This is a genomic window from Heyndrickxia ginsengihumi, assembly GCF_011008565.1.
GTDB lineage: Bacteria > Bacillota > Bacilli > Bacillales > Bacillaceae_C > Weizmannia > Weizmannia ginsengihumi.
Genome location: NZ_JAAIWK010000002.1, coordinates 173,015 through 288,357, shown reverse-complemented (window position 1 = coordinate 288,357; position 115,343 = coordinate 173,015). Strand labels below are relative to the sequence as shown.

General features: G+C 34.7%; 123 protein-coding genes and 1 other annotated feature (2 of these 124 running past the window's edge). Of the genes, 77 read left to right on the top strand and 46 right to left on the bottom strand.

Annotated features, from left to right (window positions below; genetic code table 11):
• Both G4D61_RS02880 and G4D61_RS02875 read right to left on the bottom strand, forming a co-directional pair.
• Positions 1-210 carry the 5' end (the start) of a spore coat-associated protein YheD gene (locus G4D61_RS02880; RefSeq protein ID WP_163173151.1) on the bottom strand. The gene continues 1,152 nt to the left of window position 1, outside the view, so the window shows 210 of its 1,362 coding nt (coding positions 1-210); its start codon is at positions 208-210; its stop codon lies off the left edge, out of view.
• Positions 211-260: 50 nt separating this feature from the next.
• Positions 261-1,331, bottom strand: a complete 1,071-nt coding sequence (locus G4D61_RS02875; protein WP_163173149.1) for a YheC/YheD family protein — start codon at positions 1,329-1,331, stop codon at positions 261-263.
• 190 nt (positions 1,332-1,521) lie between these two features.
• Here G4D61_RS02875 and G4D61_RS02870 point away from each other — a divergent pair, with 190 nt between their 5' ends.
• The 5 genes from G4D61_RS02870 (at position 1,522) to G4D61_RS02850 (ending at position 5,713) form a co-directional block, all read left to right on the top strand.
• Positions 1,522-2,655 (top strand): DUF445 domain-containing protein, encoded by a 1,134-nt coding sequence (locus G4D61_RS02870; protein WP_163173147.1) that lies wholly within the window; start codon positions 1,522-1,524, stop codon positions 2,653-2,655.
• Between the two features lie 108 nt (positions 2,656-2,763).
• The gene (locus tag G4D61_RS02865) at positions 2,764-3,117 is read left to right on the top strand and encodes a YlbF/YmcA family competence regulator (protein WP_025727575.1); all 354 of its coding nucleotides are present in this window, start codon (positions 2,764-2,766) and stop codon (positions 3,115-3,117) included.
• Between the two features lie 381 nt (positions 3,118-3,498).
• Positions 3,499-4,365 carry a Cof-type HAD-IIB family hydrolase gene (locus tag G4D61_RS02860; RefSeq protein ID WP_025727574.1) on the top strand — a complete coding sequence of 289 codons (867 nt, stop codon included), beginning with the start codon at positions 3,499-3,501 and terminating at the stop codon, positions 4,363-4,365.
• 363 nt (positions 4,366-4,728) lie between these two features.
• On the top strand, positions 4,729-5,511 hold the full coding sequence (locus tag G4D61_RS02855; protein WP_025727573.1) for an enoyl-CoA hydratase: 783 nt from the start codon (positions 4,729-4,731) through the stop codon (positions 5,509-5,511).
• A gap of 16 nt (positions 5,512-5,527) precedes the next feature.
• The gene (locus G4D61_RS02850) at positions 5,528-5,713 is read left to right on the top strand and encodes a YhzD family protein (protein ID WP_035355605.1); all 186 of its coding nucleotides are present in this window, start codon (positions 5,528-5,530) and stop codon (positions 5,711-5,713) included.
• Positions 5,714-5,837: 124 nt separating this feature from the next.
• Here G4D61_RS02850 and G4D61_RS02845 read toward each other — a convergent pair whose 3' ends face one another.
• Positions 5,838-6,566 (bottom strand): TerC family protein, encoded by a 729-nt coding sequence (locus G4D61_RS02845; protein WP_025727571.1) that lies wholly within the window; start codon positions 6,564-6,566, stop codon positions 5,838-5,840.
• Positions 6,567-6,831: 265 nt separating this feature from the next.
• Between G4D61_RS02845 and G4D61_RS02840 the strand changes: the two genes are divergently transcribed.
• The 6 genes from G4D61_RS02840 (at position 6,832) to G4D61_RS02815 (ending at position 14,652) form a co-directional block, all read left to right on the top strand.
• Positions 6,832-7,785, top strand: a complete 954-nt coding sequence (locus tag G4D61_RS02840; protein ID WP_025727570.1) for a permease — start codon at positions 6,832-6,834, stop codon at positions 7,783-7,785.
• 16 nt (positions 7,786-7,801) lie between these two features.
• Positions 7,802-8,665: a TIGR03943 family putative permease subunit gene (locus G4D61_RS02835; protein WP_025727569.1), complete on the top strand. Its 864-nt coding sequence runs from the start codon at positions 7,802-7,804 to the stop codon at positions 8,663-8,665.
• 468 nt (positions 8,666-9,133) lie between these two features.
• The gene (locus G4D61_RS02830; RefSeq protein ID WP_163173145.1) at positions 9,134-10,351 is read left to right on the top strand and encodes a metallophosphoesterase family protein; all 1,218 of its coding nucleotides are present in this window, start codon (positions 9,134-9,136) and stop codon (positions 10,349-10,351) included.
• A gap of 14 nt (positions 10,352-10,365) precedes the next feature.
• Positions 10,366-13,326 (top strand): AAA family ATPase, encoded by a 2,961-nt coding sequence (locus G4D61_RS02825; RefSeq protein WP_025727567.1) that lies wholly within the window; start codon positions 10,366-10,368, stop codon positions 13,324-13,326.
• Positions 13,327-13,408: 82 nt separating this feature from the next.
• Positions 13,409-14,353, top strand: a complete 945-nt coding sequence (gene yhaM, locus G4D61_RS02820) for a 3'-5' exoribonuclease YhaM (RefSeq protein ID WP_025727566.1) — start codon at positions 13,409-13,411, stop codon at positions 14,351-14,353.
• 98 nt (positions 14,354-14,451) lie between these two features.
• Positions 14,452-14,652, top strand: a complete 201-nt coding sequence (locus G4D61_RS02815) for a sporulation YhaL family protein (RefSeq protein WP_025727565.1) — start codon at positions 14,452-14,454, stop codon at positions 14,650-14,652.
• 289 nt (positions 14,653-14,941) lie between these two features.
• On the opposite strand, the gene G4D61_RS02810 is transcribed toward G4D61_RS02815, so the two are convergent.
• Entirely contained in the window at positions 14,942-15,826 is an 885-nt protein-coding gene (locus G4D61_RS02810) for a peptidylprolyl isomerase (RefSeq protein ID WP_025727564.1), read from the bottom strand.
• 267 nt (positions 15,827-16,093) lie between these two features.
• On the opposite strand from G4D61_RS02810, the gene G4D61_RS02805 reads away from it, so the two are divergent.
• Complete coding sequence (locus G4D61_RS02805; RefSeq protein WP_035348364.1) at positions 16,094-16,177, top strand: YjcZ family sporulation protein; 84 nt, start codon at positions 16,094-16,096, stop codon at positions 16,175-16,177.
• Positions 16,178-16,260: 83 nt separating this feature from the next.
• The gene (locus G4D61_RS02800) at positions 16,261-16,350 is read left to right on the top strand and encodes a YjcZ family sporulation protein (protein WP_035348362.1); all 90 of its coding nucleotides are present in this window, start codon (positions 16,261-16,263) and stop codon (positions 16,348-16,350) included.
• Between the two features lie 50 nt (positions 16,351-16,400).
• Here the strand turns inward: G4D61_RS02800 and G4D61_RS02795 are convergent, their stop codons facing one another.
• Positions 16,401-16,583 carry a hypothetical protein gene (locus G4D61_RS02795; RefSeq protein WP_025727563.1) on the bottom strand — a complete coding sequence of 61 codons (183 nt, stop codon included), beginning with the start codon at positions 16,581-16,583 and terminating at the stop codon, positions 16,401-16,403.
• A gap of 288 nt (positions 16,584-16,871) precedes the next feature.
• Here G4D61_RS02795 and G4D61_RS02790 point away from each other — a divergent pair, with 288 nt between their 5' ends.
• Positions 16,872-17,201 (top strand): DUF1878 family protein, encoded by a 330-nt coding sequence (locus G4D61_RS02790; RefSeq protein WP_025727562.1) that lies wholly within the window; start codon positions 16,872-16,874, stop codon positions 17,199-17,201.
• Positions 17,202-17,239: 38 nt separating this feature from the next.
• Here G4D61_RS02790 and G4D61_RS02785 read toward each other — a convergent pair whose 3' ends face one another.
• On the bottom strand, positions 17,240-17,782 hold the full coding sequence (locus G4D61_RS02785; RefSeq protein WP_035348360.1) for an HTH-type transcriptional regulator Hpr: 543 nt from the start codon (positions 17,780-17,782) through the stop codon (positions 17,240-17,242).
• Between the two features lie 196 nt (positions 17,783-17,978).
• A complete protein-coding gene (locus G4D61_RS02780) occupies positions 17,979-18,341 on the bottom strand; it encodes a YtxH domain-containing protein (protein WP_025727561.1) in 363 nt (120 codons plus the stop codon).
• A gap of 168 nt (positions 18,342-18,509) precedes the next feature.
• Here G4D61_RS02780 and yhzF point away from each other — a divergent pair, with 168 nt between their 5' ends.
• Positions 18,510-18,698, top strand: a complete 189-nt coding sequence (yhzF, locus tag G4D61_RS02775; RefSeq protein WP_025727560.1) for a membrane protein YhzF — start codon at positions 18,510-18,512, stop codon at positions 18,696-18,698.
• A gap of 370 nt (positions 18,699-19,068) precedes the next feature.
• On the opposite strand, the gene G4D61_RS02770 is transcribed toward yhzF, so the two are convergent.
• On the bottom strand, positions 19,069-19,587 hold the full coding sequence (locus G4D61_RS02770; RefSeq protein WP_025727559.1) for a tryptophan transporter: 519 nt from the start codon (positions 19,585-19,587) through the stop codon (positions 19,069-19,071).
• Positions 19,588-19,768: 181 nt separating this feature from the next.
• On the bottom strand, positions 19,769-20,185 hold the full coding sequence (locus G4D61_RS02765; protein WP_035353920.1) for an HIT family protein: 417 nt from the start codon (positions 20,183-20,185) through the stop codon (positions 19,769-19,771).
• Between the two features lie 483 nt (positions 20,186-20,668).
• Between G4D61_RS02765 and G4D61_RS02760 the strand changes: the two genes are divergently transcribed.
• The 3 genes from G4D61_RS02760 to G4D61_RS02750 are packed head-to-tail and all read left to right on the top strand — an operon-like array spanning position 20,669 to position 23,344.
• Positions 20,669-21,415 carry an ABC transporter ATP-binding protein gene (locus tag G4D61_RS02760; RefSeq protein ID WP_035353923.1) on the top strand — a complete coding sequence of 249 codons (747 nt, stop codon included), beginning with the start codon at positions 20,669-20,671 and terminating at the stop codon, positions 21,413-21,415.
• On the top strand, positions 21,402-22,616 hold the full coding sequence (locus tag G4D61_RS02755; RefSeq protein ID WP_025727556.1) for an ABC transporter permease: 1,215 nt from the start codon (positions 21,402-21,404) through the stop codon (positions 22,614-22,616). The genes G4D61_RS02760 and G4D61_RS02755 overlap by 14 nt, the downstream gene beginning before the upstream one ends.
• A gap of 26 nt (positions 22,617-22,642) precedes the next feature.
• Positions 22,643-23,344 (top strand): EcsC family protein, encoded by a 702-nt coding sequence (locus G4D61_RS02750; protein WP_163173143.1) that lies wholly within the window; start codon positions 22,643-22,645, stop codon positions 23,342-23,344.
• 27 nt (positions 23,345-23,371) lie between these two features.
• On the opposite strand, the gene G4D61_RS02745 is transcribed toward G4D61_RS02750, so the two are convergent.
• From G4D61_RS02745 to G4D61_RS02735, 3 genes are all read right to left on the bottom strand, one after another.
• Complete coding sequence (locus G4D61_RS02745) at positions 23,372-24,550, bottom strand: M20 family metallopeptidase (protein ID WP_025727554.1); 1,179 nt, start codon at positions 24,548-24,550, stop codon at positions 23,372-23,374.
• A 490-nt stretch (positions 24,551-25,040) separates the two neighbouring features.
• Complete coding sequence (locus G4D61_RS02740) at positions 25,041-26,429, bottom strand: hypothetical protein (RefSeq protein WP_025727553.1); 1,389 nt, start codon at positions 26,427-26,429, stop codon at positions 25,041-25,043.
• Positions 26,430-26,735: 306 nt separating this feature from the next.
• Complete coding sequence (locus tag G4D61_RS02735; RefSeq protein WP_163173141.1) at positions 26,736-27,230, bottom strand: antibiotic biosynthesis monooxygenase family protein; 495 nt, start codon at positions 27,228-27,230, stop codon at positions 26,736-26,738.
• Positions 27,231-27,501: 271 nt separating this feature from the next.
• Between G4D61_RS02735 and hemE the strand changes: the two genes are divergently transcribed.
• From hemE to G4D61_RS02710, 5 genes are all read left to right on the top strand, one after another.
• Positions 27,502-28,551, top strand: coding sequence for a uroporphyrinogen decarboxylase (hemE, locus tag G4D61_RS02730; RefSeq protein ID WP_025727551.1), 1,050 nt, complete (start codon positions 27,502-27,504; stop codon positions 28,549-28,551).
• Positions 28,552-28,563: 12 nt separating this feature from the next.
• The gene (hemH, locus tag G4D61_RS02725; protein ID WP_025727550.1) at positions 28,564-29,511 is read left to right on the top strand and encodes a ferrochelatase; all 948 of its coding nucleotides are present in this window, start codon (positions 28,564-28,566) and stop codon (positions 29,509-29,511) included.
• A gap of 126 nt (positions 29,512-29,637) precedes the next feature.
• Positions 29,638-31,053 (top strand): protoporphyrinogen oxidase, encoded by a 1,416-nt coding sequence (gene hemY, locus G4D61_RS02720; RefSeq protein ID WP_163173139.1) that lies wholly within the window; start codon positions 29,638-29,640, stop codon positions 31,051-31,053.
• Between the two features lie 144 nt (positions 31,054-31,197).
• A complete protein-coding gene (locus tag G4D61_RS02715; RefSeq protein WP_025727549.1) occupies positions 31,198-31,770 on the top strand; it encodes a TetR/AcrR family transcriptional regulator in 573 nt (190 codons plus the stop codon).
• A gap of 29 nt (positions 31,771-31,799) precedes the next feature.
• On the top strand, positions 31,800-34,454 hold the full coding sequence (locus G4D61_RS02710; protein ID WP_163173137.1) for a YhgE/Pip domain-containing protein: 2,655 nt from the start codon (positions 31,800-31,802) through the stop codon (positions 34,452-34,454).
• Between the two features lie 467 nt (positions 34,455-34,921).
• On the opposite strand, the gene G4D61_RS02705 is transcribed toward G4D61_RS02710, so the two are convergent.
• Together G4D61_RS02705 and G4D61_RS02700 are read right to left on the bottom strand one after the other, a co-directional pair.
• Positions 34,922-35,680, bottom strand: a complete 759-nt coding sequence (locus G4D61_RS02705; RefSeq protein ID WP_025727547.1) for a DeoR/GlpR family DNA-binding transcription regulator — start codon at positions 35,678-35,680, stop codon at positions 34,922-34,924.
• Positions 35,681-35,893: 213 nt separating this feature from the next.
• On the bottom strand, positions 35,894-36,295 hold the full coding sequence (locus G4D61_RS02700; RefSeq protein WP_025727546.1) for a DoxX family protein: 402 nt from the start codon (positions 36,293-36,295) through the stop codon (positions 35,894-35,896).
• Between the two features lie 384 nt (positions 36,296-36,679).
• Between G4D61_RS02700 and rhaB the strand changes: the two genes are divergently transcribed.
• From rhaB to G4D61_RS02675, 5 genes are all read left to right on the top strand, one after another.
• Positions 36,680-38,152: a rhamnulokinase gene (rhaB, locus tag G4D61_RS02695; protein WP_035353937.1), complete on the top strand. Its 1,473-nt coding sequence runs from the start codon at positions 36,680-36,682 to the stop codon at positions 38,150-38,152.
• Positions 38,121-39,413 (top strand): L-rhamnose isomerase, encoded by a 1,293-nt coding sequence (gene rhaA, locus G4D61_RS02690; protein WP_025727544.1) that lies wholly within the window; start codon positions 38,121-38,123, stop codon positions 39,411-39,413. The genes rhaB and rhaA overlap by 32 nt, the downstream gene beginning before the upstream one ends.
• A gap of 5 nt (positions 39,414-39,418) precedes the next feature.
• Positions 39,419-40,252, top strand: coding sequence for a rhamnulose-1-phosphate aldolase (rhaD, locus tag G4D61_RS02685; RefSeq protein WP_035353940.1), 834 nt, complete (start codon positions 39,419-39,421; stop codon positions 40,250-40,252).
• Between the two features lie 14 nt (positions 40,253-40,266).
• A complete protein-coding gene (gene rhaM / locus G4D61_RS02680) occupies positions 40,267-40,581 on the top strand; it encodes an L-rhamnose mutarotase (protein WP_025727542.1) in 315 nt (104 codons plus the stop codon).
• Between the two features lie 98 nt (positions 40,582-40,679).
• Positions 40,680-42,023, top strand: coding sequence for an MFS transporter (locus tag G4D61_RS02675; protein WP_163173135.1), 1,344 nt, complete (start codon positions 40,680-40,682; stop codon positions 42,021-42,023).
• Between the two features lie 172 nt (positions 42,024-42,195).
• Here G4D61_RS02675 and G4D61_RS02670 read toward each other — a convergent pair whose 3' ends face one another.
• Positions 42,196-43,197 carry a DMT family transporter gene (locus tag G4D61_RS02670; protein ID WP_163173133.1) on the bottom strand — a complete coding sequence of 334 codons (1,002 nt, stop codon included), beginning with the start codon at positions 43,195-43,197 and terminating at the stop codon, positions 42,196-42,198.
• A 435-nt stretch (positions 43,198-43,632) separates the two neighbouring features.
• Here G4D61_RS02670 and aldA point away from each other — a divergent pair, with 435 nt between their 5' ends.
• The gene (gene aldA / locus G4D61_RS02665) at positions 43,633-45,084 is read left to right on the top strand and encodes an aldehyde dehydrogenase (protein WP_035353972.1); all 1,452 of its coding nucleotides are present in this window, start codon (positions 43,633-43,635) and stop codon (positions 45,082-45,084) included.
• Between the two features lie 256 nt (positions 45,085-45,340).
• On the opposite strand, the gene G4D61_RS02660 is transcribed toward aldA, so the two are convergent.
• Complete coding sequence (locus tag G4D61_RS02660; protein ID WP_163173132.1) at positions 45,341-46,276, bottom strand: carbon-nitrogen hydrolase family protein; 936 nt, start codon at positions 46,274-46,276, stop codon at positions 45,341-45,343.
• Positions 46,277-46,561: 285 nt separating this feature from the next.
• Between G4D61_RS02660 and lplA the strand changes: the two genes are divergently transcribed.
• Positions 46,562-47,548, top strand: a complete 987-nt coding sequence (gene lplA, locus G4D61_RS02655; protein ID WP_025727537.1) for a lipoate--protein ligase — start codon at positions 46,562-46,564, stop codon at positions 47,546-47,548.
• A 65-nt stretch (positions 47,549-47,613) separates the two neighbouring features.
• Positions 47,614-48,873 carry a M48 family metallopeptidase gene (locus G4D61_RS02650; protein ID WP_025727536.1) on the top strand — a complete coding sequence of 420 codons (1,260 nt, stop codon included), beginning with the start codon at positions 47,614-47,616 and terminating at the stop codon, positions 48,871-48,873.
• A 356-nt stretch (positions 48,874-49,229) separates the two neighbouring features.
• Here G4D61_RS02650 and G4D61_RS02645 read toward each other — a convergent pair whose 3' ends face one another.
• Positions 49,230-49,466, bottom strand: coding sequence for an IDEAL domain-containing protein (locus tag G4D61_RS02645; protein WP_025727535.1), 237 nt, complete (start codon positions 49,464-49,466; stop codon positions 49,230-49,232).
• A gap of 185 nt (positions 49,467-49,651) precedes the next feature.
• Here G4D61_RS02645 and G4D61_RS02640 point away from each other — a divergent pair, with 185 nt between their 5' ends.
• From G4D61_RS02640 to addA, 4 genes are all read left to right on the top strand, one after another.
• Positions 49,652-50,215, top strand: coding sequence for a competence protein ComK (locus G4D61_RS02640; RefSeq protein WP_035353948.1), 564 nt, complete (start codon positions 49,652-49,654; stop codon positions 50,213-50,215).
• Between the two features lie 341 nt (positions 50,216-50,556).
• Positions 50,557-51,345 carry a TIGR00266 family protein gene (locus G4D61_RS02635; RefSeq protein WP_025727533.1) on the top strand — a complete coding sequence of 263 codons (789 nt, stop codon included), beginning with the start codon at positions 50,557-50,559 and terminating at the stop codon, positions 51,343-51,345.
• A 197-nt stretch (positions 51,346-51,542) separates the two neighbouring features.
• Positions 51,543-55,049 (top strand): helicase-exonuclease AddAB subunit AddB, encoded by a 3,507-nt coding sequence (gene addB, locus G4D61_RS02630; RefSeq protein ID WP_163173130.1) that lies wholly within the window; start codon positions 51,543-51,545, stop codon positions 55,047-55,049.
• Entirely contained in the window at positions 55,027-58,791 is a 3,765-nt protein-coding gene (gene addA, locus G4D61_RS02625) for a helicase-exonuclease AddAB subunit AddA (RefSeq protein ID WP_163173128.1), read from the top strand. Before addB ends, addA begins: the two co-directional genes overlap by 23 nt.
• Positions 58,792-58,839: 48 nt before the next feature.
• Here the strand turns inward: addA and G4D61_RS02620 are convergent, their stop codons facing one another.
• The 6 genes from G4D61_RS02620 to G4D61_RS02595 are packed head-to-tail and all read right to left on the bottom strand — an operon-like array spanning position 58,840 to position 60,829.
• Positions 58,840-59,058 carry a spore germination protein gene (locus G4D61_RS02620; protein WP_025727530.1) on the bottom strand — a complete coding sequence of 73 codons (219 nt, stop codon included), beginning with the start codon at positions 59,056-59,058 and terminating at the stop codon, positions 58,840-58,842.
• Positions 59,059-59,098: 40 nt separating this feature from the next.
• Positions 59,099-59,503 carry a spore germination protein GerPE gene (locus G4D61_RS02615; RefSeq protein ID WP_025727529.1) on the bottom strand — a complete coding sequence of 135 codons (405 nt, stop codon included), beginning with the start codon at positions 59,501-59,503 and terminating at the stop codon, positions 59,099-59,101.
• Between the two features lie 3 nt (positions 59,504-59,506).
• On the bottom strand, positions 59,507-59,686 hold the full coding sequence (locus G4D61_RS02610) for a spore germination protein GerPD (protein ID WP_025727528.1): 180 nt from the start codon (positions 59,684-59,686) through the stop codon (positions 59,507-59,509).
• Complete coding sequence (gene gerPC / locus G4D61_RS02605; protein WP_025727527.1) at positions 59,676-60,287, bottom strand: spore germination protein GerPC; 612 nt, start codon at positions 60,285-60,287, stop codon at positions 59,676-59,678. The genes G4D61_RS02610 and gerPC overlap by 11 nt, the downstream gene beginning before the upstream one ends.
• A gap of 13 nt (positions 60,288-60,300) precedes the next feature.
• Complete coding sequence (locus G4D61_RS02600) at positions 60,301-60,594, bottom strand: spore germination protein GerPB (protein WP_025727526.1); 294 nt, start codon at positions 60,592-60,594, stop codon at positions 60,301-60,303.
• A 13-nt stretch (positions 60,595-60,607) separates the two neighbouring features.
• The gene (locus tag G4D61_RS02595) at positions 60,608-60,829 is read right to left on the bottom strand and encodes a spore germination protein (protein WP_025727525.1); all 222 of its coding nucleotides are present in this window, start codon (positions 60,827-60,829) and stop codon (positions 60,608-60,610) included.
• A gap of 239 nt (positions 60,830-61,068) precedes the next feature.
• Between G4D61_RS02595 and G4D61_RS02590 the strand changes: the two genes are divergently transcribed.
• Positions 61,069-61,965, top strand: coding sequence for a fumarylacetoacetate hydrolase family protein (locus G4D61_RS02590; protein ID WP_025727524.1), 897 nt, complete (start codon positions 61,069-61,071; stop codon positions 61,963-61,965).
• A gap of 47 nt (positions 61,966-62,012) precedes the next feature.
• Complete coding sequence (locus tag G4D61_RS02585; protein WP_025727523.1) at positions 62,013-62,387, top strand: YisL family protein; 375 nt, start codon at positions 62,013-62,015, stop codon at positions 62,385-62,387.
• A 466-nt stretch (positions 62,388-62,853) separates the two neighbouring features.
• Here the strand turns inward: G4D61_RS02585 and G4D61_RS02580 are convergent, their stop codons facing one another.
• The 7 genes from G4D61_RS02580 to G4D61_RS02550 form a co-directional block, all read right to left on the bottom strand.
• Positions 62,854-63,726 carry an SDR family oxidoreductase gene (locus G4D61_RS02580; RefSeq protein ID WP_025727522.1) on the bottom strand — a complete coding sequence of 291 codons (873 nt, stop codon included), beginning with the start codon at positions 63,724-63,726 and terminating at the stop codon, positions 62,854-62,856.
• Positions 63,727-64,019: 293 nt separating this feature from the next.
• Positions 64,020-64,511, bottom strand: coding sequence for a YajQ family cyclic di-GMP-binding protein (locus tag G4D61_RS02575; RefSeq protein WP_025727521.1), 492 nt, complete (start codon positions 64,509-64,511; stop codon positions 64,020-64,022).
• A 113-nt stretch (positions 64,512-64,624) separates the two neighbouring features.
• Positions 64,625-64,756, bottom strand: coding sequence for a DUF3941 domain-containing protein (locus G4D61_RS02570; protein ID WP_081749976.1), 132 nt, complete (start codon positions 64,754-64,756; stop codon positions 64,625-64,627).
• Positions 64,757-64,816: 60 nt separating this feature from the next.
• The gene (locus G4D61_RS02565; RefSeq protein WP_025727520.1) at positions 64,817-65,680 is read right to left on the bottom strand and encodes a DegV family protein; all 864 of its coding nucleotides are present in this window, start codon (positions 65,678-65,680) and stop codon (positions 64,817-64,819) included.
• Between the two features lie 145 nt (positions 65,681-65,825).
• The gene (locus tag G4D61_RS02560; protein WP_025727519.1) at positions 65,826-66,023 is read right to left on the bottom strand and encodes a DUF3813 domain-containing protein; all 198 of its coding nucleotides are present in this window, start codon (positions 66,021-66,023) and stop codon (positions 65,826-65,828) included.
• A gap of 21 nt (positions 66,024-66,044) precedes the next feature.
• Complete coding sequence (locus tag G4D61_RS02555; protein WP_163173126.1) at positions 66,045-66,185, bottom strand: hypothetical protein; 141 nt, start codon at positions 66,183-66,185, stop codon at positions 66,045-66,047.
• A 106-nt stretch (positions 66,186-66,291) separates the two neighbouring features.
• Entirely contained in the window at positions 66,292-67,104 is an 813-nt protein-coding gene (locus G4D61_RS02550; RefSeq protein WP_035353960.1) for a Cof-type HAD-IIB family hydrolase, read from the bottom strand.
• Positions 67,105-67,266: 162 nt separating this feature from the next.
• Here G4D61_RS02550 and G4D61_RS02545 point away from each other — a divergent pair, with 162 nt between their 5' ends.
• From G4D61_RS02545 to clpB, 3 genes are all read left to right on the top strand, one after another.
• The gene (locus G4D61_RS02545) at positions 67,267-67,578 is read left to right on the top strand and encodes a metal-sulfur cluster assembly factor (protein ID WP_025727517.1); all 312 of its coding nucleotides are present in this window, start codon (positions 67,267-67,269) and stop codon (positions 67,576-67,578) included.
• A 423-nt stretch (positions 67,579-68,001) separates the two neighbouring features.
• The gene (locus G4D61_RS02540; protein ID WP_025727516.1) at positions 68,002-68,181 is read left to right on the top strand and encodes a YjzC family protein; all 180 of its coding nucleotides are present in this window, start codon (positions 68,002-68,004) and stop codon (positions 68,179-68,181) included.
• A gap of 131 nt (positions 68,182-68,312) precedes the next feature.
• A complete protein-coding gene (gene clpB, locus G4D61_RS02535) occupies positions 68,313-70,907 on the top strand; it encodes an ATP-dependent chaperone ClpB (protein WP_035353963.1) in 2,595 nt (864 codons plus the stop codon).
• A 280-nt stretch (positions 70,908-71,187) separates the two neighbouring features.
• Here the strand turns inward: clpB and G4D61_RS02530 are convergent, their stop codons facing one another.
• Positions 71,188-71,370 (bottom strand): YjzD family protein, encoded by a 183-nt coding sequence (locus tag G4D61_RS02530; protein ID WP_025727514.1) that lies wholly within the window; start codon positions 71,368-71,370, stop codon positions 71,188-71,190.
• A 191-nt stretch (positions 71,371-71,561) separates the two neighbouring features.
• Between G4D61_RS02530 and G4D61_RS02525 the strand changes: the two genes are divergently transcribed.
• Positions 71,562-72,341 (top strand): NAD-dependent epimerase/dehydratase family protein, encoded by a 780-nt coding sequence (locus G4D61_RS02525; RefSeq protein ID WP_025727513.1) that lies wholly within the window; start codon positions 71,562-71,564, stop codon positions 72,339-72,341.
• 10 nt (positions 72,342-72,351) lie between these two features.
• On the opposite strand, the gene G4D61_RS02520 is transcribed toward G4D61_RS02525, so the two are convergent.
• Positions 72,352-72,630: a hypothetical protein gene (locus G4D61_RS02520; RefSeq protein ID WP_025727512.1), complete on the bottom strand. Its 279-nt coding sequence runs from the start codon at positions 72,628-72,630 to the stop codon at positions 72,352-72,354.
• A gap of 300 nt (positions 72,631-72,930) precedes the next feature.
• Here G4D61_RS02520 and G4D61_RS02515 point away from each other — a divergent pair, with 300 nt between their 5' ends.
• The 4 genes from G4D61_RS02515 to G4D61_RS02500 all read left to right on the top strand — a co-directional run bounded on the left by G4D61_RS02515 (position 72,931) and on the right by G4D61_RS02500 (position 77,131).
• Entirely contained in the window at positions 72,931-73,869 is a 939-nt protein-coding gene (locus G4D61_RS02515; protein WP_025727511.1) for a beta-ketoacyl-ACP synthase III, read from the top strand.
• A 98-nt stretch (positions 73,870-73,967) separates the two neighbouring features.
• Entirely contained in the window at positions 73,968-75,203 is a 1,236-nt protein-coding gene (fabF, locus tag G4D61_RS02510) for a beta-ketoacyl-ACP synthase II (protein WP_025727510.1), read from the top strand.
• 279 nt (positions 75,204-75,482) lie between these two features.
• Positions 75,483-76,268: a DUF2268 domain-containing putative Zn-dependent protease gene (locus G4D61_RS02505; RefSeq protein WP_371316490.1), complete on the top strand. Its 786-nt coding sequence runs from the start codon at positions 75,483-75,485 to the stop codon at positions 76,266-76,268.
• A gap of 110 nt (positions 76,269-76,378) precedes the next feature.
• Entirely contained in the window at positions 76,379-77,131 is a 753-nt protein-coding gene (locus G4D61_RS02500) for a YjbA family protein (protein ID WP_025727508.1), read from the top strand.
• Between the two features lie 40 nt (positions 77,132-77,171).
• Here G4D61_RS02500 and trpS read toward each other — a convergent pair whose 3' ends face one another.
• Entirely contained in the window at positions 77,172-78,164 is a 993-nt protein-coding gene (gene trpS / locus G4D61_RS02495) for a tryptophan--tRNA ligase (RefSeq protein WP_025727507.1), read from the bottom strand.
• A 46-nt stretch (positions 78,165-78,210) separates the two neighbouring features.
• Positions 78,211-78,428 (bottom strand) — a binding site (T-box leader).
• 46 nt (positions 78,429-78,474) lie between these two features.
• Positions 78,475-78,828 carry a DUF3899 domain-containing protein gene (locus G4D61_RS18435; RefSeq protein WP_025727506.1) on the bottom strand — a complete coding sequence of 118 codons (354 nt, stop codon included), beginning with the start codon at positions 78,826-78,828 and terminating at the stop codon, positions 78,475-78,477.
• Positions 78,829-79,420: 592 nt separating this feature from the next.
• On the opposite strand from G4D61_RS18435, the gene G4D61_RS02485 reads away from it, so the two are divergent.
• The 9 genes from G4D61_RS02485 (at position 79,421) to pepF (ending at position 90,702) form a co-directional block, all read left to right on the top strand.
• The gene (locus G4D61_RS02485; protein ID WP_025727505.1) at positions 79,421-81,085 is read left to right on the top strand and encodes a peptide ABC transporter substrate-binding protein; all 1,665 of its coding nucleotides are present in this window, start codon (positions 79,421-79,423) and stop codon (positions 81,083-81,085) included.
• A gap of 116 nt (positions 81,086-81,201) precedes the next feature.
• On the top strand, positions 81,202-82,131 hold the full coding sequence (gene opp3b, locus G4D61_RS02480) for an oligopeptide ABC transporter permease (protein ID WP_025727504.1): 930 nt from the start codon (positions 81,202-81,204) through the stop codon (positions 82,129-82,131).
• On the top strand, positions 82,128-83,147 hold the full coding sequence (opp3C, locus tag G4D61_RS02475) for an oligopeptide ABC transporter permease (RefSeq protein ID WP_025727503.1): 1,020 nt from the start codon (positions 82,128-82,130) through the stop codon (positions 83,145-83,147). The genes opp3b and opp3C overlap by 4 nt, the downstream gene beginning before the upstream one ends.
• A gap of 19 nt (positions 83,148-83,166) precedes the next feature.
• Positions 83,167-84,219, top strand: a complete 1,053-nt coding sequence (locus G4D61_RS02470) for an ABC transporter ATP-binding protein (RefSeq protein WP_025727502.1) — start codon at positions 83,167-83,169, stop codon at positions 84,217-84,219.
• Positions 84,220-85,158 carry an oligopeptide ABC transporter ATP-binding protein OppF gene (locus G4D61_RS02465; RefSeq protein ID WP_025727501.1) on the top strand — a complete coding sequence of 313 codons (939 nt, stop codon included), beginning with the start codon at positions 84,220-84,222 and terminating at the stop codon, positions 85,156-85,158. It abuts the gene before it with no gap.
• An 827-nt stretch (positions 85,159-85,985) separates the two neighbouring features.
• Complete coding sequence (gene spxA, locus G4D61_RS02460; RefSeq protein WP_025727500.1) at positions 85,986-86,381, top strand: transcriptional regulator SpxA; 396 nt, start codon at positions 85,986-85,988, stop codon at positions 86,379-86,381.
• A 395-nt stretch (positions 86,382-86,776) separates the two neighbouring features.
• Positions 86,777-87,448 carry an adaptor protein MecA gene (gene mecA, locus G4D61_RS02455; RefSeq protein ID WP_025727499.1) on the top strand — a complete coding sequence of 224 codons (672 nt, stop codon included), beginning with the start codon at positions 86,777-86,779 and terminating at the stop codon, positions 87,446-87,448.
• Between the two features lie 147 nt (positions 87,449-87,595).
• On the top strand, positions 87,596-88,807 hold the full coding sequence (locus tag G4D61_RS02450; protein WP_025727498.1) for a competence protein CoiA: 1,212 nt from the start codon (positions 87,596-87,598) through the stop codon (positions 88,805-88,807).
• A 62-nt stretch (positions 88,808-88,869) separates the two neighbouring features.
• A complete protein-coding gene (gene pepF / locus G4D61_RS02445) occupies positions 88,870-90,702 on the top strand; it encodes an oligoendopeptidase F (protein WP_025727497.1) in 1,833 nt (610 codons plus the stop codon).
• An 81-nt stretch (positions 90,703-90,783) separates the two neighbouring features.
• On the opposite strand, the gene G4D61_RS18655 is transcribed toward pepF, so the two are convergent.
• The 5 genes from G4D61_RS18655 to G4D61_RS02425 all read right to left on the bottom strand — a co-directional run bounded on the left by G4D61_RS18655 (position 90,784) and on the right by G4D61_RS02425 (position 94,169).
• Positions 90,784-90,936: a hypothetical protein gene (locus G4D61_RS18655; protein ID WP_035354861.1), complete on the bottom strand. Its 153-nt coding sequence runs from the start codon at positions 90,934-90,936 to the stop codon at positions 90,784-90,786.
• A 520-nt stretch (positions 90,937-91,456) separates the two neighbouring features.
• Complete coding sequence (locus tag G4D61_RS02440; RefSeq protein WP_163173162.1) at positions 91,457-92,299, bottom strand: ClpXP adapter SpxH family protein; 843 nt, start codon at positions 92,297-92,299, stop codon at positions 91,457-91,459.
• 14 nt (positions 92,300-92,313) lie between these two features.
• On the bottom strand, positions 92,314-92,715 hold the full coding sequence (locus G4D61_RS02435) for a globin domain-containing protein (protein WP_025727494.1): 402 nt from the start codon (positions 92,713-92,715) through the stop codon (positions 92,314-92,316).
• Between the two features lie 195 nt (positions 92,716-92,910).
• Positions 92,911-93,573 (bottom strand): lytic transglycosylase domain-containing protein, encoded by a 663-nt coding sequence (locus G4D61_RS02430; RefSeq protein WP_025727493.1) that lies wholly within the window; start codon positions 93,571-93,573, stop codon positions 92,911-92,913.
• 11 nt (positions 93,574-93,584) lie between these two features.
• The gene (locus tag G4D61_RS02425) at positions 93,585-94,169 is read right to left on the bottom strand and encodes a CYTH domain-containing protein (RefSeq protein WP_025727492.1); all 585 of its coding nucleotides are present in this window, start codon (positions 94,167-94,169) and stop codon (positions 93,585-93,587) included.
• A 167-nt stretch (positions 94,170-94,336) separates the two neighbouring features.
• Between G4D61_RS02425 and G4D61_RS02420 the strand changes: the two genes are divergently transcribed.
• From G4D61_RS02420 to G4D61_RS02405, 4 genes are all read left to right on the top strand, one after another.
• Positions 94,337-94,720, top strand: a complete 384-nt coding sequence (locus tag G4D61_RS02420) for a UPF0738 family protein (protein ID WP_025727491.1) — start codon at positions 94,337-94,339, stop codon at positions 94,718-94,720.
• A 79-nt stretch (positions 94,721-94,799) separates the two neighbouring features.
• Entirely contained in the window at positions 94,800-95,435 is a 636-nt protein-coding gene (gene yjbM / locus G4D61_RS02415) for a GTP diphosphokinase (RefSeq protein ID WP_025727490.1), read from the top strand.
• A gap of 100 nt (positions 95,436-95,535) precedes the next feature.
• Positions 95,536-96,330 (top strand): NAD kinase, encoded by a 795-nt coding sequence (locus tag G4D61_RS02410; RefSeq protein WP_025727489.1) that lies wholly within the window; start codon positions 95,536-95,538, stop codon positions 96,328-96,330.
• 23 nt (positions 96,331-96,353) lie between these two features.
• Positions 96,354-97,244, top strand: coding sequence for an RluA family pseudouridine synthase (locus G4D61_RS02405; RefSeq protein WP_163173124.1), 891 nt, complete (start codon positions 96,354-96,356; stop codon positions 97,242-97,244).
• Here the strand turns inward: G4D61_RS02405 and prpE are convergent.
• Positions 97,228-97,962, bottom strand: a complete 735-nt coding sequence (prpE, locus tag G4D61_RS02400; protein ID WP_025727487.1) for a bis(5'-nucleosyl)-tetraphosphatase PrpE — start codon at positions 97,960-97,962, stop codon at positions 97,228-97,230. The genes G4D61_RS02405 and prpE overlap by 17 nt on opposite strands.
• A gap of 123 nt (positions 97,963-98,085) precedes the next feature.
• On the opposite strand from prpE, the gene G4D61_RS02395 reads away from it, so the two are divergent.
• Positions 98,086-99,930 (top strand): monovalent cation:proton antiporter family protein, encoded by a 1,845-nt coding sequence (locus tag G4D61_RS02395; RefSeq protein WP_163173160.1) that lies wholly within the window; start codon positions 98,086-98,088, stop codon positions 99,928-99,930.
• Between the two features lie 91 nt (positions 99,931-100,021).
• Positions 100,022-100,801, top strand: coding sequence for an enoyl-ACP reductase FabI (gene fabI / locus G4D61_RS02390; protein WP_025727485.1), 780 nt, complete (start codon positions 100,022-100,024; stop codon positions 100,799-100,801).
• Between the two features lie 77 nt (positions 100,802-100,878).
• Here fabI and G4D61_RS02385 read toward each other — a convergent pair whose 3' ends face one another.
• Both G4D61_RS02385 and G4D61_RS02380 read right to left on the bottom strand, forming a co-directional pair.
• Entirely contained in the window at positions 100,879-101,850 is a 972-nt protein-coding gene (locus G4D61_RS02385; protein ID WP_163173122.1) for a CgeB family protein, read from the bottom strand.
• 9 nt (positions 101,851-101,859) lie between these two features.
• On the bottom strand, positions 101,860-102,165 hold the full coding sequence (locus G4D61_RS02380; RefSeq protein WP_025727483.1) for a hypothetical protein: 306 nt from the start codon (positions 102,163-102,165) through the stop codon (positions 101,860-101,862).
• A gap of 245 nt (positions 102,166-102,410) precedes the next feature.
• Here G4D61_RS02380 and G4D61_RS02375 point away from each other — a divergent pair, with 245 nt between their 5' ends.
• From G4D61_RS02375 to G4D61_RS02340, 8 genes are all read left to right on the top strand, one after another.
• On the top strand, positions 102,411-103,154 hold the full coding sequence (locus tag G4D61_RS02375; protein WP_025727482.1) for a sugar phosphate nucleotidyltransferase: 744 nt from the start codon (positions 102,411-102,413) through the stop codon (positions 103,152-103,154).
• A complete protein-coding gene (rfbB, locus tag G4D61_RS02370; RefSeq protein WP_025727481.1) occupies positions 103,151-104,119 on the top strand; it encodes a dTDP-glucose 4,6-dehydratase in 969 nt (322 codons plus the stop codon). Before G4D61_RS02375 ends, rfbB begins: the two co-directional genes overlap by 4 nt.
• Positions 104,116-104,964, top strand: a complete 849-nt coding sequence (gene rfbD / locus G4D61_RS02365; RefSeq protein ID WP_035354856.1) for a dTDP-4-dehydrorhamnose reductase — start codon at positions 104,116-104,118, stop codon at positions 104,962-104,964. The genes rfbB and rfbD overlap by 4 nt, the downstream gene beginning before the upstream one ends.
• Positions 104,961-105,416 carry a dTDP-4-dehydrorhamnose 3,5-epimerase family protein gene (locus G4D61_RS02360; protein WP_025727479.1) on the top strand — a complete coding sequence of 152 codons (456 nt, stop codon included), beginning with the start codon at positions 104,961-104,963 and terminating at the stop codon, positions 105,414-105,416. The genes rfbD and G4D61_RS02360 overlap by 4 nt, the downstream gene beginning before the upstream one ends.
• A 635-nt stretch (positions 105,417-106,051) precedes the next feature.
• Positions 106,052-106,480, top strand: coding sequence for a hypothetical protein (locus G4D61_RS02355; RefSeq protein WP_025727478.1), 429 nt, complete (start codon positions 106,052-106,054; stop codon positions 106,478-106,480).
• An 83-nt stretch (positions 106,481-106,563) separates the two neighbouring features.
• Positions 106,564-106,854, top strand: a complete 291-nt coding sequence (locus G4D61_RS02350) for a hypothetical protein (RefSeq protein WP_025727477.1) — start codon at positions 106,564-106,566, stop codon at positions 106,852-106,854.
• A 71-nt stretch (positions 106,855-106,925) separates the two neighbouring features.
• Entirely contained in the window at positions 106,926-107,270 is a 345-nt protein-coding gene (locus G4D61_RS02345; protein WP_025727476.1) for a hypothetical protein, read from the top strand.
• A gap of 586 nt (positions 107,271-107,856) precedes the next feature.
• Positions 107,857-108,492 carry a CotO family spore coat protein gene (locus tag G4D61_RS02340; protein WP_025727475.1) on the top strand — a complete coding sequence of 212 codons (636 nt, stop codon included), beginning with the start codon at positions 107,857-107,859 and terminating at the stop codon, positions 108,490-108,492.
• A gap of 45 nt (positions 108,493-108,537) precedes the next feature.
• On the opposite strand, the gene G4D61_RS02335 is transcribed toward G4D61_RS02340, so the two are convergent.
• Positions 108,538-109,029 carry a CotY/CotZ family spore coat protein gene (locus G4D61_RS02335; RefSeq protein ID WP_035354857.1) on the bottom strand — a complete coding sequence of 164 codons (492 nt, stop codon included), beginning with the start codon at positions 109,027-109,029 and terminating at the stop codon, positions 108,538-108,540.
• Positions 109,030-109,258: 229 nt separating this feature from the next.
• Here G4D61_RS02335 and G4D61_RS02330 point away from each other — a divergent pair, with 229 nt between their 5' ends.
• From G4D61_RS02330 to G4D61_RS02295, 9 genes are all read left to right on the top strand, one after another.
• Complete coding sequence (locus tag G4D61_RS02330; protein WP_025727473.1) at positions 109,259-109,615, top strand: DUF1360 domain-containing protein; 357 nt, start codon at positions 109,259-109,261, stop codon at positions 109,613-109,615.
• Positions 109,616-109,686: 71 nt separating this feature from the next.
• The gene (locus G4D61_RS18305; RefSeq protein WP_268812472.1) at positions 109,687-109,809 is read left to right on the top strand and encodes a hypothetical protein; all 123 of its coding nucleotides are present in this window, start codon (positions 109,687-109,689) and stop codon (positions 109,807-109,809) included.
• A 156-nt stretch (positions 109,810-109,965) separates the two neighbouring features.
• The gene (locus G4D61_RS02325) at positions 109,966-110,448 is read left to right on the top strand and encodes a YhcN/YlaJ family sporulation lipoprotein (protein WP_025727472.1); all 483 of its coding nucleotides are present in this window, start codon (positions 109,966-109,968) and stop codon (positions 110,446-110,448) included.
• A 15-nt stretch (positions 110,449-110,463) separates the two neighbouring features.
• The gene (gene spoVAC, locus G4D61_RS02320; RefSeq protein WP_025727471.1) at positions 110,464-110,928 is read left to right on the top strand and encodes a stage V sporulation protein AC; all 465 of its coding nucleotides are present in this window, start codon (positions 110,464-110,466) and stop codon (positions 110,926-110,928) included.
• A gap of 4 nt (positions 110,929-110,932) precedes the next feature.
• The gene (gene spoVAD, locus G4D61_RS02315) at positions 110,933-111,949 is read left to right on the top strand and encodes a stage V sporulation protein AD (RefSeq protein ID WP_025727470.1); all 1,017 of its coding nucleotides are present in this window, start codon (positions 110,933-110,935) and stop codon (positions 111,947-111,949) included.
• A gap of 30 nt (positions 111,950-111,979) precedes the next feature.
• Positions 111,980-112,336, top strand: coding sequence for a stage V sporulation protein AE (gene spoVAE / locus G4D61_RS02310; protein WP_025727469.1), 357 nt, complete (start codon positions 111,980-111,982; stop codon positions 112,334-112,336).
• 84 nt (positions 112,337-112,420) lie between these two features.
• Positions 112,421-112,567, top strand: coding sequence for a YjcZ family sporulation protein (locus G4D61_RS02305; RefSeq protein ID WP_081749974.1), 147 nt, complete (start codon positions 112,421-112,423; stop codon positions 112,565-112,567).
• Positions 112,568-112,700: 133 nt separating this feature from the next.
• Positions 112,701-112,958: a sporulation-specific transcription regulator SpoVIF gene (spoVIF, locus tag G4D61_RS02300; RefSeq protein ID WP_025727468.1), complete on the top strand. Its 258-nt coding sequence runs from the start codon at positions 112,701-112,703 to the stop codon at positions 112,956-112,958.
• A 153-nt stretch (positions 112,959-113,111) separates the two neighbouring features.
• Entirely contained in the window at positions 113,112-113,357 is a 246-nt protein-coding gene (locus tag G4D61_RS02295) for a hypothetical protein (protein WP_035354860.1), read from the top strand.
• Between the two features lie 460 nt (positions 113,358-113,817).
• On the opposite strand, the gene G4D61_RS02290 is transcribed toward G4D61_RS02295, so the two are convergent.
• The 3 genes from G4D61_RS02290 to G4D61_RS02280 form a co-directional block, all read right to left on the bottom strand.
• Positions 113,818-114,234: a GNAT family N-acetyltransferase gene (locus tag G4D61_RS02290; protein WP_035348356.1), complete on the bottom strand. Its 417-nt coding sequence runs from the start codon at positions 114,232-114,234 to the stop codon at positions 113,818-113,820.
• A gap of 3 nt (positions 114,235-114,237) precedes the next feature.
• Positions 114,238-114,750 carry a YjcG family protein gene (locus G4D61_RS02285; protein ID WP_025727466.1) on the bottom strand — a complete coding sequence of 171 codons (513 nt, stop codon included), beginning with the start codon at positions 114,748-114,750 and terminating at the stop codon, positions 114,238-114,240.
• Positions 114,751-114,853: 103 nt separating this feature from the next.
• Positions 114,854-115,343, bottom strand: partial view of an alpha/beta hydrolase gene (locus G4D61_RS02280; RefSeq protein WP_163173120.1) — the 3' portion only. The gene runs 239 nt beyond the window's last position; only the last 490 of its 729 coding nucleotides appear in the window; the start codon falls outside the window, past its right edge — the gene reads right to left on this strand; its stop codon occupies positions 114,854-114,856.

The window sequence follows — 115,343 nt, the reverse complement described above, 5'->3', positions numbered from 1 at the left end:
TTTAATAAATGTCGGCATATAAAGAGAATTTGCTAAGCCTTTACTTATCGATAATACATTACTTTCATTCGGATGAGGTTCAGCTTTTACTTCCACAATTGTCGATCCAAAGCCAATTTTTTTTATTGAGTCGGATAGTGAAAGTGACGCGGGATAATAAAGAATATGGCTCTCTTCATCAAAAAAATCTATTTTATATTTTTTTGCCATGTTCATAACACCTCATTTGAAATGGCGGAAAAATGACCGCCAGATTATTTCTATATTAAACCGTTCTTGCTAGTTGAAAGAAATTGACAATAAGCTAAAGGGGCTTCAATGAGTTGTTCTAATCTATTCGTTTCTATCTTGTCAGCGGAAATCATTTTAGGCTTGGAGTTTATATCAATAATCCAAATCGATTGATCATTTGCGAGAATTATATCTACCTCTAATTCGAATAGCGGGTGAAATGTCTGCTCTAATTGTTTAGGAAGCTGAGCTATAATTTCGTCAATTTCGTTTTCTATATAAGTTACATTAAAATGAGGAAATTGTTTTTTTAACCCTTCATATGTGTAGATGTTTTCGGAAGTATTCGTAAGTAATCCATTTTTATCCCCGACTCGAATTTTTCTTGTAACTTCATGCCAGTTGCCAGCATGATCTTTTTGAAGTAACATACGCAGTGCATATGGTTGATTGTTTTTGTTTACATTATTTAATTTCCTCTGCATTAAATAAATATGTTTTCTAAGTATGATTTCGAGCCATTGTTTACAATCAGCCACTGACTCAAAAGATTTTGCCACAACTTTTTCTGCTCTTGTTGTTTTAACCAACACATTATTTTCGATTTGTTCAATTGAGTATATCGCAGACCGATTACCATCAATAGGTTTCAAGATAATAGGGTGATCTGCTGAAAGTTTCGAAATAATTTTTTCAGGTAAGGATGCTTTTGTTGTTTCAACTAAGTAAGGAGAGATGAGCGGATTGTTTTTTAACTCTTCATAAAGCACCCACTTATTCGGTAATCCATATCCTAAAAATGTTGTATCAGAGCGTGATTTAAGCCAGGAGACAACCCTTTTTGCATTTTTAGATTTACTGTCCTCTTCATAGATACATCGATCATATAGGTAAAGAGGTAATGAAAATTCGCTCTGTTTCCATTCGTTTATATCAGAATGGAAACAATAACCTTCTACTTTATGAGATGCTGGAACGATATTTAGCGGGGAAAATAAAAACAGTTCTATATCGTATTTACGTGCACGTTTGCCAATTTCATGAAAAAATTCTTGTTGAGTTTGTGGATCCAGTGTAAGGATACCTAGTTTAGTGGACATAATAATAGCTCCTTTCTTTTATATGTAAACAAAATCGTACTAGTTATAGAAGATATCTTTTAAGAAAAAATTGGAACCTTTTTGACTTGAATGGGCTTTTGCTGATATCGTATGATTGGTACGACAAATTGGTTCATTATAATTTAAATTATTTTTTAAAGCTCGTTAAGTAGATAGGATGGATGGTTTTATGCATGCATTTTTAGAAGTAGTATTTATGGTTGTTATAGGCGCAATCATTGGTGGATTTACAAATTATTTAGCGATTAAAATGCTGTTTTTTCCACGTGAGGCTAAATATATCGGCAAATGGAGACTTCCTTTTACTCCAGGATTGATTCCAAAAAGGCGGCATGAAATTGCGAAACAATTAGGCAAGCTTGTTGTTGAGCATCTAGTGACTCCGAAGAGTATTGAAAAGAAATTACTCACTTCCCAGTTTCGTAATGAGTTAAGTCAATGGCTTATTGAGCGCTTTGTCATGTGGATGAATGCTGAATGGACAATCAAGTATGTGTGTGAATTTTTAAAAATCCATGTGCATGAGTCAATCGTAAGTACATGGATTGGGGAGAATGTGGATAAACATTATATTCGGATAAAGCAAAAAATAATGAGTCGCACACTTCAAGAAATTTTTCCTAATCGTTTAATGGGAGAGATTGATGAGAAGATCCCAATGTTAACAGATCGTATTACACAAAAAATGTGTGAGTATATTGGAAGTCATGAAGGTGCTGAAAAAATTGAACAAATGGTGGATCGTTTTTTAGATGATAAAGGAATGCTTGGCTCGATGTTAAAGAGCCTCCTTGGTAATATTTCGCTTGCTGAAAAAATTCAACCAAAGCTTATTCATGCTTTAAATGGAGAAGAAGCGCGCGAAACGATTTCGCAAATGCTTGAAAAAGAATGGAATCATCTTAAAAATCAGCCGCTCCAAGAAGTATTGCCGGTATTACCAGATGAAGAAATAGCGTTATGGATTCGTGATAATCTAGCGGAAATAGTAAATGAAATCAATATTTTAAATACACCCCTTCAGTCTTTTGTTGGGCAGCATCAAAAACAAATCATTGACGAAGTGATTCCTCATTTATCTGAGAAGATGATTCGTTTATTGGCAAACCAAGTACAAGCTATTGTTAGTAAACTGCAAATTGCAGAATTAGTGCAGCATGAGGTTGAGTCCTTTCCAATCCAGCGTGTTGAGTCGCTAATCCTTAGTATTACTTCCAATGAGTTTAAGATGATTACATATTTAGGAGCGATTTTGGGCGGGGTAATAGGTCTATTTCAAGGGATTATAGCCTTATTGTTTTAAAAATTGCATGTTAAACATTTCATTCCATATATTGTTATAGTAGTATGGGAGAGTAACTAAAAAATTTAGCTGAAATGCACGCTTATATAAGCGACAGGAGGAATTGTATTGGCAAATAGTTTAATTGATTATGCACAGGAATTAGAAAAGGCACTACGAAACAGTGAGGACTATAAAGCATTAACAACAAGTTATCAAACTGTTCTACAAAATAATGAGGCAAAATCTTTATTTGAGCAATTTCGCGATTTACAGCTTCAACTTCAGCAGAAACAAATGACCGGGCAGCAAATTACTGAAGAAGAAGCAAAAAAAGCACAGGAGACTGCCTTATTAGTACAGCAAAATCCTTATATCGTTCAATTAATGACAGCAGAACAACGTATGAGTGATACAATCAATCAATTGAATAAAATCATCTTAAAACCATTAGATGACCTTTATGGAATGGTTGATAAATAGCAGATGGTATTACTTCCAACTCCTCAAAGGAGTTGAGAATAAAAACTGTCTCAGACTGCTGACAAACTTATGTTTTTAAGTTTGTCAGCAGTCTTTTTATTTTAAATAAGGTGGCAGCCCCCAAGAATAATTTAAACTTATTGAATTTGTTAATGAAGTAAAAGGGGAAGAATGTCAACGGGAGACCTTGTAAGTGCCTAAGACAAGGAGGCTCCTCGACCGCCCGCGGAAAGCGACGTACTAGTACATAAAGACTATTACTAAAAAGATGAAACTGTATCTCGTTGGATGTTCTAATCTGTGAATTTTCTTCATACATCTATAAAAAGAATAAGCCATGAGATCATTGCTTATTTGGCATCATGAGAAGGAGGAACATCCATGATTTATAAAATGTTAGCCTTAAATATTGAAGGAACATTACTTCAAGATAACGGGCGATTGAACAAGTCGACAAAAGAAGCGATTGAATACGCTAATGATAAGGGAATTGCCGTAACATTAATTACATCTAAAAACTTTTCGGCAGCCAATCGAATAGCTAAAATATTGAAATTGAATACGTATTTAGTAACGTTGCAAGGGGCCTTTATTGCAAGCCAATTAGAAAAACCGATTTTTGTTAGGAAAATTAACGAAGATGTTACGAATGATTTAGTGCGTTTTCTCGAAAGTTATCCTGCTCAAATACGTCTCGTTTCAGAAAGATTTACACTTTCTAATAAACTGAATTTGCCTAATCATTTAATCGGTAGAGTTCTTTATCAAACAACCCACTCATTTTCCTATTCCGAACAATTTGTTGATTCCTTGAGCGAAAAGCTTGGCCAAAATCCAATTGCACCATCAAAAGTGGAAGTTAAATTTATAAATGAAAAAGATTTGCAAGAAGCAAAAAAGGCCATTAATAATATGTTTTCTGAAATAGATTGTATCATTTGTGATGACGGAACACTTGATATTGTTCCAGCAGGAATCTCGAAATTACGAGGATTGTTATATGTATGTGATCGTTTAAACATTCGCCGCGAAGAAGTAGTAGTGATTGGTTCTAGCGTTGATGAGATACCGTTAATTGAATGGGCAGGGCTTGGAGTTGCAATGGGCAATGCTTCCAATAAAGTGAAAAATGCGGCAGATTGGATTACACGTTCTAATAATGAGAATGGTGTAGCGTATATGGTAAAAGAACATTTTCGCAAACAGCAGCCATTAGACTTTTTAAAAAAGATTCGGTTTATTAAATAAATCGCAGCGCTAAATAAGTTATGATGCTTTTTAATTAAAAGTATATATATTATCTGCACTGTTGAATAAGCGAACTAGCATAAAAGGGCTGTCTCAACATACATTATCACGTATTCCTCCTTATCAAGCTCAATGAATGTCGTTTTGGGGAAATGGTGAATGAGTAAATGATTTAATCGAGACAGCTTTTTTAAATGATGATCATCTCTACATCTGTATCATTTTAACCTGTTTAAATTAACATACCTTTAAAGCTACATAAATCGCCAATATATGATAATTTTCTTTTTTTATGGAAAAGTCGGGAATTTTCAGTTATTCTATAATAGTAAGATTAAAATAAATGAAGGAGTGGCATATTCGGTGGTTTCGCGGTTTGAAACATTACAATTTGAAGTGAAAAATGAGGTTGTCTACCTGTATTTTAACCGGCCAGAGTCTTTAAATGCAGTAAACATGAAAATGGTGCATGAATTATCAGATGTTTTGAAAACGATTACTTTAGATGAGACGATAAAAATCGTTGTTGTTTCAGGACTTGGTAATGCTTTTTCAGCTGGTGGAGATATTAAAGAAATGCTTTCATTGCATGGAGAAAATGTATTTACAAAATATATGGAACAAATAAATGAAGCTGTCAATACATTAACGAATTTACCAAAATTAACGATTGCAGCAATAAAAGGTCCTGCAACAGGATTAGGATTAAGTCTAGCACTTGCGGCTGATTATATTATTAGTGATGTAAATAGTAAACTTGCCATGAATTTTATTGGTATTGGACTAGTTCCAGATGGCGGTGGACATTATTTATTACAGCGTCGGGTTGGACAAGAAAAAGCCAAAAAATTGATATGGGAAGGAAATATACTTTCTCCTAGCGAGGCACTAGAAATAGGATTAATTGACGAGCTTTCACAAGAAATTGAACAATCGGTTGAAGATAAAATTTCAAATTGGAAAACTAAACCACTCCTTGCGATGATTAAAACGAAAAAAATATATTCTGAATTAAATCGTCCGATTTTTAATAAATCGTTGGAGTTAGAAAAACGCGCACAATGGAAAATGAGACAAACGAAGGATCACTATGAAGGAATTCAAGCGTTTGTGGAAAAACGCCAGCCATATTTTATTGGTGAATAAGAAAGGCGGGATTTAGATGCCAATTTATTATTTAACAGCATTTGAATCTTCAGGGGAAAAGATCATAGATGAACAAATTGATGCCGTAAATGATCAAGAAGCAAAGCTTAAAGGCGAAGAAATATTGCTGAAAAAAGGTGGATGTGAAAAATCACATCGATTAACATCTCCTCAAGGTGCATTAATTTTATTTCATCGATAAAGAAAAGGTCAGACAAAATTGTCTGACCTTTTATGTTGTGCGCCTGGCATGGGTGTAAGTCACGGCATAGATGGAATGTCCGTAGAGGGAGGGGGATAGTCCCTCTTACTTACTTTCCCTAACCTTAATTGGCATGTTGTAATTTTTGTTTTTCCGATGTTTTTTTATTCATGTAATAACCAAGTGCTAGGACGAAAATCGTAATAATTGCTGAAATGATATAAGTAATTAGGCCATGTGAAAGATTTAAAAGATCTAGTAAATGTTCGTCCTTTAACAACATTTCTCCGGCAGTCCATGCTAAAATACCTGAACCAATATAAGAGATCCAATTGTATTTATTCATTAAACCGACGATCAATTTTGAACCGAAAATCATCACTGGAATGCTGATTGCAACACCAAGGGCAATCATACCGATATGTCCGTTCGCGGCACCGGCTAATGCGACGACATTATCAAGGCTCATAACAGCATCCGCAACGATAATTGTGCCGATAGCTTTCAATATTCCGTTAGAAGATTGAATATGGACTTCTTCGTCTCCTCCAACCAACACTTTGTAAGCGATCCATAAAAGTAAAAGACCACCGATAATATTGACAAAAGGAACTTTTAAAAGTGCAACAATGACAATTGCCAGTATAATTCTTAAAATAACTGCGCCTGCAGTACCCCAAAAGATTGCTCTATTTTGTTGATCTTTTTGCAGTTTTCTTGTTGCCATTGCTATGACGACAGCGTTATCACCAGATAAGATAATATCAATTAAAATAATTTTTAAAAGAGCGATTGCGGCACCAGTCGAGATGGCTAGTCCTAATGGAAAAATGGATCCGAACAACAGCTTCATTCCTTTCAATATACACTTTGCGTTCTTAATACAAGTTCATATGACCTATATAAAAATAGTAACATATTTTTTTCTAAAAAGTAATCAATTGTTTTTAATAATTTTATCCAGTGAAATAAGTATAGGGATACCTTTATATGTAAAAGAATTATAGATATTTGAATTACTGTAATCTCTATCCATTTACGCATATGAATTATTGTAGTATTCTAGTTGGGAGAGTTTTTCAGTGCTTTTAGAAGAAAAAAGGAGAGAATTTTTGCTTATGAGTCAATCCTTATTACAAATGAATACAATTTTTATTAGTATAGTAATCGAAGCACTGCCTTTTATTGTAATTGGTGTATTTATATCAGCATTTATACAAATGTTCATTACTGACGAAATGATTGCCAAAGTGATGCCGAAAAATCGTTTTTTATCAATCGCAGTCGGTACCGGTATGGGGGCACTTTTCCCAGCTTGTGAATGTGGAATCGTTCCAATTACAGAAAGGCTAGTGAAAAAAAGAGTACCTCTATATGCCGCAATTGCGTTTATGTTAACGGGACCGATTATTAACCCGATTGTTATATTTTCCACTTTCGTTGCCTTCGGAGACAGTTGGAAAATGGCATTGCTTAGATGTGGACTAGCTATTTTTGTCGGTGTTTTCGTGGCGATTGTCATTTCTTATGTTTTTGATGAAGGGCAACTTAAAAATTATATTGAGAAAAAACTAAAGCATCATCATGACCATGAAGGCCATCATCACCACGGCCACGATCATCATCACCATGATCATGACCACGATCACGATCATGGATCACATGTAAAGATTACGTTTGCAATGAAGATGAAAGATATGGTAGATCATGCACTTGATGAATTTTTTTCTGTAGGAAAGTTTCTTGTATTCGGTGGACTTTTATCTGCTGCAATGCAGACATACTTTAAAACAAGTAATCTACTACAGCTTGGTCATAATCATATTACAGCTATTTTAATTATGATGTTATTAGCATTTATTCTGTCAATCTGCTCGGAAGCAGACGCCTTTATTGCATCATCATTTAGTAGTATGTTCGGAACAGGACCAATTCTTGCATTTTTAGTTTTTGGTGCAATGGTAGATATAAAAAATTTACTTATGATGTTAAATGCATTTAAGAAAAAATTTGTATTTTCGTTAATCGGATTAATTGCTGTATTCGTATTTGTTGGAGCATTACTGATATAGGAAAGTAGGTGTGAACATGTTAAGGTTTATTATTTTATTTGGATTTACCTATTTTTTTATGAAATTGCATGCGACTGGAGACATTAGTAAATATATTAATATGAAATATTCCTATCTATCCTTCACCATGATTTTTATTATGGCATTTCTTACATTTTACCAATTGATTAAATGGGTGCGAGCTGGAAATAAGGATCATCACCATGATCATATACATGAACAATTGCATGGGCATTCACATGACCATGATGAAAACACCTGGTATAAAAAATTATTGACGTATGGATTATTAATTATTCCCGTAGCAACTGGTATTTTCTTACCTGTTGCTACATTGAATTCTACTATTGTTAAGGCAAAAGGATTTCATTTTTCGGAAATTGATAATGATACAGACCAATATGCAAATCACCAAGTATTGCGTCCTAACTCAAGTTTGTATTATGATACCGATCAATATGCTGAAATGGAGAACAAGGATTTAAAACAATATCGAGGAATGAGCCATATTACACTTGATGATAATCATTATTTCCATGGTCTTGAGACGATTTATAATTACCCTGGAAATTTTATTGGAAAAAAAGTAACGATTAAAGGATTTGTGTATAGAACAGATGATTTAAAGGCAAATCAAGTATTTGTATTACGATTTGGGATTATTCATTGTATAGCAGATGCAGGTGTTTATGGCATGCTTATTAATTTTCCAAATGATATGAAGAAGGAATTAAAAGAAAATGATTGGATACAAGTTGAAGGAACTTTAGCGACTACTTATTATCAACCATTCCAAGAAAACATTCCTTATTTAAAGGTAACAAAATATGAGAGTGTGCCTGAACCGAAAGATCCTTATGTTTATCGTCAATATAATTAATGAAAAATAATATCGATTTGGACAAAAACTCGATAAATAAAAATGTTAGGCTGTCGACAAACTACTTATTGTTTTGTAGTTTGTTGACAGTCTTTTTTATTTAAGATAGATATTGGGCTCTGAGAAGCTTATCGCTCACTTTCCGTAGGCGGATGTAAGGCCTCCTTGTTGCGGCACATCTTGTGGGGTTTCATCTATCCCGCTATTCCCGTTAGAGTCTCGCATTCTTGCGCTCCATTTATCTTAATAAACGACGGGCATCATCTATTAAATAGCAAAAGTTTTTAAAGGGCTGTTCTTATATACTTGTTTTTTAAAAAGGTGGATTTCCGCTCCTAACAAAACAATGGGTTCGGAAAGAGGTTATGCTGGAACCTTTTTAAAAGAAGTAATTTTTAAGTTTCACATGAAAGCTAAATCAGTTATAATAAGAAAATAGAACGTATATTCGTGATTGGTGGTGAAGTTATGCGGAGTGTTCAATTTATTCATGCAGCTGATCTTCATCTTGATAGCCCTTTTAGCGGCTTAAAGCATTTGCCGAAAGAGCTTTTTAAGAGAGTACAAGAAAGTACATTCAATGCTTTTGATAGACTGATTTCCCATGCGTTAGAAAACAAGATTGATTTTCTCCTCATTAGCGGAGATTTGTTTGATGGAGAAGATCGCAGTTTGAAGGCACAAATTAAACTGCAAAAACAAATGGTTCGACTACAAGATGCAGGAATTGAAGTATTTTTCCTTCATGGTAATCATGATCATTTAAGCGGATCGTGGACGTCTATAGATATGCCTAATAATGTCCATATTTTTTCCGAACAAGTAGAGAAAAAACATTTTCAAACAATAAATGGAACAAATGTGTATTTATATGGGTTTAGCTACGGCAAGCGACATGTCTATGAAAAAAAAATAAAAGATTATCAAAAAGAAGAAGGAGCGGATTTTCATATTGGGATGCTGCATGGCTATTGCACAGGTGGTCAGACCGTTCATCAGCCATACGCTCCTTTTTCTGTTCAAGATTTATTAGATAAAAAAATGGACTACTGGGCACTGGGGCATATTCATCAGCGGCAAATGTTACATGAAGAGCCTTATATTATTTATCCAGGAAATATTCAAGGAAGAAACAAGAAAGAAACAGGTACGAAGGGCTGTACTTTTGTTTCAATGAATGAGTTTGAAACGAATGTCCAATTTTTAGAAACTGCGGACATTATTTGGGAAGAACTTTTTTATTCTGCAAAAGAAATTGAAGATTTCAATCAACTTTATACAACTTGTCGGGAAAAAATTGAAGAAGTACGAAAGAAGAACCAGGGTACTTTTCTTTCTTTACAGATTCAAGATACACAAGGACTTAGTAATGATGTTTTAAAAAAGGTTGAAAATGGAGAACTTCTTGAAATTTTACAAGACGATGAAGAGATGATGGATAATTTTGTATGGGTTCATGAAATTAGTATTCATGAGAATGATATTACTTATGAAAATGATTTTTTAACACAAGAGATTTCTACAGCATTAATGGAATTGAAAGAAGAGCAAGCGTTGGTAGACGCTATTTCTCCTTTGTATTCACATGTATATGGCAATCGTTTTCTTGATTCGATATCAAATGAAGATAAAATGGATCTTCTTATAGAGGCGGAGAAGATGGTGTATTCTAAAATTAAATCTTAAAGGAGGATGCTCGTTTGAAAATTATAGAGATCCATGTATATGGTTTTGGGAAACTGATTGATTTTCATCTTACAAATCTGTCGGATTTTCAAGTGATTTACGGTAAAAATGAGGCTGGTAAATCAACATTAATGGCTTTTATACATAGCGTCCTTTTTGGTTTTCCAACTAAACAGCAACAAGATCTTCGTTATGAACCAAAAACTCATTCTGCATATGGCGGCCAGCTTGTTCTTTTAACGGAAAAATATGGAAAAGTATTAGTTGAGCGTGTGAAAGGTAAAGCAACAGGTGAAGTGACTGTAACGATGGAGAATGGACAAATTGGTGGAGAGGAGCTTTTATCCATTGTTCTCAATCATTTAAATAAATCGATGTTCCAATCGATTTTCTCTTTTAATATTCATGGCTTGCAAAATATGAATAAATTAAAAGGTGAAGATATTAGTAGATATTTATTTGCAGCAGGGACAATCGGAACAGATTCATTACTAAAGGCTGAACAAGAAATTCAAAAAGAAATGGATACTCTGTTTAAACCGAATGGACGTAAGCCTGTTATTAATCAGTTATTACATGAGCTGCGCAGTCGTGAAAAGGAATTGAACGAGTTAAAAATATATAATGGCCAATACGAGATGTTAAAACATAAGCAATTAAGTTTGGAAAGCGAACGTTCAGCAATACAGGAAAAAATTGAACATCATCAACGAGAGTTGCAAACTGTTGAAAAAATGATCAATGAATGGCCATTGTATAAAGAAAAGCAGCAAATCATGAAGCGAATCGATGCGTTTGGGACGATATCCTTTCCAGCAAATGGTTTAGAACGGATGGAACAGCTTACTTTGCAAATACGCTCAATAAATAGTCGTCTTGCTGCATGCGAACAACAAAAAAAACAGCTAGAGCAGCAAATTGCTCAAGCTACACCGAACCCAAGTTTTGATGAACATCATCTCTCATTACAACAGCTTATTAACGAATGGTCTCAGTATGAACAATGGAAAAATGATCTAGATAAATATACACTTGAATTGGAAACGATTCATGAACAGCTTCAGCTACTGTTGCAAGAATTGCACCTCCAACATATTGATTTAGAACGAGTCGAAGCAATTGATGTCAGTATAAAGGCAAAAGAACAGCTCCGCTCTTTACTAAAGCAATATGATTATTTATCTTTAAGAAGAGAATCACTAACAAAACAAAGAAAAGATAAAAAACAAGAGCTTATTGCGATTGAACATAACTGTAATCACTTGGAAAGCCAACTTATGCCTGAAGAAACATTTCGCAGACTTTCGAATAAACAGCATCATTTAGAACATACAAAAGTTTTGCAAGCTGAATATGATCGTGTGCAACAGCAGATTGAGATCATGAAAAATGTTGCATCTTCTCGAAATACTAGTGGCCAAATGACGATCATCATGATGGCAGTATTTCTCCTTTTTGCAGGTTTTAGTCTCGTCATGAAACATTATGATTTTTTAATTCTTTCTTTTGTTGCATGTATCATTGTAGGAATTTTTATGATGAAAAAAGGCGGGCAAAAGCAATTAAATAAGCAATTGTCGAGCTTAAGTGAAGAAGCGGAAAAGCTAAAAGAACAATTAAATAGTGAGAAGAACGTTCATCATAATGCCCACCTATATGAACAACAAAAAGAGTTAAGAGAACAATGGAAAAATCAAGTGTTACAGTTGGAACATATTCAACATCAGAGTGAACAGCTAGAACATGAATGGCAATTACTACATAAGGAACATCAACGATTTATTGAGCAATTAAATCAAATGAAGAAAGAAATGTTATTAGATATCGAATTTCCGAGTGAACAATTAATGAATGCATTTGATATTTTGGTAGATATAAGAAAACATTTAAGTAAAACAAAGCATATCAATGTATTAATTCAACAATTGCAAAGGCAACGTCTTGAGTGGAAACAAGAGCTAGAGCAATGGTTTGAACGTTTACAATTTAAGTGGCCAAGCAATTTTGAAGGAATATTATTGTTGAAAAAAGCGCTATCTGATCATCAAGAGAAAAAAATCATTTATCGTGAATTAAACAATAAACGTCAAGAACTTGACAATCAAGAACACCAATTAAAGTTGGAACAACAGTCTGTTGAATCTGATATGCAGCAGCTAATGAGCGTAGCAAATGCGGAAAATATTGAGGATTACTGGAATAAAGGTAGCAATTTTGAGACTGTGGAAAAACTTAAAGAACGATTAGCATTGCTAAGCATTCAAATGTCAGAGGAAAAAACGAAAGGTTATCAGTCGATACAAGATATACATGAGTTGGAAAGGAAGCAAACTTCTTTAATAAGTCACGTAAAAGACCTGACACATCAATTAACAGTGACCGATACGGACTTAGCGAAAATAAAGTATGAGTTAAAGCAGCTGGAAGAGGGAGGAACATTCACGGAAAAACTTCATGAATTTCATTATTCCAAATCGCAATTTCAAGATTTTGCTAAAAAATGGTTTAAGCTTGCTCTTGCTAAGCAAATACTTGTCAACATGATGGACAAGTTTCGCAAGCAAAGATTTCCAAAAGTATTACAGATGGCTGAAACATACTTAAGTATGTTAACAAATGGTGAGTATGTTTCCCTTCATCTACATGAAGAAGAGGATCATTTTTTTATAAAACGCCAAGATGGTGTATTGTTTGCACCAAATGAATTAAGTCAAGCGACAGCCGAACAGCTCTATGTTTCATTAAGGTTTGCTCTTGTCAATATACTTGAAGATGAATATGCTTGTCCTATTATTATTGATGATGGTTTTGTCAATTTTGACAGTCGCCGTACAGAAAATGTAATTGAGCTTTTAAAGAAAATGAGTAAGAACAAACAAGTACTATTTTTTACATGTCATCAATATTTACTTCCAACATTTGCAGAAGAACAAATCATAACGTTGGAAAATGGTAAATTGCTAAACTCATTGTAGATAGTAAAAAAATAGATAGATAGTATGCTATACTTAAATGTGAATAAAAATTTTGTAACGGTTAAGATCGGAGGACTGAATCATGACGAAAGGGCTTCTATATTATGAAGTCGGAGAGCAATTTGACGCTTTTCTCTTAATAAAAAATATGACAAAAGGAATTGCAAGTAATGGCAAACCATTTCTTACTTTAATTTTGCAGGACCGTACAGGTGATATTGAAGCAAAATTATGGGATGCATCCGAACAAGATGAAGATACGTATAAGCCAGAAACGATTGTAAAGGTAACTGGCGATATTTTAAATTATCGTGGAAGAATGCAGTTGAAAATTCGCCAAATTCATCCAGCTTCTCCGAATGATGGGGTTCAACTATCTGATTTTCTTGAGACAGCTCCTCTTAAACAAGATGAAATGATTAGTAAAATTACGCAATATATTTTTGAAATGGAGAATCCAAATATCCAGAGAATTACACGCCATCTTGTAAAAAAATATCAACAACAGTTTCTCGTTTATCCAGCAGCGACAAAAAACCATCATGAATTTGTTTCAGGTCTTGCCTATCATGTTGTGTCTATGCTTGATTTAGCAAAAGCGATTGCAGCATTATATCCATCTTTAGATCGTGATTTATTATATTCCGGTATTATTCTTCATGATTTAGGAAAAGTTCATGAATTATCTGGCCCTATTTCTACAACTTATACGGTGGAAGGAAATCTGCTTGGTCATATTTCAATCATGGTGACGGAAATCGCAAAAGCAGCTGAAGAGCTTGGAATTCATGGTGAAGAAATTATGGTATTGCAACATTTAATTTTGAGCCATCATGGGAAACCAGAGTGGGGAAGTGCAAAACCGCCAATGATTAAAGAAGCAGAAATTCTTCATTATATTGATAATATTGATGCTAAAATGAACATGATGGATCGAGCATTACGTACTGTTAAACCAGGTGAATTTTCTGAGAGGGTATTTGCGCTAGACAATCGCTCATTTTATAAGCCTATCTTTCATAAATAATATTCATAAAAAAATGCATTCCGAATCGGGAGGCATTTTTTTATATGTTTATGAATACATTGTAGCAATGGGACAAACTTTTATAAGGATGTGATAAAATGGATTTTCCTATCTGGGTGTATTTCGTGATTGCTGGAATTATTATTTCTGCATTTATGGCTGTTAAAACGTCAAGAGAAGAACGTGAAGAAGAGTTAGAGTGGATTGAAAAAGAGGGAGAAGTTTTTATTGAAAGAATGAATAAAGAAAAAGAACGAAAACATGTTGATCAAGAAACATTAAAGGCCAATGAAGGATAATGAGGGGGCTTCTCACATACATCGGGCGATAAGATTTGATTGATTGAAATTGTGTAGCACTTGTACCATATAAAAATGAAATATTAAGTTATCAACAATAATAACAAATAAAAGAGGGACCCTTTTCAAAAAAATTGTTGTTTGCTTAAATAAAATTATTAAGAGGCTGATTTGAGCGGAAGGGTGCGTGATCCCTGAAGCGAAAGTCAGCCTCTTTTTTGGTGAAAAACAACAAAGCTTATGAAAGCCAAAAAAAGGAGCATATCATCATATGCTCCTTTTTTCTTTATTATTGACCAGTTGTTGTAGTAGAGGTTGTACTACTATTTAGTAAAGAATCAAAAGTTGTTTTCAAATCTTTATCTTCAACTTTAATATTTGCATCTTTTAATTCCTTCTTCAAAGTACTTTGAATTTTGTCAGATGTTACTTTAGATTCTTTATATTTAGATTCGACTTCTTTTTTCATTTTGCTGTATGGTTGTTTTTTCTTTTCTCCTGTTAATTGGATAATATGGTATCCATAAGAAGTTTTTACAGGATCACTGATTTGGTTTACTTTTAGTTTATAAGCTGCCTTTTCAAAAGTGCTGTCCATTTCTCCAGCGCCAAACCAGCCTAAATCTCCACCTTTGCTAGCTGAAGCTGTGTCAGTTGAATATTTTTTAGCCAATTTAGCAAAGTCAGCACCTTTATCAAGTTGTTTTTTAATATCTTCGGCTTTTGACTTACTTGAAACTAAAATATGACGAGCTTTAATTTCTGGTTTAATATCATTATTATAATAATCTTTTAACTGCTTTTCTGTAGGATGGATAGATGCTTCAGCAGCTTTTTGTTCAAGTAGTCCAACTTTAATACTTTCACGGAAGTCACTTTCATTTGCATATCCATATTGTTGAAGAGCAGAATCAAATGAAGATCCTAATTGATCTTTCGCTTGATTTACTTGTTTGTCGATATCCTTTTTAGAAACAGAATACTTCTTAGCAAGAACTTTTTCGATTACTAATTGTTGAAGTACTGATGAACCGTATTTATCTTTTAATGCTGAATATAACTGATCTTTTGTAACATTCCCAGCGTCTGTTTTTACAACAGCACCGCCGTTGCCGCAAGCGCTTAAACCGATAACACTTGCTGCTAATGTAAGGGATAATACCCATTTCTTCATGTAATAACAACTCCTATTCTTATTTCGTCCATTAAAAACCTACAATCACTACTATATCATAAAAACTTACAGAAAAGAAACTCCTTATTGGGTTTCTTATGGAAATTTTACTTAATTCTCATCCAATTTTAACTTGAGAAAAAGTTAAAATTGGATGAGAATATGGAAAAATAATTAGATGAATTACTCAAAAATAGGCGATTGCTCTAGACGTAATGCTTTTAGCTACATAGGATATATCGAAAGAGAATAAAGGAGGTATTCATAATGGGTTTTGCTTATGGTGGAGGCTTTGCGTTAATTGTTGTACTATTTATTCTTTTGATTATCGTTGGCGCAGCTTATTTGTAAAAAAACAAGGTCAATAGACGAATGCCTTAACAACTAAGATGAATATTGAATATGATAATACTGAAATAGAGGAGGTGGAAAGAATGGGAGGAGCAGTTTACGGAGGCGGCTTTGCCTTACTTGTTGTATTGTTTATTTTATTAATCATTATTGGCGCATCTTGGGCTTGGTAATTATGAAAGACAAATAGGGTCAATACCATTAGGTGTTTGACCCTATTTATTTATGTGAATTCAATGTCTAAATAGGAAGAAAAGAGTAAAATAGTTGTAAGGATATTAATGGTGCGAAATACTTGTGGCTGATGTTCTAATGGAATTTCTTTTTTCTTACAAAGATTACTTGTCAATAAATTCATAAAGTATAAAATAAAGAAAGCGAAGATGATTATTAGAAATAAGAGCACAAGCAAACCTCCTTTTAACAAGGGAAAAAGTAAATCGATTTATTCCATAAAAAATGGAATAATAGATTAGAAGGATCCTTATTATATGCTATGAAATGTAACTGCTTTTCATACTTTACGTTGTACAAAAAGAAAAATCAAGGATAATTTGATAAAATTTAAATGAAGAATTTTAAATATACAGATCTATTGGCTGGCATAATAAAAAGATACATTACTTACATAATTACGAAAGCTCTCTTTCATTTAACTTTAAATAACTAAATAAAAAGAGAACGAGGGGATTAAATGGAAACAATTGAACAAAAACTCGAAAGACTTGAATTTTATCAAACGTTGTTAATGCAGATGGTACAAGCTAATAGTTTTCCTTTTTATAAGCTTGTAATGGAAAAACAATTATCAAAACAAGATATGGAAATGTTTTTTAAACGTTGTGAAGCATTAACGAAAGAATTGCAAGAACAAAAAGCGGATCAATTTGTCTTTTTTTACCCGCTTTTTCAAAAATTCAAAGAAGGTTTGCATAAAAAATTGGATGCAAAAGAAGTTATTTTGGCATGTAAGCAGCAACATTTATTTCCCGAATTAATGAAAGCACTAGAAAAAAATATTTAACAACATTTGTAATGATATTGATTTCTAGGCTTTCTGGATTATTTTTGTTCTATAGCATCATGTTTTTCATCGTTATTGTCGATAGAAACGTTATCGATGATACTCATAAAATCAGTACCGTATATGTTTCTAATCATAGTGGTCAATTCAATTAAGTCCGGAAACTTTCCATACAAGTCATGTAGGGGCATAGTTCCGTGCATAATCGAGCTGTTTTCAGGGTTAAACGCTTTCAGCGACTGTTCGAAAATGTCTTTCCCTTTATCCGTTAATTGGATATATGTATTTCTCTTATCATTTTCTTTTTTTGAAAACTCAAGCAAGCCTCGTTCCTCTAGCTTTTTTGAAAAGTTAAAGGCAGTGGATACGTGCATTACACCAAATTTAGCTACATCTGAGATTGAAGCCCCTTTTAAATGATAAGAAATCCATAAAATATGATGTTCATTAATATTTAAATCAAATGGTTTTATCCATTGCTGCCAGTCTTTTTCAATCGTTTTCCATAAAGCCTTCGAAAGCTGAGTTATTCTCTTGCAAAATAGCAAATACTCATTTATAGAAGAAACATGATCATTCATTTATCCGTCACCCCTTAAACGATATATTAATATTATGCCAATAAAATAAAAATTAATAAAGATATAAAATACAAAATTTTTTGAAACAAGGAAATTGAAAAGGGGGTTGTTTCAAAAGTGAATGGTTATCAAGCCGCTAATCATATATGGTTTCCAACGATTTCTTTTGATACAACCCCAAATAAAAAATTACTTTTCAGTCGTTATGTTTTTGTATTTTAGATTCTAAATCTGCTAGGTTTTTCTGAATTTCGTTTATTTCTACTTGAATTGCGTCTTGACTAGGTTCAACTTGACGTTGCCAGTCTTGAAAGGAATGCTTAATTTCCTCAAGCACGTCCTCAACAATCACTTTGCCTTCCGTAGATAATTTACCAATAGACTCTTTTAAGTCCTTTAAATTATTTAATATATCTCTTCCGTCTTGAAGCCAATCATCTTTTTTCTCTGATATTTGCTTACGTAGCTCTTGACCTGATGAAGGTGCTGTGAGTAATGCTGTAATGGCACCAACAGTAGATCCAATTAAGAAACCGTATACTAGCTTTGTTTTTTTCATATGCCCACCTCGAGAATTGTATGATTTAACAATATGATAAAATGAATGCCCCTATTTGTAAAATATAAGAATGCAATCTCTTTGCTTAGTTCAATTTATTCAAGTCTATGCATAGGCTAAAGATAGGAACATGTCCGCTTCCTTTAGTTTAATAATAGGGGGATTAATATGGGAAGGATTTCAATGCTGTTTATTGTAATCGGTTTGATTTTAATTATTTGTATGATGCATAATCTTACATTATATCAAAAAAGGAGAATATATCCACCTAAAAAAATGATTCGAAAAAGAATCCTTTTTCTCGGTGGGGGAGGAATATTTTGTTTTATACTAGCCTTATTTATTAGTTTAATTTAATTCTTTATAAAAAGGATTTTAAAACAACATAAAGAGGCAGGTACAAAAGTATATTAACGAAAGAAACCCTGAATATTGCGCTCCAACCCCGCTCCGGAAATATACTTCCTTTTCCGCGGGTGGCTGGTGTGCCTCTCCGTGCTAATGCACTGCGGGGTCTCATAGATACCTATCCTCCCGCAGGAGTCTATATATTTCCAGAGTTGATTTGTGCAATGTTCTTTTCACTGCGATGCACTTAAAGGAATTGGCGAACTGGATAAGGAAGAAACGATGCCCCGTTCGAGATGAGTCAACAAACAGAACAAACCCCCATTGAATTTATAATTCAATGGGGGTTTGAAATGATCAGCAATTTGCTAATCGTTTTTTACAAACTGTGTGCCATATTGGTTCGTTTTAAAATTGAAGTGATAATCGGATACAAAATAAACATTGCAACTGCATTTAGTACGGCAGCTGGAAGTACAATTGTACCAAATAGCACTGTAAATGAACCAGGTAGCCCAACTAATAAAGAAGCTGAGCCTAAAAATACTGTGCCGGAAACAATCGTACCAATGGCGGTTAAAATGATTAAAGTTGGTAGTTTTTTTGATAATTTACTAGTAATAAACAGTAAACCAAAAAACACAAAAGATGTTACAACTTTATCAATAATATTTGGAAACAACCCGCTTGGAAAACTTGAAGTTAACCCAGAAATGATTCCTGTTACGACACCTAAAATAACAACGTATTTAACGTCTCTAAATAATATAATTCCAAGAAACATCATCGTAAGCATCATATCTGGTTTCATTCCAAAAACGATTCCAGGGATGACCATAGAAAGTACTGCTCCGACACCAACAAGTAAAGCTAAACTGACAAGTGATCGAGTATTCATTTGTCTCAACTCTCCTATTCTCTTCTATACTTGCTTTCCTACTGTATCCTCATGACCAGTAGCGAAAGATTAACATTATTATAACATATGAGATATTGTTTGAACATCATCCATGTGCTTGGATATTCTGACCAATCTAAATAAAAAAATCCTGCTCTTGTTGCAGGATTTTTTTAGAATATTAACGAATATGTTGTGCAATAGAGTGAGCGATATTTTCTAAATCTTCAGCGCTATAGTTTTTTTCATGTGTTTTCCATACTGCCCCAAAACCATCGCCTTTTCCGTATCGGGGAATTAGGTGAATATGGAAATGGAAAACAGACTGTCCAGCTTTTTCGCCATTATTATTTAATAAATTTAACCCAATAGGCTCGAATTGTTCTTTAATGGCGTTCGCTATTGTTGGTACAACCTCAAAAAGATTCCGGGCAATCTCAGGAGTTAATTCATAAAGGTTTTCCTTATGTATTTTTGGAACGATTAGCGTATGGCCTTTTGTCACTTGACTTATATCAAGGAAAGCATAAACATGCTCATTTTCAAATACTTTTGCACTTGGAATTTCACCATTCACAATTTTACAAAAAATGCACATTGTAGTTCACCTTCTCATTAGGATTTATTTGTTTCATTATATCGTAAGGAAAAGGGAAAATAAAGTAAAGGGACGGGATTCGTATTGTCCCGTCCCTTTTGTAGGGGTTTTTTAAAGGATGTTTAAGCCAATAATAACCTTTGATTGATGATCAATGGTTTTTGTTTTACCTTTCTCCAACGCCATCATCCCCTTACAGGTATTAAAGAAAATATATTCTTTAAACAGTTAGATGGTCTGCTGTCAACACCTCATTTTTTATCATGAAATGTATGGTGAAAACGAATTGTTACTGACTTTCCTTATAAAGCTCGGATACGGTCTTTTATAACCACCCCGTTTTGCTTGTTTGCCCCTACACGATATAGAATAGACAAAAAGCAAAAGTTTTATACAAAGTTTTGATCTTTTTTTGTTCATTTAGGGAAAAAACTGATTCATGGTACAATATATTAGATAACCAAGATAGAAAGGACGTTGCATATGTCACTTTTAGAAGTAGAAGACTTGACAGGCGGATATACAAAAAAACCCGTTATTAAGAATGTAACCTTTTCATTAAATTCCAATGAATTAATTGGTTTAATTGGATTAAATGGTGCAGGAAAAAGTACAACAATTAAACATATTATTGGGCTAATGGAGCCGAAGAGCGGTACTATTAAAATTAATGGAAAAGAACTAAAAGCAGATCCGGATCAATATCGCAGGCAATTATCGTACATACCAGAAACACCTATTTTATATGATGAATTAACACTCGATGAACATTTAAAATTAACTGCCATGGCATATGGATTAGATGAAAGAATGTACGAAGAAAGGGTCGCGCCTTTATTGAAAGAGTTCCGCCTCGATAAAAAGTTAAGCTGGTTCCCTGCGCATTTTTCAAAGGGGATGAAACAAAAAGTAATGATTATGTGCGCGTTCTTAGTAGAACCGAGTCTTTATATTATTGATGAGCCTTTTCTTGGACTAGATCCTCTTGGTATTCAATCGTTATTAGATTTAATGAATACGATGAAGAAAAAAGGTGCAGGCATTTTAATGTCCACACATATTTTGGCAACTGCAGAAAGATATTGTGACCGTTTCATCATTTTACATAATGGTGCTGTAAGGGCATCTGGCACATTGAAGGAATTACAAAGCGAATTTGCAATGCCTAATGCAACATTAGATGATTTATATATTCAATTAACAAAGGAAGATATAGATGAAGTCAATTGAGAACTTATGGAAAACCCGACTGCAGTTATACTTTCATGATTTACGCCGCTATACAAGATATATATTTAATGATCATTTGCTCTTCGTTCTGATCTTTGGTTTAGGTGCAGCGTTGTATTATTATAATGGCTGGATTAAAACTTTACATAAAGATTTCCCAATTGGAATTGTAATGGGTGTCATTTTAGGGCTAACTTTGGCGATCAGCCCAATTCATACGCTTTTGAAGGAAGCCGATAAAGTTTTTCTCATCTCTATTGAAACGAAGATGAGAAGTTACTTTCAAAAAGCATTGCGTTTTAGCTTTAGCTTTCAAGCATATATATTGATTTTAGTATTAGCTGCATGCATGCCAATGTATGTGAAGGTGACTGGAGAAGGGTTTAAACGTTTTTTTCTTTTATTATTGATTTTATTTGCATTAAAAATATGGAACTTATTACTGCACTGGTTCGTATTAAAAGTACAAGATCAAAATACAGTGCTTTGGGATTGGCTTATCCGCTTTGTCTTGAATACTGTGTTGCTTTTTTTCATTATTGAAGGGGCAAAGATATTGTATATTATGGTCATATTAGTGATCATGGTCGGTTTACTTGCATATTTTTATCATATTACAAAAGAAAAAACAGTGTATTGGGATCTTTTAATTGAGCGGGAACAACGAAGAATGATGAGTTTTTATCGGTTCGCTAATTTATTCGCAGATGTGCCTGAATTAAAGGGAAGGGTCAAACGCAGAAAATGGCTTGATCCAGTTTTAGCAGGTATCCGTTTTGGAAAAGATAGCACATATCAATATTTATTTGCGAGAACTTTTCTGAGAACGAGTCAATATTTTGGACTGTATATGAGATTAACTATTATTGGCATCATCTTGTTAATTGTAAGCAGTCAATTATATTTATCATTAATATTGGCGCTATTGTTTATTTATTTAACGGGTTTTCAAATGATTCCAATGGTCGCTTATCACGATTTAAAAATATGGATACATCTTTATCCAGTTTCAAATGTGTATAAAGAAAAAGCATTTATTAAGCTGCTTTCAATCTGTCTGTATGTGCAATCAGTTATTTTTTCACTTGCTGTATGTATAAAAGGAGTTAATTGGGAGCATGGCTTTATTGTTTTCGTAAGCAGTATTGTATTATCGCTAATACTTATTAAATGGTACGTTCCTAGTCGAATTCGTAAATAATTTTTTTATAAAAGGAGTCTTCGTTAATGGAATATGAGCAACTTGTTCGTAACGAAGTTGAGCAATGGAAAAGAAAAGTAACTAAGAAATCTGGCGTATTGAATCGGGTCACGAAAAACGCTCAATCAAAAATAAACAATATACTGCCTGATAAGGTCCGCGATATGATGACTGAAGCTATTAAAAAAATGGTTCAGGGCGTGCTTTATGGCTCAGAGTTTTTAACAAAAAGCCATGATGACGATCAGTTATTATCATTACAAGAAAAAGATCAATTAGTAAAGAAAAAACTACAAACATATAAAAAAATTGCAACAGTTGAAGGAGCAGGAACAGGAGGGGGCGGTGTTTTTCTAGGTCTTGCCGATTTTCCACTTTTGTTATCCATTAAGATGAAATTTTTATTTGAAGTTGCTTCAATTTATGGATTTGATACGAAATTGTTATCAGAACGAAACTTTATTTTATATGTCTTTCAGCTTGCATTTTCCAGCAGCGAGCATCGAAAGCAAGTGTTATCGATTATAGAAGATTGGGAAAATAATCGCCCTGAAGTAGATTGGGGAACATTACAACAAGAATATCGGGACTATATTGACTTTGTCAAAATGTTACAACTAGTCCCTGGGATTGGAGCGGTTGTAGGGGCCTACGCAAATTATAATTTATTAGATGAACTAGGAGAGACGGCCATGAATGCATATCATATTCGTCTTTTTACAGAATAAAAAAGAAGAGTACAGAACTCTTCTTTTTTATTTCTCTTGATATCGTATTGCAGCAGTACCGAGTGTTTTTGCAGCAATTAACATAGCTTTTTCGTTAATATCGAATTTCGGATGATGATGTGGATATGCCTGATCAATATGCTCTGGTTTCGCACCTGTAAAGAAGAATGCTCCTTTTACATGCTGTAAATAATACGCAAAATCTTCCCCAATCATATTTGGTTCAGATTCTTCAATATGTTCGACTCCATTTACGGACTTTGCACTGTCAATCACAACATCTGTTTCGAAATCATGATTCACAACAGCTGGATAGCCACGGTGAAATTGATATTCATATGTACAATCAGCGGCAATGCATGTACCTTTTACAATTCTCTCAATTTCTGCTTCGATTAAATCCCGCGTTTTTTCATCGAATGTTCTTACAGTTCCTTGTAAAACTGCTGTGTCAGCAATAATATTGAAAGCATTCCCTGAGTGAAAAGAACCGATTGTTACAACAGCTGGATTGATTGGATTTACTTTTCTGCTTACGAGATGTTGTAAATTTGTTACTAATTGTGCACCGATTGCAACCGCATCTTTTGTGGTATGTGGCTGTGCACCGTGTCCGCCACGTCCTTGAATGTTTATTTCAAATAGGTCTGCTGCAGCCATGAAGGCGCCTTTTCGATATTGAATAGTACCTGTTGGTGTTGGTGCCCATAGATGAGTACCAAAAATTGCGTCGACTCCTTGTAAGCAGCCATCTTCAATCATCGGTTTTGCCCCGCCAGGAGCAAGTTCCTCAGCATGTTGGTGAATCATAATATATTCACCGGTGAGCTCGTCTTTTAATTCATTGAGCACTTTAGCTAAAATTAGTAATGTTGCAGTGTGCCCATCGTGACCACAAGCATGCATTACTCCAGGTACAAGTGATTTATATGGTACATCATTTTCCTCTTGGATCGGTAAGGCATCGAAATCGGCTCTTAAGGCGATTGTTTTGCCAGGTTTCACTCCTTTAATACGGGCAACAACTCCGCCTTTACCAATGTTTTCGTGGACTTCTATACCTAATTTGTTATAAAAATTTACAATATACTTTACTGTTTGAACTTCTTTAAAAGATAATTCAGGATGTTGATGCAAATATCTCCTTACTTTAATCATATCTTCGTATGATTGTTCAAGGCGGTCATGAAGTTTTCCTTCTAACATTTTCTGATAATTCCCCCATTTCTCATCTATTTACTATTATATCATGAATAGTTGTATTTTAAAGAAAATTGAATTATAGGCATGGAAAATAGGGCAGGGACAAAAGTATATTAACTAAAGAAACCTTGAATATTACGTTCCAACCCCGCTCCAAAAATATGCTTCGTGCTGGTGAGCCGCCTCGTGTTAATGCACTGCGGGATCTCACCGATGCGTATCCTCTCACAGGAGTCTACGTATATTTCTCGGAGATGAATTGTGCAATGTTCGTTTTTAGCTAATCACTTTTAAGTTTTGTCCCAGCCTTATTAACTGTAGTAAAATCCGTAGATTACTAATGTTTTTGTTTAAAGTTTCTTTTAAGAAGGGGATTGATTTCCGCTTCAAGGTCTTCCGTGAGCAGTCCGGGAACTTATCGCATAGTCTGCGGGGTCTCCCGCTGACACGCAATCATCCCTTACTTCGTTCATGGTAATGTAAATAGCCTTTGTTATATTAAGAAAATGGCAACAATCGTAGTTACAATTAAACCGAGGATTACGGGAATCAAGTTTCGTCTTGCTAATTCAAAGGCGTCTACATTACAAATAGCTGCTGCTGGAATAAGCGCCCAAGGAATAATGGTTCCGCCACCGACCCAAATTGCGGCAATTTGACCAAGTGCTGTTAACGTCGCAACGCCATGGCCGATTGCGTGAGAAAACAAGTTTGCAATCGAACCGGCTAAAGAGATGCCTGAAAAACCTGATCCATCAAGACCTGTTATAACACCTACACCTGCAACTGTAAATGCTCCTAATTCTTTAGAGATTGGAACAATTGATGCCAATGCTCCACCTAAATCATTGACGATTCCTTGTGAAGCTTTTGGTAAATTTGCTCCAATCATTGTATGAAAACCGTCTCCACCTAAATAGAAAAATGCGGCAATTGGAATAACAGGACCAAACACCTGGAATCCAAACTTTAGTCCATCAATTAAGTATTCAGTCGTTTTTTCAAAGCCTTTCTGTTTATAGCCTGTTAGCATAATAAGCAAGAGGATCGTGATAGAAGTTCCGCCGACAAGTGAAGTAGCAGCATCTCCTTGAAGTTTAAAAAGAACCATTGCAACAATATCAAGTATAAATAGAAACGGAATGAGTAGTGCAAAAATGCGTTGATAAGTAAGAGATAGTAATGTTTTCTGTTCTGAGGAACTTGTTGAAGGGATGATAGGTTCGACTTTAATTTTTCCGAGCTTCATATCTCTTTTTAATAAATAGAATGCTGTAATTGTCGTGACAACACCCATTACGATAACGAGCGGAATGCTTGCTTGAATGACATGGGAAACTGGAATTCCTGCTCCATCAGCTGTAAGCTTTGGCGCTGCCTGAATGACATAGTCACCTGATAATGCGATACCGTGTCCGAATAAGTTCATGGCGATAGCTACACCAATGGCAGGCAGCCCAACTCTTAAGGCAACAGGAAGTAAAACGGCTCCCATTAGTGCTACTGCTGGCGATGGCCAAAAAAACGCTGAGATAATCATCATTAAAATGCCAATCAGCCAGAAGGCAAGATTCGGTGATTTAATTAACTTTGAAAACGGGGTAATCATCACATCATTAATGCCTGTATCCAACATACTTTTACTCATAGAAACAATAATTGAAATCACTAAAATAATTGGCAGTAATTCTTTTATAGCAAACACAAAACTATTGAATATGCCACTAATAGATGCAGAAAGTGAACCAGTAGCCACTAAGGCGATGGCAAAAATACCAATTACACAGATAATACTGGTATCTTTCCTAAAAAGCATGAACAAAATAATCAAAACGATAAATGTGAGATATATCCAATGGATTGCTGATAATTCAATTCCCATAATTACGCCCCCTTCTTCATATAACATATGACAAACGTCTATATTGGTGCTTGAAATGTATAGGGAGTTTTATATGGCAATCATTTCTTTTTAACGAATATAAGTAGGAGATTATAGAGAAAGTAGAAAGCTGAAGTTTCAATATAGAGAACTATAGCGAAAACGAACCACCATCATAGATAATGATTCGTTTTTTTATGCTAAAAGATTTTATAAAGTATCTTGCATCAAGGGAAGTAGGAGGTTTTATATATCTTTACATTACCGACTGTCATATGCCGCTGATTAATGAACAGTTGCTATCGTTTATTCATTTTTGGGAATGACATACAGTTTTGTATAGCTCGGTGAAGAAAGTACAGGAATCGTTGTTTTTGAATTTAAGTCATCGATAAGCTTTGATGCTGTTGAATTTTTCCATTGTTTATATGATTGATCATCTTTCCAGCCTGTAATCATAATATATGTATCGCCTTTAAGAGGACGAAGTAGACGGAAAGTTGTATAACCTTGTTGCTTTTCAATCGTAGATTGTTTTTCCTTTAGATTGAATTCAAATACTGGTTTTCCCTCGTCTGTTACTGGAATATGGCTAAATAATAAAAATACAGCTTGCTGAAAGTTTCCATTACTTGCAACAACTTCATATTTTCTTGGAGAAGAGAATATTGTCTTCTTTTCAGTTTCATGTAAAAGGAGGGCATGTTCTGCATTTTGCATTAAAAACATCTGCTCATTTAGATTTTTTTCTTGAATTTGTTTTAAAAAATCATATGTTCCCGTAGTGATATAAATATTCATTGTTTCACCCCATCAAGTTTACTTACTAATAAATATAGACGATTCAAAGCCAATTAAACATAAAATTGCAAGAACAAATTACTTTTTTATGAGGAGAATTCGGCAAATTTATGACAGTTGTAAAGGCTTCATATACTTTTTGATGTAAAAAGTTTATAGTTATACAAGGACGCACTATGTCGTTAATGTTACAAGTTAAATTATTTCTTATTTTATAAAAATTATTATATAATAAATATGATCGTTTGTAAGTTAAGGAGGATTTTCCGTTTTGAGTAAGATAGCCAATGACTCTCTATTGAAAGCAGCTAGAAGAGAAGTGACCAATCGTGTACCTGTTTGGTATATGCGTCAAGCCGGTCGTTCGCAACCAGAATATCGGAAATTAAAAGAGAAGTATTCATTGTTTGAAATTACCCATCAACCGGAATTATGTGCATATGTGACAAGACTGCCAGTTGAAAATTATGATGTGGATGCAGCCATTTTATATAAGGATATTATGACGCCTCTACCTTCAATTGGTGTTGACGTAGAAATTTTAACTGGAAAAGGTCCTGTCATACATAATCCGATTCGTTCAATAAAAGATGTAGAGCAATTAGGGAAGATTCATCCAGAGGAAGATATTCCTTATGTTTTAGAAACAATTAAACTGTTGACAGAGGAGCAGTTAACAGTACCTTTGATCGGATTCTCAGGTGCACCGTTTACATTATCCAGCTATTTAATTGAAGGTGGGCCATCGAGAGATTACAAAAAGACAAAGGCTTTTATGTATGCTGAGCCGAAAGCTTGGTTTACATTAATGGACAAGCTCGGGGATATGATTATTTCGTATGTTAAAGCTCAAATTCATGCAGGGGCTAGTGCTATCCAAATATTCGACTCTTGGGTAGGTGCTCTAAATATAGAGGATTATCGTTTTTATATTAAACCGATTATGGAAAGAATTTTTTCTGAGCTTAAAACAGAAAAAGTTCCATTAATTATGTTCGGGGTAGGTGCAACCCATCTTGCTTTAGAATGGAATGATCTCCCGCTCGATGTTGTCGGACTAGATTGGAGAATGCCAATAAGTGAGGCAAGAGATAAAGGTATACAAAAAGCGTTACAAGGTAATTTAGACCCAGCGCTATTATTAGCACCGTGGGAAGTTTTGCAAAAGAAAGTTATGTCAATTTTAGATGAAGGGATGCAGCAGCCAGGATATATATTTAATCTCGGACATGGCGTATTTCCAGAGGTAGACCCAGAGACTTTAAAAAGATTGACAGCATTTATTCATGAATATAGCGAAATGAATCTGATACATCGATAGGAGGTTATATAAATGGGAAAGAAAAAAATGGGCTTGCTTGTGATGGCATACGGAACCCCATATAAAGAAGAAGATATAGAACGCTATTATACACATATTCGACACGGAAGAAGACCAACTGATGAAATGCTGGATGACTTAAAGCGAAGATATAAAGCAATTGGAGGACTTTCTCCATTAGCGAAAATAACTGAACAGCAAGCTTTTTCTTTACAAGATTATTTAAATAGTATTCAAGATGCAGTGGAATTTAAAGCATATATTGGTTTAAAACATATTGAACCGTTTATTGAAGATGCTGTTGAAAAGATGCACGCAGATGGAATAGAAGAGGCGGTTTCGATTGTACTAGCTCCTCATTACTCTATATTTAGTGTGAAGGCTTATAATGATAGAGCAAAAGAAATTGCAGATAAAATCGGTGGACCTGTTATCACTTCAGTTGAAAGTTGGTATGAAGAGCCAAAATTTATTCAATTTTGGGTTGACCAATTAAAGCAGACATATCAATTAATGAATGATGAAGAGCGAAAATCATCTTGTCTTATCGTTTCTGCTCACAGTTTGCCAGAGAAAATATTGCAATATGGCGACCCATATCCTGAACAAGTGAAACAAACAGCGGTTTTAATCGCAAATGAAGCGGGTATCAAGGATTATGCAGTTGGCTGGCAAAGTGCAGGTAATACACCAGATCCTTGGTTAGGGCCTGATGTTCAAGATTTGACCCGTGATTTGTATAAGGAAAAAGGATACAAAGCATTTGTTTATGTACCAGTTGGTTTCGTAGCAGAGCATTTAGAAGTTCTTTATGATAATGACTATGAATGTAAAGTCGTAACAGAAGAAGTAGGGGCTCATTATTATCGGCCTAAAATGCCTAATGCTCAACAAGCGTTTATTGATGCCCTTGCAACAGTTGTATTAAAAAGATTATCTGCTCAACCAGAAGCTATTTAATGGAAAATGAGACCACCGCAAATAGATGTCATCTGTCTTAAGCGGAGGTCTTGTTTTCTTCATATAACATGTAGGAGTCTAAAATGATGCATGGAATCTATATTCTTGATCTAAGAAGGTGCTACTATGGCCGATATACATAGAAAAGTAGTGGTGCTTGGTGGAGGAATTACAGGTTTAACAGCTGCTTACTATTTGCAACAATACATTGAAAAAAATAAACTTCCAGTTGAATTAACATTATTAGAAAGAAGCAGCCGTCTAGGTGGAAAAATTCAAACCATACGTCGAAATGGCTTTATCATTGATAAAGGTCCGGATTCATTTTTGGCAAGGAAAAAAAGTGCATTACGTTTAATCAAGGATATTGGTTTACAGTCAGAGCTTATTTCAAATGCAGCGGGTGCATCCTATATCATCGCCAATCAAAGATTGCATCCTATTCCTAAAGGTTCGATAATGGGCATTCCTGCTCAAATTTCATCGTTACTGACAACGAATTTAATTTCTGTTTCGGGGAAAATCCGCGCCCTTTGTGATTTAATTCTTCCTCGAAAAAAAATAGATAAAGATCAATCTGTTGGAGATTTTATTCGATATAGACTTGGTGAAGAAGTGCTAGAAAATCTAGTTGAGCCCCTATTATCAGGTGTTTATGCTGGAAATATTGACCGTTTAAGTTTACTGACGACGCTGCCGCAACTTTATCAAGCTGAACAAAAATATCGAAGTCTAATGTTAGGAATGAAACGCATTTTTCATGAGCATGCTCAGAATGACTCTCGACCAACTAATAAGAGTGGGGCATTTTTCACACTCGCAAATGGTTTAGAGACTTTAGTTGAGGCATTAGAAGAAAAAATTCATAAAGAATCAATTATGAAAAGTGTAACTGTTGATAAAATCGAGAAAAGTACTGGCAAGCATCAGTATAAAATTAAGCTTACAAATGGAACAATTGTCAATACAGATTTTATTATCTCTGCCTTACCTCATTATGCATTACCACATATTTTTTCAACATATAACATATTTGATTCTTTAAAAAATATGCCATCAACATCTGTAGCGACAATAGCAATGGCTTTCCCAGAGGAAGCTATAGTAAAAGATATTGATGGAAGTGGTTTTGTTGTTTCAAGAAACAGTGATTATACGATAACTGCATGTACATGGACACATAAGAAATGGCCTCACACTGTTCCAAAAGGCAAAGCATTATTACGATGCTATATTGGCCGTTTAGGTGATGAGGCAGCAATCGACTTATCAGATGATCAAATAGAAAATATTGTACTTGGTGATTTAAAGAGGATCATGTCAATATCTTCAAAACCAGAATTTACAATTGTTACGCGGTGGAAATATGCAATGCCTCAATATACCGTTGGACATCTCGAACGAGTGGATAAAATCATTAAGGAAGCCCAACAGGAGCTTCCAGGTATTTTCTTTATCGGAAGCTCTTTTGAAGGCATCGGTATTCCTGACTGCATTCGCCAAGGTGAAGAGGCAGTTAAAAATATTGTTCAATATATATAACGTACGCGTTCATTTGTGGCCGACTAAGGGCCACTTTTTTTGTTTTCAAAACTTGAAGATCAGTTTGTTAAGTGGTATAGTAATTTTTGTGATAAATGACCAAAAAACTAATTTAGTCAGTTTGTTCGAATAGGAGATAGAATGATGGAAATAGATCGTAAACATTTAGTGGTTGAAGCAGCTAAAACATCTTTTTCGCAATATGGTTACAAGGCGACAACGATGGATCAAATTGCAAAAATGGCCAACGTCGGCAAGGGAACGATTTATACATTTTTCAAAAATAAGGAGGAATTGTTTGATGAAATCATATCTTCCTTGATTCAAGAAATGATTAAAGTTGCGGATGAAGTGATGGATGAAAAAGAATCATTTTATGCGAATCTTCATGCGGCATTATTTAGGTTGTTAGAATTTCGTAAGTATCATCTTCTTACAATTAAATTATTTCAAGAACAAAGAGAGATCGGAACACCGGCAGTAAATGAAATGGTGAAAAAAATTGAAAACCAAATTATTTTTCACATAAAAGATCTTCTTCAACGCGCTATCGACCATAAAAAGATCAAGCCATGTAATCCGGAAATAACAGCATTTGTCATCTTTAAATTATATGTTGCATTAATTTTTGACTGGGAACAAAATCATGAGGCGCTAACAAAGGAAGAGATTGCTGGCCTATTTGACCTTTATTTAGTTAAAGGCTTAGAGCTGTAATATTGGAACTGAAGTAGGGGGAGTTAACATTGAATTCATTATGGTTAGCGGAAATCAAAAAGATTTTTCAGTCTCGTAAAAAGCGCATTGAAGTTATCGCCATTATGCTTATTCCGATTTTGTATGCCGGGATGTTTATATGGTCATTTTGGGATCCGTACGGAAATTTAGAAAAATTACCAATTGCTATTGTTAATGAGGATAAAGGGGCAACTTTAAATGGAAAATCAATTGAAATTGGCAATAAATTAGTCCATAAATTAAAGGATGAAGAAAATTTTAATTATCATTTTGTCGATAAAAAAACAGCTTATAAAGACTTAAAAAATAATAAATATTACATGATTATAGAAATTCCTAATAATTTTTCTAAAGATGCGACAACGTTGATGAATAGCAATCCGCAAAAATTGCAGCTTAATTATATTCAAAACCAAGCGATGAACTATACTTCTTCAAAAATAGAAGAATCCGCAATGGAAAAAATTAAAGCGGCTATTTCTAAAGATTTAGTTGCTACATATTCAGAAGAGATGTTAAAAAATATGAAAAAAATGGCCAATGGATATAAAACAGCCAGCAATGGAGCAGCCACTTTGAGTAGCGGAACGGTTAAAGTACACGATGGTGTAAGTGTTCTAAGAAAAGGTGCTGATCAATTATACACGGGTGTTATTCATTTGAATGATGGTATTACGCAAGTAAATGCTGGTGCAAAACAATTAAATAATGGAACGAATCAGCTTTATACAGGAGCACTTGACTTAAATAAAGGTAGCAATGAAGTAAATAGCGGTGCACAAACATTAAAAAATCATTTGCACCAACTTGCATCAAATTCAATTACATTTTCTAATGGAATATCAGACGCAAGTACAGGAGCAAATCAATTAGTAAAGGGAACAACAAGTTTATCTTCCGGATTACATCAGTTGTCTAGTGCCAGCGATCAATTAGCAACAGGTGCAGGAAAACTACAAGCAGGAGCAAACCAGTTGTCATCTGGTAGTACAGAGCTGAAAAATGGTTTGCAACAAGCAGATTCACAAATTCCTAAGCTTGTTTCAGGAACTAGCCAAGCTCAGGCAGCAGTAAAAGAGATTCAGCAACAGCTTCCTGAAAAAATGGCAAAACAAATTTCAGGAAATGTAACAAATAGTGAAAGTAAATTAAATGATGGAATTACAAAATTACAAGCTGGAATTGCGCAACAAATTGTAGAGCAGCAACAAGAACAAGTTGCAAAAATGGTGGATAGCCTAAACCTTCCGGAGGATCAAAAGAGCCAGATGAAAGCGCGGCTTCTAAAAAGCTTGCCAACAGAAGCGCAAGTGAATGAACAGTTATCACCGGCATTTAGTCAGTTTAAGCAAGGTGTTCAATCAACATTAACTCAATCAACATCTGGAATGGAAGAACAAATTCAGCAAGCTATTGACCCAAGTTTCAATCAATTGAGTACAGGATTGGCAACGATTAATCAGAATCAAGAAACATTACAGCAAGGTATTCACCAATTATCCCAAGGAGCAAATCAATTAAACTCGGGGATTACACAATTAGAAAATGGTCAAAATAGCTATGTTCAAAATATGAAAACTTTTAATGAAAAACTTGCAGAAGCCAATAGTGGAGCAAATCAATTGCAGACGGGTGCTTCACAGTTAGCGACAGGTTTAGGTCAATTGAATAGTGGATCAAGCCAATTGGTCGATGGCACAAAACAATTAGCTGCAGGCTCAAATAACTTGGCAAATGGTACTTCACAATTAGCAACAGGTTCAAGTGATTTAGTAAACGGGGCAAAACAAGTAACAGATGGTTCTAATGATTTGGCAAATGGCACAGGTCAGTTAACATCAGGTTCTACTAAGTTAGTAGATGGTACAAAGCAATTAGCCAATGGTTCGACAGATCTATCGGATGGAACGAAGAAATTACAGGATGGAAGCAAAGCATTACAGGATAAACTTAGTGATGCAGCTAATAAATCTGGTGATATTCATGCAAATCATTCAACCTATAATACGATGGGAGATCCGGTTAAATTAAACCAAGATGCATATACAAAAGTACCAAACTACGGAACAGGTTTAACACCATATTTCTTATCATTAGGATTATTTGTGGGAGCATTATTATTAACGATTGTTTATAATATTAAAAATCCTGTCACATTCCCAAAAAATGGTTTCTCATGGTATTTAGGAAAGTTTGGTGTCATGGCGTTCGTCGGTATTATTCAGTCGCTGATAGCAGATTTTATTCTATTAGTGCTTATTCACGTAAATGTACAAAGCGTGCCATTATTTGTATTGGCAACGATTATTACAAGTTTAACATATATGGCAATTATTCAATTTTTAGTAGGTACATTAGGAAATCCAGGTAGATATATAGCGATTATTATTCTAATATTGCAGCTTACAACAAGTGCAGGTACTTTTCCACTTGAGTTGATTCCAAACGCATTACATCCGATTCATCAATTAATGCCAATGACTTATAGTTTACAAATGTTTAAAGCAGTTGTTTCAAGCGGGGACTTCACATATATGTGGGAAAATATGGGGATGCTATTCATTTATTTAGTCATCTTCGTCCTTCTAACATTAACATTCTTTGTTGTTAAATTTAAACAGAGTGACGGAAAACTTGCGCTAGAAACTGTTTATGAAAAATAGGTAAAAAAAGAGAATACCCCACAATAGGGCAAGATTGTTTCAGGCTGTAGACAAACGTATTGTTTTTTAGTTTGTCTACAGTATTTTTTTGCCAGATAAATGATGGTCACCGAAAGTGGCTGCTTTGTTTTTTCCGCAGGAGACAAGCAAGCTGAACATCATGGCATAGAAACATTAGAAGGTGTATTTACAGATGAGAAGGGCATGCAGTGCGTGCGGTGAACGGAATTCTGAAGAATTAAAAAAGTTTGCTGCCACGAGCTTAAAGAAGTGAAATTGGATATGGAAGAAACTATGTCCAACTTAGGATTAGACTAAAAAAATAACAAAGCCCCTAGAATAATAGATTCAACGGGGAATATTACATGTTGAAACGAGGAGCCTCAAGAATGAGGCATCCTCGTTTTTATGTGCAAGTATAGTTTCAATATTACTAACATGTTAGGACTGAACAAAAACTGCCTATATTAAAAGATAACTTCAATATTATTTTGCTCTAAGTAGGCCAACCATTCTTCACTTGGCTTCTTATCTGTAACAAGAAAGTCAACTTTAGACATATCAATGAACTTAATAAAAGCAATTTTATTAAACTTCGTATGATCTACTAGTAATATGACTTTGCTTGCCTGCTGGATCATTTGCTTTTTTAATTCACTTTCATTTTCATTGGATTCTGTAATTCCATGTGTTAGCGAAATACCTTTGCAACTTATAATTGCTGCATCGACATTATAGTTCTGAACAGTATTTTCAGCAATGGATCCAACTAATGATCCTGAACGTTTTCTCAAAAGTCCACCGGTCGAAATAATATTCATTTTCGTTTGCGTAAACTCGCTTAAGGCAGTAACCGAATTTGTTAGTACGGTAAGGCCTTCCTTTGTTGAGCTTAATTCCTTTAATGCCTCAAAAACAGTAGAACTGGCATCTGCCATTAAAGTATTTCCGTCTAAAACTAACGAATCAATTTTACTGGCAATATATCGTTTCTCATCAATATTGGCAGTATTCCTTGTTTGATATGGTAAATCTTCATTTGTATGTAGATTTAATACGGCTCCACCGTAAGTTCTTGTAACAATTCCATCCTTTTCAAGTTTTTCTAAGTCACGACGAATAGTCTCTTCGGTTACATTAAATTCAGTTGCTAAGTTCCCAACATGTACTTTTTTTTCTTTATAGAGGATATTTAAGATTTTTTCACGGCGCTCAAAAGCTAACATTGTATAGACCTCGTCTCATTTGAATCAGATTTCTATCAAGATTTATTAAAATTTTACCAAAAAATTTGGAAACAGAAAAGAAGTAAGTAACAATCAAAAAAAGAAAGAATAAATAAAAGGGATTTGGAAGGAATAATAAAAACCCCCTTAGTTCTGAGGGGGGTGTGGTAAAACATAATAAGCTTGTACATCCGATGTTCGTCCACTCATTTGTCAAAATGGCTGATAAAACAATGAATAACGACCTGGTCCGGTAAGAGCAACCCCAACTGTAATTGCTATAAGAACGAGGTTATATTCATAACCGCCATTTGTAAGCCAAAAACCATTTCTTCCATGTACAGTAATAATGGCATCAATCATAATAATGACAATTAGACTTGAGCCAAGCCATGTAAGAACACCTGTGGTAAATAATAATCCACCAACTAGTTCAAATATCCCTGCGCATATTGCCCAAATTTTCCCACCGGGCTTTATACCAATCGATTCTAACCATTCACCTGTTTTTGATACCCCTGTGCCCCCAAACCAGCCAAATAACTTTTGAGCGCCATGACCGACAAAAGTAAGGCCAATAACTAAACGAATAATTAAAAGACCGAGGTCTTCCATTGTGATCCCTTCTTTCCGTGAATATGTAAAATGTCGTACTATCATATAATTTTAGCATCTTTTTTATGAATGGCATGATTCGTACGATTTAGGAACATAGTTTAGTTTATGTTAACCGTCCATAAAAAAATTATACAATTAGTAATTATTTTTAAAATTTTTTTGGTTTATTATTTATTAAGTATGTGTGGGCATTGTTCGATTTCTAAAGAGGATGACTACTAATTCAATAAACAATACAGCAAAACAAAATATAAACAATAAAAAAAACAAATAGTATTTTGTGATTTTATTTTGTTTTATGTTGATTTTTATTTGTTTTTAGATTATTATATATTTAAAGAAAAAGAGATGTTTATCAAGATCCAAAGGGGTGTGGAGCCGATGCAATATGTTGCCGTTGATATCGGTGCTTCTAGTGGACGACTTATTTTAGGTGAAATTAAAAACGGGAAATTGCAGATAAAAGAAGTAAGTCGTTTTGCTAATGGTTTTACAAATGAAGAGGGTACTTGTTATTGGGATCTTGACCATTTATTAAATCAAATATTATTAGGCTTGCAAAAGATAAAATCAATGGGTTATGAGCAATGTGTATTAGGGATAGATACATGGGCAGTTGATTATGTTTTAGTTGACGAAAATGGAAAGCGTTTGCGAGAAGCCGTTTCATATCGAGATGACAGGACAATGAATACAATCAACATCATAACAAAACAAAGATCCAAAAAAGAAATTTATCAAAAAACAGGTATCCAATTCCAACCATTTAATACAATTTATCAACTTTACGAAGAAGATCAAAAATTGTTATCTGCTGCTAATACCATTTTAATGATTCCTGATTACTTAGGTTACTGCTTGACTGGTGTGGCCGTAACCGAAGAAACAAATGGATCTACTACACAATTACTAAATATTCATGAGCATCAGTTTGATAGCGATTTATTAGCGCTTATTTCTGTAAAAAAAGAGCAGTTTGCAAGATTAGTAGAACCGGGTACAAAGCTTGGAACATTAAAAAAGGAATGGTTTCCATCTTATGATTTGCCAGATGTTCAAGTCATTGCGGTTGCAAGTCATGATACAGCATCCGCAATAGTCGGCACACCAGGCGTTGGAAATGATTGGGCATACTTAAGCAGCGGTACTTGGTCGCTTCTTGGTATTGAAAATAATGAACCTATTGTAAAAGATGAAGCATTGCAAGGAAATTATACAAATGAGTGGGGAGCCTTTAAAACGGTTCGCTTTTTAAAAAATATTATGGGCATGTGGCTTATTCAAGAAGTGAGGCGCATCTTACCAATTAACTATACTTTTCCGCAGTTAGTGGAAGAGGCGAAAAAGGTAAATGCCTTTAAGCAATTTGTAAATTTTAATGATGAACGTTTTCTCAATCCGGACAATATGATCGAAGAGATTCAAAGCTATTGTCGATCTACAAACCAAGAAATACCAATTTCGCCGGGAGAATTAGCAAATTGTATTTATAATAATTTAGCCATTATCTATGCGATTGCGATTGACGAACTTGAAAAAATTACAGGCAAAAAGATTGAACGGCTGCATATTGTCGGAGGCGGTTCTAATAATGAATGGCTTAATCAGTTGACAGCAAATTTAAGCGGGAGAACGGTTCTTGCTGGACCGTCGGAAGCAACAGCTATTGGAAATGTAATGATGCAAATGATTACGACAGAGGAAGTAACTGATTTATTTGCAGCCAGAAACCTTATTCGTCATTCATTTCAAATTCATGTTTATCAGCCAGAAGCAATCAATCGGATGGCGATAATTAATCAATATAAGGAGGTAGTCAATAGTGATTACACCACAAGTTCAACAAGCTTATGATGCTGCAAAGGAAATATATGCTAAGCATGGTATTGATACTGATAAGATATTAGAAAAATTAAAGGAAATTAATATTTCAATGCATTGTTGGCAAGGCGATGATGTTCGCGGATTTTTAAATCAAGAACAGGAATTAACAGGCGGCATTTCAGTAACGGGGAATTATCCAGGCGCTGCGCGGACACCAGAAGAACTTCGCCAAGATTTAGAGAAAGCGTATTCTCTAATTCCGGGCAAACACAAATTAAACTTGCATGCCATTTATGCTGATACAGAAGAAAAAATAGATTTGGATCAAATTGAACCACATCATTATACAAAATGGGTTGAATGGGCAAAAGAGCAAGGGATTGGACTCGATTTTAATCCGACTTGTTTCTCACATCCAAATTCAGAAGATGGTTTCACATTAAGTCATCCGAATAAAGAGATTCGTAATTTCTGGATTGAACATTGTAAACGTGCTAGAAAAGTCGGGGAATATTTTGGAAAAGAATTAGGTCAGCCTTGTGTAACAAATGTCTGGATCCCAGATGGTTACAAAGATACTCCTGTAGATCGATTGACACCAAGAAAACGACTTGAAGAAGCTTTGGATGAAGTGTTTAAGGAAGAAATAGATCAAAAATATAATTTAGACGCAGTTGAGAGTAAATTATTTGGAATTGGTTCAGAAAGTTATGTGGTTGGTTCACATGAATTCTACATGGGCTATGCACTTACCCGTAATAAATTATTATGTTTAGACGCTGGACATTTCCATCCGACAGAAGTGGTTTCTAATAAACTATCGGCAATTTCATTATTTAATAAAGGGATTTTACTCCATGTTAGCCGTCCAGTTCGCTGGGATAGTGACCATGTCATTTTATTAGATGATGAATTGCAAGAAATTGCCCGTGAATTAGTTGTTAATGATCTTCTTAAGAAAACATATATCGGGCTCGATTTCTTTGATGCTAGCATTAATCGCATAGCCGCTTGGGTTATCGGCATGCGCAATATGATTAAGGCACTACTTAAAGCATATTTAGAACCATCAGAACAATTAAGAGAGCTTGAATTAAAAGGAGATTTCACAGCAAGATTAGCATTGCGTGAAGAATTTAAAACGTATCCTTTTGGAGCAATTTGGGATTATTACTGTGCTTTAAATGGCGTTCCTGTTCGAGAAGAATGGCTACATGAAGTACGTGATTATGAACAAAACATTTTGAAGGAAAGAAATAAGAATCAAAAATCTTTAATTGAAAATAGGTGAATAAAATGGTTGTCCAATTAGATATTTTATCGGCAAATTTTGTTCAAGAAATGATGAATACAACCGCAAATTTATACCGTTTAGGATGGGATGAAAGAAATGGCGGTAACATTAGTTATTTATTAAAAGAAGAAGAATTGATTCCTTTTTTAAATGTGAATCGTGTCATTCGCACAATCCCTATGCAGTTTGATGCTTCTGCGTTGGCAGGGAAGTACTTTATTGTTACAGGATCAGGAAAATATTTTAAAAATGTGATTGATGATCCTGAAGAGAATCTCGGCATTATAAAAGTGGCGAATGATGGAAAATCAGTTGAAGTTTTATGGGGATTTAAAGACGGAGGTAGCCCAACAAGTGAACTACCTTCCCATTTCATGGGACATATTCAAAGACTTCAAGTTGATCCAGACCATCGAGTAATTATGCACTGTCACGCAACACACTTAATTGGCATGACATTTACTCACTCTTTAGATGAAAAGAATTTTTCGAAGACATTATGGCAAATGTGTACAGAATGTATTGTTGTATTCCCAGAAGGGTTGGGGATTATTCCATGGATGGTGCCCGGAACTGATGCAATTGGGCGTGCTACAGCAGAAAAAATGAAGGATGTCCGTTTAGTTTTATGGCCTCATCACGGAATATTTGGAGCAGGAACAACAATGGATGAAACATTTGGACTAATTGAAACAGCAGAAAAGGCTGCGCAAGTATATACGATCGTTTGTGCACAAGGTGGTGTTAAACAAACGATATCAGATCATGAACTGCAAGATTTGGCAGAGGCTTTCGGAGTAGTTCCTAGACCGGGTATTTTGGAATTGGGTCTATAAAGAGGTGAATGAAATTGATCAGAAAGGCAAGCATTATGTTTCTTTACAAAGACCATTATGAAGAGTATAAGCGGCGACATGATGAGCTATGGCCTGAAATGGCAAAAGCATTAAAGGATCATGGGGCACATAACTATTCTATTTTCCTAGATAAAGAAACTGGTAGATTATTTGCTTATTTAGAAGTTGAAGATGAAGCCATGTATGAACAAATTGCTGCAACTGAAATTTGTAAAAAATGGTGGTCATATATGGAGCCTTTAATGGAAACGAATGAAGATTCAAGTCCGGTTTCCATTGATCTCGAAGAAGTTTTTCATCTTGTCTAAGTAATTCCCACTCATGTGAAATGAGTGGGAATTGATCAGTAAATAAATGAAAGCGATAACATTGAGTTTCTAATAAATACGGATGGGTGGGGGAAATAATGGCAAAAATAGGAAGTAAAAGTACTACAGGCTGGAAGGCAACAATATCCGTTGCAATGGCCAATTATATTGAGGCAGGATCTATTATTGCAGCGGCAAGCAGCCTTACAATGTGGCAAGCATATCTTCATTTGAATAGTTTGACCGTGGGACTTTTAAGTGCGCTGAGTGCAAATGCCTTTGGCGCAGCAATTGGAGCATTATTCGGTGGTTATCTATGTGATAAATATGGGCGAAAATTCATATATGCATATGATTTACTCTTCTATATGCTTGGCGTTTTGCTCATTGCAGTATCATTTAATTTCTCAATGCTTTTAATCGGTACGATCATTACCGGTGTTGCAGTTGGTGCAGGTGTACCAGCCTCTTGGACTTATATTGCTGAAGAAGCACCGCATTCTAAAAGGGCAGCCCATGTTGGAACAGCACAATTAGCGTGGTCAACTGGTCCAATGATCACATTTTTACTTGCTGTTTTACTGACACCTTTAGGTTTATTAGGCAGCCGTATCATATTTCTTCATCTTTTAGTCATTGCTTTTATTACTTGGTACATTCGCCAAGGGTTATCTGAATCTACTATTTGGAAAGAGGGGAAAAAGCAGGCTGAAAAAGAAAGAAATACGAAAAAGACTTCAAGTACTTTAAAAGATCTATTCAGTTTAAAGGTAAATCGACAAGCACTTTTTCTATTAATTGGTATTTATCTTTTCTGGAATTTGACAGCTGGTGCAATGGGCTATTTTATGCCATATATTTATCAAAATGTTGGCGGGCTCACTGGAGAACAGGCAAATTTACTTCAAGCATTTCTATGGGGATTAACCGTGCTAACGACCTATCTTGTCTTTATGAAATTGGGAGATAAGTTTAGTCGTCGTCTTCTATTTGGAATAGGAGCGATTATGGGCATTGCAGCTTGGCTAATTTTAACTTATACAGGTATGAATTGGTTCTCGCTATTTGCGTTTGTTATCCTTTGGGGAAGTGCAGCAGGATTTGGTGCTCAAGCTTTTTATGGATTATGGGGGAGTGAGTTATTCCCAACAAAATATCGCGCAGGTGCACAAGGCTTTATCTACTTCTTAGTGCGTTTTGGAATTGCGATATGGTCCTTTATTTTACCAACAATAATGGACACATTAGGATTTAAAGTGGCAGGAATTGTCATGATTGTCTTCTTAGTTATCCAATGTATAATTGGGATTGCCCTTGCCCCTAATACAAAAGGGAAAACATTACAAGAGATTGAAGAGGAACGGTTTGGATTTAATAATGGAAAAAATGATCATATGAATATACAAAATGTCAATATGAAAGCAGAAGAAACTAATATGTAGCTTTAAAATAGAGGCCGGGATAAACTTAAAAGTGGTTAGCGAAAGACGATGATTGCTCAAATCAGCTCCGGAAATATACGTAGACTTCTGCGGGAGGCTCATCAGCCGATCCGCGGAAAGTGAAGTATATTTCCAAAGCGGGGTTTGAACGCAATATGTGGGTTTTCTTTCACTAATATACTTTTGTCCCTGCCTCTTGTTTTTTACCACGGTTAAATTGCACAGCTGCATGCTGCACTTGATGTTGCCTATCTTTTTTGCTGACACGCAATGTCAAATATGAACCAAGCATAATACATAATATTCCAATTACCACATTTACAGTAATTGCCTCATGAAGGAAGAAAAACGCCAAAATTGGTGCTAACGCAGGTTTAATAAAAAATACTATTGACGCTGTTGTAGCTGAAGTTTCATCCATTGCTAAAAAGTATAAAGTGAATCCTAATCCTGTAACAAAAACACCTATATATAGCAAGCTTGGCAATGAGTTCCATGTAATTCCGTGAAAGATCGACACATCCGCAAACATGCTTAATCCAATTTGCGTAAGCCAGCTTGAAACGAAACTAATTTTAGAAACAAGAATTAATACAAGAATTTCTATACTACCAGTAAGAAAACTAAAGCATGTTAAAATGACACCATCACATTTATATTGCTGACTTCCTTTTTTCCCGATGACACCGTACAATGCAAAAGTAATTGCTGAAACAAGTGCAAAAATAATGCCAATAGGGTTTGATGCTTCAAATGGATTAATGATACTTACAATACCGATAAAGCTAATGAATAATGCCAAAAATGTAAGTTTAGAAAAGGATTCCTTTAAGAAAAAGTGGGCGAGCGGTATAACAAAAAGGGGATTACAACTAAATAAAATAGCAACTGTCGATGCTTTCGTAAAAACAATTGCTAATTGATAAAATGTCATACTAATGACGACACATAGAAAACCAGTTAGGATGAAAAATAGTAAACTTTCTTTTGTGAATTTAAATGTTTTTGCCTTCATATGGCGAAGGGCTAAAGGTGCTAAAATAATGGCCCCGATAAAGAAACGTAAAAGATTTAATTGAATGGAATTGAATTCACTTGACATGAACTTAATGACGATCTCCATTGTACTAAAAAATATAGCCGAAAATAGAATATATAAAATTGTTTTTTTCATGTTAATCCCTCGATGCTTTATAATTTCACCAAATATCATCCGATCACCTGATGACATTTGGTGTGGTATTTCCCTTTAATTTAAATATTTAAAATCTAGCAGATTGGCTCAGATGCATTTTGTTATCTAAAACTAAATCCATTATAGTTCATTGATTTACAAAAGAAAAAGCGAAACAATGTGAACAAATGAGCAAAGAGAACGTTTTATCTTCAAAGAAAACGTTTTTTTAAAGAGAATCGCAAGAATACGCTAAGATTGTATATCATACGAGATTGAAAAAATTGTAAATGTTGAAATTAATAAAAAAACCAAAAAATACAACATAAATAATAAATAAAACAACATATAATATTGGTTTATTTGTTGACAAACAAATATTTCAAAACTAAAATATAAGTAGAAATAGAGATTTCTAGGAAGGGATTGTGAATGATGAAAACGATTACAAAATCATATCAAATGTATATTGATGGGGAGTTTGTTGATTCAAGTTCAGGGGAAATATCAAAAGTGATCAATCCAGCAACCGAAGAAGTTATTTCAGAAGTCCCAAAAGCAACTGTAAAAGATGTAAGACGTGCCATAGATTCTTCTGAACGTGCGCAAAAGAAATGGGGAAAGTTGCCATCTTCGGAAAGAGCTAAATATTTATTGAAAATATCAAAAGAGATTCGTGAAAATGCCGATTTACTTGCTCGAACTATTTCGGAAGAAGTAGGAAAAACACTTGCTCTTTCTGAAACGGAAGTAAACTTTACAGCAGACTATATTGATTATATGGCTGGTTGGGCACGTCGCTACGAAGGGGAAATCGTACCAAGTGATCGTCCAAATGAAAATATTTTTGTCTATAAAGCTCCTATCGGTGTAATTGCAGGTATTTTGCCTTGGAACTTTCCATTTTTCTTAATTGCTAGAAAGGCTGCTCCAGCTCTTATTACCGGTAATACAATCGTTGTTAAGCCAAGCGGTGTTTCACCAAATAACGCTCTAGAATTTGCGAAAATTCTTGATAAAGTTGGTTTGCCAAAAGGTGTTATTAACATTGTGACTGGCAGTGGTAGCAGTCTTGGAGATGAGCTTTCACGCAATCCAAAAGTAGGAATGGTTAGCTTAACAGGCAGTTACAATGCCGGTGCTGCTGTCATGAGAGCTGCGGCTGATAATATTACGAAAGTATCGTTAGAATTAGGTGGAAAAGCACCAACTATTATAATGGATGATGCAGATATTGATTTAGCAGTAAAATCTGTTGTTGATTCACGGGTTATTAATTCTGGGCAAGTATGTAATTGTACAGAACGGGTTTACGTACAAGAATCTGTTGCTGACGAATTTATTGAAAAAATTACAAAAGCAATGTCAGAAGTTCGCTATGGAGATCCGCTAGTGGAGAAAGATATTGATATGGGACCGCTTGCCAGTAAAGATGCATTAGAAAATGTCGATCGAATGGTTAAAAAAGCTGTCGCTAATGGAGCAAAAGTGTTAACAGGAGGGAAACCTGCAAACAGAGAAAAGGGATATTTCTACGAGCCAACAGTTCTTGTCAATGTCGATAATACGATGGAAATTATGCGTCAGGAAATCTTTGGGCCTGTGTTGCCAATTGCAACTTTCGAAACATTGAATGAAGCGATTGAGTTATCAAATGATTGTGAGTACGGTTTAACATCAGCTATTTTTACACAAAATGTAGATACGATGATGCGGGCAAGTAATGAGTTGAAATTTGGTGAAACGTATGTGAATCGGGAAAGCTTTGAAGCGATTCAAGGGTTCCATGCTGGCTGGAGGAAATCAGGAATCGGCGGAGCAGATGGAAAACATGGGTTAGAAGAATATTTACAAACACACGTAGTATATGTGCAATATAAGCATTAATGCAATAAACTGTAGACAACCTTTTCTTAAAATAGAGGCTTGTCTACAGTTTTTGTTATAAGATTTTAAACATGAACGATGATTTCGCTTTAATCTAAAATGGTAATTAAAATGGTTACTTGACTTTAATCGTACTTAAATTTAGAGATTTTTTTAGAATTTATTTGGCATAAAAGGAGATTTAGAATGAGCGCACTCTCACCTTTTTTACCTTTCTTAAACTGAAACTATGAGTTTAATTGTCTACAATCATTAATTAAACTTGGTGTTCTAATTGAATGGTTTGGGGCACCGGCTTTTTCGTTCGTTTACGTATTGCTCCTTCTTGTAATACAGCATATTTCTCAGGACGGCGGTCTTTTAATAAATTTAATCCTAATAGGTCGCAACTTCTTGCAGATACAATTCCTTTTTTTACATCAATTTCGGCTATAGTCATTCCTTCTTCATAACCACATTCGGCTAATGTTTCTCCAATAGGCGACACAATTCTGCTATGACCATAAAAATCATGATCACCATGAATGCCGCACATATCTGATGAGATAAACCAGCACTGATTTTCGAAGGCCCGCACTGAATCAAGTAAATCATAGTATTGTCCCATAGGATCGAGCGTAGGATCAGCACCAACTTCAGAAAGTGGCCATGCAGTCGGCATAACTAATATCTCCGCTCCCTTTAAAGCAAGCTCTCTTGTACTTTCGGGAAACATTTTATCGTAGCAAATAAGTAGACCAATTTTTCCAAGAGAAGTTTCAAAAACTGGGAATGAATCTCCTGGATAGTATACATGGACTTCGTCTCCAGGTTGATGCACTTTTCTGTAAGTACCGATATGACCGCTTGGTCCGAGGAGAACAGCGGAATTATAAAGAATATCAGGACGTTCATCATCTCTTTCAGTCATCCCGAAAATAATGTGCATATTATAGCGGGAAGCAGCCTCTATCAATGTTCTTACGGAAGTTCCATTTTCGACTGTCTCGGCTTGGTCATGTTGGTGTTGTACATTCTTCATATCCAACGAAAATAAATTTTTTAAGTAGCCTTGGAGAGATTGTTCAGGAAACACAATTAGATCAACATGTTGTAATGCGGCCTGCTCTATGAATGTTAAATACTTGTTTAAATTTGCTTGTTTATCGAACTCTACTTGCATTGATACAGTTGCTACTTTAATGTCCGCCATACTTTTCCACTCCTTCATGGTATTTTCGTCTGCATATGAGGTCACTTGCTGTGCTTTCATTTTATAAGATCGATAGAAAAAGAAAAGGAAGTTGTCATTAGATGTAACAAATAAAATAGTAAAAGGAATGGCGGGGGTCATAGTAACAATGTGATAAAACAGTTTACAAAATTACATATGATTGCTCATCAATATTAACTGTCTTATAATTAAATGAAGGTTTCATAGCAATGAAAATGATCTTTTTACATAAAGCGATTATTCATTAAACAAGGAGGGGCAACAATGTTATTTATTGATAATAAAGGAATTACAGATCCAAGAATTAATTTAGCGATAGAAGAATATGCGTTAAAACATTTAGATATTAATGAGACTTATTTACTTTTTTATATAAATCAGCCTTCTATTATTATTGGAAGAAATCAGAATACAATTGAAGAAATTAATACGGAATATGTTGATGAAAATGGTGTTATCGTTGTAAGAAGACTGTCAGGTGGCGGGGCTGTATACCATGACTTAGGGAATATTAATTTTAGTTTTATCACAAAAGATGATGGTGAGAGCTTCAGCAATTTTATGAAATTTACAGAGCCTGTTATTCAAGCTTTGCACAAGCTTGGTGTGCAAGCTGAATTAAGCGGGAGGAATGACATTCAAGTAGGAGAGCAAAAAATTTCAGGTAATGCCCAATTCTCAACAAATGGGAGAATGTTCAGCCATGGAACATTGCTATTAAATTCAGAGTTAGATAAAGTTGCAAAGGCTTTAAAAGTTAAAAAAGATAAAATTCAATCAAAAGGGATTAAATCTGTGCGCAGCCGTGTTGCAAATATTACTGAATTTTTAAAAGAACCGTTGACGATGGAAGAGTTTAGACAATTACTACTAGAAAATATTTTTGCCAATAAAGATATTCCAGAATATAAACTAACGGAAAAGGATTGGGAGAATATTCATCAATTATCTAAAGAACGTTATCAATCATGGGAATGGAATTATGGAAAATCTCCTAAATTTAATTTACAACATTCTCATCGTTTCCCTGTTGGAAGTATTGATATTCGTTTAGAGGTTAATAAAGGAATTATTGAAAACTGTAAAATATTTGGTGATTTTTTCGGTATTGGTGATATTAATGATATTGAAAGAAAATTAATTGGCTGCAGATATGAACGTGCAAGCATTGTAAAAGCACTTGAAACGATTGATATTAAACACTACTTTGGAAACGTAAATAAAGAAGAATTTATTGATTTAGTATACTAAAGGGGTCTGCCCCCTTTTTTTTTTACATATACTATAAAAGAGGACAAGGAGGGAGTGTATTGTAATTGAAAATAAAATGGGCATTTCGTGTAGTTATTGCATATTTATTATTTGGGATTCTCATGTATTTGTATCTTTTTCATATGGCAAATACAAGTATTCCGACTAACTTAAAAGGGACGAGTGCAGATCCTGCAACCTTTCTAAATAGTAGAGAATTATTTCTAAGTGAAGATTACTCAAAAATACGTAATTTATTATTTTTCCTTTCCACTCCGTATGAATGGTTATTTTATTTCCTAATTCTTATACTAGGAATTTCAACAGTATTTGAGAAGTGGTCACGCCATACATCCCGAAACCGGATTATTCAAACGCTAATTTATTTATTTTGGTTTTCACTCGCATCATTTATCTTTACATTCCCGCTTAGTTATATTTCATATCGCTTTTCATGTATATATCATATTTCAACACAAACATTTCACTCGTGGATGAAGGATGAAATAATTGATTTTTGGGTAAATTACGTTACAATGTTCGTTATTGTGTTTGTTTTATATGCATTAATGAAGAAATTCAAGAAAAAATGGTGGCTGATGGCATGGTTGTTATCAATTCCATTTACGATCTTTATGACCTTCATTCAACCTGTCGTCATTGATCCATTATATAATCACTTTTATCCATTAAAGGATAAAGCATTAGAGGCAAAAATATTAGCTCTTGCTGATAAAGCACATATACCTGCAAATCATGTTTATGAAGTAAATATGTCCGCTAAAACAAATGCTTTAAACGCTTATGTAACAGGAATTGGTTCAAATTCAAGGATTGTTCTCTGGGATACAACACTTAATAAGCTATCCGATCGTGAAATTTTATTTATAATGGCTCACGAGATGGGGCATTATGTAGAAAAACATATTTACTTTGGCATGGCTGGCTATATTATATTAACATTAATTGGATTATGGCTTATTTCTAAAATCATGGCCTATATGGTTAAAAAATATGGAAGAACTTTAAATCTAACTTCAATTTCACAAATAAGTTCATTACCATTATTTTTAATGATTTCTTCCATGTTAATATTTGCGGCTAGTCCTTTAACGAACTGGGGATCTCGATATGAAGAAACACGGGCTGATCGTTATGCCATCCATCTGACACATGATAAAAAGGCAGGGATTAAAGCGTTTCAAGATTTAACAAGATCGGGATTAAGTGAAGTAAACCCACCTTTATTGGTCAAAATATTCCGCTATGATCATCCAACAATGATGGAAAGAATACTTAGACTTGAGAAATATAAAAATAAGTAAAAAAACAGACAAAGTCCTCTCGCTATAAAAAGCGGGAGGACTTTGTCTGTTTCTTTTACATAGGGATGATTTTCTCTGTAGGGATTCGTTTTGCGCCTCCGGGATCTTAAAATCAATACAAATGACAAGTTGGCAAGTCAATCATGAATGTAACTTGTTTTGAGCTTAATAAATTATTTTGTCATTGAAAGGATGAAATGAATATATGTAAGTGAACAAACATGATTGAACAATAAGGAGACTAAAAAATGGGGATCAGAATGACTCCATTCTGTCCCCATTTACGTAGATGAACCGCATATTTTTAAATACCCCCATAAATAAAGCCCTTATTAAAATAAGGGCTGGTAAAGGTACTATTGTCCGAATTTCATTTCTAATTGTTGCAACTCATTCGTTAGTTGAAAAAATTGTTCTTTGTCGCGCAAATCAAGTGCATGATCAATTTGCTCAAGTATTTTTTCTTTTTCTTTTTTAAGAATGAGCTCATTAAGAACCATGTCTGCATAAATTTTGTCTAAAAACTGTTCCATTTGAATCTGGGTCATCGCATAAGCTTTCGTTAAATCTGAATAAGATTTCTTATTTTCCATCGATGATCACCTTCTCTGCTTTTTTTTATTATATAGAATTTTCAAATAAAAATCAATAGAAAATTTATTTTTTTAAAAATATAAAAAATAAGTAAAAAAATCCAAAAAAATGTAAAAAAATAATGGAAAAATAGGAAAAATGTTCTATAATATGAGTGAATAATAAAGATTGGAGGTAAAAAATAGTGAAGATTGTAAATTTTTTAGATTTCGAAACTTCATCAAATACTATGGCAATTGTGCCAGAGAAAATGGAGGATCAACGGATTGGATCAAGAGTATTAGAAACGAATGATGAATTTGTAGTCCCAACGGCACCACTAGACATTATAAAAAAGAGTTGCCATATGTTCGGATCATCATTTGAAGGAAGAAGAGAAGGGGCTATTCAGTTAATTGGCGTGACTAGAAAGCATCCAATTTTAATTGATTATCATTTAAGTATTTGTTTTTTTCCAACTACTTCACCAAAATCTCCAAATTGTTTTTGGATTTCACCACTGCATGTTTTTCACCATGAAGAATTTGAAAACTTCTCTACGAATGTAATTTTCCAAAATTATCAACAATTAATTGTACCCATTAGCCGGAATTCTTTTGAAAATCAGTTATATAAGGCAACCCTTTTATATAATCGCTACGGTCAAAATATTGAACGGATTGAGAAAAAAACGCAACTATATCGTTTGAATGCGTTAGAGCATAAAACGCCTTATTTATTTAGTCATAAAAGCAAGAGTATTTTCTAATAAATAATACTAGAACAAATTTGGCATAATCTATATGAAATAACAAGATTATGCTTTTTTAGGTTTATACATAAAACAAAGCTAAAGACGCTCCCCCATTAAACAAGGGTACGGTATAGGAAGTTCAGCATTTCTTATTGCTAAATGTAAAAAATAAGTTTCTCAAATGGTTACTTTTTTTTTTCGTTTATGAACTTTCTTTCATACGTATTTCATTTATTGTTAAAAGGGAGGAAACATATTTAGTAAATCCGACAAGTCATTAACTAAAAAAAAAGAAACCAAATGCATGATCAGAACGTATCAATAATTGGACAATTATTTTAGCTGGAGGAATGAATATGAATAATCACGACATTGACTATAAATTACATGGAGATGATATGCAATTTGTGGAGGTTGAGCTTGACCCGCAAGAAACAGTCATTGCAGAAGCTGGTAGCTTGATGATGATGGAGGATCATATCCGTATGGAAACCGTTTTTGGAGATGGATCCAATCAATCTGGTGGTTTTATGGGCAAACTATTCTCTGCTGGAAAAAGAATGATAAGTGGTGAAGGGCTTTTCATGACGACTTTTACAAATGAAGGAAATGAAAAGAAACATGTTGCCTTTGCTGCACCGTATCCAGGGAAAATAGTACCGATGGATTTAAGTGAGCTTGATGGAAAAATCGTATGTCAAAAAGATGCATTTTTAGCTGCTGCCAAAGGTGTTTCAGTTGGAATTGAATTCCAAAGAAAAATTGGTACAGGCTTTTTTGGTGGAGAAGGATTTATCATGCAAAAACTAGAAGGAGATGGTTTGGCCTTTATTCATGCAGGGGGGACGATTCAAAAGAGAGAACTGGCACCTGGTGAAGTATTGAGAGTAGATACAGGCTGTCTTGTAGCAATGACAAAAGATGTAGATTATGATATTGAATTCGTGAAAGGTGTAAAAACTTTCTTATTTGGTGGAGAAGGATTATTTTTTGCAACGTTAAGAGGACCAGGATCTGTCTGGGTACAGTCTCTTCCATTTAGTCGTCTTGCAAGTCGTGTATTTTCTGCCATGCCACAGGTTGGCGGTGCAAAAGATGAAGGAAGCATTGCAAAAGGTTTGTTTAATATATTTGATGGTGATTAATAAAGAAATAAATGATATGAAAAAGTGCGGATCTTGTATGAAGGAAAAGATATCCTTTATCTAGATCCTTCTTTTTTATGTTATACTCCATCATTGAAAAAAGCTTTAAATTATTATATGATTAAAAGAACAAATGTTCTAAAAATCATAGCTATAAATGTGCTGTCTGTATTGTATTAATTAAAGGAAGTGAAAGCATGTCCTTACGATTTATTATTGGCCGTCCAGGTACAGGAAAAACGAAACGAATACATGAAGAAATACAGCAAGAATTAAAGGAAAATCCGAGTGGCTTTCCAATTATATATTTAGTTCCTGAACAGATGACATTCCTATCTGAAAGTGAATTGACGAAGTTTCCTGAAATTAATGGAATGATCCGTGCCCAAGTGTATAGTTTTACACGTCTTGCCTGGAAAGTATTGCAAGAAGTTGGGGGAATAAGTCGATATCATATTTCAAGTGTAGGTTTAAATATGCTTATTAGAAAAATAATGGAAGATAAAAAAGATGATCTTCAATTATTTGTAAAGGTTGCAGATAAACCTGGATTTATTGAGCATATTGAAACAATGCTGACCGAATTTAAAAGATATTGCATTGATCCAGATCTGCTCCATAGTCAACAGCTTTTATTGCAACCTGAAGGGAAATCAAAAGCATTGGCGGATAAACTTCATGATCTTGAGTTGATTTATCAATCTTATCAAGAAATGTTAATTGATAAATATGTAGACTCAGAAGATTATTTGCGATTGCTCGCTACTTCAATTGAAAAGTCCTCATATTTAAAGGATGCTAGCATTTATATTGATGGCTTTCATCAGTTTACACCGCAGGAATATTTAGTGATTTCACACCTTATGAAAACATGTAAAAAGGTAACAGTTGCGTTGACCGTAGATCGGCCTTTTCGCAATGTAAAGCCAGACGAACTTCAGTTGTTTCGCATGTCTGGTGAGGCTTATGCTACAATTTATGATCTCGCGCTTCAACATCAGATTACAATTGAAGAAGATCTCGTTTTAACAGATCCAAAACGTTTCCAGCATGAAAGTTTGCAGTTTTTACAAAGTCATTTTGAAAAACTACCTTTACCTTCTTTTCCAAAGGCACCGTCTATCGAGCTTTGGCAAGCAAATAATCGCCGTTCTGAAATAGAAGGCATTGCACGTCATATTCGAGATGTTGTTCGGAAAGAACATGCTCGCTACCGTGACATAGCAATCCTTGTGCGAAACGGTCATGAATATCAAGAAATGATTGAAACGATATTTTCTGATTTTGATATTCCATATTTTATTGACCAAAAACAGCCGATGTTGAATCATCCACTAATAGAATTAATTCGATCAACATTAGAAATTTTGAATAGCCATTGGCGCTATGAGCCTATTTTTAGAGCAATTAAAACAGATCTTTTATTTCCGGTGGATGCACCTATTCATCAAATGCGAGAAAAGATGGATCGTCTTGAAAATTATGTACTTGCATACGGAATTCAAGGGGAGCGTTGGATAAATAAAAAAAGATGGGAATACCGCCGGATTAGAGGCTTGGAATTGGAGAGTGTTCCCCAAACTGACCAAGAAAGAGCGATTGAACAAGAATTAAATGAATTACGTCTATTCATTACTGCTCCTATTTTAAGATTACAGAGAAGGTTGAAAAAGGCCCAAAATAGTAAACAACTATGTGAAGCATTATATCTATACTTAGAAGAGTTAGAGATTCCAAAAAAACTGGAAAATCTAAGGATCGCAAGGGAAGAAAGCGGAGAGTTAGTTGCTTCGCGGACACATGACCAGGCATGGAATGAAGTCATGAATCTTCTTGATCAATTTGTTGAAATGTTAGGAAATGAAACTATTTCACTAAGAAAATTCGCGGCTATTTTAGAATCAGGTTTAGAGTCTTTAAAATTTTCAATTGTTCCCCCAGCGCTTGATCAAGTGCTAATTGCAAATTTAGAACAGTCACGGTTAGCGAGTGTAAAAATTGCCTTTATCATTGGCCTAAATGATGGGGTTATTCCTGCGAAAGTTTCAGAAGATGGCATATTAAATGATGAAGATAGAGAGTTTTTGATGCTGAAAGGATTGAATCTATCACCAAGTAGTAAAATTAAGTTACTAGATGAAGAATTTATCCTTTACCGTGCGTTAACAGTTCCTTCTAATCAACTAATACTATCGTATCCTCTTGCTGATGAGGAAGGAAAGGCGCTGCTTCCTTCACCATATGTAAAAAGAATGAAGGAAATGTTTCCGCTTATGAGAGAGGAATTTATCGTTAGTGACCCATCTGAAAGTAGCAATGATGAGCAGCTACAATATATTTCACATCCACTTGCTACTATTTCCTTGTTGACTTCACAGTTGCAGTTAAAGAAAAGAAACTATCCAATCGCCGATTTTTGGTGGGATGTTTACAATTTTTATATAAGCCAGCAAAACTGGAAAGAACGTGCTAGTCATGCATTTTCGAGTTTGTTTTACAAAAACAAAACGAAAAAATTATCTTCTGCAACAAGCGAAGAGCTTTATGGTGATCATATTTTAGCGAGTGTTTCGCGAATGGAACAATTTTTTGTTTGTCCTTTTTCACATTTTGCTTCCTATGGTTTAAAGCTACGTGAGCGTGATGTGTTTAAGCTTGGTGCACCAAATATAGGAGATCTGTTTCATGGTGCATTAAAATGGATATCAGATGAAATTCAAAAAAGAAATATTTCATGGGACCAGTTAAGCCGTGAGCAAAGTTTGCTTTTAGCAAAAGAAGCTGTTGATTTTCTGGCTCCAAAACTACAGCATCAAATTTTATTAAGTTCTAACCGCTATTATTATATTAAGAAAAAATTAGAACAAGTTGTTGCGAGGGCATCGTATGTTTTAAGCGAGCATGCTAAGGCAAGTGGATTTGTGCCTATTGGTATGGAATTGGAGTTTGGACCAAAAGCTGAATTGCCCCCATTAACCTTCACATTAAAAAATGGAGCTAAGATGGAGCTTCGCGGCCGAATTGACCGAGTTGATAAAGCGGAGAATGAGCAGGGGACTTATTTGCGTGTAATAGATTATAAATCAAGTGTTCATAGTTTAGATTTAACTGATGTTTACTATGGTTTAGATTTACAGATGCTAACATATCTTGACATTATTATTACGTATTCAAAGCAATTAATTGGACAAGAAGGATTACCAGCAGGAGTGCTGTACTTCCATCTTCATAATCCAGTAATATCTAGTAATAAAATGCTAACCATTGATCAAATAGAAGAAGAAATTATAAAAAGTTTTAAAATGAAAGGGCTCATGCTAAACGATCCTGAAGTCATCCGTTTAATGGATCAAACGTTGGAAACTGGTAACAGCCAAATCGTTTCCGCAGGGTTAAAGAAAGATGGACAATTATCTGCCCGTTCAGAAGTTGCGACAAAAGACAATTTTGAAGAAATTCGCGATTACGTGCGCAACATTTATAAGAAGGCCGGTAATGATATTGTTTCGGGTGTTGTCGACATTTCTCCATATAAAATAAAGAAAGAAACGGCATGTCAAGTGTGCCCATTTAAATCTGTTTGCCAATTTGACCAATCATTAGAGGAGAATGAATACCGTATTATTACTCCGCAAAAACCAGATGAGATATTAGCAAAAATAAAGGAGGAAACGCAAGGTAATGAAAACAGCTATACCAATTAAGCCAGTTGATGCAACATGGACGGATGATCAATGGAAAGCAATTATGGCAAAGGATCAAGACATTCTCGTAGCTGCTGCAGCTGGATCTGGTAAAACTGCTGTACTTGTAGAGAGAATTATTCAAAAAATTCTCGATGAAAAAGCTCCGCTTGATATTGATCAGCTGCTTATTGTGACATTTACGAATGCTGCTGCTGCTGAAATGCGACATCGGATTGGAGAAGCCATTGAAAAGGCACTTATGGAACGGCAAGACTCACATCACTTGCGAAGGCAATTAGGTTTATTAAATAAAGCATCGATATCAACACTACATTCCTTTTGTTTAGAGGTTATCAGAAAATATTATTATTTAACAAATATTGATCCTGGATTTCGAATTGCAGATGATACAGAAGCTGAATTACTGAGAGATGAAGTGCTAGATGATTTATTTGAAGCTGAGTATGGGAGTGAAGATCCAACCTCTTTTTATCGAGTTGTTGATACATTTTCCAATGATCGCAGTGATGAACAATTACAGGAGTTAATTCGAAAATTATATGATTTTTCACGGTCACATCCAGATCCAATAGCATGGTTGGATCAATTAGTTGAAATGTATAGTGTGAATGAAAACATGGATATCGATTCTCTTCCCTTCATTGATTCTATTCGAAATGATGTAAACCTGCAGTTACAAGGTGCTAAGGAATTGCTAAAAGAAGCGCTCCATTTAGCGAAACAACCAGGTGGACCTGCTCCACGTACTGAAAACTATTTAAATGATATTGAAATTGTAGATAGATTATTAAAAGCAAACGAGCAATCATGGAATGATTTATATACGGAAATAAACGCATGGAGTTTTACGCGTGCTAAGTCTTGCAAAGGCGATGATTTTATTCCTGATCTCGTTAAGGCCGCAGACGATTTGCGCAAATCTGCGAAAATGATGCTTGAGAAATTGAAAGAGGAGTTGTTTTCAAGGAAGCCGCAATATTTTTTGAAGGATATGGAAGAGATGCAGCCAGTTATTGCTGCATTGGCAGAATTAGTTAAAAAATTTTCATATGAATATGCACGATTAAAAATGGAAAAAGGTCTTGTGGATTTTTCAGATTTAGAGCATTATTGCCTTGAAATTTTATTAGAAAAAACATCTTCTAATGAAATCATACCTTCAGAAGCAGCAAAGTCTTATCAGTCACAATTTAAAGAAGTATTAGTCGATGAGTATCAAGATGTGAATATGGTACAAGAAACTATCATTCAATTAATTACTTCAGGGCGTGGCTATGACGGGAATTTATTTATGGTTGGCGATGTAAAGCAATCCATTTATCGTTTTCGGCTTGCAGATCCAAATCTATTTTTAACGAAATACCAAACATTTACGACAAATGGGGAACAGACAGGGTTACGGATCGATTTGTCTAAAAATTTTAGAAGCCGAAAAGAAATTTTATATGGCACTAATTATATTTTTAAGCAAATAATGGGGAGCGCGGTAGGTGAGATGTCATATGATAAGCAAGCTGAGCTTGTGAAAGGTGCATCATACCCTGAAAACAAGAAATTTCCGATTGAGTTGGCTATCATCGATCAATCGGATGAAGATTCCAATGAAGAAGAAGCAGAGTTGTCCTCTGACGAGGGATTAGACCAAATAGAATTGGAACAGTCTCAGCTTGAAGCAAGATTTCTTGCACAAAAAATTAAAGAGCTTATTCAAGAGAAAAAGGAGATTTATAATCCTAAAATTGGTGCAAGCCGCCCTATTCAATATAAGGATATTGTTATTTTACTAAGATCAATGACATGGGCACCGGAAATTATGGAAGAGTTTAAAAAACAAGGAATTCCAATTTATGCCAATCTTTCAACTGGTTATTTTGATGCAACGGAGATAGCGATTATGATGTCATTACTTAAAGTTATAGATAATCCTTATCAGGATATACCAATCGCTGTTGTGCTAAGATCACCAATTGTCGGCTTGGATGAAGAACAGTTGGCTGAAATTCGCGTTCACTCAAAATATGGTCAATATTATGAAGCGGTGACGAAATATATTGCTGAAAAATCGAATGATACAGATGAAAAACTTTACGAAAAGCTATCAAAGTTTCTGGAAAAATTAAAAGAGTGGCGATCAATTGCTAGGCAAGGCGCTTTATCAGAGCTTATTTGGCTCCTTTACCGTGAGACAGGATTCTATGATTTTGTTGGCGGTCTGCCTGGGGGGAAACAAAGACAAGCAAATTTGCGTGCGCTCTATGATCGTGCCCGTCAATATGAGGAGACTTCATTTCGAGGACTATTTCGTTTCCTGCGCTTTATTGAAAGAATGCAAGATCGGGGAGATGATTTAGGCGTCGCCAGATCATTGAGTGAACAGGAAGATGTCGTGCGTTTAATGACGGTTCACTCTAGTAAAGGGCTTGAGTTTCCTGTTGTATTTTTAGCTGGAAGTGCAAGAAAATTTAATATACGTGATCTAAATCAAGCTTTTCTATTTGATAAAGATTATGGCTTTGCATGTAAATATTTAAATCCAGAAAAGCGGATTTCTTATCCTTCATTACCGCAGCTTGCTTTTAAAAGAAAGAAAAAGCTTGAAACACTTTCGGAGGAAATGCGCGTTTTATATGTTGCACTAACGCGTGCAAAAGAGCGTCTATATATTGTTGGGACAGTAAAAAATGCTAACAAGCTATTAAAAAAATGGGAGAATATACGACTACATCATTCAGAATGGCTATTAAATGACCATTTGCGTGTTCAAGCTAATTCATTTTTAGATTGGATTGGTCCTTCTATCGTTCGCCATCGGGATGCGGATGCATTATATGCAGATGGTATGGCAAAAGTTGAGCAGCCATGCATAGAGATATACGAAGATCCATCATGTTGGAATATAAGGATATTATCAAAAAAAGAATTTTTAGATGTTGAACAGTTAGAAGTAGAGAAAGAAAATGAATGGATCGAAATAGTTGAACAACAAAAAACGAGTCCAATTGAATCAGAGTGGAAGGATGAAATTAACGATCGTTTAAGTTGGGTATATCCATATAAAAGTGCATCTGTTAAGCGGGCAAAGCAATCTGTTTCAGAAATAAAAAGGATGTATGAAATAAGGGACGAAGCATCAGATTCCACAATTGTTCGCAGAATGCAGAAACCGATTTTTAATCGACCGCGCTTTATGCAGGAGAAATCAATTACTCCAGCTGAAAGAGGAACAGCCATGCATATGGTTATGCAGCATATTTCGTTTGACAAGTTGCCGACAGTAGAGTCCATTTCAGCATTACTAGAAAGAATGGAACAGCAAGAATTGTTGACAAAAGAACAAATTGAGGTTATATCCATTGAGCAAATCATTCAGTTTTTTTCAACTGAAATCGGTTTAAAGCTTTTGACAGCGGAAAAAGTAATGCGCGAAGTTCCGTTCAGTATGTCTATCCCAGCTAATGAGCTTTATCCTAATGAAAGATTAGATGAGGAACATGTTTTTATTCAAGGGATTTTCGATTGTGTGATTGAGGAAGAGAACGGATTAATTTTATTGGATTATAAAACGGATCGGATTCAAGACCGATTTAAAGGTGGACTTGAAGAAGCACGGCCAATATTAGAGAAGCGATATAAAATTCAGCTAGATTTATATGAGAGAGCTCTTGAAACAATACTGAAGAAAAAAGTAAATGGGAAATTCCTATATTTCTTTGATGGTGGCTACTTATTGCATGTATAAAGTAAAAAGGCTAGTTATCCGTAGTAATGAGGATAACTGGCCTTTTTACTAATTATTTCCTAATGTAGGCTGGTCAAACACACTGCCATTAAATGTATTATTAGCACTAAGTGCATTATTTGTAATAATAAAGCTTGCGGTTGAAAGAGCACCTGAACCGCTTGTCGTTTTTGAACTCGTTTTTGGAGAAATTACGGCAGTATCGCCAAAATGGATAATTCCGTTTCCAACATTAAAAATTTGTAAAGGTCCAACAATTGCTGGCATTTTCTCACCCTCTTTATAAAAACATTTTATTTAAAATTCATTATATTTCATGATGGAAGGTTGTGAGAGCCTCTTCCTTGCTTTGTGGATTTAATTGCCGTAAATGATGAATTCTTGATTCCAAATAGATATCTTTCGTATTACCGACCTGTAAAACAGTTGAAGTTGAGAAACCTAGAACATTGATTGTTCCTACTTTAATCACAGGATCTGCGTTAAAACGCTGAAAATGCAACTCTTCTGTTATTGGAGGAATTGGGATGACTTCAGTGAAGATTGGAAAGTTTTCAAAAGGTGCCTCGTACCCATAAAAAATTTCTTGTTGTCTTTGAATTGCAATAATTCTTGAATCCATTTCTATTTTATTGGAGTCACCAACAATTATATTAGAAGAAAAGATAACATTTTTTATATTTATATAGTCTACAACTGAAGATCGAAACATTTGTTATCCTCTCCGTGCAAGTGGAACGAACGGTCCGATAATTAAAGATTCTGCTGGTGTATCAAAGGTAGAAGCCTGCTGAATAGTATTTACATCACCAACTAGTAAGACTGATGAAGCCGAAACACCAATAATCTCTATTTGTTCAACATTGATTTCACGATTCACAACATTAAGTTCCATTATTAGGACCTCCGTTAATATTATTTGGTAATTTCGCAATAAAGGTATAGACGGCATGATCAATATCATCCTTGATCTGTTGAAATACCGTATTTATCAAGTCTTCGTCATTCGCTTGTGAAGTTTGATCTCTTTGATTTAAATAGTAATTGATTCGTTGTTCAAGCTGATTTTTTAAATCCGATTTTATGAAGTCGTGGTACTCAGCATTTAATGGTAATTTAAATTGTCTTTCAGCATCTTTGATAACAGTAGATAAATCATGGTCAATATAATGCAGCAACCTTTCAGTTAAAGGTTTTTTAGCTGCAACTGTTTGGTTTTCTTGCTTTGCTTGCGTAGGTCCTTTGTTTACAGCCAAATCTTCAATATTACCTAAATCGGAAGGGTTTAATCCAATATTTAACGTTCCATCAAGTTGTTCAATTTTCAATTGGTCAAATGCATATTCAATTCGATCCACATGAATTGGCGGTTTTGATTTTAATGTTTCGACTTCGGCTGTTAATTTTTTCACAATATTTTCAAGTTGAATAATTTTATTTTCTTGGACTTGAATGTATTGATAAAGTTGTTGAAGTTGAGAAAGGAAATCTACCATATTAACCTCCTTTTCATCTTACACCGGCCCCGGCTCCTGCAGCACCAGCGCCAGCGCCAGCAGCCCCGGCCCCGGTAGCGCCAGCACCACCGGCTCCCGATTGTAATGGAACAGTCGTTAACGGTGAATTTTCTTCAATTGTTTCAGCAGTTGCAGAAGGAGCGGGAGTTGTAAAGCCACCAGTATTATATAAATATGAAGCTGGTTTGATAATACCGGATGTTCCAATTTGAAATACAGAGGAATTTGAAACACCACCAATTTTGATTTGGCGAATTTGAATCGTTTGTTGTACGTAAATATTCATCAAACATCACCTGCTATAAATTTAAATAGTTTCCTTGATCAATTGTGTCAAAATCAAACGTATTAGTGTTTGATTGATGGTTCGTAATTGAAACGGTTTCTCCTGTATTAAATGAACCAGCCCCTGCAAATGTTTTTGAAGAAGAAATTGGCTGAATAAGAAAAACATCTCCAACATTTAATACGCCGCTCGAACTAATATTCACAACTTGTATAGCGCCAACAAAACCAGGCATTACTTCCACATCCTTATTAGGGTTCAATGTCTTATAGATTATGAAACCTATTATGGATTATTGTCTCGCTTTATTGTATGAGTGGGTTATAAATATGTGATTCATTCGCCTAAGAATAGAAGGTGGTGAATATGATGCAAAATAATCCAAAGATATAATTTAGACTGGTATAATGGATAAAGATGAACAGAATGAATGATGAAAATCCTATTAATTATTTATGCGAAGGGGTGTTTTTATTGAAATTTTTGAGTTTTGAATTAGCAGGTAAAGAACAATATGGTGTTTTGTGCAACCGAGGAGAATCGGTACTAAATCTTTACCAATTGAGTCAAGACGAACAATATGACAAACTTCCTCGTCAGCTAATTCAAGGTATTCAGCAAGGAGACGCATTTGTTCAATTAGTCGATGCAATTTTAGGAAAGATAGAGAACATTGATGGGAAATATTTACTTCCAATTAATGAGATCAAATTTCTATCTCCAATACCGCATCCTCATAAAAATATTATCTGTGTTGGAAAAAATTATCGTGATCATGCGATTGAAATGGGAAGTGCAGCAGATATTCCAGAAAACATTATAATATTCACAAAGGCGCCGACAACGATTAATGCTCATCTTTCAGACATTGACTCCCATTCAGAACTAACTTCAGCACTTGATTATGAGGGTGAATTAGCTTTAGTTATAGGAAAAAAGGGAAAACAGATTGCAAAAGAAGAGGCACTTCATTATGTTTTTGGTTATACAATATTAAATGATATAACAGCCCGTGATTTGCAAAAAAAGCATAAGCAATTTTTTATTGGAAAAAGCCTTGATACTTCATGCCCAATTGGCCCTTGGATTGTTCATCATAACGAAATTTCAAATCCAAATGAATTAGATATTATGACGAAAGTAAATGGAGAAATTAGGCAGCAGTCAAATACACAGCATTTTATTTTTTCTATTGAAGACATTATTTCTGAATTATCGAAAGGTATGACATTAGAGCCGGGTGACATTATTGCGACAGGAACACCAGCAGGAGTTGGAAATGGTTTTAAGCCGCCTCGTTTTTTAAAAACAGGGGATCGAGTCGAAATTACAGTTCAAAGTATTGGAACGTTGATAAATGTGATAAAATAATCGAGTGCTGGCAGCTAAATAATTTATAGAGAGTAGGAGATGAAAATATGTTTGTAACTAGCACCCATGCCCATATTACGACTTGGGGAATTGCGCTTATTTTATTCATTATTGCCCTTATTTTACATGCCAAGGGGAATAAAGTAGGATTCAAAGTGACGCAAATGATACTACGTGTTTTTTACATACTTGTAATCATAACAGGGGGATTATTATTCATACATAATCAAAGTATTAACCCGGCTATGTATGGTGTAAAATTACTAGGTGGACTTCTTGTTTTAGGCTTTATGGAAATGATTTTAATCCGATTGTCTAAAGGAAAAAGAACGGGCATGTTCTGGATCTTATTTATTATCTTTTTATTGATCGTCTTATACTTAGGATTAAAATTACCTTTAGGGTTTCATCCGTTCTATTAAAAAAAGAGAAGATGAAATGTATTCATTTGACTGACTGTAGACAAACTTCTTAACATGGAGGTCTGTTTACAGTTTTTTATTTTAAACATAGTAGGCTGATTTGCCCTAGAATTACTTGCTTTCCATGAACGGACACAGGGTCTCTCAACACGCTTCGTGCTTGTGGGGGCTCACATATTCTGCATTTCCCGCAGGAGTCTTCCAATCTAAGTAGATATAAACGATTCACCTTAAAAAAGAGTTTAGAATGGTCTTATTCTAAACTCCTTTTGACGATAAAAGACTGAGACAAAACTCGAAAGTGGTTAGCTAAAGACAACATTACACAAATCAGCTCCGGAAATATAACGTAGACTCCTGCGGGAGGATCGTATATTTCCAGAGCGGGGGTGGAGTGCAATATTCGGGGTTTCTTTAGTTAATATCCTTCTCTATCAGCCTTTTCTTTTTATTTTAAAAACGATCATTAGCCATTTACAATTTCTCCACCATTTATGTGAATCATTTGTCCTGTAATAAAGCTTGAGTCATCAGAGGCTAGAAAAACAAAGGCGGGAGCTAATTCACTAGGTTGTCCAGGCCGTTTCATCGGTGTATCAGAACCAAATGTTGCCACTTGTTCAGGAGAAAAAGTAGACGGAATAAGCGGTGTCCAAATTGGACCTGGTGCTACGCCATTTACACGTATTCCTTGGGAAACAAGAGAAAGAGCGAGCGATCGCGTAAAAGAAACGATTGCTCCTTTCGTGCTAGAGTAATCAAGTAGCTGCGGATTGCCTTTATAAGCTGTAATGGAAGCAGTGTTGATAATCGAACTTCCCTTTTTTAAGTGGGGAAATGCTGCTTTGACCATAAAAAATTGGGAAAAGATATTCGTTTTAAATGTTCGTTCTAATTGTTCTTTCGTGATATTTAAAATGGATTGTTGCGGATGCTGTTCAGCCGCATTATTTACTAATATATCAAGTGCACCAAATTGAGCAATGACTTTATTGACTGCTTGCTGGCAATGCTGCTCATCGCCAATATCACCGGAAACAAGCAGACATTCTTGTCCCTCTTGCTCAATTTGTTTTTTCGTATTTTCGGCATCCTCATGTTCTTCTAGGTAGCATATAGCAACATTTGCTCCTTCTTTTGCAAAATAAATAGCTACGGATTTTCCAATACCGCTGTCACCACCAGTAATTAAAGCTGTTTTCCCGGCTAATTTACCACTCCCTTTATAATAAGTGTTTACACTTTCGGGCTGCGGGTTCATTATCGTCTCTATGCCTGGCTGCTGATTTTGAGATTGTTTCGGAAAGATTTGTTTGGTTGCATTTTGATTATTTGTCAAATGGAATCACTCCTCACTTATAATGCAGGAATTAATGTTTGTACAATGAAAAAAGATACGGTACTAAATGTATACCCATTATTGTGTACGTAATCTACATTTTTATTTATTTCATTTGTATTAAAAGTGGAAAAAAGGGAGGCGGGGCTTTCAACATTTGCAGATGTGATTTTTACTTTGTTAAACTTGGATGTGGGTGTTCGCTCCAATCCACTAGTAATAAATTAATAGTGATTTTCATCCTTAACTTTTAAAAAAATTAAGACACCACTAAAAAGTGATGTCTACAATGATTAACGATAGTTTACAAACTGTACATCGATTGGTAAATCGGCTTCGCGGATTAACGAAATAATTTGTTGTAAATCATCACGATTTTTACCTGTTACGCGGATTTGATCATCTTGTACTTGGCTTTTTACCTTTAGGCCGCTGTTTTTGATTAGTGTATTAATTGTTTTTGCATTTTCTTTATCAATACCTTGTACAAGTTTCGCTCTTTGGCGTACAGTACCGCCAGAAGCATTTTCTACTTTTCCGTAGTCTAAGTTTTTGACCGGAACACCACGCTTAATCAATTTTCCTAATAAAACATCTTTTAATTGATTCAATTTAAACTCATCATCTGAAATGAGCACAAGTTCTTCTTTTTCAAGTTTGATGTCACTTTTGCTACCTTTGAAATCATAGCGTGTTTGAATTTCTTTAAGTGCAATATTGATTGCATTTGTTACTTCTGATAAGTCAACTTTTGAAACAATATCAAATGAACTTTCTTTTGCCATAGATTTCCACCTCATCAACTTAATGTCATGAACATATTATAAAGGAATGTTTCAGACGTTCACAACTAATTCATAATATAAAAAAACAAGGGTTGTGAAAACCCTTGCCTTTTTTATAGATGATCGGTTTTTTTAGAATATTGATGTTTTCCTGCTTTACGGTTCTTCTCTTTGAGCATATTTTTTTCATGTCTCAGTGCATTATTGTCACGAGCTTTTTTATCATTATCAGAAGTATGGGACATCATCATGACTCCTTTCGCAAAAGAGTATGTCCTCTATTAATATTTCCGAGAAGATAATGACTATGCATTGTTTACTTCATTTAAAAAGAAAACAGCTAACGTACCAGGGCCCGCATGTGATCCAATGACAGAACCAATTGTATTAATCAAAAATTCCTTTGTCCCGAATCTATCTTGAATCAACTGTTTTAATTCTTCAGCTGATTGTTCGTCATCACCATGACAAATTCCGATCAATTGATGTTCCAGATCGACTCCGCGCTCATCCATAATATCTAAAATCCGTTTGAATAATTTTTTGCGTCCTCGTAGTTTTTCAAGTGGAATCAATTTTCCTTCTTCAACATTTAAGACAGGCTTAATATTGAGAAGACCTCCTAAAAATGCAGAAGCTTTTGAAAGTCTACCGCCTCTTGCCAAAAAATCCAAGTCTTCGACAGTAAAAATATGTTCCATATGCTGACTGCGCAATTCAATGTCTTTAATAACTTCTTCTTTACTTGCGCCTCTTTTTAATAAGTCGGCAGCAGACTTGACAACAAGACCATATCCAATCGATGCACATTTTGTATCAATGATCGTTAAATCTAGATTTGGATAAGTTTCTTTTACTTGATTGCGAATCATGACTGCTGTTTGGTAAGTGCCTGATAATTCCGAGGAAAAAGCCATATAAATGCCAGGTTGATTAGCAGTTGCTAAGTTTGTAAACATTTTTTCAAAAACATCCGGGGACGGCTGTGATGTCTTTGTTTCAACACCATTACGGATAAAAGTAAATAATTCCTTTGGATTGATTTCAATTAAGTCGTCGTATGCCTTTTCTTCTACATATACTGTTAACGGAATTAAATGAATATCATTGTCTTTATAAAAATGTAATGGTAAATCACAGCCGCTGTCTGCAAATAGTTGAACGTTCATTCAATCACCTTCGATTACTTTTTTTATTTAGTTTACCATTTTTTTAAGGGGAATAACGAATCATTTCTAAATGTTACCAGCAAAAAAAGGATTGTCTTAGAAGAAAACAACTTCTAAAGACAATCCTAATCTTCTTTGTAATGAACTATTCTAATGTATCTAATTCAGCTTGTAATTCACGCAATTGTTTTTGCTCTGCTACAGTTGTATTTGCGTATGCGCTAGATAATGCATTTTTTGCTTTTGCAATTGTTTCTTTTGTTTCATAATCAGTACCATTTGCAGCAGTTTCTTTTGCTAATTCAACATATTGTCGGGCTTGTTGATATAAACGGTTCGCCATTTTTAATAGCCTCCATGCGTGTTACGCGTTATCGTTTGTTACATTTGGCTGACGTTGCTCTGCCTCAGAAAAAGTGGAGTGATAAGGAAATTGTTGTGAATGCTGTTTAACAGCATTTTTCCCTTGCTGAACAAAACGTTTTGATTTGCTACTTCTACCCAAATGTAACACCGCCTTTTATATGTTAGAAATGAATACAAATGATGTATTCGATAAATAGTTTAACACTCGTTCATACATAATAATCAGGTAATGAATGGAGTTCGAGTTATTTTAAATTTAAAGTTTCTTCCAAATATAAGGCAATTCCATCTTCAGTATTGGAAAGAGTAATATCATTTGCGATGTTTTTTAAAGCTGGTATAGCATTGCCCATTGCAACACCTATTCCAGCATATTCAATCATTTCCAAATCATTATCTTCATCGCCAAAAGCAATGATTCTTTCTTGAGGAATTTGGTAGTAGTCTGCCACTTTTTTTATGCCGACTGCTTTATTTAATCCATACTTTACAATTTCGATAATATACCATGGTGCACCCCAGCGTCTGTGGTCTATCACTTCTGCGTGTACATCACTTAAATATTGCCGAATAGATTTTACATCCTTTTGATCCGCATGAATAAGTAAGGACGTTGGGTGGTCTTTTAGATGCTGTACTAAATGTCCGGTTGTAATGGTTGGTGAACCAGCATGAAAAATATCAAGAAGCTTTGGATCATGTTGGTGAAGATAGACATCATCCTTTACTTCGGCAATAATATTGTGTAATCTGAAATTTTCACACGTTTCAATAATTGTTTTGACAACGTCCAATGATAGAGGTTCATGGTAAATTCCCCATTGATCGTTGCGAGGATGATGGATAAGGGCGCCGTTAAAGTTTACAATTGGCGAATGTAGGTTCAATTCTTGATAATATTGGTAGCTTGATCGAAAGGGGCGTCCAGTTGAAATCATTACAATATGACCGTTTTCCATTGCCTTTTGAAGGACAGATTTTGTTTTTAAAGAAATGGTTTTTTCGTCATTTAATAAGGTTCCATCTAAATCGAGAGCGATTAAATACGGTTTTGTCATATATGTGCTCCTTTAATCAATAATAAATGTTTAATAAATGATTAAAACTATACTAAATAATATAACATTTTATATGTGAAAATGATTTTAAAATCTTGAAGAATTATTATTTTTATATTAAGAATGGATTTGTTATGATAGAAAAAAAGGAGGATGAACAATATGGATGAAACATTAAAAGAGAATGTTTTAGGTGCACTTGAACAAGTGATTGATCCTGAAATTGGCATAGATATTGTAAATTTAGGACTTGTTTATGATTTAGATGTAAATGAAGAAGGCGTTCTCGATGTTACAATGACATTGACAGCAATGGGCTGCCCATTAGCGGGAGTTATTGTTGATCAAGTTAAACTCGCAGTTGCAGACATTCCTGAAGTAAAAGAAACGAACGTTAACATTGTATGGAATCCGCCATGGACAAAAGATAGAATGTCAAGATATGCAAAAATTGCGTTAGGAATTCCAGATTAATTATATGATGAATGTTTATTAATACAGATTAGAGTGTAGACACCTCCCATTGAATCCTTTATTCGAAGGAGGTGTCCTGCTTTTTTCTTTCGTCCTTTACATGCCATGATTTTCCCTTCACATCTGCAAATACACCAGCCCCCACAGAAAAGATCATATCTTCTATACAAAAATCCCTTTAAAAATGGCAATTAAAACATTTAAAAGCAAACGCTTTATTGGTTAGGAGAATTGTCAGCTCGATGCTTGTCTGCGGAAAGCTTTAGAGAACCACTATTTATTTAACTATCGTCAAACATAAGATAGTGGATAGTTAGAATCACTAATTATTTTTTTAACATTGGGAAAATGTGTTTGTTATGAAGGCAATGAACTGACGTAAATTAAACATGTCCGCCAAAAATTTGAGGAGGGAATATTTAGATGGGACAACAACACAGATTTCGAGTAGGTCAAAAAGCTCCTAATAATGGTATTTATGTTGAAATTGGCGAGGAAGGAAGTATGGTTAAAAATCCAAAGAGTATTCGTTTAAAAGCTGGAGACCATTTTCCTGAAAATACAAATGATGGCCGTCAATGGACATATAAACGTAAACCTTAACAAAAACACGAAAGGGGTTATGCTCCTTTCGTCTTTATTTATATAAGAATTTTGATCTGTATCGCATATGATTGTAAAATATGTATGAGAAATACTATGTTTACATAGCCACAATGGGTGGAGGTGGAATAATGGATGTGAATCGCTTTACTTTTACTGTGCAGGACGGTCTTGTTCAGGCACAGCAATTAGCAGCTCAAAAACATCATCCAGAGGTAGACATTCCTCATCTATGGAAAGTGTTACTTGAAAAGCCCGATAGTTTATTGCTAAGTATTTATCAGACGCTAGAAATAAGTAATGAGGATATTTTTGCGAAACTAAATGATCTGCTTGAAAAAAAGCCAGAAATTACAGGTAATGTTGACAACCCTTATTTATCCCATCAGCTCATGCAGTTATTTCAACAAGCAGAAAAGGAAATGGCTGCTTTTAAAGATGAATATATTTCTGTTGAACACCTTGCTCTAGCTGTAATGGAGCAGCAAAATAATGAAGTGACACAGTTTTTATTAAGAAAACAAGTGACAAAAGAAAAACTTTTACAAGCAATTTTAAAGGTGAGGGGGAGTCAGAAAGTGACCTCGCAAAATCCAGAAGCGACTTATAATGTATTAAAAAAATATGGTATTGATTTAATCGAAGCGGTAAAAGAAGGAAAAATAGATCCTGTTATTGGGAGAGATGCTGAAATTCGAAATGTTATTCGAATTTTATCTAGAAAGACAAAAAATAATCCAGTGTTAATTGGTGAGCCTGGTGTCGGAAAAACAGCCATTGTTGAAGGATTGGCGCAAAGGATTGTGCGCAAAGATGTTCCTGAAGGGTTAAAAGATAAGACCATTTTTTCATTAGATCTTGTTGCACTTGTTGCAGGAGCAAAATTTAGGGGCGAATTTGAAGAAAGATTAAAGGCCGTTCTTCAAGAGATTAAGAAAAGTGAAGGCAGAATTATTTTATTTATTGATGAAATCCATACGATTGTTGGAGCTGGGAAAACAGAAGGCGCGATGGATGCAGGGAATATGTTAAAACCGATGTTAGCTCGTGGTGAATTACATTGTATTGGAGCTACGACTTTAAATGAATATCGCCAATATATTGAAAAAGACGCAGCGTTAGAACGCCGTTTTCAACAAGTACTTGTTCAAGAACCGACAGTTGAAGATACAATATCAATTTTACGTGGTCTAAAAGAAAGATTTGAAGTTCATCATGGTGTTCGTATTCATGATAAGGCACTCGTTGCTGCAGCGACATTGTCAAATCGCTATATTACAGATCGATTTTTACCTGATAAAGCGATTGATTTAGTAGATGAAGCATGCGCAACGATCCGTGTAGAAATCGATTCTATGCCAAGTGAATTAGATGAAGTCACAAGAAAAGTGATGCAGCTTGAAATAGAAGAAGCAGCTTTGAAAAAAGAAACGGATGAGGCGAGTAAAGAACGATTGCACATTTTACAAGGCGATTTAGCGGAAATGAAAGATAAACTAAATGAAATGCGAGCTAAATGGCAGTTAGAAAAAAATGAACTGGAAATTGTGCAAGAAAAAAGAGAGCAGTTAGAAAAATTACGTCGTGAATTGGATGAAGCTGAAAATCAATACGATCTAAATAAAGCGGCAGAATTGAGGCACGGAAGAATTCCAGCTGTAGAAAAAGAACTAAAACAAATAGAAGAAACACTAGCCTCCAAGCAAAATGATAACCGTATTTTACGGGAAGAAGTGACAGAAGAAGAAATTGCCAATATTATTGCAAGATGGACAGGCATTCCAGTCACAAAATTAGTTGAAGGAGAACGGGATAAATTATTAAAACTTGAAACGATCCTCCATGAAAGAGTAGTTGGTCAAGATGATGCTGTCCAATTAGTGAGCGATGCAGTCCTACGAGCACGTGCTGGCATAAAAGATCCAAACCGGCCAATTGGATCCTTTATCTTTCTTGGTCCAACAGGAGTAGGGAAAACTGAACTAGCGAAAGCATTAGCACAGCATTTGTTTGATCATGAGGATCATATGATTCGAATTGATATGAGCGAGTATATGGAAAAACATGCTGTATCAAGATTAATTGGTGCTCCTCCAGGCTATATTGGCTATGAAGAAGGCGGACAATTAACCGAAGCTGTGAGAAGAAAACCATACTCTGTTATTCTTCTAGATGAAATTGAAAAGGCTCATCCAGATGTATTTAACATTTTGTTACAAGTATTGGATGATGGACGAATCACAGATTCACAAGGCAGGACAGTTGATTTTAAAAATACGATTATTATTATGACGTCTAATATTGGATCAGCGTATTTATTGGAAAGTGCAGAACAACATAGAGAGATAAATGAAGATATAAAAGTGAAAGTGTTACAGCAATTACGATCATCCTTTAGACCTGAATTTTTGAATAGAGTGGATGATATTATCTTCTTTGCACCGTTAAGCATGGATGATATGAAAAATATTGTAACAAAATTAATTAAGCAATTAGAATTAAGATTAAGCGATCAATATATCCATTTAGCCATTTCTGATTCAGCTAAAGAATGGATTGCTAAATCTGCCTACGATCCTATGTATGGTGCTCGTCCTTTAAGACGATTTATTCAGCATCAAATTGAAACACAATTAGCAAAGGAAATTATTTCAGGGAATATTCATCCAAATGATGTCGTGAAACTGGATATGGAGGATGGTGCACTCACGTTTGCAATTCAATAGGAAAATAAAAAGCCATGATTTTTAAAATCATGGCTTGGAGGCTGGGCAAAAGGATATTAACTAAAGAAACTCCGAATACTGTCTCCACCTCCGCTCCGGAAATATCCTTCGCTTTCCGCAGGTGGCTTGCACTGCCCCCTGGAAAGCAAGCACCTTGAGCGGAAATCAACGGTTTTTATCGCAATTCCATTCACAAATGACAAAAGGCATCGAGAGTAAGTGCTCTCGATGCCTTTTGTCGACAATCTGAAGCAATGATTATGAAAATCATTGCTTTTTACTATTCGTTCGCTGCAGTTTTGTTTGAAAGACATGCATTTACAATCAAAATAAAAATTGTTACGAAAATAGAAAGAATGGCCATAGTCGTAACATCATATTTTGAGTTTGTCATAGCGCTTCCAACATACCCAAGCATTTCTACAAGTAAAAAGGTCCAAAATAGCGTCAAAATATATTTCATTTTTCCACCTCAAGTTTGCTTTCCATCTACTATTTAACTAAATCTTATCATAGCGTCTGTATTAAATAAAGAGGGAATCAATAAATTCACTGGAATTACAAATTTATTTTCTATAACAATGTCCGACCGTTAATGCATATACATGAAGTAATCACTATGCAATATTTAGTATTTGCTCAGGAGGGTCTCTTATGGAGTATGCACTAGTTTTCGGAGCCCAGCAATTTATTGGTTTTGAACTTTGTAAAGCTTTAGTTAATCAAGGTTATGAAGTCTTGGCAATAGATGAACAACAACAAGAAGAAATGCTTGAAAATAATAAATGGATGGAGATTGGAAGAAATGCAAACCTTCAATATCGTGAAATAGGTGAAAGTATAGAATTACAAGATAATATGATCTGTTTTCTTCCAATTTATGATTACTATATTGTTGAAAAAAAAGACATTCTTCAAAAGGTTTATTCGAAATTGGAAGACATGATGGATGCTATTCATAAAGTGGTGGTGATTAGTCCGACGCAGTGTTTTAAGAGTGAATGGGAAGAAAAATGGTGCTCGGATATATTAAAAAAAGATGTAATATTTCATCAAATATATGTACCTACTCTGTATGGACCGTGGCAGCCCCAATCCTTATTATTTCATCAGCTAATATCTGGCAATCTGCAACTTGATTATAAAGATGATCCAAGTGATGCAATTTTTATTGAAGATGCTGTAAACACGATTATTTCATTGTTAGAAGATAGACAGGATCAGCAGCAGACCATTATGCTGCAGAATGAAGCGGAAAATAGATGGGAAGAATTGGCCCATGAAATTGATCATTCATTTCATATTGAAAATCGTGAAAGAAAACAGCGGGTAATCCTAGAAGACGGGAAAATAAAAATAATTTCTGTTAAAGAATCTATTCCTTTTCACGAGGCTTTGCGATTGCAAATGAAACAAATGAAAAGCTGTCTTTAATAAGGCAGCTTTAAGATTTATGGCCAAATTTAGAGATGAATTTTTCAAATAATGGAGTTACCTGCTGAAACATCGGCTTCAATTCTTGGAATGAATCCCATATTTTTTCAATACTTGCAAGTGTTTCATCCATATCGATGTTTTTAAGTATATCTGAATTGAAAATCTCATTAAAAAACTGCGGGGCATCATCAAATTGTTGATTGTCGTTATTGTCTACCTCTTGCCGGGATTCATGATTAAAAAACATTCGGTCAAATGGGTGCACCTTTTCACGATCATTTTCCAATAAAGCTCACCTCCAATTGAACTTTTTACTTATAACATATGTGAAAACCTTTTTTCAGTATCGTTAATTGGCCCTAATTAAATGAAAAGAAGGGGGAAGGTGACAAAAAAATTTTGATTTGCTATAATTAGTAGCAGGTCATAATAATTACTATAAACTTGTATTTGAATTTATATTATTTATATTTTTGTTCAGTATCCCTGTTGATCGATGGCGCATTGCCAAATATTAATCAATGATTACATTTGACAAAGCCAAATGAAAATGGCTTAAATTTATTTAGAAAGAAGGTATGTGTTAATGAATGCTGGAATAGTAGGTGTAGGGAAATATAATCCAGAAAAAGTAATAACAAACTTTGACTTTGAGAAAAAGATGGATACTTCTGATGAGTGGATTCGAACAAGGACAGGTATTGAAGAACGAAGAATTGCTCCAGATGAGATTAATACTTCAGATATGGCCTACGAAGCAGCAGCGAAAGCCATTCAAAATGCCGAAATTACTCCCGAAGATATTGATCTCATTTTAGTTGCAACTGTAACACCGGATCAACCGTTTCCTACTGTTTCAAATATGATACAAGATCGTTTAGGTGCGAAAAAAGCTGCGGCAATGGATATTAGTGCGGCTTGTTCGGGATTTATGTATGGTCTTGCAACGGCCAAGCAATTTATTGAGACGAATACGTATAAATATGTTTTAATAGTAGGGGTCGAAAAACTATCTAAGATTACAGACTGGGAAGATCGCAGTACAGCTGTTTTATTTGGTGACGGTGCCGGAGCAGCAGTAGTAGGTCCTGTTTCCGAAGGTAGAGGAATTTTATCTTTTGAGCTTGGTTCAGATGGATCGGGTGGAAAATATTTATATCAAGACGAAAATGGGCATATTGTAATGAATGGCCGTGAAGTATTTAAATTTGCAGTTAGACAAATGGGTGAATCAAGCTTAAATGTTATTAAGAAAGCTGGTTTATCAAAAGAAGATGTGAATTTCTTAATTCCACATCAAGCGAACATTCGTATTATGGAGGCTTCTCGCGAAAGATTAGGACTTCCTATTGAGAAAATGTCTAAAACCGTTCATAAATACGGAAACACATCTGCAGCTTCTATTCCTATTTCTCTTGCTGATGAGTTAGAAGCAGGGAAAATAAAAGATGATGATGTAATTGTGATGGTTGGTTTCGGTGGAGGTCTAACTTGGGGAGCAGTTCTTATTAAATGGGGAAGATAATGTTCTTTTCAATATGAATTTCCTGCCGGGAAAACTTATCGTGCGTAAATAATCAAAAATAATGGGTCATCTTGTCCCCTAGAAAAGGAGATGGAAATATGGAAAAAAGAAGAGTTGTTATTACTGGAATAGGTGCTGTTACGCCAGTGGGAAATGATGCAGAAACAACTTGGAAAAATATATTGGATAGTCAATCAGGCATTGGTCCTTTAACAAGATTAGATGCTGAACAATTTCCTGCAAAAGTAGCAGCAGAAGTAAAAGATTTTAATATTGAAGAATATATCGAGCGTAAAGAAGCAAGAAAAATGGATCGTTTTACACATTACGCTGTAGCGTCAGCACTTATGGCAGTAAAAGATGCTAATTTAACGATTAATGAAGAGAATGCGAACAGGGTTGGTGTTTGGATTGGTTCTGGAATCGGTGGAATGGAAACGTATGAACAACAGTTGGAAGTCTTTCAAAAACGCGGTTATCGACGTGTGAGTCCATTCTTTGTACCAATGATGATTCCGGACATGGCTGCTGGACAAGTTTCCATTATTCTTGGTGCAAAAGGTATTAATTCTTGTACTGTTACAGCTTGTGCAACAGGAACAAATTCTATAGGTGATGCTTTTAAAGTTATTCAACGTGGAGACTGCGATGTAATGATCAGTGGTGGAGCGGAAGCCCCAATTACAAATATGTCATTGGCAGGTTTCTCTGCGAATACGGCATTAACAACAAATCCTGATCCAGCATCTGCAAGCCGTCCATTTGATTTAGAGCGTGATGGATTTGTTATTGGAGAAGGAGCAGGGATTGTCGTTTTAGAAGATTTAGAGCATGCTTTAGCGCGCGGCGCAAAAATCTATGCTGAAGTTGTTGGCTATGGCGCAACAGGTGATGCATATCATATTACTGCTCCAGCACCAGGTGGAGAAGGCGGAGCACGTGCTATGAAAATGGCATTGGATGATGCTGGGATTGCCCCAAATGAAATCGACTATATAAATGCACATGGTACAAGCACTCAATATAATGATAAGTATGAAACAATGGCTGTTAAAGAAGTCTTTGGCGACCATGCATATCATTTAGCGATCAGCTCAACAAAATCAATGACAGGGCATTTACTCGGTGCTGCTGGTGGTGTTGAAGCAATTTTCTCTGTGTTAGCAATTAAGGATGGAATGATTCCGCCTACTATTAATATTAAAACACCGGACCCTGATTGTGATTTAGATTACGTACCAGACAAAGCACGCAAACAAGAATTAAATTATGTACTAAGCAATTCATTAGGCTTTGGCGGCCATAATGCTACATTAGTATTTAAAAAATATTAAGATATATATTGTATTATACGTATGCTTATGTAAGGGTATTATTGTGACTGTTTTTATTTATATGTTAAACAAAATAGTATGTTTAGGGCATGAGTTAGACTCATGCCTTTTTCTTATTCAACTCTCTTTATAGCTTTCATCCTGTTACTATGAATATTGACGGCGCCATTGTGGGTGGATGTTTTCTTCTTAAGGATATTTCCCAGCAAATTGGACATTGCCATAGGGGCAAATGTGGTCTTTTTACATAAGATAACAATAAAATTTGCTACTTTTGGGGTGAATATATTGGGAGTAATCCGAACAGATCAATGGCTTGATGAAGATTTTGAGCATCCTGAAAAGCTTTGTCAAAAAGCGGAACCGGAACAAGTTGGTGGGGAGCAGTTTTATCGCTATTTACAAACGTTTGGTATGTACACACCATCCAGATATACAAAAGCGAATTACACAAAGTTAAAGGATAGAAAAGTGTGGGAATTAATTGAAAGATGGTATCAAAAATATCGAAAACTTTGGAGTGGGCCAGAATCAAATATTTATATTTTCCCAATTCAGATGAAGAACCCATTATTTTCAGGCCAATCGATTCAAAAATCAGGTGTTTCCTTTCCAAACAAAATATATTTATTCCTTGCTCCAGTAGATGATATAAAAGAGTGGGAAGCACTTTTTGTACATGAATATCACCATGTAACGAGGATGCACTATTTAAATAAAGATTTGATGGATTATACTTTATTAGATTCATTGGTATTCGAAGGCTTGGCAGAACATGCTGTACTTGAATATTGCGGTGAGAAGTATTTGGCGCAGAGCACGAAACAATATGCTGATAGGCAGTTATTAAGATATTGGAAAAGTCATTTTAAGGATAATCTATCACGGAAGAAAAAGGAGTCGATACATGATCAGCTTCTTTATGGAAAGAGTCTGTTGCCAAATATGATCGGATATGCACTTGGTTTTAAATTAATAGAGGATTTTAAAAAAAATGAAGGTTTTAAAACAACACGCTACATCAAAAAGGATTCCTCGGTATTTTTGCAAGGAGATTACTCATAAGGAAGGGGAATATCCTATGTTTTGTAATTAGATTTATATGCTATAGAAGGAATAAATTTACTAATCCCTGCCTATACTGAATGACAAAAGAAGTAAATGGGGGGTTAGTCATGCTTTATCTTCATGATGTTTGGGTAAATTGGTTTGAAGGAGAAGAAAATGGATATAACGTTTGTTCCTTTCATGAATGGCGGCGCGACGATACGATCGAATTATTAGATCAAGTACCGCTATTGTTAGTAGATCCTATATTATTTGACTACATAGAAAACGATTTAGCAGAACTTCCAGCGGATCTACTGAACGATGTATATCAAAAAGCAATATTAAGAAAAAATCATGAGCGTACGCAGTTGGACTATTGTTTTGTAGTGACGGATGGAAAAGGTATTATTGCGGTTGACACAATTGGTTACACTGTTCCAATTAGAAAAAGTAGACTAATACCAAGACAAGAACAGTTAGTGTATGATATGATTGCTGATCATGAATGCACGAAATATCAATTTAACGGAAAAGGAAAAGCGAAGGAACATCATATACTATCTCCATCTCCTACATACATGCAAGGATTAACGAGAAAAGAAAGACAGTTAAAACAATTATTATTTATGGCTTTAGATCAATTATATGAATCGAAAAATGTTGCTGAAGTCCGTTATTGGTATACGGAATGGGCACCAGAAAAATATAAAGAAATTCAATACATGAGTTTTGAAGAAGTATGGCAGCACCTCTTTGAAGAAACGAAACTAGGGTGGTCAGATAAACATGTGCAACTATGTGAAAATCTCGTTAAAGGGCAGCCATTCTTTGAACGGATATGGGAATTAGAGCATAATGAAAAAAGAGAATTAATGTAAAAAATAACAGCTGGCAAGCTTGCCGGCTGTTATTTTGCAATTATCTTTTTCTCTTTCTTCCAAGTCCCATAGCATTTTCCATCTTTTTGAGCATTTTTCCTGCAACTTGATTGGCTCTAGCTGCACCCTCATCTAAGATTTCATCTAATTCATCTGATTCAATAAGCTGATAATATTTATCTTGAATCGGTTTGAGGGCATTGTTAACTACTTCAACTAAATCCGTTTTAAAAACGCCGTAATTCTTTCCAGCATATTTCGCTTCTAGTTCTGCAATTGATTGATTACCAAGTGCAGAATAAATTGAGAGTAAATTGGAGATGCCAGGTTTATTTTCTTTATCGTATTTTACAATGCCGTCTGAATCAGTAACAGCACTTTTAATTTTCTTTTCAACTTGTTTAGGATCATCAAGAAGAGTAATAAAAGATTTCTGGTTAGGATCAGATTTACTCATCTTTTTCTTTGGATCTTGTAATGACATAACACGCGCCCCGGATTTTGGAAGGCTAATTTCAGGAAGCGTAAATATTTCTAAATACTTCTTATTAAACCTTTCTGCTAAATCCCTAGTTAATTCCAAATGCTGTGTTTGATCTTCTCCAACAGGAACTAAGTCAGTGCTATATAATAATATATCTGCTGCCATTAATGGCGGATAAGTTAATAAACCAGCTGAGACAGCTTCTTTTCCAGCCGATTTATCTTTGAATTGAGTCATTCTCTCCAGTTCGCCGATATAAGAGACGCATTGGAGCATCCACCCTGCCTGGGCATGAGCAGGAACTTCTGATTGAATAAATAATGTTGCTTTTGATGGATCAATGCCTACAGCAATGTAAAATGCCGCTAAACTGCGGATATTTTTACGCAATTGCAATCGATCTTGAGGCACTGTAATTGCATGTTCATCTACAATACAGAAATAACAATTATACTCGTTCTGCAGTTCTATAAATTGTTTCATTGCCCCGATGTAGTTACCAAGGTGAATGACGCCACTTGGTTGAATACCTGAAAAAATTGTTTTCATTTTAACATACCTCCTAAAAATATACATAAAAAAACCATTCATCCAATATAGGGACGAATGGGAATGATCCGCGGTGCCACCCTAAGTGCTCGCTAGTATACGAGCCGCTTAGAAAGTATAACGTACAGTACGTTAATAGCTACTTCAATGTTCACTATTAAAGCTCAAAAGCCCATTCCATTTGCATTACATACTTGTTTCCACCTGCCACAAGCTCTCTATAAAAGTAAAAACAAATGTACTTTTCTTTGTCATCGCTTAATTATCAAATTTTTAATAGTTATTATTATATCTACTTTTTTAATGTTTATCAATAGTAGATAAACAAGCAGATGAACATAATAGCCAGAATTAGTATACCATTTAAGAGGAGAGGAAGGAAATTAAATGAAACGAGCTCAGAAAAAGGTCGCATTTCATTTACTTCCTCTCTAGATAGCTCTTTTCCATTCACTTTAAATACTCGCCTGAAACTATAAACGGTTACATCGAAAAAACCTGAACTAAGTACATAGATCGTTAATCCGAAAAAAATGAAGAGTCCACCGAGCATAAAAGAAATATTGATATAATGCAATAAATTAACAGTATGATTTTTAAATATAGTAATTAAAAAAATGACGATTTGAGAAGGGATAAACCAATATATTGTTTTTTTAAGCATCCTGTTCACCTCTACTTAAAACATGGCCACATGACAATGTCGTTTTCAAATGATAAAAACATCTTTTAATATTATAAGCGAAAAATAGTAAGTGCGACATATTTAAATATCTGTTGATATCATTGCAATTAGTTATTTTAGATAACTAATTAGATATAATATTAATTGTTAATATTATAAAAATTAGGAAAAATAGTGATTTTTGTCTTATCTTATGACAAAAAAATGAAAGTTTATGGAGAATGAAGGAAGTGAGTGAGGTATTGTTACAAATATTTCACTTATATCAAAGATGACTATTTAAAAACAAAAAATGATATAAAAATATGTTAGAATATCTATCAAAATCGAATTGATTTAATAGGTGGAAAAAAATGAATTTTTCATGTTATCAACACTTTTTATTATTGTAGTAAACCTTTAATAACCCCTTATGGCATAAGGGGTTTGGAAAAAATACGAATAATTAGAAAGAATTTTTAGAATTTTATTTTTTTATTATAATTAAAAAAATATATGTACAAAACTGAAAAAGCATGTATAATATTATTTGTGTAAAGTTTTCTGAAAAATAGAAAAAGGGGGTCTACTAATGAGTAGAACAAAAGCTAGATTTACCGCTCTACTTAGTCTTACAGCTGTACTGAGTTTAGGCTTAGCTGCTTGTGGTGGCAATAGTAGTAGTGATAGTAGTAGTAGCACAAGCTCTAAAAGTACAAAGCAAGTACTTAACATTACTGAGAAAGATACAATTCCGACAATGGATTCGACAATGAATGAGGATATTGTTAGTTCTACAGTTATGGATCAAGTATTTGAAGGTTTACTACGTCTCGATAAAAATGATCAGCCTGCACCTGGTATTGCGAAAGAAATGCCAAAAACAAACAAAGCTCAAACAGTTTATACTTTTAAACTACGTGATGCAAAATGGTCTAATGGTGATCCTGTAACAGCGAACGATTTCGTTTACGCTTGGAGAAAAGCAATTGATCCTAAACAAGCTTCTCCATACGGACCATATTTAATGGATGGCGTCATTAAAAACGCAACAGCAATCACGAACAAAAAAATGAAGCCTGATCAATTAGGTATCAAAGCGCTAGATGATAAAACTGTACAAGTTACACTTGAAAAAGCTACTCCATATTTTGAAACGCTAATTACATCATCAACATTCTTACCGCAAAATCAAAAATATGTTGAATCAAAAGGTAAAGATTACGCTACTAGTAGTGATAACCTCATCTATGATGGTCCGTTTGTATTAACAAAATGGAACGGTACAAGTGACTCTTGGACATATAAAAAGAACAACTCTTACTGGGATGCAAAATCTGTTAAGCTAAGCCAAATTAATGTAAATGTTGTAAAAGATGCATCTACTGGTGTAAATCTTTATAACACAGGAAAATTAGATAGAACATTATTAAATGGTGAGCAAGCACTTCAAATGAAATCAAAAAGTGATTACACTACTTACTTATCACCAAGCACATATTATTTAGATTTCAACCAAAAGAACTCTGCTCTAAGTAATGTGAATATTCGTAAGGCTCTATCATTAGCATTCGATAAAAAAGGTATTACAGATTCAATTGCAGCAGATGGTGCGATACCTTTAGATGGATTTATTCCTGCTAATTTTGTAAAAGACCCTAAAACAGGAAAAGATTTCCGTGCTGAAAATGGCAAACTTAATGCTTATAACAAGGCGGAAGCACAAAAATATTGGAAAAAAGGTCTAAAAGAAATCGGTAAATCTTCATTGACTCTAAGATATTTAGGCGATGATACAGATGTTGCGAAAAAACTTGGAGAATACATGCAAAACCAATTACAAACGAATTTACCAGGTTTGAAATTACAAGTAAGTCAAGTTCCATTTAAAATCCGTCTCGAAAGATGGGATAAAGGCGATTACGATATTGTAATGAGTGGTTGGAATCCAGACTATACAGATCCATATACATTTATGAGCTTATTCTTATCTGATAGTCCAGAAAACCATTCAAGTTATGCTTCTAAAGAATATGACAAGTTAATTAACGATGCTGAAACAACTTTAGCGACAGATCCTGAGAAACGTTGGGCTGCAATTCAAAAAGCTGAAAAACTTCTTGTTCAACAAGATGCTGCTGTTGCACCTGTATACCAAAAAGGTTGGGCATTCTTACAACAACCATATGTTAAAGGTGTAGTGAAAAACGCATCTGGAACAGATTTCACTTACAAATGGGCTTATATCCAAAAATAATTGTAAGTTTTTTGAAAAGAGAGTATGTCTCATATACTCTCTTTTTCAATTTAAAATAATTGTCGAACTTTGATGAATTTTTAGTTAAATTATAAATTAAGGAGGTAGAGGGTCAAATGGTGAAATTTATTATTCAAAGAATCATTTATATGATTATTACATTGTTTATAATCGCTTCTTTATCTTTTTTCCTCATGAAAATCATGCCAGGTACTCCATTTAATTCTCAATCAAAATTAACTGCAGAACAATTAAACATAATGAAAGACAAATACGGTTTAAATGATCCGATACCTGTTCAATATGCACATTATATGTTTGGGTTATTAAAAGGAGATTTAGGTACTTCTTTCCAATTAGATAATCGTTCTGTTACATCAATTCTCGCTAGCCGTGTAGGTCCATCAGCAGAGCTTGGTGTAGAAGCAATGGTAATAGGGGTTGTGTTTGGTGTTCTTTTAGGAGTGCTTGCTGCTTTCAAACGAAATACATGGGTGGACTATTCCAGTACATTTATTGCTGTTTTAGGAAAATCAATACCATCATTTGTGTTTGCGGCAGTGCTGCAATATTTTCTCGCTGTAAAATTTCAATTATTCCCAGTTGCTTATTGGCAAAGCTTTGCGAGTACAATATTGCCAAGTATTGCCCTAGCGATGTTTCCGCTTGCTACTGCAGCAAGATTTATGCGGACAGAATTAATCGATGTCTTGAATTCAGACTATATTACATTAGCGAGGGCGAAAGGTGTTGGCTCGCTTGGAATCGCATTTAAACATGCAGTGCGAAATGCATTAATTCCTTTAATCACAGTAATGGGACCATTAGCCGTTAGTTTGATAACTGGTTCATTGACGATCGAGAAAGTTTTTGCAATTCCAGGAATTGGACAACAATTCGTTACCTCTATTTTAACAAATGATTATGGCGTTATTATGGGAACGACAATGTTATTTGCAGTACTTTTCGTAGTCATTATTCTAGTAGTAGATATTTTATATGGCGTTATTGATCCGAGAATAAGAATATCGGGAGGGAGAAAATAATGAAAGCTATTGACAACATTGACCTTAATAAATTTGAACCTGCCGACATTGTTGCTGAATCAAGTGAAAGAATTGAAAAACCTAGTTTGAATTTTTGGCAAGATGCGTGGCTTCGGATAAGAAAAAATAAAGGAGCGGTATTTAGTATCTTTCTCCTCGCTATTCTTATTATTATGGCTTTTGTAGGTCCGCATTTATCTCCTTATGCTTATGATAAGCAAAATATCTCACATGCGAATTTACCACCGAAAATTCAAGGAATTGAGAAGCTAGGAATTTTCGATGGCCATATGAAGGTTAGCGGCGTGGAAACAGATGTATATAAACAGAAAAATATTAAAGAGTATTATTGGTTTGGAACAGATAGCTTAGGAAGAGATATTTTTTCTCGTGCTTGGAAAGGTACGCAGGTTTCTTTATATATTGCCTTTTTAGCTGCACTCATCGATATGGTGATCGGTGTTGTTTACGGTCTTGTATCTGGTTACTATGGCGGTAATGTTGATAACGTTATGCAGCGTATTTTAGAAGTAATTTCAGGTCTTCCGCAACTCGTTATTGTCATTCTTATGATTCTCGTTTTGAATCCAGGTATTATTTCCATTACAGTTGCACTCACCATTACTGGCTGGACAGGAATGGCAAGGGTTGTCCGTGGACAAGTATTAAAACTAAAATCGCAAGAGTATATCCTTGCTTCTAGAACATTAGGAGAAAGTAACGGAAAAATTATGTTTAAACATTTAATTCCAAATTTATCCAGCGTTATCATCATCAACACGATGTTCACGATTCCGAATGCCATTTTCTTTGAAGCTTTCTTGAGTTTTATCGGATTAGGATTACAACCGCCAAAAGCGTCATTAGGTACATTAATAGAAGACGGCTTTACGACGATGCAATTTTTACCGTTTCAGTTATTGATTCCGGCGATTATTATTAGTTTATTAATGATTACATTTAACTTAATTGCTGATGGATTACGTGACGCATTTGATCCAAAATCAAGAGATTAAGAGTGAGGTGAACAACAAGATGAAGAAAATATTAGAAGTACAGGATTTACACATTTCTTTCCATACATTTGCTGGTGAAGTACAAGCGATTCGTGGTGTTAGTTTTGATTTGCATGAAGGTGAAACATTGGCGATCGTAGGAGAATCAGGTTCGGGTAAATCTGTTACGACAAAGTCAATTATGAGATTGCTGCCTGATCGTACAACAGAATTTAAATCAGGTCACATTATGTTCGAAGATAAAGATTTAATTAAACTAAAAGAAAGCCAAATGCAAAAAATTCGCGGGAAAGATATTTCAATGATTTTCCAGGATCCAATGACATCTTTAAATCCAACAATGACAGTTGGCAAACAAATTATGGAACCTTTGCATAAACATCAACATTTATCAAAGGCGGATGCAAAAAAACGTGCTATTGAATTACTGCAATTAGTCGGAATCCCTAATGCAGAGGCTCGTTTTAAACAATATCCTCACCAATTCTCGGGCGGGATGAGACAACGTGTTGTCATTGCGATTGCTCTTGCATGCAATCCGAAAGTATTAATTGCTGATGAACCAACGACAGCATTAGATGTAACCATTCAAGCACAAATTCTTGAGCTTATGAAAGAATTACAAAAGAAAATTAATACTTCTATTATCTTTATTACACATGATTTAGGAGTAGTGGCAAATGTCGCAGATCGTGTCGCAGTTATGTATGCTGGCAGAATTGTTGAAGTTGGCACTGTGGATGAAATTTTTTATAATCCAAAACATCCTTACACATGGGGATTAATCAGCTCGATGCCGAGTTTGGATGAAAGTGACGAAGAACTATATGCAATTCCAGGTACACCGCCAGATTTATTAAATCCTCCTAAAGGAGATGCTTTTGCTGCGCGTAATCAGTATGCATTGAAAATCGATCTAGAAGAACAACCGCCGATGTTTAAAGTTTCAGATACGCATTATGCTGCAACGTGGTTGCTCCATCCAGATGCACCTAAAGTGGAGCCCCCGGAAGCGGTGAAGAAACGTATGCATAAGTTTAAAGCAACTGACCTTGAAAAGGAGGGAAAGTAATTGGCATCGCAAGAAAAATTATTAGAAATTAAACATTTAAAACAATATTTTAATGTTGGCAAACCAAATGAAGTACGGGCAGTAGATGATCTAACTTTTGATATTTACAAAGGAGAAACACTTGGTCTTGTAGGGGAATCAGGTTGTGGTAAGTCTACAACTGGACGTACAATCATTCGGTTATATGACGCGACTGATGGTGAAGTTATTTTCAATGGGAGAAATGTTCATGAGAAAAAATCCCGGAAAGCTTTAAAAGAGTTTAATCGCGAAATGCAAATGATTTTTCAGGATCCATATGCCTCCCTTAATCCTAGAATGAAAGTAGCAGATATTATTGCAGAAGGAATTGATATTCATGGATTAGCCAAATCAAAGGCTGATAGAATGGATAGAGTATATAAATTACTTGAAACGGTCGGCTTGAATCGTGAACATGCGAATCGATATCCACATGAATTTTCAGGTGGTCAGCGACAAAGGATCGGTATTGCGCGTGCATTGGCTGTTGAGCCATCATTTATTATTGCTGATGAGCCAATTTCAGCACTTGATGTTTCTATACAGGCACAAGTCGTTAATTTATTGAAAAAATTGCAAAAGGAACGCGGGTTAACTTATTTGTTCATTGCACACGATTTATCAATGGTTAAATATATAAGTGACCGTATTGGTGTTATGTATTTCGGTAAATTAGTTGAATTAGCTCCAGCAAATGATTTGTATAACCATCCGCTTCACCCCTATACACAATCATTATTGTCAGCCATTCCTTTACCAGATCCAGATTATGAACGTACACGTGTTAGGAAAATATATGATCCTGCTATTCATAATTATGAGCAAGGTGAAGAAGTCAAAATGCGTGAAGTTGCACCAAATCATTTTGTATATTGTTCTGAAAAGGAATTTAAACATTATAAAAGCACATTTAAATAGGAAATAATTTAAATCTTTTTTGGACTGTAGCCAAATTGAACTGCCCTGTAAATGTTAGCCAACAAACTAACATTTACGGGGTGTTTTTTTAGCTTTTTATACGGATGATAATTTCCGGATTTTTGCTCCAGGATGCTCGCTTTTCGCGGGCGGATGCTGAGCCGCCTCGGCGCTGCACGCCTAGGGGGTTTCATCAATTCCGCTAATCCTGCATGGATTTCGCATCTTTCCGCCAGATTGGTGTCTTAATGAACGATTTGATGAACAACATCGATTTAAAAACAGTCATCTTTATAAAGATATGTAAAATATTGTTAGTTTATAAAAGGGGGGAGTAATTTCCACGGCGGCAGAGAGCCGTTTCATTTGCACTTGTTGCGTACATTCTGCAGAAGTTTTAGTAAATCTTAAATAGTAACAAAGTGAGGATTGGTTTTTTATTCAGTCATTAGACGATCCTAAATTGTTTTTTGTCCTTAATTACTTTATATTATTTATGCAGATATTGAACATTCTGAAAAAAATATTTAATATTAATCGAATTTTAATTGAATATTAATGAAAGTAACTTATAATAAGTATAGTGAGATTGAAAATCATTTAAAGCATTTCCAGTTTTATGTTTAAGTAAAATGTGGAGTGGTATAGTTTAGTAAATAGCTAAGAAACCAAGTGAAGATATATTTTTCCAAAAAGTATATCCATCATTGTGCTTTTGGTGTATAATACATAATATACATTGTTTCTTTAAAGTTATTTTAATTTAATAATGTAATAATTTAATGAAGCAGCATATCAAATATTATATATAGGAGTGTGAATGATATATGGTAACATTATACACTTCACCTAGTTGCACATCTTGCAGAAAAGCAAAACATTGGTTGGAAGAAAATCAAATTGAATATAAAGAGAGAAATATTTTTTCGGAACCTCTGACGTTGGACGAAATTAAAGAAATTTTGCGTATGACCGAAGATGGAACTGATGAAATTATCTCAACTCGTTCAAAAACTTTTCAAAAGTTAAATGTTGATTTAGATGCTCTGCCATTACAAGAATTATATAAATTAATCCAACATAACCCAGGGTTATTAAGAAGACCAATCATTGTTGATGAGAAGCGTCTACAAGTTGGTTATAATGAGGATGAAATTCGTCGTTTCTTGCCTCGAAAAGTTCGTACGTTTCAACTTAGGGAAGCTCAAAAACTTGTTAACTAATAGTATGATTTAATAAATATAAAACACCTTCTCACGAAAGAAGGTGTTTTTTAGCGCATCCCTTTTAGGGTTTAAGAATATATAGGAGCTGTGTTATGTATTCTTAAAACGTTAAATAATTTTAGAAAATTTCGTCTTGAATAAAGTAATAAAATTAGATAAAATACATAAAACAAGACTATAAAGAAAATAATTGATAATGCTTAATAATCATATTAGCAAAATAGGCGATAGTGGAATTTGAAAATGGGAAGCAATTTTATTTCCCTTTAAGCTCTTTTTATCATAAAATAGAAGTACAAGGTGTACAATATGAGTTACGATTAATCATACATGTGCCTTACTTGGGGGAACAGTCCCTTCAACACTTATTCGATAGAAGGGAGAGTAGATGTATGGAAATTGAACGGATCAATGAAAACACAGTTAAATTTTATATTTCGTATATAGATATAGAGGAACGTGGCTTTAATCGCGAAGAAATTTGGTATGACCGAGAAAGAAGCGAAGAACTGTTCTGGGAGATGATGGATGAAATTCATCACGAGGAAGAATTTATTCCAGATGGCCCATTGTGGATTCAAGTTCAGGCTTTAGAAAAAGGACTTGAAGTATTAGTAACAAAAGCGCAATTGTCAAAAGATGGCCAGCGTTTTGAATTACCAATTCCAGAAGATAAACTTAAAAATATACCATTGACTGAACCATTTGCTGAATTTTTTGCTGACCATTTTGAAGAGTCTGATTCTCAAGAAGGTGAAGATGCATCGCAAATATATGAAATGGTCATGGTGTTTAAAGAATTTGAAGATTTGATTTCTTTGGCAAAAGTAGATCAATTTGAAAACGTACTAACAAAGCTTTTCAATTTTGAAAATCGCTACTATTTGTATGTAGAGTTTCCAGCCCATGAATTTGAAGAAGAAGACATTGATGATATATTAAGTCGTATGCTTGAATTCGGTGAAGAATCTCCTGTCACCATACATCGACTAGAGGAATACGGTAAAATAATTATGAAAGAAAATGTTTTCTCTACAATTAATACATTTTTTAATCAACAATAAAAATCGATGATCATTTCATCGATTTTTTTTATTTTTGTGCAGGAAAGATGAGATGAATGTCATATTATTAATAAAATGCTGTTTGTTACATCTCTTGCCCATTATAAACGACTATTTTTATATCAATAATAAGGAGAATGATACTTATTGTTTACCGCAATGAATCAAGATGGTGAATGTATTAATTTGTTGTTTTTTCATAAGCGAGAAAGTTTACGGGAATTAAAGGAACAACAAACATTTTTTTGCTGTCATTGTTATCAGCCTGTTTTATTAAAAATTGGTAAATATAAATTACCACATTTTGCCCATGTGAAAAATAATGACTGCTTATATACTTCCAAACACGAAAGCTTCCAACATTTGCAAGCAAAAAAAGATTTTTACGAATGGTTAAAACGACAGCTGTTAGAGCCGCAAGTTGAAACATTTATCTCTGTTATCCAACAAAAGGCAGATCTTCTTGTGAAACTTAACCGGCAATTATTTGCCATAGAATATCAGTGCTCAAAAATTCCGATGCAACAAATAATAAAACGAACAAAAGGATACTTAGAAGAGCACATCATCCCCGTTTGGATATTAGGCGGATTACCTTATCAGAAAGTAGTAGGAGAGCACAGGTTTCAATTGACCGATTTTCAAATGGCATTTATCCGTTATGACTATAAAAAGGGATTTTACCTTTTTAGCTATTCTCCGCAAAATCGACAATTCCACATTCTCACACAACTTATGCCAGTATCTTTAACTACTGTAATCGCAAATATTACACAACAACCACTTTATTCTATAACATTTCCACTTCTAGCACATCAACTGATTTCTACAAGTATGAATAATGGCTTTTATGAAAAATGGTTTCAATTGAGAAAGGAATGGATCCACACGAAACTTAAATATGGAAAAGGTTTTAAAGATCCATTTTTAAGAGAAGTATATTTACACGATCAACACCCTCTATATTTACCAGCTATTATTGGCTTACCGCTTAAACAAATGATGATTTGCAGAGAACATGCTATTGAATGGCAATTTTATTATTGGATTGATAATTTGCGAAATCTTAAAAATGGCCAAGCGCTTACTTTTAAACAAATCCATGAAAACTTCAGAAAAAGGATGGAACAGCGTTATCTTCATTTACGTCATTTTCCTCTTATATACCAAGATGTTAAAGATGAAATGCTTCATCAATATACACAATTGCTTATTAGATTGGGATATTTAAAGGAAGTGAAGAAAAGAAAATATATTATGAATAAATCAATTCCCATTCCAAAGAATATGGAAGAGGTTATACGGATGGAAAAGAAGTTGAAGTTGGAATTCTTCGCTGCAAAAAAGACATATGAATAGCAGGAATTTATCATGTAGGATAGAATTGTAATACAAATACAATTATGAATGGAGGCTGTTTCATGTCAACAAATGAAAAGAAAGTTAAAGCATTGCCTAATCGTAGTGAAATTGATAAAGAATTGACGTGGAGATTAGAAGATATATTTGCAACCGATGATGATTGGGAAAAAGAATATCAAGAGATTAAAGAGCTCCTCAAAAAGGCACCACAATATCAAGGGAAATTGGGAGACAGCGCTGAACAATTTTACGCTGCATTGAAATTTCAAGATGAAGTAACAGAAAGGTTTGGAAAATTATTTACATATGCTCATATGCGCTATGATCAGGATACATCAAATTCTTTTTATCAAGGTTTAGATAGTAAAGCAAGAAGTTTATCAGCGCAAATAGGGAGCGCTTTTGCTTATGTTGTTCCAGAAATTCTTGCAATTGATGAAGAAAAAATATCATCCTTTTTAAAGGAGAATGAGCAGCTTAAGGTTTATGAACATGCATTAGAAGAAATTAATACGATGCGTCCCCATATTTTATCTACAGCTGAAGAGGCATTATTAGCAAAAACATCGGAAGTAATGAATGTTTCAAGTTCTACATTTGGAATGCTGAATAATGCTGATTTGGAATTTCCAACGATTATTGATGAAAACGGTGAAGAAATTCAAATTACACATGGACGTTATACTCATTTATTAGAAAGTAAAAATCGCCGGGTCCGTCAAGAAGCGTTTGAAAAGTTATATGACACTTACGGTACTTTTAAACATACCTTTGCTAGCACACTAGGTGGGCAAGTGAAGAAAAATAATGTTGTTTCCAACATTCGCCATTACGAGTCTGCGAGACAGGCAGCATTGGCCAGCAATAATATTCCGGAAACAGTGTATGATCAATTAGTCGAAACTGTGAACCAACATTTACATTTATTAAAACGTTATGTAAAGTTACGTAAAAAAGTATTAGGTGTAGACGAGCTCCATATGTATGATTTATATACGCCGCTTGTACAAGACGTTGATATGGAAGTTTCCTATGAAAAGGCAAAAAATATGGTATTAGATGGTCTAAAACCGCTTGGTGAAAATTACGCTAATATACTAAAGGAAGCGTTTGAAAACCGCTGGATTGATGTTGTTGAAAACAAAGGAAAAAGAAGTGGGGCATATTCCTCTGGTGCTTATGGAACAAATCCATATATTTTGTTGAATTGGCAAGATAATATTGATAACGTCTTTACGCTTGCACATGAATTAGGACATAGTGTTCATAGTTATCTAACTCGTAAAACACAGCCATATCCGTACGGTGACTACTCGATTTTTGTTGCAGAGGTTGCATCAACATGCAATGAATCGTTGTTGAATGATTATTTATTAAAGACTATTGATGATGAGCAAAAGCGAATTTACTTGCTAAATCATTATTTAGAAGGATTCAGAGGAACCGTTTTCCGGCAAACGATGTTTGCAGAGTTTGAGCACTTGATTCATCAAAAGGCTCAAAGTGGGGAAGCTTTAACCGCTGAGCTATTAACAAATGAATATTATGCGCTTAATAAAAAATATTTTGGTGAAGAAGATCTAGTAATAGATGAAAAAATTGGATTAGAATGGGCGCGTATTCCACATTTCTATTACAATTACTATGTTTATCAATACGCCACAGGTTTTAGTGCGGCCACAGCATTAAGTAAACAAATTTTAGAAGAAGGCGAGTCTGCTGTTGAACGCTATATTGGTTACTTAAGCTCAGGAAGCTCTGATTATCCAATCGAAGTATTGAAAAAGGCAGGCGTTGATATGACATCATCTAAGCCTATCGAAGACGCATTAAAAGTATTTGAAGAGAGGTTAAATGAGCTGGAACAATTACTTTTAGGCTCTGTTAAATAATTTCTTTGCTTAAAGTATAAGAATAAACAGTAGTTTTCATAAAAAAAATAGCTCAACATGAGTGCAAAACACTCAAGTTGGCTACTTTTTTAATGTGAAGCCTTTGAATCTATTGCGGCCATTTAAATATATAATAAATAAGCAAATGACAATGAAAAGAAGTGGAGAAGTAATATAAATAGGAAGCAGCCTCATTAAACCAAATATGTTTAAAATAAATGAAAAAACAATCATAAAGATAAAAAATGGTAACAAGTAAGTTTTCGTTGTCATCATCCCCTATAAAAAAGCATTCATAAAAACATATGCTTTTTTGTATGGAATATTCAAATTTGACGATTATGTGAAAATATGATCATTTACTTGCATTCAAATTATAACGGTGGTATATTATATACGTGAAGTTGATCACAAGCAAACATATACCCCTTTGTTTGACCGTGAAAAATTTCTCCCATCCCCTTTGTTCGTGTTGAAAAAGACCTTGTCATGACAAGGTCTTTTTCTTTTTATATTTTAAAAAGCTCTGTTTTTCAGCAAAAAATTGGTGGGGGTGAAAGGGGAGAGTCATTGCCGATGAGAATCTCCGAACGGACTCGGCTACGCCCGGGGAAGAAACAAAACTTCACGGAAAGCGAGCAACTTGGAGCGGAGCATCCCTTCCTTTTTTTAAAAACGACCTTATAAAAAGAACCTAACAAGATGAATCTACGATTATCAAGTTAAGATCGTCATCATCTCGTTAGGTTCTTTATCATTGAATATATTTCCAAAATGAACCATGTTTTCCATTAATTTTTTTTACCTTTTGCTGCAGCAACCATTTCTTTAACTCTTTTTCAACCTCATCAATCGTTTTATCGTAAACGACGGCAATTTCTTTTGAGGCGACAAGGCCATATAATTTAAGAAATGCTTCTAATGGCGGCAATGGCAACGGTGATGGGGTGCTGCCTAACATTTCATAAATAACTTGGACATATACTTCATATGAATAAAGTCCTGTAATTTTTAACCCTTCATCTTCAATGTTTTCATTAAAAAAGACTAAAGAAGGTGTTTCGGTTACGTCCATTTCAGATGTGATTTTTAAATCACATTGAAAAGCTTTTGCAGCACTTTCAGAATGAATATCATTAAAAAATTCATTTACATCCAATGTGGCTTGTTCAGCACAGTCCATTAAGACATCAATATCTGAAATATTTTGTTTTTCTAAGAATACAACCTCTTGTACTTTCCGCAAAAAACGTATGCCGCATTTTTTGCCTTGAAGTTCAGCTGCCTTAATAGCAATTGAAACGATATGTGGAGATGTGATCGGATTTTCGATCCATAAACTGCCATCACAAGACATTCCGGTCCTACTTGCGGTTTTCTCCCAATGTTCAGCTATTGCCGAACACTTTTTTGCGTTTACATTTAAGTTCGTCAGTTTTCCAGTTAAAACATGTCTTAAACGAAAATATAATCCATATTCTAATCGTAACTTTTTTAAAATAGGCTCTAAAGCCCAACACTCCGGGCAAAGGGGATCAATAAAAACGTAAATTTCTAATGGCCTATTTTCTGAATGACAACCTGCTTCTTGCATCATTTCGATAAAATTTTTCAATGTTCTTCACCAAGCGTATCATCCGGTGTATTCACCATATGTTGTGCTGTTAAAGTAAGTCTTGAAAAAATATATTCACGTATTGCACCGGTTAAATGAACTTCATCCATTGCCTGACTCATACAAGACAACCATGCTTTTGCTCTTGTTGGTGTCACCTCGTGCGGTATATGACGCGCACGCAGCATCGGATGTCCGTGTTCCTCAGTATAAAGTTGTGGTCCACCTAAAAATTGTGTGAGGAATTGCTTTTGCTTCCTAGCAACTTCAGTTAAATCTTTTGGGAAGATAGGAATTAAATCTGGATGTTTTGCAACTCGACTATAAAAAGCATCGACGAGTTGGTGGAGTTTTTGTTCCCCGATAACATCATACGGCACAATTTTCTTATCTACCATATGAATGACTCCTTTTATCTTATTTTTAAACATTTCATATCGCTTAAATTTAAATTGTATTTATTAAATAATTTAAGGTAAGTTTATTTTATCAATCAGGCTATAATAACTCAACCAATCAGCATTATTATATCAATGAAATGGAAGAATTATTTCAAAAAAAACGTTGCTTAATTAATAGCAACGTTTTGTAAACTATAGTTTTTTTGTAATAGAGTTCACATAATTTTGTGTTTCCTGGAACGGAGGTACGTCTCCGTAACGATCAACATTGCCTGGTCCAGCGTTATATGCCGCAAGTGCTAGCCGAACATTTCCATTATATTTATTAAGCATAGTTTTTAAATATTTTGTACCTGCATTAATATTTTGAGTAGGATCCATTATGTTGGTTACTCCCAGGCTTTTAGCAGTGGTAGGCATTAATTGCATTAACCCTGATGCTCCTTGAGAACTAACAGCATTAGTATGATAACCAGATTCTTGATTAATAACAGCTTTTATCAAGTTTTCTGGAACATTGTATTGTTTGGAAGCATTGGAAATGATTGTGTCCAAATTACTTGATTCCTGCTGATCATCGCTTACAGAATTTTTAAGTTCGCTTGAATTATTACTTACGGTTAATGGAGAGCTTGAATTACTGTCTGTGGATGAAGAGGCAGTAGTAGTATTTGACTCATCATTTAACTCGTTTTCCAGCAACATTGTTAGTATTTCTTGAAAAAATGAATTCGTTCCCGTGCTTGAATCGCTTGAATCGATGCTTGTTGATGCATCAGAAGTAGAGGAAGAATTCATGAGAGATTGTAATGCCTGCATTTCCATAAAAGATTTTAATTGATTGATCGATGTCATCGTTCCAAACCTCATTTTGTTATGTTCTTTTTTGTTTCATAGAAACGGCGTACTTTATTTTTGACGGGGCGAAGCGGAACATTAAATTTCTTCATAAGATTCATAAAGTTTTGTTCACCCGCTACTGGTTCCTTTACTTCATATTCTATCTCAAAATCTTCTTCATTTAAATAAAAATTATGATCAAAAACGAGTAATCCGTCGAGATATGGAATCTCGGCCCGTTTTGTTGTTAATGTCCCGAAATAAACAATTTCTTCATATGGAACTTGTAATGCTTGAATTTGTTGTAATACATCTCCTTTTGGAAATGATTCATTGTTAATCATTCTAGTTGCTTCAAATTCACTGATCAATTGATTTGTTTCTAAAAGCCCTTCCTTTGCAGGTGTTTTTAATGTCAGCTCAAATTGTTGTTTTTTCTTTCTTATTCTAAGAGCGGAATGCTTTTCCTTTAAAGCAAAATTACTCGTATCAAAGTAAAGATTATCTTGACTCCAAAAATCTTCTGGAAGTATCTTAAATGCTGCAAGAAATTGCTTGAACTCATGGGCAGTCACAATATTTTTAAATTCTATCTCAATCTCAGTACTCACTAAAACGTACCTCCCTTTAAAGGTGCCTGACCCCTTTATTATACTAAAGGGGTCAGGCACCTTCAATTTAATGTTGTAGTTATGGTAAAATAAAGTGACTTTTATTTTATTTAACTTTGAAAATAGGTTAAATGTAGCTGGGGATTTGAATTTGGGAGGAAACTGTATTGCGTACAAAAATAATGTTAAATCAGTCTGAAGTTTTAGAAAATTCGCTTGAATTATATTGCGATCAGCCGATTGCCTTTTCACAATTAAGACCAGCAGGTAGAATGCTTGTTGATTCTGACGAGTGCTCGTTTGTTTACTTAACAGAAGATGATAAGGAATATACATATTTATATTTACCAACTGAAATATGGCATGATCTTCAGCAGGCATTAAAACATCATAAAAACGTTGTGGCTGTTTCTAAAAATGAACGACTAGAATTGCTAGATTTCCATGAGGAAATGGATTATCTCATTAGTAATATTGAAGGCAACAGTAACTATGGAGAAGAATTTGTTGCAAAAGTAGAAGCAATCTTTTTAGCAAAAACAAATGAATGATGCTGGTTCTCTAAAGGCTTCATGAAGAAATTTTAAATGATAGTGGGAGTTTGATATGCAAATAAAGGGGTGACAACGGATGACACATTGGGATGAATTTTTAATACCATATAAACAAGCCGTTGATGAATTGAAAATAAAATTAAAAGGAATGCGTACACATTTTGAAAAAGAACGGACACATTCCCCGATCGAATTTGTTACAGGTAGAGTGAAGCCAATTGCAAGCATATTAGATAAAGCAGCTTCAAAAGGAATTCCACTAGACCAGTTAGAAACTCAAATACAGGATATTGCTGGTGTAAGAATGATGTGCCAGTTTGTAGACGATATTAATACTGTCGTTGTACTTTTAAGAAAAAGAAATGATTTTCGTATTGTTGAAGAAAAAGATTATATATCGAATAAAAAACCGAGTGGCTATCGATCTTACCATGTCATTATTGAATATCCAGTACAAACGATTCACGGTGAGAAAAAAATTTTAGCAGAAATTCAAATCCGTACTTTAGCTATGAATTTTTGGGCCACTATTGAGCATTCTTTAAATTATAAATACAAAGGACAATTTCCAGAAGAGATTCAATTGCGGTTAAAAAGGGCAGCAGAAGCAGCATTTCGTTTAGATGAGGAAATGTCTGAAATACGTGAAGAAATACAAGAAGCACAAGTTTACTTTACGAAAAATAAAGAACAAATTGACAAACAAAAATAGATGAATTCAACACCATACTAGGAAATAAAGAAGTTTTTAGAGGTGTGGATGCTATTACAGCTTTTTATATTAATACATAGTGAAAGAAGGTGCAGAAAGAATGAAATTTGCTGTAAGGTCTAAAGGAAATGCAGAATCAAATGCATTAATGTTAAAGATTCGAACTTATTTGCAAGATTTTGGCCTCGTTTATGATGAAGCACAGCCTGATATTGTTATTTCAGTTGGCGGTGACGGTACATTATTATATGCGTTTCATAGATATAGTTCTCGCCTGGATCGGACTGCCTTTGTCGGTGTACATACTGGACATCTAGGCTTCTATGCTGATTGGGTACCAGAAGAAATTGAAGCTTTAGTTGACGCGATTGCCCATAAATCTTACGAGCCTGTTGAATATCCGTTGCTGGAAGTCATGATTCGTTATGAACATGGCGGCAAGGAAACGAGATATCTTGCCTTAAATGAATCAACTGTTAAATGTGTAGAGGGTACCTTTGTAATGGACATTGAGATCCGGGAAAGGCATTTTGAAAGGTTCCGTGGGGATGGTCTTTGCGTTGCGACCCCATCTGGTAGTACAGCTTATAATAAAGCACTTGGAGGAGCAATTGTTCATCCATCTTTGCAATCAATCCAGTTGACAGAAATGGCATCCATTAATAATAAAGTGTTTCGTACTATAGGTTCACCGCTTATTTTACCAGGACACCACACATGTGTTTTAAAACCAGTTCGCCAAAAAGATTTTCTTGTAACTGTAGACCATTTAACTTTATTGCATAAAGACGTTAAATCTATTCAATATCGTGTTGCAAAAGAAAAAATTCGTTTTGCCCGTTTCAAAACTTTTCCTTTTTGGAAAAGAGTTCATGATTCGTTTATTTCAGATTGACATCAATAAGGCGAGGGAAAACTTTGAAGCAATTTTCATTAAAATGGATTATTCAACCTGAGGATCATCATAAAGAAATAAAGCAATATTTAAAAGAACATCATATTTCTAAACGTGCCTTAACAGATATAAAATTTAATGGAGGAAAAATATTGGTCAATCGCTGCGAACAAAATGTTCGTTATCGATTACAAAAACAGGACGTACTTGAAATTATATTTCCTCAAGAACAACCAAGTGAAAGCTTACTTGCTGAAGATATATCATTAGAAATTATATATGAAGATGAAAGTATGATTGTTATAAACAAACCTCCATATATGAGCACAATTCCATCGCGTGAGCATCCAAGATCGAGCTTGGCAAATGCGTTAATGGGATATTATCAACGCCATTCTATAAAGGCTGCCATTCATATTGTCACGCGTCTTGATCGAAATACATCTGGTCTTGTGCTTGTTGCGAAAAATCGCTTTGTCCACCATCTTTTTAGCCAAATGCAGCAAAAACGTGACATTCATAGAACATATGAAGCTCTTGCAGAAGGTCAATTTACTGAAGAGAACGGTATTATAGAAGCTCCTATTGGTCGAAAAGAAACGAGCATTATTGAGAGAGAGGTTAGAAGTGATGGTCAATATGCTCGTACTCATTTTGAAGTGATTCAGCAATATCCGAATGTTGCCCATTTGAAGTTATGGTTAGATACAGGGAGAACCCATCAAATTCGTGTCCATATGGCGTATTTAGGTCATCCATTAGTAGGTGATGAACTATATGGAGGTAGTATTGAACTTTACCCACACCAGGCTTTACATTGTAGTCAATTGACATTCGTTCATCCTATTGAAAACAAGCCGTTAACATTTCATACGAAAGCACCGTTTCTCGATAAGATTATGCAAATGTTTTAAATTTTTCTTGTACAAATGGCATTGTCGATGGAACAGATACAGTTTCTATTTCCGGGTAGCGCAGCGCGGTTAATTTTCCGCCAAACACTGCTCCAGTATCAATATTGACGGTATGTCCGAGAAATCTTGCCTCTTTCACAGGGGTATGGCCATAAACAATCCATGCTTTGCCATTATCATACTTCGCCCAATCGCGCCGAACAGGAGTCCCATCTGCGTGCTTTTTCCCTGTAATATCACCATAAAGAACAAATGTTTTAACTGCTTTGTTCATTTTTCCAATATCCCCTCTTTTAATACCAGCATGAGCAATGATTAATTGCTGATCATCAAGTACTTGGTATAGAGGGGAGCCTTCATAAAGCTCGATAAATTTTTTGCGATAAGCATCTGCTTTTTGTTGTGTGAGGGCGTCCAACTCTGCTACTGTCGTTTCAAGGCCATGGGTGATCTGGACATTGCGGCCTATACAATAGCGGTAAAGTTTATCACAATGATTTCCGGGAACATATACAGCAAGCTGTTTTTTCCATAATTCCCATACGATATCAATCACTTTTAAAGAGTTTGGTCCGCGGTCTGTTAAATCACCGACAAATCCTAGCAAACGATCGGGATGTATCGGGATACCGCTTTTCCAATCATATCCTAAGTTTTTTGTCAGCTGTTGAAATTCATCAAAACAGCCATGAATATCTCCAATGATATCAATTTTCATGACAAAACCCCCTTGATCATTTAATAATATAGAAGAAATCCTGAATATGCAGTATGATTTTGCTTATGATTATGATATTTTTTACAAAAGCTTATATTACCATTCCAAAATAAAGGAGGTTTTCTGTTGGAATCAAGTTCATTATTTTCTGTTGTCATTGTTATGATTGCCGCTTTCGTTACACCTGTTGTTTTACACCGCTTAAAATTGCATTTCATTCCCGTTGTTATCGGTGAAATCATCGTTGGTTTGATTATTGGGAAGAGTGGATTTAACTGGATTGAAAAAGATGTATGGCTAAATACATTATCAACACTGGGATTTATATTTCTCATGTTTTTAAGCGGACTTGAAATTGATTTTTCTGCATTTCGTTCTAAAAATTTACAAACATTGTCAACTGGAAAAGCAGAACCGAATCGTTTAAAAATGGCATTCGCTGTTTTTATTGGTATTTTTATTTTTTCTTTCATTTTTTCATACGTGTTCGTTAAATGTGGATTAATTGATAATCTCTTTTTAATGACATTAATGATATCAACCATTTCCCTTGGTGTTGTTGTCCCGACGTTAAAAGATGCTCATATTATGAAAACGCCAATTGGACAATTGATTTTACTTGTAGCGGTTATTGCTGATTTAGCAACGATGATTTTATTATCTGTGTTCGTCTCATTGTCAAGTAAAGATGGCGGAAATATGTGGCTCTTACTCATTTTATTCGCAGCAGGAGTGATCTTATATTTCATCGCACGATTGTTGAAAAGTAAACCATTTTTTGAAAAGCTATCGACAGGAACAGCACAAATCGGGACAAGGGCCATTTTTTGTTTAATTATTATTCTTGTCGCCTTATCCGAATCCGTTGGCGCAGAAAATATTTTAGGGGCTTTTCTTGCTGGTACTCTCGTTTCTCTATTGGCACCAAATCAGGAAATGATTCGCAAACTAGATTCTTTTGGTTACGGTTTTCTTATTCCGATCTTTTTCGTTATGGTCGGAGTCGATTTAAATATATGGCCGCTATTGAGCAATGGAAAATTGTTAATATTTATCCCGTTATTATTAATTGCATTTTTCCTATCAAAGCTATTGCCAATGCTGCTTTTGAAAAAATGGTATGATACGAAAACGGTGATGGCCTCGTCCTTTTTGTTAACCTCAACTTTATCGCTTGTTATTGCAGCAGCGAAAATTGCTGAACGCATGAACGTTATATCAGCAGAGATGAGCGGTATTTTTATTTTAGTGGCAATTATTACATGTATCATTACACCAATTGTTTTTCGAAAGTTGCTCCCAAAAGAAAGAACGCAAGAAAGGAAACAAACTGTCGCTTTTATTGGTGCAAATCAATGGACAATGCTGTTAACACTTGAATTGGAATCAGCAGCATATGAACCCATTCTGATTCATACAAAATTGGATAAAGCGGAGCAAATTGCCGAATCAGCTTTTAATGTAAAAGAAGTTGAAAGCTACGATATCAATATTTTAAAACAAAAAAAAGTGTTAGACGCTAATATTGTTGTGTTTATGACAGGGGATGAAGAAGTAAATGCTGAGTTAGCAAAATGGGCAAATGAGCATGGGGTTGAAAGGGTGATTGCCCGTATTGAAACACCTGATTTAGCGGAAACTCTTAAATATACATCAATTGAAGTGTTCTCTACGTTATTATCGACGAAAGCATTGCTTCGAGGATTAATTGAATCACCGCATTTATTAGATATTTTGACGAGTCAGGAAGCTTCACTCCATGAAATTGATATGCAAAATCGCCAATTTGAAGGAATCCCATTGCGAAAATTTCCGTTTACTGGTGATGTCATTATCGTCCGGATTTTTCGAGGAAAAGAATCGATTGTTCCGCACGGAGATACCGAATTGCATATTAATGATCGATTAATTGTTACTGGTTCAGAAGAATATGTAGAAGAATTGCGGCAAGAAATGGAATCATGGTAGAGGATGCTCTTTTCAAAAAAGGAAAGTTCATGTAAAATTGGCACTAGGTACTAATCTTAGAATGTAATGTTGACATAAAGGAGTTAAAAGCATGAATTTGTCTTTAGAAGGTAAAACCTTTGTTGTAATGGGTGTAGCGAATAAGCGTAGTATTGCATGGGGAATTGCCCAATCATTGGACGCTGCAGGAGCACGATTAATTTTCACATATGGACGAGAACGTACAGAAAAAAATGTACGTCAATTAGCAGAAACGCTAAATCATCAAAATTCACTCGTCTTACAATGTAATGTAGAAAGTGATGAAGCGATTGAAGCATGTTTTAAAACGATTAAAGAAGAAGTCGGAATGATTGATGGGATTGCCCATTGTGTTGCTTTTGCCAACACAGAAGAACTAAAAGGCGATTATACGAATGTGACTCGGGAAGGATTTTTACTTGCCCATAATATTAGTTCTTACTCTCTTACAGCTGTTGCTAAAGTTGCAAAAGAATTAGAATTAATGCCAAATGGCGGCAGTATCATTACGTTAACTTATTTAGGCGGAGAGCGCGTAATGGAGAACTACAATATTATGGGAGTTGCAAAGGCGTCACTAGAAGCAAGCGTAAAATATTTAGCGAATGATCTTGGAAAACAAAATATCCGTGTGAATGCAATTTCCGCAGGTCCAATTCGTACGTTATCTGCTAAAGGTGTTGGCGACTTTAATAGCGTATTAAAGGTAATGGATGAACGTGCACCTTTACATCGTGGCGTTTCAATTGACGAAGTAGGTGATACTGCGTACTTCTTATTAAGTGATCTATCGCGTGGAATTACTGGTGAAAACATTCATGTTGATGCCGGTTATCACGTTATTGGATAATGTAAATTGAGGCTCTAGTTGTCTGCTAGGGCTATTTTTATTGATAGCAAATCCCCCAATCATTATACATTGGGGGATTAACAATTATCTATTATGTCAGAAATAGTAAGAATACGATGATTAAACGTATGTTGTGCCAATACTTTCTTTCTTAATCGTTCGCTCATTATTTCTCGATTTTTTTGATCGTCTATAAATTGTTTTATTTTTAATAAGCAATCATGTTGATCTTGATAAGATACAATTTCATCGTGTTCAAAAAAGGTAAATAAATCCGCTTTTTCCTCAATTAATTGAAATTTTCCGCAAGCACCAATATCGAACGTGCGATTATTTATACTTTCATTTATAATACCTAAACGATTTTTATTATATTTTAGCTGCCCGGTACGATGGGGGTTTAAAATGATTTTTGCGCCATTATAAAAGGTGGCGACGTCCTGTGGAGCAATCCATCTATTAATACAATTAAGCTGTGGATTTCTTCTCTCTTTTTTGCCTAAAGCATTATACCATCCTTTGCCAATAACTGTGATTTGATAATCGGACTGCTGCAATAAAAAAAGAATAAGGTGTACCCTCGAGGGATAGGGTGCACCTACTAATAATAGATCCGTGGCATAATCTGCTGAAACAGCTAAAGGTTTAAATATATTTGTATTGGTTCCAAGCGGCAAATGATAAACATGTTGATGGCCTGTTGCTCGATAAAATGTTAAAGCAGCTTGATCAATCGTTAGTACCACATCATATTGATCAATTAATTCTTTTGTATGATCGATATAAAAGGGATCTTCCGTGAGCCAAACTGCAATTTTTATGGAATATGTTTTTAAAAGATTTATTTTTTCTATAGAGAGATAATCTCCAAGTATTGTTACTGCAAATGATAGTTTATTCTCTTTTAAAATAGTTTCGAGATTTTCGATCGGTTCATGCGGATGATGAATAATAAATGGAATAGCATTGTTTTCGAAAGCTTCCAAAATACTTGTTTCTATATAATCGTAGATTCCTGCGTACCCGGATCGAATAAATAATAATGTCAATGTTCTCGCCTAACCTTGTGTAACACTTTCAATATTTGTACATGAAAGTTGGATCGTTTCAACAACAGGAGGACTAACTGAGCTTTGTTCACGAAGCGTTACAATCCCAGTTGCTGCATCAAATGATACAAATGTAGCTGGCCCAATCATGCTTCCTGAAGTTGTTGTTACTGTTACAGTAGTACCTGGTGTGAGCTGGCTAAAAACGGCACAAGTTCCTTCATTTGGAGGTACTGTACCACCACTAATTACATTTGCTACTGATTCAAGGATATCATCAACTAATTGAAAAATTGCTGCTACTAAGTTTGACATATCTTTCACCTCAACTTTCTTTTAATTTGCAAACTACACTATACTCTATGTAATTTTGTTAGTAGAAGTATAGATTCATTTCCTAATCTAATAAAATTCCACTTATGTAGATATATTATTTATAGAGTGAATCAACTGGAGCCTATTTTAGAAAAAAATAGTATCCGTTTAGACAAATTGGTTTGATTTTACATAATGTATTATGGATTGTTAAATTTTTATCATTTAAAAGGGTGTGTTTTACAGTGAAAGGAGTTGTTTTAGCTGGGGGAACAGGGACACGGCTGTACCCAATTACAAAAGCGGTGAATAAACATTTGTTACCGATTGGTAAATACCCGATGATCTATTGGCCAATATTAAAGCTAAAAGAAGCTGGAATTACGGATATCCTTATTATTACGAACGCAGAATTTCTTCCAGCTTTTCAAAAATTGTTAGCGGATGGGAAAGATTTAGATGTAAATATTTCATATGCTGCTCAACAGGGCGCAGCGGGAATAGCGGCAGCACTTCTGCATGCGAAGGATTTTGTTGGCAACGATCGATTTGTTGTTATTTTAGGAGATAATATATTTAAAGATTCTCTCAAACCATTTATCAAGCAATTTCAAGAGCAGCCATCCGGTGCAAAAGTACTCTTGAAAGAAGTTGAAGATCCAAATCGCTTTGGTGTGGCAGTCATAGATAAAGGATCAAATTCAATTCTTAATATTGTAGAAAAGCCACAGCAGTTTCTTTCAAATTATATCGTAACTGGTATTTATATGTATGATGGGCGAGTATTTGATTTTATTCAAAGCATTGCACCATCTAATCGTGGTGAATTGGAAATTTCCGATGTAAATAATCAGTATATTAAACATTCAAAGTTAACATATAATGTATTATCAAGCTGGTGGATAGATGCCGGGACGCATGAATCTTTATATTTAGCGAACAAAATGATTTATCAAGCATTTAATGATGAAATGGAGTTAGGAACATGAGCAGGGAATTATTAATTACCGGCGGATCTGGTTTTATAGGGTCAAATTTCATTCAATACTTGCTAGACAATACGGATGACAAGATTACAAATATTGATGCGTTAACATATGCGAGCCATAACCATCTTATTACAGAGTTTGAAATGAATCCAAAATATCGATTTATCAAATGCGATATTACAGAGCTAGCGCAATTGGATAAGGCTTTCGATCGTCATTATGATGCGATTATACATTTTGCAGCTGAATCTCATGTAGATCGGAGTATAGAAAGTGCGTATCCTTTTATCCACACAAATGTACATGGTACGTTAAACTTATTAGAAGCATTACTAAAAGGAAAAGCGAGCCGAATGGTTCATATTTCGACAGATGAAGTATACGGTTCTTTGAAAAATGATGAACCGTCTTTTACTGAGGAACATCCTCTCGCTCCAAATAATCCTTATTCAGCAAGCAAAGCAAGTTCGGATTTGCTCGTTAGAAGTTTTTATCAAACATATCAATTACCTGTTATCATTACTCGCTGCAGCAACAACTATGGACCATACCAGCATGAAGAGAAATTGATTCCAAAAGTAATCTTGCATGCACTTCATAATAAAGAAATACCTATATATGGAAATGGATTAAATATAAGAGACTGGTTGTTCGTAGAAGATCATTGTCGGGCCATTAAACTCGTATTGGACCATGGACAAGAAGGGGAAATTTATAATATTGGCGGTAATGAGGAGAAAACAAATTTAGAAATCGTCCAGGGAATTTTAGAAATAATGGGAAAAAGTCCTAAGCTTATTAAATTTGTTCAAGATCGTTTAGGGCATGATCAAAGATATTCGATGAATTGGCAGAAGCTGAATCGTGAACTAGGCTGGGCGCCAGCTGTGTCTTTTGAAAAAGGAATCAAGCAAACGATCGAATGGTATAAGTCTTCCTATCTAAAAATGGGTGATAGCAAATGAAAGTAATGATTACAGGTGGGGACGGCCAGCTTGGAAAAGAATTAAGTAAAGTATTTAAACAGGATGCGGAAGTTCTTTTATTAAACAAAGAAAGTCTAGATATTACAAATGAACTAGCTGTAAGAGAGGTCATAAATCGATTTAAGCCTCATTATATTATGAATGCAGCTGCTTATACAAAAGTAGATCTTGCGGAAAACGAGCGAGAGCAGGCGTTTTCTGTAAACGCGCTTGGACCTTATTATTTAGCAAAAGCAGCAAGCGAAGTGGGGGCTGTTTTATTTTACATCAGTTCTGATTACGTTTTTGATGGAGCATCTTCAGTACCGTATGAAGAAACAGATCGCCCAAACCCAACTTCAATTTATGGGCAAAGTAAGTGGCTGGGTGAACAGTTAGTCACGATGATTTCTGAAAAAGTGTATATTGTTAGAACATCATGGTTATATGGTGGAGAGGGTAATAACCATTTCGTTAGTAAAATATTAAATCAGTTAAAGCTTAATCAAGAATTACGGGTAGTCGATGATCAAATTGGATCACCGACTTACGTGGAAGATCTTGCATTAACGATTAAAAGTTTAATAGGCAAGCCATACGGTATTTACCATGTAACTAACTCAGGATCATGTAGTTGGTTTGAATTTGCTCAAAAGATTGCAGAACTATCTGGCTATCAGTCAGCAAATATACAGCCTATTTCTAGCAGTCAACTAAAGACTCTAGCAAATCGCCCAATGTATTCGGTACTTAGCCATAACGCGCTACATCGGGAAGGAATAAAAATGAAGCCGTGGCATGAAGCTTTGCAACATTATTTTTATAGAAAGGAGACATTCATTTGATCCAAGGTGTCAAAATAAAAAAATTAGTCAAATACGTTGATGACCGTGGATTCTTTTCGGAGCTTGTTCGTGACGATGAAAATCTCTTAAGTGAATTTGGGCAAGCATCATGGTCTATGAGTTATCCTGGTGTGATAAAAGCTTTTCATTATCATGAACTTCAAGACGATCTATGGTTTTTCCCTTCAGGTCAGGCACAAGTCGTTCTATACGATTTAAGACCGGACTCTCCGACTTATCAAGAAACAAATGTATACTATTTAGGGGTAGATAATCCTAGTTTATTACTTATTCCAAAAATGGTTGCACATGGCTATCGCGTGCTAGGAAATGAACCAGCAACAATTATATACTTCACAACAAAATCATATAATCCAAATCATCCTGATGAAAAAAGAATTCCTTGGGATGATCCATCAATTGGATTCGACTGGGAAACTAAAAACCGTTAAAATTATCCATCATTTATTTTTTGAAAAACTCGCTTTTCTCTTCATAGTATGTAAAAATGACGATCCTATTTGTTTTAATAACACTTATGGGCTGTTTTTGCTCATTTGTGTTCTCATTGTTAGTAATTAGAATATATAGCTATTTGGATAGTCATTCAGTCATTGGGGAAGAGATTATATATTAAAAGAAGTATAGAGTGTAATGTAATTAGATTTAGATTGTTTTTTCCATGAGGTTCATTATGTATCTTTAATCCTTCCCCTTCAATCATTTTTATGGCTATTTTACGTTTTATAGGAATTCAGTCCCTCTTAAAAAGGATGGTCTGTTTATTTTAAATTTAAAATGGACAAATCATTATACAAAGAGTAAGTATATGCTTTATCCTCCTCAATAGAGAAAAATAGTCCCATCACAATAAATCCCTTCGGCAGTTTTATTTATCATTATCTTTAATAAAAATATTTGAGCATACGCATATATCTAAGTGAACAATGAATAATCACATAATCTTTTATAAGGTTTGTATCATAACCTTTCAAATATAAAAAGGGCACTTTCCTAATGATATAAGCTGAGCCACTATGAATGAAGTCTTAATATACTAAACTAGAAAGAAAGGAGGTGCACGGAGTTGGTTGAGTCAAATGGTGAGACACAAATGAATGTGAGTGGAAATATCTCTAACACTCTAAGTGAAGAACAATTAGCAGCACTTATTTCAACATTAAATCAAAGCTTAGGGAGTATCACGACGATCGTTAGCCAAAGTTTATCAAATGTATTAGGTGGAAATTTAAATAATGTTTTGAACGGTGGTTTAGCGAATCTAGGGAATTTGGCTAACCTAGATAATCTAAGCAATGTATTAAATGGTGGAAATTTAACAAATCTTTTAAGCAATCTTCAATCATCAAATACCAGCACACCTCTTAACCTAACACAACAACTAGGTAATATACTACCAAAATTTACGACAGCTACTGAAAATGGCACATTTAAAATAAAAGTAAATGATCAATCGTTATTAGACTTGGATTTATCCCAATTTATAAATAAATAGATATTTAATCTATTACAAAATCCGTTTCTAAAAATACCATTTCTCATATTTTAATGTAGAGAGTTGAAAGGAGGTGTTAGAGAATGAGTAAAGAATTTATTGAGTGTTCAAACAATAAATGGAAAAAATCAAATTCATGCCATTCCTCTGATTCTAAGAAAAAAGATGTCACTACAGGTGGTTGTTCAAACGCTGCAAGTCCTGTAAATACACAAAATCCAAATGGAGGAGACGCTACAGTTGTATCTGTCGGCTTAGTAAATATTTTAAATATCGCTATTGGCGGTGCAGCAGTATCTTTAGGTGGAGTGCTTAACGTACCTCTTCAAGCAAATGTTTGCGATAATGAAGTAGATGTAGAAGTTGACGTCTAATCTTCTTATTTGCCGCATATATTGTAATAAATATTGATAATTAAGCGTCCAAAGGAAAGGAATGATATAAAGTGGTTAATCAACCTTCTGAATATTCAAAGGAACAATTGATGGAGCTTGGGGTACCTGGAGAGTTAGCCGAAAAGATTGCCGATGGTACGATACCGGCCTTTCATTCTCTAGCACAAGGCGGTAAAGGTGGTCACTCCATCAGTCTCACATATATTGATAATTACTCAACATTATTACTTGTCTATACATTCCTTTTAAATCTTTTGGACGATGATGCAAAAAAATGGAGAAAAAATAATCAGGTAAACCAATCTTTATTAACAACGCTACAACAAGCTATGAAAGAGCAACAAGAGTATAAAAAGGCATTCTTAGATGCAGTTAAATCTTTAAACCAATCTTAATAGATGTTAACCAATCCCCTTTATTCTTAACAGTAAAGGGGATTTATTTTTTTTAAAAGATTGTTGTGTTGCTTCAATCACTCATTGATTGAAGTGGAAAAGATAAGACTTCTGCAGGGGATTAACTTGTTTATGGGAGACCCCGCAGGCTCTGTCTGCCGAGATGGAGACCGGACTATCGCTTGGAAAGCGACTCCCTGGAGCGACAATCAGCCATCAAAGTTGACCAAATAAGGAAGCAAAAACTCAATAGGGTAATGATATTTACATTCAAAATAACTAGTCAATTGGAGTGGATGAGATGAGACTACAACGGGATATGGGGGTCAACGTGAGACCATCAATCAGTTGTAAGCCAAGGAGCTTCTAGGATCAGCAGCGGAAGTTTAACACATTACAAATATTAGAGAGGGTGTAAAAAATCTTGGCGTGTTGTTAAAACAAGTGGTTCTTCACTGTTCTAATAGGTGGAAACAGTGTATTTGTTCAAACAGAGTGGTGATCAGTATTATGTATCTAGGCACCTTGCAAAGACCTAATGCATACATATAATACGTATTTAATATTCAGAATGGAGGATGAGAAGTTGAGTAGTCAACAAAGCCATTATGAAATCAATAAACCACTACTGTATATTACGCAGCCGAAATCTGATCCTATTAGCGTAAATAATATGCAAAAAACATTCATTCTTAAACCACAAGAGATGATCTCACAAGTAACTGAGCAAGAGACGCTCGAACCATTAGTGACCGATGAGGAAAAGCTGGAGGAACAAGAAACAGATCTTCAAGAAGAAACAATTGAAGATAACGGAACTGTTGAAACAGATAAAGACATAGAAGACTATTCAGAGGAAAATATTGAAGTCATTACTGAACCTACAGTAGAGGAAATCGTTGAAGTAAACGAAGAAGCGGAAGTAAATACAGAAGTTGAGGAGCTTGAAGGACAAGTTACTATTGATGAAATTGAAGAGACGCCTACTTATAGCCGTAAGTCATTTAAGGAGATGACCAATTTAGAAAAAATTGATTATTTAGTTCATAAGCCGTTTTATATACCAAAAATTGTGTGTGAAATTTCCACAAATGATAATGTATATATAGGAGTTATCGGAGATTTTGATGGTGAAAAAGTGAAGATTATATTAGAAAATAATATCGCACCTGTTTCATTACATTTTGAAGAGATTAACCAAATTAAAATGAAATCAAGCTAAATAAAAAAGTCGATAAGTTTTTACTTATCGACTTTTAGGAGGGGATTAAACACCTTCTAAATATATATCGTCTAAGCATTGTATAGCACTAAACTTGTTCAAATCTACAGTAATGCAAGAATGTGAAGTCATCAGATTTTCTTGCGGATTATCAACTTGTGGGCAAGCACTGTTGATACAAGCTGGTTCTAATACACGTAATACTGCACAGCACCCTTCAACACTTTCTACTCTGAAGAATTTAGATTTGCAAAAAAAGTCAATTGCTTTTTTATCATTGCCATCTACATCTTCATCGCAAGGGCAATCCCATCCGTCGTGGATTGGCTTAAAGAAAGCTTCAAAAGGTTTACCATCTTCTGTGAAAAGAACAAATGGCCGCGTATTTTTAGGAGGTCTCTTTGATGATGTTCCACCTAATACTGGATTTAAACAATGTGTTGGGCAATTATTATCATCTTCAATGGCATCTTGCAAATCATTAATGAAATGAACGATATCACAAACGCAATGAATATCGTGTTTTTGTAAACTCATTAAGAATCCAACTCCTTATGTTTTTTGTAATGTACATTACATTAATAGAATATTGTCTATTGACCTAATTTGTTACGAATGTCCTTGCATTTTTGGAAAAATAGGCATCATCACCATACTTGATGTTTAAAGGTTCCATGAATTTTAGACATTCTTGAAAAACTTCGTATAATCAATCTAATTTGACATACATACATTATGATATGGAAGTTGGAAAAGGAGGGATTGGATGATTTCATCATGGTTTATGCTATTTTTATTAATTTTCGCGAGTTTTCGTCTGACACGATTATTAGTCTATGATAAAATTACAAACTTTTTAAGAAAACCATTTCATGAGGAGATAGAAGAGATAGAACCTGATGGATCAAAACAAACCTATATTATTATTAAAGGAAAGGGAATAAGAAGATGGATTGGGGAGTTATTAAGCTGTTATTGGTGTACTGGAATATGGTGTGCTGCTATATTATATTTAGGGTGGGTTTTCTTCCCGACCATTTCAATTTATGTCATTAGCATTTTAACAATTGCCGGGTGTGCAAGTATTGTAGAAACACTGCTTTCACCGTTCTTAGACAGATGACGAAACAATACATTATTTATCGCATATGATAAAAAAGAAGAGGGAATTTCTTTGATGAAGGGTGGTAAATAATGAATAAATCAACTGTTAAAATTCCTGCAGTCCCATCTACTGTACCTTCGTATGTCAAACAATTAAACGGAAAGAAAATTAAAAAAGGCGGATGTGGCTGTGGAGGAAAAAAAGTACGATAAGATAATGATCCAACATAACAGAAACCTCTAAAGATAATATTACCTTTAGAGGTTTATTTTTTGTCTTCTAAAATTTAACACATAAAAATTAAACATAAATTTACGGATTTTATTCAAAATAGTAATGATATGATCTGAGTGTAGAGGGGACAAAAAATGGAAAAGTTTACGCAAAAACTGTTATTATGTTTGGGTTTAAGCATGATTACCGTTTCTTCAATTGGATGTGATTCTAGTCCAAATAAAGATAGCCAAATGGCATTAATAAAAACAACTAAGCCAGAGCCGATTAAATTAACTAATAAGAGCTCCAAAAAACATATATCTGAAGAATTACGATCGAAAATTTTACACTTCGATAGTATTTATGATGTCGCCATGATCGAAGAAAATAATCAAATTTTAGTGGCCTATAAGGTAAGACACCTTCATCGTTTTAAAATGGACAAAATCGAAAAAGATTTAACGTCATATCTCGAAAAAAACTACCCAGATAAGAAGTTTATTGTATCAAGTGATTATAAAATTTTTTTAGAAACTGTACGTTTACAGGAGAAAATGGAAAGCAAAAAAATATCTGATAAACAAGCGAGAAAACGTTTTAAGGAAATTGTGAAATTAAAGAAAGAACTAACGTAAAGAAGGGTGAAAACGATGGCTAGTCAAAAGCAAACTGAACAACAACGTCAATATAATGAACTTGAAAAAAAGCATGAACTTAAAAGACCAATTCTCAAAAATTGTATACGGGCTTTTTTAGTTGGAGGGTTTATATGTATAGTTGGTCAAGCCCTAAGTTACTTCTATATTTATTTTTTTAATTTCACTGAAAAGACAGCAGGTAATCCTACAGTTGCAACAATGGTCTTTTTATCGATGCTATTAACAGGATTTGGTATCTATGACCGCCTTGGGCAATTTGCAGGTGCGGGAAGTGCAGTACCTGTCACTGGATTCGGTAATTCAGTCGTTTCTGCTGCGATTGAACATCGGACAGAAGGATATGTTTTAGGTGTTGGAGCAAATATGTTTAAATTGGCTGGTACTGTTATTGTGTACGGGGTATTTTCCGCATTTGTCGTTGTGTTAATCCGTTCAATCCTTTTATATTGGAGGTAATGATATGTTAACAGGTACACAAACGTGGACTTTTCCAAATCACCCTGCGATATTATCCACTGGTGTAGTCGGGGGACCGTTCGAAAAAAATGGTCCTCTTAAAGAGGATTTTGATAAATGTTTCGATGATTTATGGATTGAGCAAAATTCTTATGAAAAAGCACAGAAAGTATTAATAGAAGAAGCTGTACAAGTTGCATTACAAAAGCAGGAATTAAAGGAAAAAGATATCCAATTTTTTATTGGTGGGGATTTAATTAATCAAATTACACCAACGAGCTTTGCGGCAAGAACGAATCAAATACCTTATTTAGGATTATTCAGCGCATGTGCAACTTCAATGGAAAGCCTAGCTCTAACAGCTTTTCTTGTCAATTATATGGGAGCCAATAAAGTTGTAACAGGAGCGTCAAGCCATAACGCTGCAACAGAAAAACAATTTCGCTATCCAACAGAATATGGAGGCCAAAAACCGCCAACTGCTCAATGGACCGTTACAGGCGCCGGTTTTGCAATTGTAGGTAAAAGTGATAGCAGTAAAGGTCCTTTGCCACGTGTTACATCAGCTACAATCGGAAAGGTGACGGATTTAGGGATTTCTGATCCTTATAATATGGGAGGGGCAATGGCACCGGCAGCTGTAGATACAATCGAAAAGCATTTTCAAGATCGTAGTATCGATCCTGGATATTATGATCTAATTGTAACTGGAGATTTAGCAAAAATTGGTCGACCGATAGCATTAGAATTATTTCAACAAAAAGGGATTAATATAAGAGAAGAGCAATTTAAAGATTGTGGTCTTCTTATTTACGATGAAAATCAGCCTGTACAAGCAGGGGGGAGTGGACCAGCATGCTCGGCAACCGTTTTATATGGCCATTTATTAAATGAAATGAAAAAAGGTACATATAAACGTATTTTACTTGTGGCGACGGGGGCACTTCTTTCACCGCTATCATTTCAACAAAAAGAAACCATTCCGTGTATTGCGCATGCGTGTTCAATTGAATATTTATAAACAGATTTTGCAATAAGGAGGAAATAAACCATGTTAGCAATGTTTTTTTGGGCTTTTATAATTGGTGGAATTATTTGTGTCATTGGGCAGCTCTTATTTGATGTTGTTAAGCTATCTCCAGGTCACACTATGAGCATACTTGTTGTCGTTGGGGCTATTCTTTCAGGATTTGGTTTATATGAACCGTTAATTAATTTTGCTGGAGCAGGAGCTACAATTCCAATTACAAGCTTCGGAAATTCCCTTACAACTGGTGCAATGCAGGAAGTTCAAAAACATGGTATCGTAGGTGTTTTGACAGGAATGTTTGAAGTGACATCATCGGGGATTTCAGCTGCAATTATTTTCGGATTTATCGGTTCATTAATCTTTAAACCTAAAGGTTAATTCAACTTTTAGGATGATTGCCTATACACTTTCATGTAAGCTGACATAAGTTATAGTGTACTACATGAAGTGAGGTGAAAAAATATGTTTGGATACGGCTATGGATTTGGCGGCGGCTGTGGATACGGCGGTTATGGCTACGGCGGCGGCGGTTTCGGTTATGGAAGCACATTTGTATTAATCGTTGTATTATTTATCCTTCTTATTATTGTTGGAGCAAGCTTCTGCTAATTTTTTAGCATAAGGTTTGGATTAGAGATGGAGAATTTTTTCTCCATCTTTTTCTTATTATTGTCCATCTTTTTCACCAAATTCGTTCCTCGTACATAACATAGAATAGTTGAAAGAGAGGAGCGATGAAAATATGGATAATCAATTTTTCAAAGGTATTGAAAAAAAGACAGGGGTAAATATGAACGATATATTTGAACTAGCCAATTCTTTGCAAAATGCTAATTTTAAAGATGAACAAACGGTAAGGGGCATCATTAAAAGAGTTTCGCAAATTGCCAATAAGAAAGTACCTAAAGAATTAGAAGATAAGATCGTTCATTCTATCATTAATGATGGGAAAAAAATTGATTTAAATACCATTTCTAAAATGATGAATAATGGTAAATAGCAATAATAGGGCTTGCATTTTTATGCAAGTCTTTTTAGTTTAGGAGACGTGTAAGGAATTCTTATTTTTTCTTAAAGAGTTTTTTGAAACATGTTTTAAATAACATAAAAAGGGAATACATTCATTAAAATAAATCTTTTGGGGGAGAACATGATGACGTATATTGCTCCTGTTGATAATTATCAATATAAACAGTATCAAATATATGATCAGCTATCGAAATATGCAGATGGTTTACAGCCGACAGTTCAGCCGTTGAAAGTTAAAAATCATGATACTCTCCAAAGAAATTTTCAATATCTTCCGCCTCAAGACCGTGACATAACAATTAGCCAATTAAATGAGAGGCCCCTTATAAAAGAAACCGGAAAAGGAAGATATATTGATTTGTATGTATGATACAAATCCTTTTATATGCAGTTGTATTGCAAAGAAGAGGAGGTTGACTTCCGCTACAGGATGCTCGCTTTCCGCGGGCGGAAGCCGAGCATCTTCGGCGCTTCACGCCTGTGGGGTCTCAACTATTCCGCTTTTCCCGCAGGAGTCTCGCATCCTTCCGCTCCAATCAACAACGCTATATAGCCAATTAATTTACAACAATAATCTTTTCTTTTTAGAAAGGTAATCGGATGAAATGGAGTAGTATTTAAAGAAGAGGTTGACTTCTGCTACAGGACGCTTGCTTTCCGCTGTAAGGTATTCGCTTTTTGCGGGGGAAGGTGCCGCGTTTGCATTGTCTAAAGTCACTTGCAATTCCCGCAGATGCACCTTATCAATTTCTATATCATTTAAAAGCAAAAATAAAAGGAAAAGTAATGCTAAGTGTGTTTAGCATTACTTTTCTTTTTTGTGGTTGTATTCACTTTTCCATTGATTTATGAGGAATACCAGCGTCTAAAAATTCATCTGATGTTATGCGATAGCCTAATCTTTCATAAAAAGGGATAGCGTGAACTTGAGCATTTAATTTTAAAGTTGTAACAGGCTGTGTTTTGGCAAAATCTTCAATTTCAAGCATTAAAAGTTTTCCAGCCCCCTTACCACGGTAGTCAGGGACAATACAAATCCGCTCTATTTTCCCTTTGCCGTCTACTAGACGAAAACGACCAGCGCCAACAGGTTCATGTTCATCGTATAATACAAAGTGTGTGGAAACATCCTCATATTGATCAATTTCTTCTTCTAAAGGAACAAGTTGTTCCTCTACAAATACAGTTTTTCGAACATAGTACGCATCCGCTCGTTCTTTATCATTTTCAACAATTTTTACGTGCATGTTTTATTCCTTTCCAAGATCAAATGTTTCAAAAGAAGTCCAAGTTTCATTTTCTAATTGATATACAAGATGAAAACGGTGGACAGTTTCTTGATGATCAATGCCTACTAACCTTAGCTGTCCATATACATCAGAATGTTCATCATTAGATAATTTTTGACCTATTGTAATGTGAGGAACGAAATTAAACTTTGGCTGCTCTCCAGGTAATTCATTTTTAAAGCTGTCAAAAAGACCTTCCAGCTCAGGAGTAGAGTCTACCTTAAAGTAAATTGTATTACTTACAGGAGCAAATGATTTTACTTTAGATACTTTTAATGTAAAGGGGTCATATTTTTTTGCGATCTCCTTAAGCTTTGCAACCATTTCTTCTGTATCTTGCTCTGATACTTCAAAAGCTCCTTTAAGTGTTATATGAGGAGCGACAAGCGCATAGTGTGGATCATATCGTTTTCGATATGAATTTACTAAGTCTTGTAATTTTTTAGATGGAAAAATTACAATTGCGTATTTCAAAGTCCTGACCTCCTTAGCAAATCATAATATACTTTATTATAACAATTTTTTGAAATCATGAAATCATTAATTACTGATTAGTAATATCAATATGACTATAAGGCTATTTTTTAAAAATATACGTTAAAGCTGCTTTTAAATCTGGTTGCCAAAATTTCCATGAATGCGTTCCATCAAACTCTTTATATGCTGTTGAAAATCCTTTTTCAACTAACAATTGATGGAGCTTTCGATTAGGAGTTATAAAATCTTGGATACTGCCATCCGTTGTTTTAACTTCTGTTTCACCTTTCCCAATGGTGTGATAAATGTTCAATAACTGTGGTTGCACAAATTGCTTTACTTTTTCTATTACTTGATCGTTCACGAGCGGAGATTGCAAAATGACGCTGCCAAATGTGTTTGGATAAGTTAAAGCCGTCATCAATGAAACGGTTGCGCCCAATGAGTCTCCTATTAGTGTACGCCCCATTCCGATATTATATGTTGGAAATTCTCTATCTAAATAAGGGACAAGCTCATGGACAATAAAGCGAATGTAGGCACCATTTTGTTCACCATTTGGATGGTATTTTCTTCGTCTATCTTGTACA

Excerpts from the sequence above, each read along its gene's own strand:
- spoVAE (WP_025727469.1), top strand. The coding sequence starts at position 111,980 with ATGTTAGCAATGTTTTTTTGGGCTTTTATAATTGGTGGAATTATTTGT.
- G4D61_RS02440 (WP_163173162.1), bottom strand. The coding sequence starts at position 92,299 with ATGATGCAAGAAGCAGGTTGTCATTCAGAAAATAGGCCATTAGAAATT.
- G4D61_RS18435 (WP_025727506.1), bottom strand. The coding sequence starts at position 78,828 with ATGCTTAAAAAAACAATATATTGGTTTATCCCTTCTCAAATCGTCATT.
- G4D61_RS02380 (WP_025727483.1), bottom strand. The coding sequence starts at position 102,165 with ATGTCAAACTTAGTAGCAGCAATTTTTCAATTAGTTGATGATATCCTT.
- G4D61_RS02305 (WP_081749974.1), top strand. The coding sequence starts at position 112,421 with ATGTTTGGATACGGCTATGGATTTGGCGGCGGCTGTGGATACGGCGGT.
- G4D61_RS02530 (WP_025727514.1), bottom strand. The coding sequence starts at position 71,370 with ATGAAATATATTTTGACGCTATTTTGGACCTTTTTACTTGTAGAAATG.
- G4D61_RS02700 (WP_025727546.1), bottom strand. The coding sequence starts at position 36,295 with ATGGAAGACCTCGGTCTTTTAATTATTCGTTTAGTTATTGGCCTTACT.
- G4D61_RS02810 (WP_025727564.1), bottom strand. The coding sequence starts at position 15,826 with ATGAAGAAATGGGTATTATCCCTTACATTAGCAGCAAGTGTTATCGGT.
- spoVIF (WP_025727468.1), top strand. The coding sequence starts at position 112,701 with ATGGATAATCAATTTTTCAAAGGTATTGAAAAAAAGACAGGGGTAAAT.
- G4D61_RS02780 (WP_025727561.1), bottom strand. The coding sequence starts at position 18,341 with ATGAAAAAAACAAAGCTAGTATACGGTTTCTTAATTGGATCTACTGTT.
- addA (WP_163173128.1), top strand. The coding sequence starts at position 55,027 with ATGAAAACAGCTATACCAATTAAGCCAGTTGATGCAACATGGACGGAT.
- clpB (WP_035353963.1), top strand. The coding sequence starts at position 68,313 with ATGGATGTGAATCGCTTTACTTTTACTGTGCAGGACGGTCTTGTTCAG.
- fabI (WP_025727485.1), top strand. The coding sequence starts at position 100,022 with ATGAATTTGTCTTTAGAAGGTAAAACCTTTGTTGTAATGGGTGTAGCG.
- G4D61_RS02575 (WP_025727521.1), bottom strand. The coding sequence starts at position 64,511 with ATGGCAAAAGAAAGTTCATTTGATATTGTTTCAAAAGTTGACTTATCA.
- G4D61_RS02615 (WP_025727529.1), bottom strand. The coding sequence starts at position 59,503 with ATGTTTCGATCTTCAGTTGTAGACTATATAAATATAAAAAATGTTATC.
- G4D61_RS02875 (WP_163173149.1), bottom strand. The coding sequence starts at position 1,331 with ATGTCCACTAAACTAGGTATCCTTACACTGGATCCACAAACTCAACAA.
- G4D61_RS02565 (WP_025727520.1), bottom strand. The coding sequence starts at position 65,680 with ATGAACGTTCAACTATTTGCAGACAGCGGCTGTGATTTACCATTACAT.
- G4D61_RS02845 (WP_025727571.1), bottom strand. The coding sequence starts at position 6,566 with ATGAAGCTGTTGTTCGGATCCATTTTTCCATTAGGACTAGCCATCTCG.
- G4D61_RS02350 (WP_025727477.1), top strand. The coding sequence starts at position 106,564 with ATGAGTAAAGAATTTATTGAGTGTTCAAACAATAAATGGAAAAAATCA.
- G4D61_RS02335 (WP_035354857.1), bottom strand. The coding sequence starts at position 109,029 with ATGAGTTTACAAAAACACGATATTCATTGCGTTTGTGATATCGTTCAT.
- gerPC (WP_025727527.1), bottom strand. The coding sequence starts at position 60,287 with ATGGTAGATTTCCTTTCTCAACTTCAACAACTTTATCAATACATTCAA.
- addB (WP_163173130.1), top strand. The coding sequence starts at position 51,543 with ATGTCCTTACGATTTATTATTGGCCGTCCAGGTACAGGAAAAACGAAA.
- G4D61_RS02715 (WP_025727549.1), top strand. The coding sequence starts at position 31,198 with ATGGAAATAGATCGTAAACATTTAGTGGTTGAAGCAGCTAAAACATCT.
- G4D61_RS02595 (WP_025727525.1), bottom strand. The coding sequence starts at position 60,829 with ATGCCTGGTTTTGTTGGCGCTATACAAGTTGTGAATATTAGTTCGAGC.
- G4D61_RS02525 (WP_025727513.1), top strand. The coding sequence starts at position 71,562 with ATGGAGTATGCACTAGTTTTCGGAGCCCAGCAATTTATTGGTTTTGAA.
- G4D61_RS02800 (WP_035348362.1), top strand. The coding sequence starts at position 16,261 with ATGGGAGGAGCAGTTTACGGAGGCGGCTTTGCCTTACTTGTTGTATTG.
- G4D61_RS02635 (WP_025727533.1), top strand. The coding sequence starts at position 50,557 with ATGAATAATCACGACATTGACTATAAATTACATGGAGATGATATGCAA.
- G4D61_RS02645 (WP_025727535.1), bottom strand. The coding sequence starts at position 49,466 with ATGGAAAATAAGAAATCTTATTCAGATTTAACGAAAGCTTATGCGATG.
- G4D61_RS02860 (WP_025727574.1), top strand. The coding sequence starts at position 3,499 with ATGATTTATAAAATGTTAGCCTTAAATATTGAAGGAACATTACTTCAA.
- G4D61_RS02330 (WP_025727473.1), top strand. The coding sequence starts at position 109,259 with ATGATTTCATCATGGTTTATGCTATTTTTATTAATTTTCGCGAGTTTT.
- G4D61_RS02675 (WP_163173135.1), top strand. The coding sequence starts at position 40,680 with ATGGCAAAAATAGGAAGTAAAAGTACTACAGGCTGGAAGGCAACAATA.
- yhaM (WP_025727566.1), top strand. The coding sequence starts at position 13,409 with ATGACGAAAGGGCTTCTATATTATGAAGTCGGAGAGCAATTTGACGCT.
- G4D61_RS02435 (WP_025727494.1), bottom strand. The coding sequence starts at position 92,715 with ATGGTAGATAAGAAAATTGTGCCGTATGATGTTATCGGGGAACAAAAA.
- G4D61_RS02760 (WP_035353923.1), top strand. The coding sequence starts at position 20,669 with ATGTCACTTTTAGAAGTAGAAGACTTGACAGGCGGATATACAAAAAAA.
- lplA (WP_025727537.1), top strand. The coding sequence starts at position 46,562 with ATGTTATTTATTGATAATAAAGGAATTACAGATCCAAGAATTAATTTA.
- G4D61_RS02770 (WP_025727559.1), bottom strand. The coding sequence starts at position 19,587 with ATGAATACTCGATCACTTGTCAGTTTAGCTTTACTTGTTGGTGTCGGA.
- G4D61_RS02660 (WP_163173132.1), bottom strand. The coding sequence starts at position 46,276 with ATGGCGGACATTAAAGTAGCAACTGTATCAATGCAAGTAGAGTTCGAT.
- G4D61_RS02830 (WP_163173145.1), top strand. The coding sequence starts at position 9,134 with ATGCGGAGTGTTCAATTTATTCATGCAGCTGATCTTCATCTTGATAGC.
- G4D61_RS02790 (WP_025727562.1), top strand. The coding sequence starts at position 16,872 with ATGGAAACAATTGAACAAAAACTCGAAAGACTTGAATTTTATCAAACG.
- G4D61_RS18305 (WP_268812472.1), top strand. The coding sequence starts at position 109,687 with ATGAATAAATCAACTGTTAAAATTCCTGCAGTCCCATCTACTGTACCT.
- rhaB (WP_035353937.1), top strand. The coding sequence starts at position 36,680 with ATGCAATATGTTGCCGTTGATATCGGTGCTTCTAGTGGACGACTTATT.
- opp3b (WP_025727504.1), top strand. The coding sequence starts at position 81,202 with ATGGTGAAATTTATTATTCAAAGAATCATTTATATGATTATTACATTG.
- G4D61_RS02540 (WP_025727516.1), top strand. The coding sequence starts at position 68,002 with ATGGGACAACAACACAGATTTCGAGTAGGTCAAAAAGCTCCTAATAAT.
- G4D61_RS02840 (WP_025727570.1), top strand. The coding sequence starts at position 6,832 with ATGAGTCAATCCTTATTACAAATGAATACAATTTTTATTAGTATAGTA.
- G4D61_RS02805 (WP_035348364.1), top strand. The coding sequence starts at position 16,094 with ATGGGTTTTGCTTATGGTGGAGGCTTTGCGTTAATTGTTGTACTATTT.
- G4D61_RS02600 (WP_025727526.1), bottom strand. The coding sequence starts at position 60,594 with ATGAATATTTACGTACAACAAACGATTCAAATTCGCCAAATCAAAATT.
- G4D61_RS02620 (WP_025727530.1), bottom strand. The coding sequence starts at position 59,058 with ATGCCAGCAATTGTTGGACCTTTACAAATTTTTAATGTTGGAAACGGA.
- G4D61_RS02570 (WP_081749976.1), bottom strand. The coding sequence starts at position 64,756 with ATGTCCCATACTTCTGATAATGATAAAAAAGCTCGTGACAATAATGCA.
- hemY (WP_163173139.1), top strand. The coding sequence starts at position 29,638 with ATGGCCGATATACATAGAAAAGTAGTGGTGCTTGGTGGAGGAATTACA.
- G4D61_RS02745 (WP_025727554.1), bottom strand. The coding sequence starts at position 24,550 with ATGTTAGAAGGAAAACTTCATGACCGCCTTGAACAATCATACGAAGAT.
- rhaD (WP_035353940.1), top strand. The coding sequence starts at position 39,419 with ATGGTTGTCCAATTAGATATTTTATCGGCAAATTTTGTTCAAGAAATG.
- G4D61_RS02560 (WP_025727519.1), bottom strand. The coding sequence starts at position 66,023 with ATGGCGAACCGTTTATATCAACAAGCCCGACAATATGTTGAATTAGCA.
- aldA (WP_035353972.1), top strand. The coding sequence starts at position 43,633 with ATGAAAACGATTACAAAATCATATCAAATGTATATTGATGGGGAGTTT.
- G4D61_RS02785 (WP_035348360.1), bottom strand. The coding sequence starts at position 17,782 with ATGAATGATCATGTTTCTTCTATAAATGAGTATTTGCTATTTTGCAAG.
- spoVAC (WP_025727471.1), top strand. The coding sequence starts at position 110,464 with ATGGCTAGTCAAAAGCAAACTGAACAACAACGTCAATATAATGAACTT.
- rfbB (WP_025727481.1), top strand. The coding sequence starts at position 103,151 with ATGAGCAGGGAATTATTAATTACCGGCGGATCTGGTTTTATAGGGTCA.
- G4D61_RS02735 (WP_163173141.1), bottom strand. The coding sequence starts at position 27,230 with ATGAATATTTATATCACTACGGGAACATATGATTTTTTAAAACAAATT.
- G4D61_RS02765 (WP_035353920.1), bottom strand. The coding sequence starts at position 20,185 with ATGTGCATTTTTTGTAAAATTGTGAATGGTGAAATTCCAAGTGCAAAA.
- G4D61_RS02705 (WP_025727547.1), bottom strand. The coding sequence starts at position 35,680 with ATGTTAGCTTTTGAGCGCCGTGAAAAAATCTTAAATATCCTCTATAAA.
- G4D61_RS02410 (WP_025727489.1), top strand. The coding sequence starts at position 95,536 with ATGAAATTTGCTGTAAGGTCTAAAGGAAATGCAGAATCAAATGCATTA.
- G4D61_RS02755 (WP_025727556.1), top strand. The coding sequence starts at position 21,402 with ATGAAGTCAATTGAGAACTTATGGAAAACCCGACTGCAGTTATACTTT.
- G4D61_RS02290 (WP_035348356.1), bottom strand. The coding sequence starts at position 114,234 with ATGCACGTAAAAATTGTTGAAAATGATAAAGAACGAGCGGATGCGTAC.
- G4D61_RS02815 (WP_025727565.1), top strand. The coding sequence starts at position 14,452 with ATGGATTTTCCTATCTGGGTGTATTTCGTGATTGCTGGAATTATTATT.
- G4D61_RS02835 (WP_025727569.1), top strand. The coding sequence starts at position 7,802 with ATGTTAAGGTTTATTATTTTATTTGGATTTACCTATTTTTTTATGAAA.
- G4D61_RS02295 (WP_035354860.1), top strand. The coding sequence starts at position 113,112 with ATGACGTATATTGCTCCTGTTGATAATTATCAATATAAACAGTATCAA.
- G4D61_RS02545 (WP_025727517.1), top strand. The coding sequence starts at position 67,267 with ATGGATGAAACATTAAAAGAGAATGTTTTAGGTGCACTTGAACAAGTG.
- prpE (WP_025727487.1), bottom strand. The coding sequence starts at position 97,962 with ATGAAAATTGATATCATTGGAGATATTCATGGCTGTTTTGATGAATTT.
- G4D61_RS02750 (WP_163173143.1), top strand. The coding sequence starts at position 22,643 with ATGGAATATGAGCAACTTGTTCGTAACGAAGTTGAGCAATGGAAAAGA.
- G4D61_RS02850 (WP_035355605.1), top strand. The coding sequence starts at position 5,528 with ATGCCAATTTATTATTTAACAGCATTTGAATCTTCAGGGGAAAAGATC.
- G4D61_RS02870 (WP_163173147.1), top strand. The coding sequence starts at position 1,522 with ATGCATGCATTTTTAGAAGTAGTATTTATGGTTGTTATAGGCGCAATC.
- G4D61_RS02430 (WP_025727493.1), bottom strand. The coding sequence starts at position 93,573 with ATGACATCGATCAATCAATTAAAATCTTTTATGGAAATGCAGGCATTA.
- G4D61_RS02500 (WP_025727508.1), top strand. The coding sequence starts at position 76,379 with ATGCTTTATCTTCATGATGTTTGGGTAAATTGGTTTGAAGGAGAAGAA.
- G4D61_RS02515 (WP_025727511.1), top strand. The coding sequence starts at position 72,931 with ATGAATGCTGGAATAGTAGGTGTAGGGAAATATAATCCAGAAAAAGTA.
- spxA (WP_025727500.1), top strand. The coding sequence starts at position 85,986 with ATGGTAACATTATACACTTCACCTAGTTGCACATCTTGCAGAAAAGCA.
- yhzF (WP_025727560.1), top strand. The coding sequence starts at position 18,510 with ATGGGAAGGATTTCAATGCTGTTTATTGTAATCGGTTTGATTTTAATT.
- pepF (WP_025727497.1), top strand. The coding sequence starts at position 88,870 with ATGTCAACAAATGAAAAGAAAGTTAAAGCATTGCCTAATCGTAGTGAA.
- G4D61_RS02325 (WP_025727472.1), top strand. The coding sequence starts at position 109,966 with ATGGAAAAGTTTACGCAAAAACTGTTATTATGTTTGGGTTTAAGCATG.
- G4D61_RS02585 (WP_025727523.1), top strand. The coding sequence starts at position 62,013 with ATGTTTGTAACTAGCACCCATGCCCATATTACGACTTGGGGAATTGCG.
- G4D61_RS02740 (WP_025727553.1), bottom strand. The coding sequence starts at position 26,429 with ATGGGAATTGAATTATCAGCAATCCATTGGATATATCTCACATTTATC.
- hemH (WP_025727550.1), top strand. The coding sequence starts at position 28,564 with ATGGGAAAGAAAAAAATGGGCTTGCTTGTGATGGCATACGGAACCCCA.
- G4D61_RS02485 (WP_025727505.1), top strand. The coding sequence starts at position 79,421 with ATGAGTAGAACAAAAGCTAGATTTACCGCTCTACTTAGTCTTACAGCT.
- G4D61_RS18655 (WP_035354861.1), bottom strand. The coding sequence starts at position 90,936 with ATGATTGTTTTTTCATTTATTTTAAACATATTTGGTTTAATGAGGCTG.
- spoVAD (WP_025727470.1), top strand. The coding sequence starts at position 110,933 with ATGTTAACAGGTACACAAACGTGGACTTTTCCAAATCACCCTGCGATA.
- G4D61_RS02670 (WP_163173133.1), bottom strand. The coding sequence starts at position 43,197 with ATGAAAAAAACAATTTTATATATTCTATTTTCGGCTATATTTTTTAGT.
- rfbD (WP_035354856.1), top strand. The coding sequence starts at position 104,116 with ATGAAAGTAATGATTACAGGTGGGGACGGCCAGCTTGGAAAAGAATTA.
- G4D61_RS02610 (WP_025727528.1), bottom strand. The coding sequence starts at position 59,686 with ATGGAACTTAATGTTGTGAATCGTGAAATCAATGTTGAACAAATAGAG.
- G4D61_RS02470 (WP_025727502.1), top strand. The coding sequence starts at position 83,167 with ATGAAGAAAATATTAGAAGTACAGGATTTACACATTTCTTTCCATACA.
- fabF (WP_025727510.1), top strand. The coding sequence starts at position 73,968 with ATGGAAAAAAGAAGAGTTGTTATTACTGGAATAGGTGCTGTTACGCCA.
- G4D61_RS02550 (WP_035353960.1), bottom strand. The coding sequence starts at position 67,104 with ATGACAAAACCGTATTTAATCGCTCTCGATTTAGATGGAACCTTATTA.
- mecA (WP_025727499.1), top strand. The coding sequence starts at position 86,777 with ATGGAAATTGAACGGATCAATGAAAACACAGTTAAATTTTATATTTCG.
- trpS (WP_025727507.1), bottom strand. The coding sequence starts at position 78,164 with ATGAAAACAATTTTTTCAGGTATTCAACCAAGTGGCGTCATTCACCTT.
- yjbM (WP_025727490.1), top strand. The coding sequence starts at position 94,800 with ATGACACATTGGGATGAATTTTTAATACCATATAAACAAGCCGTTGAT.